Raw genomic sequence first — 113,983 nt, 5'->3', positions numbered from 1 at the left:
ACTCTCTCGTAAAGCGTCGTGGCATGCGCAAAGACCTGTTTGAGTACTTCTTTGAGTACGATAGTGGCGCGCCCACCGCAAAGGTTCGCTCTGGCAGCGTTTCGGATGTATCGACGTATTTCTCAAGTCGTGATGTCGGTGATGCGCAGACATTGCAAGCTCTCGATGCTGCGCTCGCCCCAGCGCGGCGGTCACCGGTTAGCCGCGTGATTGACTGTGGACCGCGAAGCGGGCGCAACATTGCTGCGCTTCAGCAGCAGGTAGGCGAGCTGTTCGTGCTGGATCTGCACACAGCTGTCCAGTGGTACAAGCGTCGGGGTGAAGATGGTTGCCAGGCCATTCGGTCAGCTTTTGCAAAGTTCTCCGATCTCGAGCCCGCGGACGCAATATTGACCTGGGAGTTATTCAGCTTCTACTCGTCGGAAGAGGTGCGTGTATTGAGCGAGCTCCTACTGGCGAAACTGAAGCCCGGTGGGCTGTTGCATATGGTTTTCGGCAAGCGCACGGCCCTGGCCAGAACACCCTCCGTGTACGAAGTGCAGGAAGACAAGCGCTTGCTGGTGAAGGAGTTCCCGGCCAGCCAGCAGGCCGGTTTTCACTCCAGCCTCTCGGAATTGATCCGGGCTATACCGCATCTCCAGCTGGTGGCCCAGGGGCACGGGAAATTGCCGAGTGGGGCCTTCTTCCATGAGCTGGCATTGAAAAAGAATACGGGAGTTCATTGATGTCCGGGTTGCTGAACCAGCTTTTTGCTGCATTTACACCAGCAGCGGTCACCGACACTTTCCTGGCGCTGATGCTGCTCATCTTCGCTATGGCACTGGTATTGCGCTTTGGTGGCCGCGGTCGCGAGTTTGTGGAGCAATGCCCGGGATTTTTGACCTCTCTGGGTATTCTCGGGACTTTTGTCGGCATCATTATCGGCTTATATGGCTTCAGCCTGGAAGACATCGACCGCAGCATTGCTGACCTGATGGCGGGGCTGAAAACCGCGTTTATCACCAGTGTCATCGGGCTGGCGCTCTCCCTGTTGCTGCGGGTGTTCACCCGGATGCTCAAGCTGCCTTCTGACCCGGTAGAGAGCGCTGCGACCATTGATGACCTGAACCGCAACCTGGTTTCCCTGCACTCGGCACTGGATCAGTATGCTCAGCGCACGGGCGAGTCCGTTGTCAAACAATTGGAGCAGGTGGTGGCCGGCTTCAATACCCGGCTGGAGTCCCAGTTTGGTGCCAACCTGCAAACTTTTTGTCGCCAACTGGAGCAGCTCGGCCCGGTGCTGCACAAGGTTTCCAGTGAGTACGCTGCCCACGCCGAGCGTGTTTCCAGCTGGAGCCAGCAATGCCAAACAAACCAGGCCGCGTTGCTTGAGCAGCAGGCCCTGATCAATAAAGCCCATGAACGAATTGCGGAATTGCCGCAGCTCTACCGCGGGCTGGACCAGTTGCTGGCGCAGCAGGGGCAGCAGGCCTCGCAGTTGGCGGAGTTGCTGCACAGGCAGGGCGACTCGGTTCAGCAACTGACGGCACTGGTGCCCAAGTTGCCCGAGAGTATGGAGCATCTCTCCCGGGGGATCGCCACCGCCCAGCAGCGGGTCGACGAGAACCTGGTTTCCATCGAGCGGCTATTGCAGGAACAAGCGCGAGGGCTGGCCGAGCCGCTGCAGGGTGTGGTGCGGGCGATGGAGGGCCTCGAGGCCCTGGATCCGCAGGCGATGAAAACCCTGGTGGCGAGCTCTGCCGAGGCGCACAGAGAATCGATGCGGGAGCTTGCCCAGACGATGGCCTCCACCCATCGCGAGATGGTACAGGCGCTGTCTGCCGTTATCCGCAAAGAGTTGCAGGATGCAGACGTATCCATCCGCCGTCAGTATGAGCAGATTGACCGGGAGATGAATCGCCAGGTAGAGCAGGTGCTATCGGCCATGGGTGAAGCGCTTGCCACTGTCAGTGGCACTTTTACCCGGGATTTCCAGCAGCTCATCGCCCAGGTCCGGCGTGTGCGGGCCAGGGAAGTGGAATATGCCGAATAATCTCAGGTCGATATCCCGGGCTGCGGACGACGGCGAATGGCTCAGTGTCTCAGACCTGATGGCCGGTTTGATGATGGTGTTCCTCTGTATTTCCATCGTGATGATGCGCTCGATGATGGAGGAAAGGGAAAAAATCCGCGCGCTGGCACAGTCATACCGGGATAACCAGCTGGCGATCTACCAGACGCTGGTAGCAGAATTTGAGGGCGACCTGCCGCGCTGGGGGGCGACCATCGACAAGGATCGACTGATTATCGCGTTCAATAACTCCGACGCCATGTTCACGACCGGGGAAGCGGAAATGAACCTGCAGGCACAGCGCGTGATGGAGGATTTCTTTCCGCGTTATATCACGGCGCTGAAACCTTACCTGGGGTCCATTCGAGCAATTCATATCGAGGGGCATACCAGTTCCGAGTGGGGTGACGGCGGCAGCTCAAACGACAATTACTTCAAGAATCTGCGTCTCTCCCAGAGTCGTTCCCGTGAAGTGTTGCACCACGTCCAGGGACTGGTGCCGGATGCTGAGGTACCGGGTATGCTGGCTCTGGTGGCAGCCGTGGGCTATTCATCGGCGCGGCCGGTATTGCGTGCAGATGGCTCCGAGGATCCGGAGAAGTCCAAGCGGGTAGCCTTTCGGGTGATCACCAACTCCGAGGCTCAGATTCATCGAATACTAGAGGAGGCCCTATAGTGGCACTTTGGAAAAAAGCCTTCGCGCGGCTGCGGGGAGCACCCGATGTCTCCAGTTCCCCAGAGTCGACAGGGGCGGTTGAAACTGATGTGCTGGAACAGGATGCTCTCGCTGTTGAGGAAAACCTGAAGGCAGCGACAGAGATGGCTGCCGGGGTTGACCTGGAATCGGATGAAGAATCGTTTGTCACTACCACGCAAGCCGCGGATGCCAGGAGTGATGTGTTCGCGCGGGAGCTGCAAGCCGGTATACAGGTCAGCCTTGGTGATCTGGAATGCGGCGATGCGGGCTGGCGCTACCGTGGGCACCCGGTGATGGTGTTCGGTGTGGAGAGTGAGGAAATCACTGATCCGGCGAGGCGCCGTCAGGTCGCATCCCTGATACACCTTTATCCCTGCACCAGCGTATTAAAAAATGCTGCCAGTGCTGCCTGGGTGTCGACGGACCTCAAGGCGATTGAAAGCCTTGCTGACTCCGGGCAGTACAGATTCTGTCGGGGCTGTCTCCAGGCCGCCGCCGGGCGCGGTGCAGATCCGGCGAAATTCGATTTTGCGGCCCATGTGCGCAGTCATGGCGACAGTTACTTCCCCGGTGGTCCCTGTTACTGGCGACCGGGCACCGAGCCGGTTTCGTTACTGGCTCCGGCGGCGCAGGCCGAGCGCTCTTGTCCAAAGTGTGGCTGTAATTCGGAAGGGGCCGGCTGGCAAATGAGCGCAGATGATGCCGCAAGGCTGTCCCTGCCGGAGGGTATCTGTCTTTTGTGTGCAGAGCGCGAGGTCGAGGGTTGCCTGCATTTCGAGGGTGACGATCTGGTTGCTGCGGCACAGGCGCGCTACCGCAGCCTGATGGCACAGGCGGCCCGGTCGCCAGTGCCATCGTGGAAGCTGGCTGCTGCGATTCTGCCGCTGGGCTGGCAGCCTCTATTGCAAAGTCTCGAGCGGGTGCTGCCGCCCCCGGAACTGTTCTTTTCCATTGCAGATTCCGAGCCTCCGGCGGTGCTCGCCTGGCCGGCACTGAAGCGGGGCGTGGTAGAACGCCGGCTACAGGACGGTGAGAGCAAGGGCTGGAGCCTGTGGACTCGCGTACAGATCGAAGAGGAGCTCGGCTTCACGCTGCGTTGAGGTGCTTGCCTTAGCTCTCGTCAGCCCGGCCCTTGGAAGAGAAGCCCCGCAATTGCGGGGCTTTTTCGTTGCCCGGCAAAACCCACAGGCGGCGACGTTTCCCTGTGCATTGCCGCGTTGGTCTACCGCGGGCGGCCGCGCAGCCATGCCATATCATCGCCACCGGCACCAGACAGAGACATTCTATTGGGTGGCGGGCACCGGTTGAATCTGAAGGCTTGCTAAAAACATTGCTTACAATTAGATTGTGCACAATTAAAAAGGAGGAAGACCATGAGCAATCTGTATGAAAAGGCGCTGAAAACCCAGGACGGGCGCGACACCACGCTGGGCGAGCATGCCGGCAAGGTGCTGCTGATCGTCAATACCGCCAGTAAGTGTGGATTCACTCCGCAATACAAAGGCCTGGAGGCCCTGTATCAGAAGTACCGCGACCGCGGCCTCGAAGTGCTTGGCTTCCCCTGTAATCAATTCGGCAAGCAGGAACCGGGCAGCGATGAGGAGATCCAGTCTTTCTGTGAGCTGAACTTCGGTGTCAGTTTTCCCCTGTACTCCAAGGTGGAGGTGAATGGTGACAACGCGCATCCGCTGTTTCAGGAACTGAAGAAGGAGGCCCCGGGCCTGCTCGGCACCGAGGCAATCAAGTGGAACTTCACCAAGTTTCTGGTGGGCCGGGATGGCCAAGTGGTGAAGCGCTTCGCTCCCAAGGACAAGCCCGAGTCGCTGGAGGCTGAGATCGAGGCGCTGCTCTGATGGCTGGTCCGCATCAGTTGCCGGTTGCCCCGTGCGAGAGCGATGATCCGCTCGCGCTGGGCAACCAGCTGTGCTTTGCCCTCTATGCCGCCTCGAGGACCGTGACACGGGCCTACCAGCCGATGCTGCAGGCGCTGGACATCACTTACCCTCAATACCTGGTGCTGCTCGCCCTCTGGCCGTGGGATCGGGAGCGCGATGGTCCTGCCACCGTTGGCGCCCTGGGCCGCCAGCTGTTGCTGGATTCGGGTACCCTCACGCCGCTGCTCAAGCGCATGGAGGCTGCGGGCCTGGTGGAGCGGCACCGCGGTGCGGCCGACGAGCGGGTAACCGAGGTGTTACTGACCGACACCGGGCGCGGTTTGGAGCTGCGCGCCAGGGAGTGGTTACGCGGTTCGGAACGTGTGGGTGATCTCAACCGGGAGGAGCTGGCGGAGCTGCGCCGGCGGTTGTGGCAGTTGATCAGGGAGCTCGGTGCGACAGCTACTGATTAGGATGGTTTTGCTGAAATGGCAGCAAGCCCTGCATCGCTTGTCTTGAATTTTACAAAAACAGTCATTTCTTAGGATGGCAATTGATCTGCGTGCCCGCTCCGTCTATAGTCGGTTTTCTCGATAGTATTGAAACCGACCACCACCATGCACGCTGCAAAGCTCGCTCTCTGGCTCCGCTGCCGACCCACCGCGCCTACGCTGCGACTAGCCCGCTGTGGCAGATAATTTTATTTCGACCCCCTCCGACAGAATTCCACACTTTATGTTGATCAGCGCGTAGACAGCGGCGCAGGCCCTGTTTAGCCTCGGTCCTAACGAGGAGATGAGCACCGATGAATACCAATAAAGATAAATTAGTCATTTTCGACACCACGCTCCGGGACGGCGAACAGAGCCCCGGGGCATCCATGACCAAAGACGAGAAGATCCGCATTGCGCGCATGCTCGAGCGTATGCGGGTGGACGTAATCGAGGCCGGTTTTGCCATCGCCAGTCAGGGTGACTTCGAGGCGGTGCAGGCAGTGGCCGAGACGGTCAGGGATTCGCGCGTCTGCAGCCTTGCCCGTGCCGTCGGCCCGGACATTATCCGTGCCGGCGAGGCGCTGAAGAGCGCCAACGCCTCGCGCATCCACACCTTTATCGCCACTTCCCCGATCCATATGAAGTACAAGCTGCAGATGGAGCCGGAGCAGGTACTGGAACAGGCGGTCAAGGCGGTCAAACACGCACGCCAGTTCACTGACGATGTGGAGTTTTCCCTGGAGGACGGCAGCCGTTCCGAGCCGGATTTTATGTACCGCATCATCGAAGCGGTGATCGCGGCCGGTGCCGGCACCATCAACATTCCGGATACAGTCGGTTACGGCGAACCGGAAGAGTACGGGGCCATGTTCAGGCGCGTGATCGAGAATGTGCCCAATTCCGACAAGGCGATTTTCTCCACCCACTGTCACAATGACCTGGGCCTGGCGGTGGCCAACTCCCTGTCTGCGGTGATGAACGGTGTGCGTCAGGTGGAATGCACCATCAACGGTCTGGGTGAGCGCGCCGGCAATGCCTCCCTGGAGGAGATAGTGATGGCGGTGCGCACCCGTCAGGATCTGTATCCTGTGGATACCGGTATCGATACCAGCCATATCGTGCCCACCTCGCGAATGGTTTCCTCCATCACCGGCTTCCCGGTCCAGCCCAATAAGGCCATCGTCGGGGCCAACGCATTTGCCCATGAGTCCGGTATTCACCAGGACGGCGTGCTCAAGCATCGCGAAACCTACGAAATCATGTCCGCGGAAGATGTGGGCTGGGGCCAGAATCGCCTCGTGCTCGGCAAGCACTCCGGCCGTGCCGCGGTCAAAGCGCGCTACCAGGAGCTGGGGGTGACCTTCGATGACCCGGCAGAATTCCAGATTGTCTTCCAGCGCTTCAAGGATCTGGCAGACAAGAAGCACGAGATTTTCGACGAGGACCTGCAATCCATCGTCGCCGGTGCCGAGGAGCCCGTAGAGCACTATCGGCTGGCCTCCCTCGATGTGCACAGCCGCAGCGGCAACCGCCCGCAGGCACTGCTGCAGCTGCTGATCGAAGGTGCCGAGGTGAACGCCCAGGCGGATGGCAGTGGTCCGGTAGATGCCACCTTCAAGGCGATCGAATCCGTGGTAAACAGCAACGCAGACCTGAAGCTCTACTCGGTGAACGCGGTTACTCAGGGCACCGACTCTCAGGGCACCGTGACGGTGCGCCTGGAGCGCGATGGTCGCCTCGTCAATGGCGTGGGCGCTGACACCGACATTCTGGTGGCCTCTGCCCAGGCTTATCTCGATGCGCTCAACCTGCTCGCCAGTGGTGAGCGCAAGCGACAGGGCGTTTGATGCACGAATTACATCGGGCCGAATATCTGGAGGCTCTGGGCATACCCAGCTACGTGCCCCGCTATGTGCTGCCGCTGGCACCTGCGCCGCGGCAGGCCCAGCTACCTGTGGCCGAGCCCAAGCCGGCGGCGAACCCGCTGCCCCACAGTGCCGATCAGATCCTCGACACGGTGTCGCGGGCGGTACCCGAGCCGGCGCCGCGGCAGGTGCCGGTGCGCCCGGCGGAACCGCCGCAGGTGGCCCGGGAGCTGGAGTCGCTGGTGGCGGATACCCGTCCGCCAGCGGCAGCACAGCAGCCCCCCGCAGCTGTAGTTGAGTCGACCGAAACCCGCGTGGAGCCTTTCGTACTCAGCTGCTGGTGGATCGGCGATGAATTGCTGGCCGTGGATAGCCGCGAGCCCGGTGCCGCTCTGCCGGTGGAGGCGCTGTTCAACAACATGGTCCGGGCACTGGGTTGGCACGAGCTGTCCCGGGAGCAGGACCGGTTGCGCTGGCCGATGGCGGAAAACCGCTTTGCCGCTGCAGCCAGCGCCAGCGATGCCCGCGATACCTGTTCCATCTGGCTGGAGGGAGCCAGTGCCCGCCGACCGGTGAAAACCATCTGGCTGATGGGCCAGCAGGCGCAGGATTTCTGTGCGCCGGTCCCGCTGGAGGACGGAGTCGCGGACTGGAATGGCATCAGAATGCTGTCCATGCCGAGTCTATCCGAATTGCTGCAGGCGCCGGAACGCAAGCGTGAGGTCTGGCAGCTGCTGCAGGAAACCTACCCCGAGCAGACCCGCAGCCGGTGAGCACTGGCACGCTTTCCCTGTCTGTAGCCCCCGGGGCGGAACTGCGCCCGGCCGCTGAAAGCGACTGCGCCGCGCTGGCGGCGCTGGCTCGCAGTGCCCACTCCCACCCCTGGACGGAGCGCCAGTATCTCGACAGTATTCACGCGGGCCACCAGTGCTGGCTGCTGACGATGCCCGATGGCACGGCGGTGGCCTGCTGCGTGCTGATGCCACTGCCGGATGTCTTTGAGGTACTGGATGTGGCTGTTTCCCCGCAATGGCGTCGCCGCGGCATCGCCCGCGCGCTACTGAAGGCGATATTTGAGCGCCTGCCGGGGAGCGCTGAGACGGTGCTGCTGGAAGTGCGAACAGGCAATACCGGCGCACGAGCGCTTTACCGCAGCCTCGGCTTCCGCGAAGATGGCCTGCGCCGAAATTACTACCCGGCAGCCAACGGTGCGCGGGAAGACGCGGTGCTGATGAGCCTGCCGCTGCGCTGACCTTGCCGGTCAGGCGTCCCTCGGGCGGCAGGAGCCGCCCGCTTCCCAATTCGTGCGACCGCAATCCAGGCACCTGCAATCCAGGCAACAGGAACGACCGAACAAACTTTCATGGCCATAGCCGCAAGAAATCCATCCCTTACCGAAGGCCCGGTTGCCGGGCATTTACGCCGTCTCGCGCTGCCCATGGTGTGGGGCATCCTCGCCACCATGTCGTTCAACGTGGTGGACACCTACTTTGTTGCCCAGCTGGGCAGTGCGCCGCTGGCGGCGATGAGCTTCAGTTTTCCTGTCGTGATGGTGATCAACAGCTTTGCCATCGGTCTCGGTGCCGGCACCTCCTCGGCAGTGGCGCGGGCCTATGGGGCCGGCGATACCGGGCGGGTGCGCCGCCTGGTCACCGATGCTTCACTGCTGGCGCTGCTGATCGCAGTCGTGATCAGCACCGTCGGTCTTCTCACCATCGAACCCCTGTTCCGGCTGCTGGGCGCCGAGCCGGATATGCTGCCATTGATCGCCGATTACATGGTGATCTGGTATCTGGGCGCGGTCTTTGCCGTGGTGCCAATGGTGGCGCTTTCCGCCCTGCGGGGTATCGGCAACAGCGCCATCACCGGCCGCATCATGGTGGCGGTGGCGGTGTTTAACCTGATTCTCGACCCGCTGCTGATTTTTGGCCTGCTGGGCTTCCCTCGTATGGAGCTGCAGGGTGCGGCCCTGTCCACGGTGATCGCCCGCGGGGTGAGCTTCCTGGCGGCGTTTTATTTTCTCGGCGTGCGCGAACACCTGCTCGCGCCCCCCGGCAAGACGTTGTCGGGGCTGCTCGCCTCCTGGCGGGCGGTGCTGGCTGTGGGGCTGCCGGCGATCGCCACCAATGTGATTATCCCCATGGCCGGCGGCGTCGTGGTGGCGCTGGTGGCGGTACATGGGGCTGATGCGGTGGCCGGTCTCGGCATTGCGCTGCGGATCGAGCCGCTGGCACTGATCGTGTTCTACGCCCTCTCTTCCGTGGTCGGACCTTTTATGGGGCAAAACGCCGGCGCCAAAAAGCCGGGGCGGATGCAGCTGACTGTGAGTGTCCTGGCCCGTTTCTGCTGTGGCTTTGGCCTATGCCTGGCGCTGGTGCTGTTCCTGCTGGGTGGCCCCGTGGCCAGCCTCTTCAGCGATTCTCCCGAGGTGCTGGCGGTGGCGGTGGCCTACCTGACCCTGGTGCCATTCAGCTACGCGGGTTACGGATTCGTCATGTCCGCGAACGCAGCGTTCAATGGCCTGGGGCGACCTCTGCCGGCCACCATGATCTCGTTCCTGCGTGTGCTGGGAATCTACCTGCCGCTGGCGTGGGTGGGAAATCAGCTGTGGGGGATTACTGGCCTGTTTGCGGCAACGGCAGCGGCGAACCTGATTGTCGGCGCGCTGGCGTGGTGGTGGTTGCGGCGCACCGTGGTCAGTTACCGGGCGGCGGTGGAGTCGGGAGCGGAGCGTCTCGCCTGACCAGGTGCTCCGGTCTGACAAATGCGGGCCTAACAACAGGGATTTTGCCGATGGGTTTTCTGTTCCGGTCATTGCTCCTGACGATACTTGTCCTGAGTGCCGCCAATACGTTGGCCGCACCCGACGTGGACAACCCTTTCGACCGCCATCCCATCCATTTTGCCAGCGTCAACGAGGTCGCCATCGCCTACCAGGATATGGGGCCGCGGGACGGAGAGCCGGTCCTGCTGATCATGGGGCTGGGCGCGCAGATGCTGCATTGGGGCGACACCCTAGTGGAGGGGCTGATCGATCGCGGCTTTCGTGTGGTGCTGCTGGATAACCGCGACGCCGGCCTGTCGCAGAAGTTCTACGCCCTGCCGGCGCCGCCGGTGTGGTGGACGGGGCTGAAGAGCCGGATCGGGCTCGACCCGGGTGCGCCTTACACGCTGGGGGATATGGCGGCGGATGCGGTGGGGCTGCTGGATCTGCTGGAAATCGAAAACGCCCACGTGGTGGGCGCCTCCATGGGTGGGATGATCGCCCAGGTAATGGCCGCGGAGTACCCGCAGCGGCTGCGGAGCCTCACCTCCATCATGTCCAGTTCCGGTGCACCGGATCTCCCTGAGCCAGAGCCTGAGGCGCTAGAGGCCCTGGCCAGTGCGGCAGAGCCGGCAGGCTCCCGGCAGGAGCGCATCGAACGCGGTGTGGAGATCACCCGGACCATCGGCTCGCCAGAATTTTTCAACGAGGAACACGCGCGGCAAATGGTGAAGCGTGTGGCCAATCGCGGTGGCTACGGGGATGGCATGCTGCGGCAGTTCCAGGCCATTGTCGCCAGCGGTGACCGCTCTGCGCTGTTGCAGGAAATTGGCCTGCCGACCCTGGTCATCCATGGCAAGGTGGACCCGCTATTGCCCCTGGGGCATGGCCGCGATACGGCGGAAAAGATTCCCGGCGCCCGCTTCGTGCCCATTGCGGGCATGGCTCACACCTTCGATCCCACTTCCAGCCATCTGGTGCTGGAGGCACTGGTGCCCTTCTTGAAGGCGCAGGAGAAGGCACCGGCCGCTGATTGAGCTGCTGCCAGCCAGCGGCCACCCGGTTCAGATCTTCTCGGTGGCCTGCTGCAGCCAGGTCCGGGTCCTCTCGTTCACCAGGGGCGTCAGTGTCTCCCGCACACGCTGGTGGTAATCATTCAGCCACTCCAGCTCCATCGGCGTCAGCAGCAGCTTGTCGATCAGCTTGCGCTCGATAGGGGCCAGGGTCAGTTCCTCGAATTCCATGAAGCCGGGGTACTGTTCGCTCTCCTTCACAAAAATCAGATTCTCGATGCGGATGCCGTACTGGCCGGTGAGGTAAAAGCCGGGTTCGTTGGAGAGGATCATGCCCGGCTCCAGCGCCACACTGGTATGCATCTTGCCGATCCGCTGCGGGCCCTCGTGCACCGACAGGAAACTGCCGACGCCGTGGCCGGTGCCGTGGGCGTAATCCAGGCCCGCGTCCCAGAGTGCCTTGCGCGCAAAGGCATCGATCTGTTCGCCGCAGGTGCCGGCGGGAAAGCGCAGCGTGGCGATGGCAATGTGGCCTTTCAGCACCCGGGTAAAGTGGTCCCGGGCCTGCTCGGGGAAGTCCCCCAGTGCCACGGTGCGGGTCACATCGGTGGTGCCGTCCGGGTACTGGCCACCGGAGTCAATCAGGTAGATGCCCTCGGGTTTCATGGGCAGGCTGGATTCCGGGGTGACGCGGTAGTGCACGATGGCGCCATTGGGGCCGTAACCGGAAATGGAGTCAAAGCTGTCATCGGTAAAGCCCTCCCGTGCCTCGCGCTTGGCGCGCAGCAGTGCGACCGCCTCCAGCTCGCCGAAGCTGTCGTCGGCGATGCCGCCATCCACGGCCTCCGGCAATTCCGCCAGGAATTCACACAGGGCGGCGCCGTCACGCTCGTGGGCAGCGCGGCTGCCGGCCAGCTCCTCGGCGTTTTTACGCGCCTTGGCGCCGGTGATGGGGTCGCGATCCAGGATCAGTTCCAGGTCCATGGCGCGCAGCTGTTGCAGGGTCCAGCAATTGGTCAGTTGAGGGTCCACCCAGATGCGGGCCACATGCTGGCGGCGGGCCGCCGCAAACAGCTGGGCCTTGTCGTGCACCAGTGATACGTCGCCACCGAGATGCTCCCGCAGGGCGTCGCTGGCAGCCGCCTCGTCCAGGTACAGGGTGGCGGTGCCATCCCGGTAGAGCATGGCGCAGCTCAGGGCTACAGGCAGGTGGGGGATATCACTGCCGCGAATATTGAACAGCCAGGCGCACACTTCCGGGTTGGCCAGCCACAGGGCGTCGGCGCGCTTCTCGTCGAGCAGGTCGGCGATGCGGAGGCGCTTCTGTGCGGAAGCCTCTCCGGTAAAGGTCTCGGGGTGCGGCCGGGCGTGGCCGGATGGCTGTGCCGGGCGGTCACTCCAGATGTTGTCGATGGGGTTACTGTCGAGCGGCTGCAGGCAGATATCCCGCTCAGCGAGGCGTTTCTTCAGGGCTGCCAGGCCGGGCTCGGTGTGCAGACGCGGGTCGAAGCCGAGGGACTCGCCAGCCTTGAGGTTGTCGCACAGCCAGCCGGCAATGGCGGCGGGGTTCAGGTTCTGCTGCTCCAGCGGCTGGTCGCCGATCTGCTGCTGCGCCTGGATGGTGTAGCGACCGTCCACGAACAGGGCGGCGTGGTCACCGGCCATGGCGGCGAGCCCGGCAGAGCCCGTGAAACCGGTGAGCCAGGCGAGGCGCTCCTCGGAGGGGGGTACATACTCGTTCTGGTACTCGTCACCCCTGGGGACCAGGAAACCCTGTACTCCCTGGCGTTTCAGCTCCTCCCGCAGGGCGTCCAAACGCTCCCGACTCATAGTTCACCTCTATTCAGTTTGTGTATCGTCGTCGAACCGGTAACGGGCTTGCTGTGGGACATGCTGTTGCCCCACTTGTGGGCGCTCTGATCGCTGTCCCTGCCTGATAAGGCTGCGCATAGAGCCTCATTCGCCGAACCTGGCATCTCAGCCGCGCGGTCAGCGGTCCGCATGGCCAAAACCGCAGTCTAACAGCCCTCCTGTGGAGCCCGCCGCCGTGTATAATGCGCGGCTTGTTTTTTGTGCAGATCTGCCGAGTACCGAATTTAAAGATTATGGGTCATAGTTCCTCCCTGGCGGGTATTGGCGGCCGCCGTACCTTCGCCATTATTTCCCACCCGGACGCCGGTAAGACCACCGTGACCGAAAAGCTGCTGCTGTTCGGGAATGCCATTCAGCTGGCGGGCTCCGTCAAGGGCAAGAAGGGTCCCCACGCCCGCTCCGACTGGATGACCATGGAGCAGGAGCGGGGTATCTCCGTGACCTCCTCCGTGATGCAGTTCCCCTACAAGGAGCGGGTGGTCAACCTGCTGGATACCCCGGGGCACGAGGACTTCTCCGAAGATACCTACCGCGTACTGACCGCGGTGGACTCGGCGCTGATGGTGATCGACGGCGCCAAGGGTGTAGAGGACCGCACCATCAAGTTGATGAATGTGTGTCGCCTGCGTACCACGCCGATCCTGTCGTTTATCAACAAACTCGACCGCGATATCCGCGACCCTATCGAGGTGATGGACGAGATCGAGGAAGTACTGGATATCCAGGCCGCGCCGATCAACTGGCCGCTGGGTTCCGGGCAGCACTTCAAGGGCGTGTACAACCTGTACACCGACACCATCCACGTGTTCAAACAGGGCCAGGGTCACACCATCCCTGAGGATACCCAGATCAAGGGACTGGATTCCGACGAGGCTACCGAGCTGCTGGGCGAGGACGCCGACGAGATCCGCGAGGAGATCGAGCTGGTGCGCGGCGCGACCCACGAGTTTGACCTGGAGGCTTACCTGGCCGGCAAGCTGACGCCGGTATTCTTCGGTACCGCCCTGGGTAACTTCGGTGTGCGCGAGATGCTCGACGGCTTTGTCGAGTGGGCGCCGGGCCCGCAGCCCCGCGAGACCCACGACCGCAGCGTGCAGCCAGAAGAGGAAAAGTTCAGCGGTTTCGTGTTCAAGATCCAGGCGAACATGGATCCCAAGCACCGCGACCGTATCGCGTTTATGCGTGTGTGTTCCGGCACCTACCGCCGTGGCATGAAGATGAAGCATGTGCGGCTCGGCAAGGATGTGAAGATCGCCGATGCGGTGACCTTCATGGCCGGCGACCGCACCCATGTGGAAGAGGCCATTGCTGGCGATATCATCGGCCTGCATAACCACGGCACGATCCAGATTGGCGATACCTTCACCGAGGGCGAGAGCCTCAAATTCACCGGTATCCCCAATTTCGCGCCAGAGCTGTTCCGCCGTATCCGCCTGAAAGACCCGCTGAAGCTCAAGCAGCTACAGAAGGGGCTGCAGCAGCTATCCGAAGAGGGCTCCACCCAGGTGTTCTTCCCGCTGGACAACAATGACATCATTGTCGGTGCCGTGGGGGTGCTGCAGTTCGAAGTGGTGGCCTACCGCCTGAAAGACGAATACAAGGTGGAGGCCGTCTACGAGAACGTCAATGTGAATACTGCCCGCTGGGTGGACAGTGAGAGCGCCAAGGAGCTGGACCAGTTCAAGCGCAAGAACAGCACCAACCTGGCGCTGGACGGTTCCGGTCACCTGACCTACCTGGCCCCGACGAGAGTGAACCTCTCACTGGCAGAAGAGCGCAATCCGGATATCCGTTTCTACGCCACCCGGGAGCACTGACCAGGGTTTACGTTTTCCTGCGGCCGCCGGGCGGCCGCCACCAGCAGGTGAAGAGAGCATGCAGAAAGTCGTAACTCGAGAGAGCGATAAAGTGAGCACGATTCCAAAAGAATTACCGCCAGAAGTCCCCCGTATCGGTAATCGCTTCACCAGCGGTCTCGGAGTCCTGATTATCAAGCTGCTGGGCTGGCGTTTTGAGGGCAACCTGCCGGCGGAGAAAAAACTGATGGTGGCGCTGGCTCCGCACACCTCCAACTGGGACTTCATTGTCGCCATGCCCATGATCATGGCGCTAAGGGTCCAGATCTCCTTCATGATGAAGAAAGAGGCTTTCTTCTTCCCCTTCAAGCGTTTTTTCATGTGGCTCGGCGGTCTGCCCACCGACCGCGCCTCCCCCCGCGGTCTGGCTCAGCAGATGGCCCGTGCCTACCGCGAGCGGGAAAAGATGTGGATGGCCATCACTCCGGAAGGCACCCGTAAAAAAGCCCCAAAGTGGAAGACCGGTTTCCTGCGTATTGCCTACGCTGCCAAGGTGCCCGTGCTGCTGATCGCCTGGGACTTTCCCAACAAGCGCATCGTGGTGGACTCCCTCTATCAGCCCACCGGTGACCTGGAAACAGACATGCGCGAGATCCAGCGCCGTTTCCACCAGTACCAGGGCCGCAAGCCGGAAAACCAGACCGATCTGGTCGAGGACTCGGACAAGAGCGCGGCTGAATAACAGTGCCGGAGCTCGGTGACCTCACGCCGCTGACCTACCTGCTGCTGACTGCAGTGGGCTTTGCGGCCGGGTTCATCAGCTCCATCGCCGGCGCCGGCGGTATGATTACACTGCCGGCGCTGCTCTGGGCGGGCATCCCGCCGTTGGATGCGTTGGGGACCAACAAATTCCAGAGCGTGTTTGGCACCCTGTCGTCAACACACAACTATTTTCGCTCCGGCCACCTGGATTTTCGCCCGCTGTGGCCGGGCCTGCTGGCCGCCGTTGTCGGTGCGGCCCTGGGCACCTGGACCGTGACCCGGCTGGGTGGTGAGCAACTGCAGACACTGCTGCCGATCCTGCTGATCGCCATTGCCATCTACTTTGCCATCTCGCCGCGTATCGCGGATGTGGACAGCAAACCGCGGATGTCGAACGGCCTGTTCAATCTGCTGATCGGTGGCGGTGTAGGTTTTTACGGTGGCTTTTTCGGCCCGGGGATGGGCTCCATCTACGCGCTGGCCTTTGCAGCGCTGCTGGGTTACAACATGCGGCGGGCTACGGCCCATACCAAGCCGCTGGTACTGGCCACCAATTTCACCTCTATGGTGATTTTTATCGCCGGTGGCCACCTGCTGTTGGGGCTGGCGCTGTGTATGGGGGTGGCTCAGGTCATCGGTGCCCGGTTGGGCTCCAACATGGTCATCGCCCGCGGCGCCGCACTGGTGCGCCCGGCCATTATCGTAGCCACCGTGGCCATCGCCATCAAACTGCTGCTGGAGACGTGAGGGGATGACGATCCTGCTGACCATCGTCCTTTCGTTTCTCGCCTTCGCCCTGATAATCTGGGCGCTGATGCATATGCGTACACCGCGCTTTCGCATGGAGCGGCGCGACTTTCTCAAGGGACTGGAAGACGTGATCGCCGGCCAGGCCGACGAAAACGAGTGGCGTGTGCTGGTGGGCTATCCCATGCGCCACGACCCGGAACTGGAAGCGCTGCGGCTGGAGTGCCTCGCCATTGAAGAGGACGAGTACACCGGCGGGCAGACCTACCTGTTCACCGAAGCCGGGCTGGAGAAGCTGCGCGAGCAGCGCCACCGGCTGCTGGCACTGATCAACCAAGAAAAATATTAGCTGTAAACCGCTTGAGACCGAAGGTAACCACCATGAAACTCAGACCCCTGCTGGCCATGACCAGTGGATTCCTCGCCGCGCTCGCCGTCACCACGGCCACCGCCAAGCCCCTGTCCCAGGAAGATCTCTCCGTGGCCGAGGTGCTGCGGGATCGCGCCCTGGAATCCTCCGATGCCTACAGCATCGTGGAGTCCCTCACCGTTGAGGTTGGCCCCCGCCCGGCAGGTTCAGAAGGCGACCGTCGCGCCGTGGCCTGGGCGCAGGAGAAGATGAAGGCGCTGGGCTTTGACCGCGTCTACACCGAGCAGATCGAAGTGCCGCGCTGGAATCGCGGCCACGCCCACGCCCGCGTTGTGTCTCCGTTCCCGCAGCCGCTGGTGGTCTCTTCCCTCGGTTACAGCGTCGGCACCCCGGAAGAGGGGCTGACCGCAGAGATCGTCGAGTTCGCCGATGTGAGCGAGCTGATCGAGGCGCCCGCGGACAAGGTGCGCGGCAAGATCGCCTTTATCAACAAGCGCATGGAGCGCACCCGCACCGGTGAAGGGTACGGCCCGGCCGTCGGTGGGCGCAGCCGCGGTATGCGCGCCGCCGCTGAGAAAGAGGCCGTTGCACTGATGATCCGCTCCGTGGGTACCGACTCCGATCGCTTCGCCCATACCGGCATGATGTCCATCGATGGTGTCGAGGAGCCGGTACCGGCGCTGGCGCTTTCCGCACCGGATGCCAACCTGCTGGAAGCCATGCTCGAGCGCGGCCAGCCGGTGGTGGTGAACCTGGATGTGCACAACCAGCGCCTGGAGGACGGCCCCTCCTTCAACGTGATCGGTGAAATCACCGGCCGCGAGAAGCCCGAAGAGGTGATGATCATCGGCGCCCACCTGGACTCCTGGGATGAGGGCACCGGTGCGCTGGACGACGGTGCCGGCGTCGCTATCGTCATGGAAACCGCACGCATGATCGCCGAGCTGCCCCAGCGCCCGCGTCGCACCCTGCGTGTGATCCTTTACGGTGCCGAGGAAATCGGCCTGGTGGGTGCCAAGCAGTATGTGGAGGCGCACCAGGACGAGCTGGACAACATCATCGCAGTGTCCGAGTCCGACTTCGGTGCCGGCAAGATCTGGCGCTTCGACACCCGCCTGCCGGAAACCAAGTTCGACATCGCCGACCAGATGATGCAACTGCTGGCCCCGCTGGGCATTGAGCGCGGCAACAACCAGTCATCCGGTGGTCCGGACAGCAGTGTCTTCGTCGCCCGTGGCGTACCGGCCTTCGGTCTGTACCAGGACGGCACCGACTACTTCGACTACCACCACACGCCCAACGACACCCTGGACAAGGTGGACCCGGAAATCCTCAAGCAGAACGTCGCTGCCTGGGTGGTAATGTCCTTCCTCGCCTCGGAAATGGAAGGCGACCTGGGCCGGGTCCCGACCGAGAACTGATCGTCTCACCCCTAAGCTCAAATAGCAGTACCAACTGTTGAGCCAAACCCCGCCCAGTGCGGGGTTTTTTGTGTCTTTGGCAGGCGAAACCTCCCTGTTCGGTAGACATGGGCCTGTGTTCACGGGCGCATTTAGCTAACTCATTGATTTTCAGGGAGCTTTGACGGGGGTGAAATTGAAACTGGAGTGAGAGGCTGGTTTGAATTGACAGGAGCACTCTCAACAGCGCTTAAGCGTCAGGTGTCGCAGAAAAGCCTACCTTGCATGAGTGGGTATTTTCAGAGATAAAGGGCCAAAGGCAACAAAAGCCTATGGCTTATAAATAGAACTGTGAACTGGTTTACCAGGGAGAGAACGATGTGTAAGAAAATAATCGTACTTATAATGTTCATTTCAAGTCCTGCGGTCTCATCAGAGAATATATCGCCTGTAGATACGTTCGCTAAGATTTTTGGTGCGATCGATCATAGCTCAGGAATGATGTCGCCCTCGAATCAAACCGAAAGTGAGCCTTCATATTTCTATTTTTTTGACGGCTCTGCTAAAGCAGAGATAAGGACATGCTTTACACTCGATGGAAAGCAGCTGGTCCGCGGCTCGACTACTGGCGGATTTTCTCCCAATGTTGATCGAGAGATCTTAGTTGGTTTAGAACAGCGCATGGAGCAATTTTGGGAAGCGATACCATATAGAAATATTGCGGATCCTAGCGCCGAAGGCTGCGTGCCAAAAACCAGTTAACGAATCGCAGCAGTCGGATTCGTGACCTTCGCTTCATTGAGCGTTCTCACTTCATTTTTTGCATAACGAAGCGAACCCTCTTGCACGCTGTACTGAGGTTGAGCATATATGGAAATCTTCGAGTATTCGGCCAGTTTAAGGAAGGCAGTCGTTGAACTTATGGAGCTGCTGCAGGACTTTGAATCAGTGCTCCATCCGTCACGTCCGCCAGGAAAGGAAGTGGCAGACAAGCACTTCGATTACCTTCTCGCTATGTGTAACGAATATCAAGGGAAGGTATTCGTTGCTCGTCATGAAAATGAGATCGTGGGTTTTATAGTTGTTCTCATTTCAGGTGAGGATGACGGTGCTCGCCATATCTATGAGAGATATAAAAGGTATGGGGAAATTACGGATCTCGCTGTTGCGGAAGGTTTTCGCAGGCGGGGAATAGCCAAGTTGCTAATAGAAAAAGTTGAGGAATATGTGAGCTCCCTTGGCGTCTTTACGCTGCAGGTCTCAGCATTGGCGAAGAACTTCGCTGCCTTGAGCTTGTACGAAGAAACAGGCTTTGGGGCGTATGAGGTAACCCTCATAAAATACGATTGAAGGAGCGCTGCAGTAGAGGGGCGTGCAGATTGCTCCTTTTGCCGCAGTCGCTGCGTCCCCAGTTTTGCATAAATACGCACGCGGTAAGCTGCCCGTACTGGCATCGTTATGCCTGTACGCTGCCTTGATGGTTGCCAAAGGAGGTTTATATGAGTAATGCACTAAAGCAATGGTGGAAGTCGGTAGGGAAGTCTGAGAAAAATGGCATCGTGGTCCTGGGTGCATTTTTCATTGGTGTTTTTCTATTGACGTCTGGAATCTGGATTGGTCAGGCAATCGGAAAAATCGTTTCTTGATTCTGCTCAGGTGTATTGAGGAGCCCACTAGTGGGTAGTTTCCGGGGCTGAGAATGGCGCCCGCTGCTGGTCTGATCCAAGTGTGAAGTGAGTGATCGGCGGCGCTTCAGGCTCCAGCGAGAGGCAAATCAAATGTTCCGGCCTTCTGTATTCGCTCTAAAAGTTTTCAGGTGAGCTGGCATGAGAATATTGGCAGCCCCCGTGCCAGCCGAAAGCTTGAAGTCAGTGGTGGCGCTGCTGGATATTTTCGTGAAATCGACAATAAAAGGATTCAAAAGTGAATGAATTTAGACTCTGGGGCATGGAAAAAGACACATATCTCATGTTGATGCATATCAGCCAGTTGGCTGGTGTCTTTATCCCGGGGGCGGGATTCATTATTCCTGTTGTCCTGTGGGCTCTGCACAGAGATCAGTCTGTGGAGGTGGACAGGCATGGAAAGGTTATCCTGAACTGGATGATCAGTGCCCTGATCTATTCCATGATCTGTGTCGTGCTGATGTTTGTTCTCATCGGTTTCCTGGGCCTTTTTGTCCTGCTGCTTGTCAATATCATTTTCGTGATTGTTGGTACGGTCAATGCCAGTGAGGGCAAGTTGTGGCGCTATCCGCTAAGTATCCAGTTTTTCCGTATAGATAACCCCTGAGGGGCGGAGAAAATCCCATGTGCAGGTAGGATGTGGGTGCTGCCAATTCCAGCGTTGCAGATTGTTAAATCCCTTGTTTTGGTGGCTTGTGTAGTCTCGACTGCACTCCAGGCAAGGTTATCGTTAATGTTGTTGAGGGAGCGTTTGCGTGAAAAGGAATTCTGGTTTTGCCCGTATTGCTGGGCTGGTTGCAGTGGTGTTTATGCTGCTGTTCCTGATCGTATATATGTCTTTCTTGTTCATCGTCCGTGAGGCACTCCCCACAAGCCTCTTTATACTTCTTGAAGCTTTAGGTTGTGTGGCAGTGGTTTTCCTGGTCAGGCTGTTGTTTGCCAGAAAACCGGCATCGCCGCGATAAAGCTGTGGCCGGCACAGTCAACTACGCGGGCGGCCAGGGATGAAGGCGCGGTTGCAAAATGTGGCGCGATCGCAACCGCAACCGGAAAAGGCTTTCGTTGGAGTGCCTTTTCGGCTCCAAAGATAGCGCGGGTGTGGCCGGGAGCCCTCAGTGAGGCTGCCGCTGTACGCAGACCTGGTCGCCGTAGTAGTTGTCAGTGTAGTTGCATTCAAGATCACTGTTCGCATTGTCTGTCGCCATTGTCAGTTTCATGTCGTTCTCCGGTCGTTGTTTCTTAGTCACGATTAAGAGATTAGCGACCAGCTACGCTTTTGTTAAATCAATTAAAGCTCTTCACCCAATAGGTTTAGGCTATTGCTGCGGCTGCAGCTGTGGTTTTGAGGCAAGACCGCGTCGGGGTCTGTTGCGCAATAATGAAGGCAGTCGGCGGTAGCGCCGAAGCCCGCGGAAGTGCAGGAACCGTCACGAGTGGATCAAGCAGGAGTGGAGCAAGGTGTTGATAACTGTAAGGGCGGCGAGCCCGGGAGAAGGTGAGCTGATTCGGGCCATTCACCTGGATGCCTTTGCCGGGGAGGATGAGGCGCCTGCAGTGGCGCAGTTGGCGGTGGACCTGCTGACGGATGAGACAGCAGAACCACGCCTGGTTCTGGTGGCGGAAGAGGTTGCGGAAGAAGAGGCTGAGCCCCTGGGCTGTGTGCTCTTCACGGCTGTGAAGCTCGAGGGTGGTCCGCCATTGAGTGTATCTATCCTGGCGCCGCTGGCGGTAAAGCGCAGTTGCCATGGGCAGGGTGTTGGTAGGGCGCTGGTGGAGCACGGTCTTGAACGGCTCAAGAGCAGCGGTACTGATCTGGTGCTGGTGCTTGGGGATCCGGCCTATTATTCACGCTTTGGTTTCAGGTCCGGGCACCGGATAGAGGCGCCTTACCCGTTGCCCTACCCGGAGGCGTGGATGGCGTTGAAACTGCAGCCGGGAGCGTTGGACAGTGCGGCCGGGGTAGCACGGTGCGCATTGTCATTGAGCGCCCCGGAGCACTGGTAAGCGGGCGCTGGCGCCCGCGGGGAACGATATGGCAAAGCATTCCTCAGAAAAGCCGTCGCAGAAAAAGCAGTGGTCGCAAAAGGTGACGCAGACCAGCGATGCCCTGGATCTGGAGAAAGGGGTGTTCGCCCTGGAAGACCCTAAAGCGATTGCCCGCTCGCTGAGTCGGTCGGCGGAGGAAAGTCAGCGCAGGAAGTCAGAACCCTTCCGCTCCGCCATGTCGATGCTTACTTTCTATATCAATCGCGCCGGCAGTAGCTTGGATAGCGAACAGCTCAAGGTGCTGGAGCAGGCCAAGGACGAGCTGCGAATTCTGTATGGACGACCGGCTAGAAACCAAGCTCGAGGCTAATCATCTCTCCGCATTCATGCCGCACTCAGACAATGGATTTAATCAGGCCGCCTTCGGCCTTGATACTGGCGCCGTTGATGGCTGAGCTTAGAGGGGAGGCCAGGAAGGTGACGATGCTGGCGATCTCTTCCGGCTGGATAAAGCGCTGGATCAGGGAGGTGGGCTCGGTCTCCTTGAAAAACTCCGCCACAAATTCTTCCTCGGACTTGCCCTGTACCTGGGCACTCTCCTTGAGCCAATTCTGGACCCCTTCGGTGAGAGTTGGCCCGGGCAGTACAGAGTTGACGGTAATATCCCGGCCACTACCCTGGGTCAGGTTGGCGAGCCCGCGACCAATCACGATCTGGGCGCCTTTGGTCATTGAGTAGTGCACCATGCTTTCCAGGCCGCGCATACCGGCCTCGCTGGCAATATTAATGATGCGGCCAAAGTCCCGTTCCAGCATTTTGGGGAAGAAGTGACGGGACAGGCGTACCGTGCTCATGATGTTGGCATCGAAAAATTTCTGCCATTCCTCGTCTTCGATTTCAGCGAAGCGCTGCGGATTGAAGATGCCCATATTGTTGATCAGGATATCCACATCACCCATGGCGTCGATTTCTTTGCACATGCGCTGGGTATCGGCAGGGTCAGCGAGATCTCCTTCCACCGCCAGGACATCGCCCCTGTCAGACAGGCTGTCAGCCAGTTGTTGAGTGCCGCTGCGGCCGTTGATGATCACCCGGGCGCCCTCATCCAGGAGTGACTCCGCAATAGCGCGCCCTATTCCCTTGGTAGAGCCACTGACAAATGCCAATTTCCCGCTGAGCTGCGTGTCCATTCTGACTTCCTGGATTGGTGAGTAATGAGGTCAGTATAGGTATGGCACAGGCCGCTGGCGTGGATGGGGAGCGCGCCTATGTCACCAGTTGTGGCACTTCTGCCAAAGTCTTATCGCTTGATTGAGCCCTGCCCGATAAGCTGCGCACTAAAGACGATCGCTTCTGTGGATTGATCACAAGGATTGAGAATCAGCTGTTGCCAGGTATGACTTGAGTGGCTCTAGGCGACTGCAATCTTTGTGTAAAACTCCAGCGTTACAGGTAGGGCTGCAATGAAGGGGGCATGAACGTTTGCCGGATGGGGTGAGGAGGCAGATAGCCGATCCTTTCCGCTTTGCTTGACGAATGGCTGGGGTTCATTTGTAGTTTCGGTGAATGGCTGAGACGCTGAGGGCAGAGATGACTGAGTGAGGCCGGCATCGAAGGCTCAACTGTCGCTAAAGCATTTCTCGATCATGTGCTATTCGCGGAGGCCGAGCTGCTCTCGCGCGTTTCGGATTGCCAAGTCAGCCCCTGGGCCTGGCAACGGCGGTGGGAAGAGAGTCGGCGATGCCGATAGAGAGTGAGTGGGTGCCATCGCTGCAGAAATAACACACATTTATCCTGGAAGAAGGACCGAGATATGCCACCGAAACTCTCTGGTATCGACCACGTACATATCTATGTCTCTGACCGCCCAGCAGCGCATCACTGGTATCAGGAGGTGCTGGGTTTCGCGTGATGGAGCAGTATCTGCCCTGGGCGGAAGGCGATGGACCGCTGATGCTGGCAGATGCTGCCGGCCAGGTTCATCTGGCGCTGTTTGAGTCTGACAAAGGGCCTGCCTCGACAATTGCCTTCGGCGCCAGCGGTATGGAGTTTCTGCGCTGGAAAGGGCACCTGGATGCCTGTGGAGCTGAGGTGGCCTTGTCGGACCATGATCTTTCCTGGTCGCTCTATTTCAGCGACCCCGATGGCAACCGCCACGAGATCACCACCTATGACTATGACGCGGTAAAAGCGTCTTTGCCCACAGAGCCATGATGTCCCCTCCCGGCTTCCGGCCCCTCTTTACCCTGCAGCGAGACGCAATCTCTGTGGCGTTAGCTGGTGCTCACTCCGTGCCGACGTGACCGTTCTGGAGGCATCGGCCTATGCTGAGTGCCATGCCTTGAAGGGTGGAGGAGCGTAGAGGTGAGCCAGCTTGTTATTGACGGTAGCTCTGGCGAAGGTGGTGGACAGCTGAGCCGTTACGCCGTCGCGCTGGCGGCGATTACCGGCCGTAGTCTGCATCTCAAAAATATCCGTGCCAGGCGGGCCAAACCGGGTTTGATGGCGCAGCACCTGACGGCACTGCGGGCCGCCGCCGCGATTGGTGGTGGGGTGCTCGAGGGCGACGAACTCGGCGCGAAGGAAGTGTGTTATCAGCCCGGTCGCAGCAGGGGTGGGGAGTATCGTTTCGATGTCGGCACAGCGGGCAGTATCACTCTGGTGCTTCAGGCCCTGCTGCCTGTGGCGCTGCATGCTGACACTGCGGTACACCTGTCGGTCAGCGGTGGCACCGATGTGCGCAAGGCGCCCCCGGTGGATTACTTCGTTATGGTGTTCCTCCCCTGGCTGGCGCGCATGGGTGTTCGGGTGCAGATCGAATCCATCCACCACGGCTATTACCCGAAAGGCGGAGGCAGGGTGAACCTGCGGGTGGAGCCCTGTCAGTCACTGCGGCCGCTGGCGGCTGAAGCGCCCGGTGCCGTACAGCAAATAACGGGCCTTTCCCATGTTGCGCACCTGCCGCAGCATATCCCCGAGCGCATGGCGAGCTCCGCGCGAAGCGTGTTGGCCGGCCTTGGGCCGGTGCGTATTGAGGAAAAGGTGTTAGGAGATGGGGAGGCCTTTGGCACTGGCGGCGCGATGGTGCTGGTAGCAGAGACCGAGCACAGCCTGCTGGGTGCCGCTACCGTGGCTGAGCGGGGTGTTCCCGCCGAGCGTTTGGGGGAAGAGGCGGGGCACGCACTTCGCGCCGAACTGGAGGCCGGTGCTGCCCTGGATATCCATGCCTGCGACCAGCTGCTGCTTTATGCCGCCATGGCAGCTGGGGAATCACGCATGATGGTACGTAAGGTAAGTCAGCACGCTGAGACGGTAATGTGGCTTATCGAGCAGTTCCTGCCCGCGAGGTTCACGGTAACACCCTGCGAGGGAGGCTCCCGCATCGATATTCACCCGGGCTAGCGGCTGTTTCTGTCAGGAGTGGCTAGCGCTGATCGCCCCGCAAGCCCAGCACTCGCTCCTGCAACGTTTCTGCCTGTGCCGACGCCGCATCCATTGGCTTTCCAGCCACCACGCTCACTCGCGACCAGAAGCGTCGTGGCAGGGTGCTAAAGGCGTTACCATCCTTGTGGCTGAAGAAGCTGCCCCACAGGCCGCGCAGGGCCATGGGGATGACCGGTACCGGGTTCTTCTGCAGAATCTTTTCGATCCCCGCCTTGAAGGGCGCCAGTTCGCCGTCCTTCGTCAACTGGCCCTCGGGGAAAATACACAACAGGTCCCCATCTGCGAGCGCCCGTTCGATCTCCTCAAAGGCGCGGGCATAGCCCTCCGGATCTTTTTGCTTCGAGCAGATGGGAATGGCGCGACCGGTTTGAAAAACAAAGTGCAGTACCGGGATCTCGTAGATGGGCTTGTACATGATAAAGCGGATCGGCCGGCGCACAGCTCCCGCCAGTAGCAGCGCATCCACATAACTCACATGATTGCAGGCGATGATGGCCGCGCCCTCATCGGGAATCTGTTCCAGACCCTCGTGTTTGACCCGGTACATGGTATGGGAGAGCAGCCACACCAGAAAGCGCATGGCGAATTCCGGTACTTTCTTGAAAACGAACACCGCCACCGCAGCGTTCATCAGTGCGATCACCAGGAAAAATTCCGGAATGCTGAACTGCAGCAGATTCAGGAAGGTGATACCGAGAATGGCCGAGACCACCATGAACAACGCGTTGAGGATGTTGGTGATGGAGATCACCCGGGCGCGCAGGGCCTTTTCGGTGCGGTCCTGGATCATGGCGTAGAGGGGGACGATATAGAAGCCGCCGAAAATACCGATCAGGACCAGGTGCGCCAGAAAGCCCTGGGCCCCTGCGCTGTGCCAGAAGGCGGCCAGGCTTGGCTGCTGCAACGGCTCCAGGCCACCGCCAATCACCGCCAGCATGATGCCACCGTAGGTAAGGCCGGCGGCACCCAGCGGCACCAGTCCCAACTCGATACGACCGCCAGAGAGCCTTTCACACAGCAGTGAACCGATGGCCACACCAATGGTGAAGCTGCAAAGCAGCAGTGCCACCAGGCTCTCGCTGCCGGCCAGGACATTTTTACTGAAACTCGGGATCTGGGTAAGGTAGGCGGCGCCCAGCAGCCAGAACCAGGAAATGCCAATAATGGAATAGAAGATGGCCGGTGTTTTGACGATTTCCCGTAGCAGGCGTGTGGTCTGGCGCAAAGGATTCAGTTCAATTTGCAGCTCTGGCACCGGCGCCGGGGCAGCCGGGACCTGGCGACAGACCAGGTAACCGGTCACCGAGACGGCGATGATCACCCCACCGATCCACCAGATGCCGCCACTGCCGCCATCGCCGAGGCCGAACAGAATGGTGCCGGTGATGGTGCCGGAAAGAATGGCAACGAAGGTGGCCATCTCCACCAGGGCGTTGCCCCCCACCAATTCGGTGCGCCGCAGGTGCTGGGGCAGGATGGCGTATTTGATCGGCCCGAAAAATGCCGACTGCACACCGAGCAGGAACAACACCAGCAGGCTCAGGCTGTTGTTGCCGCTCACCAGGGCATAGACGCCCAGCATGGCGATGCCGATTTCCGCCAGCTTGATGCGGCGGATCAGCAGGCTCTTGTCATACTTGTCCGCCAGCTGGCCGGCCGTGGCGGAAAACAGGAAGAACGGCAGAATAAACAGGCCGGCGGCCAGGTTGTTGAGTGCGTTTGCCTGATCCGCCGCCAGCCGGAAGGCGATCATCACCATCAGCGCACTTTTGAACACGTTGTCGTTGAAGGCACCGAGAAACTGCGTGGTGAAGAACGGCAGGAAACGACGGCTGCCGAGTAGCTGGAACTGATTGCGGTGGGCCATTCCCGGAGTCCCGTGTGATCTATTTCCCCTATAGTACGCGATCCGGCCCCGCGTTTGTCCACCGGCAGGGCTCCGTTAAACGCCTGTGAGCGCATGCGGATGGAATTTAGCCGGGGGGGGACAACTTGCATCTATTTCGGGCTGAGGGAGTGTGTCGATACAGGCCGCAGTGACCTGTGGTGATGGCTATGTGAGCGGGGCTGCAAGCGTGGTGGCCAGGGTGCTCCCGCTGCACAACTCGCCGAGGGTAAATCGTGCAGGGTGGTACCGGTGATGGAAGCAGATGAGTGAGATCGACGCTGACCGTGCCGCGGGCTCAGCCCACCCCCTGGGCCAATACTGCATTGGCAACACGATAAAAAGCGGCGATGTTGGCGCCGCGGTGGTAATCCACATACCCATCGTGCTCACCGGCGTGCTCGACACACTGGGAATGAATGTCCTGCATGATTTCCAGCAGTTGCTGATCCAGGCGCTGCTGCTCCCAGCGCGAGAAAGAAGCGTTCTGGGCCATTTCCAGACCGGATAGCGCCACACCACCGGCATTGGAAGCCTTGCCCGGTGCGTGCAGGACCCTCTTTTCCTTGAATACTGATATCGCTGTTTCGGTACAGGGCATATTGGCCCCCTCGGCAACGATCAGGCACTGGCTTTGTGCCAGTGCCTCTGCATCGTCGCCGTCCAGCTCATTTTGCGTTGCGCAGGGCAGGGCAATATCACAGCTGAATTGCCAGGGTTTCTCTCCCTCATGCCAGTCACCGCCGGATTTTTTGCGAATCTCCTGCAGCAGTTCAGTGCTGTCCATGCGCAGGTCGATGACCCGGTCTATTTCCTCGGCGGGAATCCCCTCGCTGTTGTGCAGCACGCCTTTGCTCGAGGAGAGTGTGATGACCTTTGCCCCGAGTTCTGTGGCCTTTTGTGCTGCGTGTAATGCCACGTTGCCGGCGCCGGAGATGGCGACATCGAGCCCCTCAAGATCCTGGTCCCGGCGGGCGAGCATGCAACGCAGAAAGTAAATCAGGCCGTAGCCGGTGGCCTCGAGGCGCACGTGGCTGCCGCCAAACTCGATATCCTTGCCAGTCAGTGCACCGCTGAACGTATTGGCCAGGCGACGGTACTGCCCGAATAGATAACCGATTTCCCGTTGCCCCACATTGATGTCTCCGGCGGGCACATCGGTATTTTCCCCGATATGCCGGTAGAGCTCGTCCATAAAGGCCTGGCAGAAGCGCATGATCTCCCGATCGGAACGGCCGCGTGGATCGAAGTCCGATCCGCCCTTGCCGCCACCGATGGGCAGGCCGGTGAGAGCATTCTTGAAGGTCTGCTCGAAAGCTAGAAACTTGAGGATGGAAGCATTTACCGACGGATGAAAGCGAATGCCGCCCTTGTATGGGCCAATTGCACCACAATGTTGAACACGCCAGCCCCGGTTTACGTGTACCTCACCTTCATCGTCTTCCCAGCAAACTCGAAAGGTAATGATGCGGTCTGATTCACTGAGACGATGCAGAATCTTTGCTGACTGCCATGCCGTATTTTCCGAGTAGGAATCGTAAACGTCACAGGCGAGATCGCGCACGGCCTGGATAAACTCCGGCTCATTCGGATTTCGGGATTCCACCCAGTCAACAAAGTCTTCCATGCACCGCTCATCGCTGCTGGCCATCGGGGCTCCTCATGTTAGTGGATTTTGCGTCATTCCGGCCTGTCTCAACGATACGAGCGTACCCGCGCTACAGGATTAACTGCCATTGAGATTAGTTGCCGATGGTACCGCCGTCTATTCAGGCGCCAGATTCCTTTCAACTGAAATTTTGCTGCGTTAGGGTGGATGGCTCAATGGGTTGGGCCGTATTCACAGTAGTGAAGGATCGCTAGGGATGCGGATCTGATTCTGTGCGTCAAAACAGAAAAAGGGAGTCAACCATGGGTCATTATGACCGAAGTAAGGGATATGTTGCGATTCTGGGGTGGAGTCTGAATGCCATCGATGCGATTGACCGCTTCGACCGGCGCTATGTGATTGTGGCACCGCCCTGGGCCGAAGAGTATGCCAATCGCTATGACATTCCGTTTATTCCCTGGAATTTTGAGCGGCTCAATGAACGCTCAATGGAGATCGCCCAGCGCCTGCAGAGAGAAGGTGTGGATGTGGCTATTCCGTTGTACGAGGAAACTGTAGAGTGGGCCGGCGCCATCAATTCGGTCTTGCTGGGGAACCCCCGTCTGATGGGGCAGTCGTTGCTCTTTCGCGACAAGGCCCTGATGAAACGGCGTGCACAGCTCGGCGGAATCCGGGTTGGTATTTTTGAAGAGGCTCAGGATAAATCCGACGTGATCCGTTTTTTGACACGGGTCAATCAGGCCCTGCTAAAGCTCGATGGTGACCCGAACGACCCGATTCACCTCAAGGCTTTCGATAAGGCCGGTTGTCTCGGCCATCGCGTTGTCCGCACTGCTGATGATGTGGATAACATTCCCGAGGACGAATTTCCGGTGCTGATGGAGAGCCATCTGGACGGGTGGGAGTTCGCAGTAGAGGCATTCATCAAGGACCGCAAGATCCAGTTTATGAATATCTCCGAGTACGTGACGCTGGGATACTCGGTCTTTGTGCCTGCCACACCGGACCTGGAGAAATGGCGGCCGCGGGTAGAAGAGGAAATCGAAAAGCTGATCGAGGCGTTTGATATCGATTTTGGTTTTATCCATCCGGAATACTTCGTGACCAGTGATGGCAAGATGTACTTTGGTGAGGTGGCCTATCGCCCGCCGGGATTCAACGCTTTCGAGCTGATCGAACGCGCCTATGGATTCAATGCCTACCAGGCCATGGTCATGATGTTCGATCCCAAAACCACTGATGAAGAGATCGCCGAGTTTTTCCCGCGGGAAGTGGTCGATGCCAGAGGCCATGCGGGCTGCTTTGGTGTTTACCCCCGGCGCCGTGTTGTGAATGAACTCAGGATCCCGGATGCCACGCAAAGCGACGAGTATTTTGAATTCCATGAGTTGCAGTCGCCGATGCAGAACAAGGTGCCGAAGCGCAGTGCCTTTGGTACCCACTGGGGACTGGTCTACTTTTTTGGTGAAGATCCGTATCGCCTGCGCGACTTGCTGAAAGCGCAGGAAGAATTGGATTACTATGTCTGAGCAGGGTCTTGGTAGATTGAGTGAAAGTAGTGAGCGAATTGGATCTCGAAAAGCTGACAGAAAAATTTGACCATGCGCTGAGTCAGCTGGAGCAGGCGCGCAGATTCAACAAGCATCGCTACCAGGCCGTCACGCTGGAGGCCGCTGCACGTTTGCTTTCCGCCGGGGGAGGCATCGAAGCGCTGTACCAGCGTGCGAGCCGTTTCGATCGCGCCGGGCTGTTTGCGGATACCCCCTGGGATACCCCCGATACTCTGTTGCCACGCCTCGTGCGCAGTTCGCTGGAGAGCGGGGACCGGGTTACCACAACCATAGAGCTGCTCAGTGAACTGCGCCTGCTGGCGCTCGCCTGTGGGCTTTATTCCCATGCGGGCGTGCCCGCTGCGCAAGCGCGCCATTTCCTGACCCAGGTGTTGGCCCTGAACCTGGATTACCTCCTCGGTGGGCCGGCGGAGGCGACGCGCGTGCGACTCGGTGGCACCGTTTCGTCTGTAGAGGCGGTGCTCCGTTTCCTGCTTGCGGGAATTGGCTTTGGGGACATTCTCACCAGTCTGGTGGCAGAGATTCACCGTGTGCTGGCCCAGCGGCCGATTCAGGTGGACAGTATCAAGTCGATGATCACCCAGATTGCGGTTGCCCGCGCTGGCGGCGCAGGCACAGGTGGGCGCGCAGGGCCGGACGCGGACCTGCTTGTGCGTGCGCTTTTTGGGCCCACACCGGGCTGCGCTGATGATCCGGGTCTGGATGTTTACCAGCAGCGCCTGCAGGCAATGCCCGATGAGGGCCTGCAGGAGGAAGCGCTGGGGTTTGCGCAGCATATGCGCAGTATCGGCCTGGTTTCGGATTACCATGCCCAGTTTCTGCGCTGGGTGATGGGCGAAGGGCACGACGGCCTGTTGGCAGAGGCTCTGGGCCTTAGCAGCACCGGGCTCGATGTCCTGCGCTGTTACCAGCAGCTGGTTTACCGCCTGGTGGACGTGGCGATATATCCGCAGACGGCACAGTGTGTCTACAGCCTGGCGATGATGCTGGAAAGCGGTGTGCTCTATGCACCCCCGATCGCCCCGGCACTGTGGCGACAGATCGACTTATCGCTGTCGCCTCACTGCGAAGCGCTGATGGGCTGCGCTTTTGGCGATGCCTTGCCGGCACGGGTGCGTTTATTGGCGGGGGTGCTGGCGATCCTCGGGCAGCCTCTGGGGATTGGCCAGGGCAATAACCCCACCTGCCAGTCGGCCCGGGCCATCTCCATGTGGGCCCATAACGATCCGGATTACCTGCTCTACCTGATTCAGCAGGCGGCGCGCTTCGATGAGGTGGTGATGCACTTCGAGGGGAAGCCGCTCTCTTCCCGGGGCGTGGCCGCGACCGATTTGCAGCAGCTGCCGCTGGATACGGACCCGGTCTCCGTGTTGCTCGTGCCACACCTGGACAAGATCTACCACCAGATGGGGGCACTCTGTGCGGACCGGGGCGACGATCCCCACCGCTGGGTCAACCCCGAATTCCACGGCTGGTGGGTGGGGCGTGCTTTCAATCTTGCGGTAGAACTGGAGAGCGGCCAGTTAAGCGAATATCAGGGTTTTATCGCGCGTTTTTACCGCAGCTATCACCCCTATTACAACGGTAATCAGCCCATCATTCATCCGCAGCCCGCCGGGTTGGCGATTACCGACAGCAACGCAGCTTTTGTGGGCTGGCACGCGATCACCCTGATCCGGGTGGGCCTGGACCAGGAGGGCGTGATGCGGGTCTATTTCTTCAATCCGAATAATGACAGTGGCCAGGACTGGGGTAACGGAGTCCTCGTCTCTACAGACGGTTATGGCGAGCGGCACGGTGAATCCTCACTGCCCTTCGCGGAGCTGACTTCCCGTCTCTATCTGTTCCATTGCGAGGATGAGCGACCCGAAACGGGGCGGCCACCGGAGGCGGTGGAAGTGGCGAAAGTGGTGCAGATGGCGACGTCGAGCTGGGCCGTATCGCGCGTGGCGAGTGCCGCAGACAGCGGCGACGAACCTGCGCACGGGGAACCAGTACCCCGTTCGGCAGATTGAAGTGGTACTGAATCCCGGCGATGACCCCGTATGCCGATGCTGCACGGGTGTCCCGTCCTAAAATACGTTGACGGTTTTCAACTAAGCCAGCTCGGTGATCGAGCTGGCTTTTTTGCGCACAGATTCCGGCGTTTGCATGCCGAGGCTCAGGTGCGGCCGCAAGTGGTTATAGGCGTAAATGGATTCCTTAAGCAAGGCTTTCAGCTCCGCATACGTGCGGCAGCGCACCGTGAGGAACTCCTGCTTTAGGATACCGTTCACCCTCTCGGCCAGTGCGTTCTGGTAGCAATCGTAGCCATCAGTCATGGAGGGCCTTATCCCGCTCTTGCTCAATTCCCGTTGATAAAGCCCCGAACAGTACTGCACGCCTCGATCCGAGTGGTGGATTAGCGAACCCGATGCACATCGGGCTTTCACTGCTCTCTGTAAGGCCTTCACCGTATCTTCAGCTCGCATCTGATGACTCAGCTCATACCCCATAATCTTCCGTGAGCCGGCATCCGTGACCAGAGACAGATAATGAACGCCCTCGTCACTTTCGACATAGGTGATATCGCTTACAAATACCTGTTCTGCCCGTTTAACAGACATCCCTGCCAGCAGGTTTGGGTGCTTTTTCAGCCAGTGACGGCTATCTGTCGTCTTGGTATAGCGGCGTTTCGGCTGAATCAGCAAGCGACGCTCCCGCAGGAAGTCGAACAAACCGTCACGGCCAAGCTTGATACCGGATGCCTGCAGCCGTGGCTCAAGCAGGTAATACAGCTTCCGAGTCCCCAGGCGTGGCAGGCGGCGTCGGACCTCCCGTACCCAGTCTTCCACTGGCGCCAGCGTCTGCTGCCTCCGCGCATGGCGCTGGAGACGTTGATAGATCGCCTGGGGACTGATGCCATAAAGGCGACAGCTGCGCGCTAACGGCACTACTTTTTGGGCTTGAGCCTGTCGGGCAACTCGGATAAATACTTTTTTCGCAGTGACCCTCCATATTCCTGATCGATGATTTCCATCATCTTTTCCATCAGGTACTGGCGGTCTTCAGCGTCCTTGAGCTGCCGCTCGAGTCGCTTGATGGTCTGTGCCGGGGTTTCTGACTGCTTGGACATTGGTGAGCTCCTGGCTTGGGTCCAGTCCAACTTACCATGCTTCCGGAGCCACACCAGCACGGTACTTCGCCCCTGGATGCCGTACTTGGCCTGGGCCTGCTTATAGGTCAGGTCGCCTTTTTCCACCTCATTGACCACCGCCAATTTAAAGCCCAAGGTGTAATCGCGCTGGGTGCGCTTTGAGGGGGTATGTGAAGAGTCGTCCATCAATAGGTCCTCAATGTATCAACCTATTTCAGGACGGGACAGGGATTATAAAAAAAGCCCCGCGCAGCGGGGCTTTTTTACTTTTGCTGTGACGCTAGCTACCGGATTTACCAGATCACTACACGCTCTTCCTCCGGCAGGTACATCGCGTCACCTTCCTTCACATCGAATGCCGAGTAGAAAGCGTCGATGTTTGGCACAACACCCTTCACCCGGTACTCGCCCGGAGAGTGGGGGCCTGTCTTGAGTTGTGTGCTCAGGGCATCCTCGCGGAATTTACCGCGCCATACCTGGGCCCAGCCCATGAATACGCGCTGGTCACCGGTAAAGCCGTCGATCACCGGAGCTTCCTTGCCTTCAAGGGACATTTTGTAGGCCTTGTAGGCGATGCCGAGACCGGAGAGGTCGCCAATGTTTTCACCCAGGGTCAGCTTGCCATTGATGTGCTCGCCCTCAAGCGGCTCGAACGCATCATACTGTGCTACCAGTTTGCCGGTCAGCTGTTCGAAGTTGCTGCGGTCACTGTCGGTCCACCAGTTGTTGAGGTAACCCTTGCCGTCGTACTTGGAGCCCTTGTCATCGAAGCCGTGGCCGATCTCATGGCCGATCACGCCGCCGATGGCACCATAGTTGACTGCATCATCTGCCTCCAGATTGAAAAACGGCGGCTGCAGGATCGCCGCGGGGAATACAATCTCGTTCATCGGCGGGTTGTAATAGGCATTGACGATCTGGGGCGGCATGAACCATTCGCTGCGGTCGATGGGCTTGCCAAGCTTGCTGCGGTCATAGTCGTTGGCGAAGGCACGTCCCGCGAGTACATTGCCCACCAGGTCGTCAGCAGAGACTTGCAGCGCTGAGTAGTCACGCCACTCGTCCGGGTAGCCGATCTTGGTGGTGAAGTTGGCCAGCTTGTCCAGTGCCTGCTGCCGGGTCTCCTCACCCATCCAGGTCAGGGATTCGATGGAGTCGCGATAGGCGGCCTTCAGGTTGTTTACCAGTTCCAGCATGCGCGCCTTGGCTTCCGGCGGGAAGTGTTTTTCCACATAGCGCTTGCCCACCAGTTCACCGGCGGTGCCGCTGACGAAACGCACTCCGCGCTTCCAGCGAGGCTCCATTTCCTCAATGCCGCGCACTGCGGTGCCATAAAAATCGAAATTCGCCTGTGCCAGCTCACTGTGCATGTAGGGCGCCATGGAAGACAGCAGTTTGATCTTGAGGTAACGCTTCCAGGTGGCCAGATCGGTATCGCCGACGATCTCGCTGGCTGCTGCAAGGTAATCGGGCTGGCGGACGATCACGTTATCCAGTGTCTTGAGCTGGCCCTTTTCCAGGTAGATGTCCCAGTCGATGACCGGCATCAGCTCGGCCAGTTCTTCAATGGACTTCTTGTTGTAGGTCTTGTCCGGATCGCGATTGTCGACGCGGTTCCACTGATGCTCTGCCAGTCGCTTCTCCAGTGCATACACGCTCTCAGCCATGGTCTCAGCGTCTGCGAGGCCGGCAATCTGTTGCATCTTGACCAGGAAGGTCATGTAAGCCTGCTGCAATTTCTGGCCGCGCTCACTATCGTCGAAATAGTAGTCGCGGTCGGGGAGTCCGAGACCCGCCTGGGTGAAGTAGGCAGTGTAGGACTCAACGTCTTTGACATCCTGGTTGATATAGACACCGAAAGGCGCGTCGTAACCGACGCTGTCAGCGTAGGCAAAATAAGCACTCAGCTCCTTCAGGTCGGAGATCGCATCGACTTTGGCGAGCTCCTCGGCCAGAGCCTCCATGCCGACCTGCTCGATCTTTTCTTCATTCATGAAGCTGTTATAGAGCGCACCGATTTTCTTGGCATCGGTGGTCTCTGCGTGCTGGCCGGCCTCTTCGATCAGCGCCTTCACGCGCTCGGTGCTGGTGTCTCGAAGCTGGTCAAAGACACCCCAGCGGGACTTGTCCGCTGGAATTTCTGTGTTCTTCATCCAGTTGCCGTTCACGTAAGAGAAGAAGTCATCCTGCGGGCGCACTGAGGTGTCCATGGCGGACAGGTCGATGCCGGATCCCAGTTCAGCGTTGGCCACGGTTTCGGTCATCTCAGCGGCGGGTTTGCTGGCGTCGTCTGCCATTTGCGGCGCTTCCGACTTGGAGCAACCGGCGATCACACCGGCGATGGCGAGGGGTAGCAGTAGTTTTTTCATAGCGATACGTCGTTGTTCGATGAATTATTGTCCTCCCGGATAGTACGCGGAGCGGATACAGATCGGCAACCTGGGGGCGGTGAGTGGTGTGGCGTGGGAGGTGAGCTGACCCATGCGGGGGAAACAAAAACCCCCGCGGAGGCGGGGGTTCTGGGGCTGGTGACTGTGTCTGGTCAGTCCGGTAGGCGGAAGGTGATCGGCACCGTGAACTGATAAGTGTCCTTCACCAGCTGAGGCGGAGCGGCGGGGTAGGGGCCGGCGCGCTCGACGGCTTCGCGGGCCTCGCGGTTGAGGCTGGCGTAGCGGGATTCCTGCACGGGCTGGACATCCCGGATACGGCCCTGTCCGTCGATGGAGACGTTCAGCCGCACGCTGCCCTCCTGGCCGCGCTCCTGGGCGCGCTTGGGGTAGCGAATGAACTTGTAGGTGTGGCGCAGCAACATGGAGTGGTAGATCTGGCGGGCCAGAATCATATCTGCAGTAAGCGGGGCCTCTTCCTCTTCTTCATACTCCGGTTCCGCCGGCGCACGTTGCGGCTGAGGGGTGCGCTGGGCCACAGGGGTGCTGGGCGCTGGCTTGCTGGGCGCGGGCTTGCTGGCCGCCGGTGTAGCCGTATTGCCAGTCGAAGCCAGTGAAGGTGGCGGTATCGCCGCATCGAGTTTGGGTTTGGACGGTGCCGGCTTGTCCACAGCCGGCGCTGCTGCGACCGCCGGTTTGCTCGGCTCCGGCGCCGGGGCTTCTACCTCGCTCCGGGCTTCTGCCATTGAGGTCGCCTCGGCGATCCTCTCCTGGCTCGGCTCCAGTAGCTCATAGCTGCCCAGCAAGCTGGAGTCCACATCGCCGCTCGCCAGCAACCCATCGCGGAAGTCGGTGGATGGAGGTACCGGTCCCACCCAGGCTCGCAGCAGGGTGTTGAAGAAATTGCGGTCCGCAATCCGGCCCAGCTCGACTCCGTTCAGGGAAACGGTCGTTAAACCGCTGTTGCCGTTGAAGGCAACACTCAGTTGGTCGCCTTTATAAAGACGGCCCTTGAACAGGTTGGCGAAGGTCACCATGTTCTCGGCCTGGCCGCTGAGGACATCGCCGGAGTTGTTGATGGCGATCCCTTCCATCCACTGGTTGCGGAAACGGCGGGCGGACAGGCCGTCGGCAATGACGCGCACTTCCAGCTTGCGGGTGGTGTTGTTGTCCAGCAGAACACTTGCGCTGTCTGCGAGGGTGTCGGAATAGACTGCGGCGATGTAGCGGTCTTTATTGAATTGCTGCTCTAGCGCGAGTCCGTTCAGTAGAGGTGCGGCTTGGGCAGAAAAGGCCGTAGCAAACACCATGAGGGCGATGAGAATTTTTATCGGTTTCATGGTTTTATGGGTTTCTTTTATTCCGGGCGGGATGTTCCGGCGGATAAGAATTTTGGCATTCCCCCTCCCCCGAGGTATGCCTACCAGATTTAAGTCCGTTAAACTCCCTGTTTGGGGGTTAAAAAATCTGGATACTGCCTAACTCTACTGTAAATGGAATGTAGTTCAACCCTGGAATGGGTAGAATGTCTCGTTTTTCTGAAAATGCCGGCAGCTAGGGAAGACAGCTGTCCCCCAGCCTCTAGAATATTCCGCTAGGGGACCTCTTTTTTTGCATTTGACCGTTCGGGATGGACCGGGTCAATCGCCGCAACCGACGATAAAGATATTAATACCGGATGGAAATTACACCGCTTAGTGCCTATCCGCGGGATGCCGTGGACCGCCTGTTAAATGTCATTCATTTGTTTCGTGACATTCGTGCCAGCAGTGAGTGGCAATATGATGTGCTGCTGAAACGATCCCAGCTCACCAGCCTCGCACCGGGAGAAAAGCTGCTGGGCGTGGGAGACGTGGATCAGTGGGTCTATTTCCTGTTGCGGGGGGACCTGCAGGTGCACGTGGCGTCGGTGGACGGTGGTACCGCCGGTCGTCCCCTGGCCACTATTCGCCCGGGTGAGCTTTTCGGGGACCTGGCCATGCTGCTGGCAGAGCCCCGCAGTGCCGATGTGGTCGCCGCACCCACCAGCCGTGACACACAGGTGTTGGGGGTGGACTGCACCCTGTTCGCTGACCTGGAGGACTTCTCCCTCCTGCACCTGCCCACCAAGCTGGTGTTCTACCGCAATATGGTGCATTCGTTGCGCTGGAAGCTGGAGGTCTACCGTTCCAAGTACCCCTCCCACGAACTGGCCAACAGCCATCGAAAGCTGAAGCTGTACACCGGGCCAAAGAACAGCCGGGACGAGCTGCTGGCCCTGGCGGACCAGGCCCGCGCCCTTGCCCGGATCCTGCTGGATTGGAACGCCGAATTCGGCAGTGGTGACCTGGTGGACGAAAAGTCAGATATGTCGGATTTCCTCGAGTCCATGCTCTCCTGATCGGTCACCCTTCCCCTGATCTTCCCGGGGGCCGTCTGTCCGGCCCCTCAGCCCCTGCAAATCTTTACCGATTTCGGTTTCAGTTAGCATTTGTCAACGGCGCTGGTCACAATGCGGCGCTACAATCTGCTGCTCGCGTTTGCGCGTATTCAGCACAGGCTTATGCTCTGTCCTATTGAAGGTTTGAAGGTTTGAAGGTTTGAAGGTTTCCCTCCTATGAATGTCTTTGCGAGTTTCTGGCAACAGCGAAATTACCGAATCGCCACCATCGTGGCGCTGATCGCCCTGCTTTGGCTGATCAGTGGGGTGATTTCACCCGACAACACCGGAGGGGAGAGCGAGCGCAGCGCGGGCGAGGCGAGTGCCGGGGCCGAGTCGCTGGTGGTGCAGGCGCGCCGCCTGCGTGCGCAGCCTTATACGACCCGGGTGGTTGTCAACGGGCATACCGAGGCCAATCGCACGGTACAGCTGCGAGCGGAGCTGGATGGTGTCATCTCCTCGTTGCCGGTGGCCGAGGGGCGGGCGGTGCGCCAGGGTGATGTTATCTGTCGCATTGAGGCGGAAGACCGCCCGGAGCGTCTGGAGCAGGCGAAGGCGGCTCTGCGCAAGGCCGAGCTGGACTATGCCGGCGCTCAGAAGCTGCGGCAAAAGGGCCTGCAGTCGGAGACGGACATCGCCCAGCGCACCGTTGCCCTCGCCAATGCACGGGCTGACTACAAACGTGCCCTCGTAGCTGTTGAGAATCTCGAAATCACAGCCCCCTTCGACGGGGTGGTGAACCACCGGGCAGTGGAGCTCGGCGACTTTATTCGCCGCGGAGAGCAGTGTGCCACGCTGCTGGACCTGGACCCGGTGCTGGTGGTCGGGGAAGTCTCCGAGTCCCAGGTGGGTAAATTGATTCCCGGCGCACCGGCCAGTGCCCAGCTGCGCCAGGGGCAGCGGGTTCAGGGTGAATTGCGCTACGTGAGCCAGGAAGCGCACGATGTGACCCGGGCCTACCGGGTGGAAGTGGCGGTGGACAACAGCGGCGGCGAGTTGCGCGGCGGCCTCAGCGGCCAGCTGGCTCTGCCCACTGGTGAAGTGGATGCCCATCGGATCAATGCATCCCTGCTGACCCTCGACGATCGCGGCGACCTGGGTGTGCGCATTCTGGATGAAGAAAACCGGGTGCAGTTCCGCAATGTGACGCTGGTGGGCGATGGCGACGCCGGAGTCTGGGTGACCGGCCTGCCGAATCCGGTGGTCCTGATCACTGTCGGCCAGGAATATGTCACCGCAGGGGAAAGGGTGCAGGTGGAGATGGAGGAGGGTGCTGGCGACCTGCCGCCGCCGAGTCAGGCAGGTGACGTAGCGGAAGGCCAGCCCGTGGCGGAGCACTCCGGCGCAGCGGCGCAGGGTGAACCGCAATGAAAATACTCCAGACCGCGGTAGACAGGGCCCGCAGCACCATCAGTTTTATGCTGCTGGTGGTGCTGATCGGCATTGTCGCCCGCAGCATGATGACCATCGAGACCAACCCGGAAGTGAACCCGCCGTTCGTGATTGTGCAGGTGCGGCACGAGGGCATCTCGCCCGAAGACGGCGTGCGCCTGCTGGTTCGGCCCCTGGAGCAGGAAATCCGCTCCATCGAAGGTGTGGTGGAAACGATTGCCACCGCACGGGAGTCGCTGGCGTACGTAGTGGTGGAATTCGATGCGGCCGTCGATGTGGATGAGGCGGTGGATGAGGTGCGCAACGCGGTGGATCGCGCCAAGGCCGAATTGCCGCGAGATGCGGATGAGCCGATCGTCGAGGAGGCCGCAGCGCAGCCTTTCCCGGCTATCGTTGTCACCCTTGCCGGCGAGCAGCTGGGCGAGCGGGTACTGCTACAGAGCGCGCAGTTCCTGCAGCGCAAGATCGAGAATATTCCCGAGGTGCTCAGTGCCGACATCCAGGGCAACCGCGAGGAGGTGGTGGAAGCCACCATCGATCCGGTGCGCCTGGAGCACTACCAGATCACCAGCAATCAGCTGATCAGCGCGATCACCGGCAATAACCTGCTGATTCCCGCCGGTGAGCTGGAGATGGAGAGTGGCCGTTTCTCGGTCAAGGTGCCGGGGCTGATCGAGACCGCCGGCGACGTCTACGGCATCCCCATCAAGGCCTCCGAGGACGGAGTGGTGACGCTCTCGGATGTGACCGATATTCGCCGTACCTTCAAGGACGCGTCCAGCTACACCAGCGTGAACAGTCGCCAGGGACTGGCAATCAATGTGGAGAAACGCAACGACGCCAGCTCAGTGCAGCTGGCGGACGCGGTACGGGAAGTGGTGTTGGCTGAGCGCGAGAGCCTGCCACGTGGCGTGGAGCTGAATTTCGTTTTCGACCAGTCCAACTTCGCGCGGGATATGGTCAGTGAAATGCAGGGCAATATCCTCACCGCAATGCTGCTGGTGATGATTATCGTGGTGGCTGCCCTGGGTTTCCGCTCCGGTATGCTGGTGGGGCTTGGTATCCCGTTTTCCCTGTTGTTCGGTTCCATCATTACCTGGTACCTGGGTTACTCGTTCAACTTCATGGTGATGTTCGGCATGCTGCTGGCGCTTGGTATGTTGATCGATGGCTCCATCGTGATTACCGAATATGCGGACCGCAAAATGGCCGAGGGGATGTCTGCGCGGGTGGCCTATACCCTGTCGGTGCGGCGTATGTTCTGGCCAGTGCTGGCGTCCACCGGCACCACGCTGGCAGCCTTCCTGCCCATCATGTTCTGGCCGGGTGTGGTCGGTGAGTTTATGCGTTACCTACCGGTGACGGTATTCTCGGTGCTGGCGGGTTCATTGCTTTACGCGTTGTTCTTTGCACCGGTACTGGGATCCCTGTTTGGCAAGGGCAGCCTCGATACGGCCGCACAGGACTATCTCAAGCAACTGGAGAGCGGCGAACCCACAACCCTTTCCGGTATCACCGGTTGGTACGCGCGGCTGCTGAAGGCCGTTGTGCAGCGGCCAATCACGGCCTTCGCCACCACACTGGTTCTGCTGTTCGGCATTTTTGTCGGTTTCGGCCGTTTCGGTGCCGGGGTGGAGTTCTTCACCGATACCGAAGAACAGTACGGCAACGTGGAAGTACGGGCCCAGGGCAACCTGTCCGTGGTGGAAAAACGCGAGCTGGTGGCCCAGGTGGAGGGGGAGATCCTGGCGGTGCCGGAAGTGCGGGTCGCCTATACCGCCATCGGCACCAGTGGACTGTCCGGGAACCGCGATCGCGCGCCGGACCAGATTGCCAATATTCTGGTTGAGTTGATCCCGGCCAAGGAACGCGAGCGCCGCAGCGGCGATATCTTTGCGGACCTGCGGGCACGCACCGCGCATTTCCCCGGCATCAAAGTGACCGCCAACGAGTTCGAGGGCGGACCGCCCATCGGTAAGGACATTGTCCTGGAGTTGCGCGGGCAGGATTACGACGCACTGCTGGCCGAGACACGACGCCTGCATCGGGCGCTGGAAAACCAGTTTGAAGGCCTGCGGGATATCACCACCACTGCGCCGCTACCCGGAATCCAGTGGGAGGTGAAAGTGGATCGCTCAAAGGCGGCGCTGTACGGGGCTGATCTCACCGAAGTGGGGCGCGCAGTGCAGCTGGTTACCAATGGCGTGCGGGTTGCTGAGTATCGCCCTGATGATAGCGACGAGGAAGTGGATATCCGTATCCGCTACCCCGAGACTGCCCGGGGCATCGCCGCACTGGACCAGTTGAAAGTCAACACCGCCGGCGGTGCCGTGCCTGTCAGCAGCTTTGTCCGTACCGAGGCCCATCCAAAGGTAGACAAGATTGAGCGTATTGATGGCATTACCCGCATGCAGGTCAAGGCGGATGCTCAGGAGGGTGTTTTGCCGGATGACAAGGTGCGAGAGATCCGTGCCTGGCTGGCAGAAAACCCGGTGGACAGTCGGGTGGAGCTGCTGTTCCGCGGTGCTGATGAGGAGCAAAATGAATCTCTGAGCTTCCTGGCCATCGCCTTCCTGCTGTCGCTGTTTCTGATGTACATCCTTCTGGTGACCCAGTTCAACAGTTTCTACCAGTCACTACTGATCCTGTCGTCGGTGGTGATGTCGACCCTTGGTGTGATGCTGGGGCTGTTGATTACCCAGAGCACATTCAGTGTGATCATGACCGGTGTGGGCATTGTGGCGCTGGCGGGTATCGTAGTGAACAACAACATTGTTCTGATCGATACCTACAACTACGTGCGCAAGAGTGAGCCGACTCTCTCTTCCGCGGCCGCTGCGGTAAAAGCCTCCGCACAGCGGCTGCGACCGGTGTTTCTCACCACGGCAACCACCATACTCGGCCTGCTGCCCCTCGCTCTGGGCGTCAGCGTGGATATGGTCGGCCGCGAGGTGGTCATTGGCGGGGTAGTCGCATCGTTCTGGGTCAAACTGGCCAGCGCCATCGTCTATGGCCTGACCTTCTCCACGGTGCTGACACTGGTGGTTACGCCGGTCATGCTGGTGCTACCGGGCCGGGTGCGGGAGCTCTTCAGCGGTCTGCTGCCACCCAGAATCCGTGGCGCGCAGTGGGGGGAGGGTTGATACTCAGTCCCCGTTCACAGGGCTGGAACGGAAAGTGCATTTCTTTCAATGCTCCGGGGCGGCGGGAGGAGCCGAGGTAGTGTATACCTGGTGAAAGCCGGTGGCCCCGAGTCCTTGAGGAAGTTTTTACTGGGCGGGACCATTGGAAAGGGAGTGGCAATGACATCCAGCTGGCCGCAGGCAACCCGGGAGCGGGCGAGTGCACTTCGGAAAACCCTGGCGGCACCTATCACCGACTTTGTGGCGGAGCGGCAATTGCCGCCCGCGTTCCATCAGGGCATCGACAACTACCTGCTGCCGCTCGCCGTATGGCTCGCTGACCAGCGAGAGGACGGGCGCACGCTGGTCGTGGGCCTGTGTGGAGGCCAGGGCTCGGGCAAGTCGACGCTGACCGCATTCCTGAATCTGGTATGGACACATATGGGGATTCGCAGTGCCGGTTTCTCCCTGGACGATATTTACCTCACCCGTGCCGATCGACTGCAACTGGCGCAGCGCGTGCATCCCTTGCTCGCAACCCGCGGCGTGCCCGGCACTCACGATGTGGCGCTGGGTATCGAGACTATCGAGCGACTCTGCCATAGCGCCGGTGCCGATAACACCCGGATTCCCCGCTTCGACAAATCCACGGATGACCGCGTGCCGGTGAACTCCTGGAGTAGCCATCATGGTCCTGTCGATATCCTCCTTTTCGAGGGGTGGTGCGTGGGAGCCACACCCTGGCAGGAGGGGGAAGAGCCTATCAATCGGCTCGAGCGCTGCGAGGATGCGGATGGCCGCTGGCGAGACTATATCAACCGCCAGCTGCAGGGGCCTTACCGGCAATTATTTGCCAGGCTCGACATACTGGTGATGTTGAAAGTTCCTGATATGGATTGTGTGGTGGCCTGGCGCACGCAGCAGGAGCACCAGCTTCGCGCATCCAAGGGGGGGGGAATGTCGGATGCGGAGATCGAGCGTTTCGTGCAGCACTACGAGCGGATTACCCGCAACCTGCTCAAGGAGATGCCCGGTCGCGCCGATTGTGTGCTGGAGCTGGCCCGGGACCACAGCATCGCGGGGCTGCAGCTCAATTCACCCTGAACATTGATTGCGTGCCGCGGCTGTTATTGGCCCGGCGTTCAGCAAACTCGTGAACAACGAAAAACCCCGGCAAAAGCCGGGGTTTGACGCGATGCGGGACTGGGGAGCTTCCGCCCCCCGGTTCCGACAGCTTACTTCGCCTTCGGCGGGCGGCCGCGGCGGGCAGCGGTCTTCTTGGCTGCAGCTTTCTTCGGGCGACCTGGAGACTTCTTGGCCTTGGTCTTGGTGGCTGCCTTCTTCGGGCGACCCGGAGATTTCTTGGCGCCAGTCTTGGTGGCCGCTTTCTTTGGCCGGCCGGGCTTCTTCTTGGCAGTTGCCTTCTTGGCCTTTGCCTTGGCTTTCTTGGCAGCGGCAGCGGCCTTTTTCTTAGCAGCAGCAGCTTTCTTCTTCTCTGCGGCGGCTTTCTTCTTGGCAGCAGCGGCAGCTTTCTTCTTCTCTGCAGCGGCCTTCTTCTTGGCGGCAGCGGCAGCCTTCTTGGCTTCGGCAGCGGCCTTCTTCTTGGCCTCGGCCGCCAGTTTCTTGGCTACGGCTGCCTCTTCCTTGGCAATTGACTTGGCGACTTTGGCCGCCAGCTTGTTGTCGGCCTTGATAGTGGCAAGCTGTTCTTTTGCTTCCTTGGCCGCGGCCTTGGCATTGTCGGCAGCTTTTTTAGCTGCGTTGGCAGCAGTCACAGCGGACTTCAGCTGGCGCTGCTGAGCCGGAGTCTTCTTCTTCGCGCGGGTAGCTTTTACCTTGGCTGCTGCCTTCTTGGCTTTATCCGCAGCTTTGGCGGCATCCTTTGCCAGCTTGTCGGCGCTCTTGGCCGCGTCTTTTTCCTGTTTCTCGCGGGCTTTCTCCAGCTGGCCTTTCAGCTTGCTGAGTTCAGCTTCCAGCTTAGCAATGGGGCTTACCTTCGCCGCAGCCTTTTTGGCAGTGGCCTTTTTCTTTGCAGCCATAAAATATCCCTGTCTTTAAGTATTGTTGTAACTATGAAAAGAAAAATAATCGAAGCACAGAAAACATCGCGCTAATTGCAGCTTATTTATATACTCAATTGCAAGTTTTTCAGGGTATTTTTGCCAGTCTATGACCAGGATTAAGGGATTTTTTACTTTCGCAGCTTTTATTTGGCTGTGGGGATGCGGCATTTGGGCGCTTTATCAATATTTTACCAGCGGTGAATTTGCCTGGTTCGGGGTACTCATCAATGCCTGGGCAATGCCTGTGTGGATGGTGTTACGCTTTTTCAGGTCGGGGCAGTTTGCCGGTGAGCAGTGGGAGCCGAAAGCTTTTGCAATGTTACTGGTGGGGCTGGGAATAGCGCTGTTGACCGCGAGTGAACAGAGCCTGCCGATGCAGCTCACCATCTATAACCTTTTTATCGTGCTCGTCTACCTGTTTCACTGGAGCGCCGTCAGTCACCCGCCGATGCCGCCTCTGGATCAGCTGTTTCCACCACTGTCATTGAGTGGTAGCCAGACCTGGCCAATTGCGGACCTGGCCGGGAAAAGCCAAGCCGACGATACTGATGAGGCTAGCGACGGGAAGGGCGGTTATCTGCTGGTGATGCTGCGCGGGACTTTCTGTGCAGACAGCCGCGCGCAGGTCGTTCAATTGGCGCATGCCCTGCCGGGACTGAAAAAGAGTGATGTGGAGCTGGTGCTGGTGAGTACCGAGCAGCCGGAGCACTGGCACCATTTGTGGCCGGGCGACAGTGAGCCGCAGGTGCTGCAGCTGGCGCCGACTGAGACGGCCAATACCGCCTTTATTGCACCGGCGGGAGTGCCAATCTGGCTGCGCCTGTCGGGTCGCTTGCTGGGGATGCGGGCACCACGTAGTGGTGCAGCCTGTCGTCCCAGCGCCTGGCTGCTGGACGACGAAGGCTATGTGGTCTGGCGTCACCTGCCGACGAACTATCGCATGCCCGGTAGCGGGGAGTTTCTCTGTGGGCAGGTTTCGCGCCTCGAGGACTGAGCGTCCTGCCCGGCGCTATCAGGGAGCACTCAAAGGGGGCCGTAGGGAAGATAGCGATTGTCGGAGTTCTGTCGTATCCACAGCAGCTGTTCTTTGTTCAGTGGCTGCTGCCGGCGACGCAGGGCTTTGGCAAGGGGAATAACCGCAGATTCTGCCCCGGCGTCCCACCCCGGCAGTTGTGCCTCAGCGAGGGTGAAGAAGCGGATCAGTTGCCAGATCTCTGACTCCTGCCAGGCTTCACTCTCGTCCAGCCAGTGCTGAACGGGAAGGCGAATCAGCTGTGAGGCCGAGCGGTCCTCGGCGGCCAGGGCGTCGTGCAGAGATTTTCCGGACTCCACTGCCGAAATGAAGCGTTGCAGTTGTTCGCGATCGATTTCCGCCTTGGCAGTCGTCGGTTGCTCGGGTTCCCAGGCTCCAACACTCATCGTGATTCCTTACTTCTTTATAGGGGTTACTGTTCGCTCCATTATAAAGGCGGCGCCCGGGCAGCGCAGTATCTGTCGCTGGCGGGGCGTCTCGTGGCTCTGAGATGGACGGGGCTGCCCGGCGCTGTCAGGCGCTAATAAGGTCCGCCCGGTCGCTCCTCCCCCGGGGGGCGCTTGTCATCGCCGGGGGAAACTGCATCAATAGGGCAATATTGAGCAGGCCTGATGCCTAACGGGGAGTCCATGCAGTTCATCTCAAAAACCATACCGGCCAGTAAGCGCGTCGCGCTGGTGGCCCACGACAACCGTAAAGGTGACCTGATTGAATGGTGCAGTCGCCACAAGCCGCTGCTGCAACAGCACCGCTTGCTGGGGACCGGTACCACGGGGACCCGGTTGGAGGCAGCCACGGGTCTCGAGGTTGAGAAGTTGTTGAGCGGTCCACTGGGAGGTGACCAGCAGATCGGCGCCCAGATCGCAGAGGGCCGGATTGACCTGCTGGTCTTTTTCTGGGACCCCTTTGAGCCCATGCCCCATGATCCGGACGTCAAGGCGCTGCTGCGCATCGCTGCGGTGTGGAACATCCCGGTCGCCTGCAACTCCGCCAGTGCCGATATGATGATCCAGTCGACCCTGATGGGCAGTGACTTCGACCGGCCGGTGCCGGATTATGCGGGCTACCTGGCGGGTCGCTAGCATGCCTGGCGCCTGCCTAAATAGTGAGCAGTGCGAGGCTAGGCCCTTGTAACTTCTTGATTTATAAGGGGGATTGTTCCGTTTGACAGGTTTCACTTGCAAAGCGGGCAATTTCGCGGCAATCTTGCCCACCTGATTAGACCGGTCAATCCGGCGCCATTCGCATTAGATAACTGTACGGTGTTTTATGAGTAGACGACGCGGTAAGGCCGTAGAAGAGGAAAAGGCCGACATCGACCTGACGCCCATGCTGGACGTTGTGTTCATCATGCTGATCTTCTTTATCGTGACGGCTTCCTTTGTTAAGGAGAAGGCGCTGGATGTCAACGTGCCGGATCCGGACAAGCAGACTGAAATTCCGCCGGATCCCGACAAGCAGAATATTCTGCTGACCGTCAACGCCAACGACGAGATCTTTATGGCCCAGAGCCGTATCGATACCCGCGCAGTACGGGCCCGTATCGCCCAGCTTTACGCGGAAAACCCGCAGGCGATCGTCATTGTGCGCGCGCACAACAAGTCCAGCGCGGACACCTATGTGCAGATCGCCGATGCTGCGCAAGAGGTGAGCCCGGGGATCCAGGTTTCCCTGGTGCCTTTCGAAGAGTAATCTTCGCTTCGCCCCCGGCGAACAAAAAAGCCAGCTTCAAGCTGGCTTTTTTTATGCCTGTTTGAAGGGGCCGCAGCGGCCCCGGCTGACTTCCGCATCAGAATTCGGAGCGAATCGCCCACAAATCGGGGAATACGGGGCGGAACAGGGTGCTCTGCAGGTAGCCAACACCGGTGGAACCGCCAGTACCCATCTTGCTGCCGATGGTTCTTTCCACCATCTTCACGTGCCGGTAGCGCCACTGCTGCAATGACGTATCGATGTCCACCAGAGCCTCGCAGATTTCGCTCACCAGCGGATCGTTGCGGTAGATGTCGATCAGCACATGCTGGACCGCCTTTGAGGGCTCGGCGACCTGAGTATAGTCCCGGTTGAGCACATTGCCCGGGATCTCGTGCCCCTGGCCGGCGAGGAATTTCAGGAAGGCGTCCCAGAGGGTGGGGCTCTCCAGGCGCTTTTGCAGTCGCTGGTGATGCTCGGAGCCCGCCGGGTAATTTTCCAGCTTCTTTGCGTCTTTGGCGCCGTAGAGGAACTCCAGCTCACGGAACTGGTAGGACTGGAAGCCGCTGGCGGTGGAGAGCCGATCACGGAATGACATGAATTCCAGAGGCGTCAGGGTCTCGAGGATGTCCACCTGCTGAATCAGGGTGCGATAGATGGCGTCCACCCGCTTCAGTGTGTGCAGGGCCCGGTTCTGTTCACCCTGGTTGAACAGGCGGATCAGGAAGTCGAGTTCGTGCAGCAGCTGCTTGAACCACAGCTCGTAGCTCTGGTGAATGGTGATAAACAGCAATTCATCGTGCTCCGGGCCCTCGGAGAGGGGGTGCTGGCACTTGAGCAACTCGTCGACCTTGAGGTAAGAACTGTACGTAACGGTCATGAAATGAGAACACCTGGTTGAGTTTTGACCAGCCGCAAAATAATGCGCACTTTGCGGGGCGCGGATCAAAACTTAAATTGCGGAAAAAAGCTTAATATTGGCGGCATTATAAGGTCCGGAGCCTATCGAATGGAAAACACAGTAGAAAACCTGCGCATCGACGGCACCCGCCTGTGGGATAGCCTGATGGAGATGGCCCAGATCGGCGGTACCCCGGCCGGTGGCTGCAACCGTCAGGCGCTGACTGACGAGGACAAGCAGGGGCGTGACCTGTTTGCACGCTGGTGCCGCGAGATCGGTTGCGAAATTCGCGTAGACCGTATGGGCAATATCTTTGCCCGCCGTGCCGGAAGCGAGGATTTGCCCCCGGTCATCACCGGTTCTCACTTGGATACCCAGCCCACCGGCGGCAAGTTTGACGGAGTCTATGGCGTGCTGGCGGGTCTGGAGGTACTCCGTACCCTGGAGCAGAACAAGGTTACGACCAGGGCGCCGCTCGAAGTCGTGGTATGGACCAACGAGGAGGGCGCGCGTTTCTCACCGGCCATGATCGGTTCTGGTGTGTGGGCGGGCGAATTCAGCCTCGAGTATGGTCACGGTCGTGCCGACAAAGAGGGCAAAACCATCGGCAACGAGCTGGAGCGTATTGGCTACCTGGGCGATATGCCCGCAGAGCCGAAGCCGATCACGGCGGCCTTCGAGGCCCATATCGAGCAGGGCCCGATCCTGGAAAAGCAGGAGCAGGTGATCGGAGTAGTGACCGGTGTACAGGGCATCCGCTGGTACGACGTGACCTTCCACGGCACCCCCTGTCACGCGGGCCCGACCCCGATGGAGGATCGCCGCGATCCGGTGCAGGCGATGTCCCTGCTGTGCCAGAAACTTTATGCCGAAGTAAAAACATTTAGCGAGGACGCCCGCATGACCTGCGGTGACCTGCGCGCGGAGCCCGGCAGCCGCAACACCGTGCCGGAAAAAGTAGTGCTGGCCCTGGATCTACGCCACCCGCAGCCGGAAGGGCTGGAGCATCTGCACCAGAGCCTGCACCGGGTAGTAGAAGAAGTTCAGCAGGCCACGGGCACCACCATCGAGGTGCGTGACGAATGGCACTCCCCGCCGGTGGCCTTCAACGAGGATTGTATTGCCGCGGTGGACAAGGCGGTTAACGCGCTTGGCTACAGTCACCGGAAAATGGTTTCCGGTGCCGGTCACGATTCCGTTTATGTCTCCCGGGTGGCGCCCGTCTCGATGATTTTCGTGCCCTGTGCCGGAGGGCTCTCTCACAATGAGGCGGAGTCAGCGGAAGCAGAGCACCTGGAGGCGGGCGGTAACGTGCTGCTGCAGGCCATGCTGGATCGCGCGGGCATTGCCAGCTGATCCTCACCATAAAACGAGATACGGCCGGCAACCTGACGAGCTGCCGGACAAGCAACTATTGGAAGTGAAGTCATGAGCGAATTTGTCATGCGTCGCCGCGAAGACAACGGTGGCACCAAGCCTCTGGAAAAGTGGGGCATGGACTCCGAGTACGGTCCGCTGCGGGAAGTGTTGATTGGGCCGGTGGACAACTATAGCTGGCGCACCGGTAATTCCAGCTCGCGCCGTGCGGTGCGCCTGGGTATGAAGTTTGATCACAAGGTCGCGGCGGCCCAGCATGCAGAGATGCTTGACGCCTATCGTCACGCCGGGGTGAACACGCACCTGATTCCCGCTGACAGCACGCTGCCGTATCAAATTTATGGCCGCGACTCCTCGGTAATGACGCCCTGGGGCCCGATCGTGACACAGATGTACAGCCCGTGGCGCCGCGGTGAGTGGGCACCCATCGTGAAAAAGTACATGGAGCTGGATATTCCGCTGTACGACATCATCACCGCCGGTTCCCTGGAGGGTGGCGATTTCATGGTGCTGGAGCCGGGCGTCATCCTGTGCGGCTATTCCGGTGAGCGCACCAGCCCGCAGGGCTTCGAGCAGATGAAGGGCTGGATCGAGAAGGAAGGCTGGGAGGTGAAAGGCTACCAGTTCGATCCCTTCTTCCTGCACATCGACGTGATGGTCGCGATGCTGGCGGAGAAGCTCGCTGCGATCTGTATTGACGCGGTTGAGCCCGAGCTGGTGCAGTGGTTCCGTGATCGCAATATCGAAATCATCGATATTCCCTTCCCGCAGGTACTGGAGCTGGGCGTCAACGTGGTGGCGCTGGGTAACGACCGGGTGATGCTGCCAAAGGCCAACAAGGGCCTGGCAGAGAAATGTCGCGCCCATGGCCTGGAGGTGATCGATCCGGATATTTCCATGATCACGCCGGGCGGCGGTGGTGTGCACTGCATGTGCCAGCCGCTGCGCAGGGACTTTGTCGGCAAGTAAATAACGTGGGCCTCGCTTCATTCAGCAAACTCTTAGCGAGAAGCGAAGGCGAGGTGCCAGGGTGGGTATTTCAAACCGTCGGCGACAGGGACGTCGCCGACGGAGCGTACAGGGACGTATTCACAGCGTTTCGAAATGCCCACCCTGGTGCATTGCCGCCACCCGACTCAGCAACAGGGTGAAGGTGGGTTTGGCAATGATCTGAGGCGCCTTCGGGCGCCTTTTCTCTATGCTGGGTGTGGTGCTGCGCAAGTTGCAGCCTGAGTGGCGGCAAAGCACTGGGACGAGTCATTCGAAAACGCATGAATACGTCCCTGTAGCTCCGTCGGTGCCGTCCCTGGCACCGACGGTTTCGAATGACTCGTCCCAGCGCTTTACCTGCAATTCCGACTGCTTTGCCCTGTAGTTGGCCATGGTCTGGCTGAAGTTAAGGGGTGTCACCCAATCTGAGCGATTCGGAACTGCCAATACCAGTCAGAGCCGCTACCATGGGGCTATCCACGGCGGCGCTTCAGCCTGTTGGCACACCCGCCTTCCTATCGAATCATCCGGAGAGGCCCATGCAGAGCTCATGTGCAGAGATCCAGGCGCAATTGACCGATCGCGTGCTGGAGATCACCATCAACCGCCCCGACCGTAAGAATGCGCTGACCATGGCCATGTATTCCGCTATGGCAGAACTCCTGAACAGTGCCGCCGACAATGCCGAGGTGCGTGTCGTGATCATCACTGGTGCAGAGGGTGTGTTTACCAGTGGCAACGACCTGATGGATTTCCTTGGTGGTTCTGCATCCAACGAAGAGTCTCCGGTCTTCCAATTCATGGTGGCGCTGTACAACTTCCCCAAGCCGGTTGTGGCTGCAATCAACGGTCCCGCCGTGGGTATCGGCACCACCATGCTGCTGCACTGCGATCTGGCATTTGCCGGTGACGACGCCATGTTCAAGATGCCGTTTGTCGATCTGGGGCTGTGCCCGGAATACGGCTCCAGCTTTTTCATACCCCGTATCATGGGCCATGCCCGTGCCTCGGAGTTGTTGCTGCTGGGCAAAAAGTTTGATGCCGGGGAAGCGGTGACGTTGGGGCTCTGCAATGCCGCGTTACCGGCCGATGAGGTGCTGACGCAGGCGCGGCTGGCCGCAGCGGAGCTGGCCACCAAGGCACCGGAAGCGGTACGACTGACCAAGCGCCTGTTGCGTGCGGGAACCCGGGATGCGGGCTCGCAGGTGATTCAGGAGGAGGCGCTGCACTTCCAGAAGCGCCTGGGCTCAGATGAGTTCAAGGAAGCGGCGACCGCGTTTATGGAAAAGCGGCCCGCGGACTTTTCCCGGTTCGAGTAATCGCTGCGTTTTGCCCGGCCGGTTTCAGCCGGCCTCCTGGGATTCTTTTTGCCGCGTCCTGCGGCCTTGACGTCGTGTATAGGCGGGCTGCTCGTAGGGGCTGTAATCGATGCGTTCATAGCTGGCGTTGAGCGGATTTTCCGCCCTGCGCTCGGCGATGCTCTTGTTGAACACCGCCTGGTGGCATTGTTCCATCAATGCTTCCAGCGCCGCGTTGTCGGTCAAGCCAAGGAACACGCCTGCCTGCATGAATCCCTCCAGTCGGTGGCGTTCCTGCGGCGAGGTGCGGTAACCGCTTTTGGAGGCGGAAAAAAGCCGGAGCAGTCTCGCTTCCACCTCAGAGAGAAAGTGCGTGCGATCAGGTTCCATGGCTGCCCCTTATGATTTTGCTTTCATCTCGATAATATATCGGCAAATCAGGGCGATGGGCCAGCCCGGATTGCCAGCCCCGATCCAGTCTGCTGTCAGAAATCGAACAGTTCAGTAATCAAGTTACGCTTCTGCTTGTGGGGCTTCTGGACGTGTTGCTCGCGGTGGGCGGCGCCGGGGCCCATTGCGTCGCTGACAGAGCGCTCGATGATTTTGTCCAATTCACCACGGTCAAGCCAGATTCCGTGACAGTTGGGGCAGTAATCGATCTCGATTGCCTCACGTTCTGCATTTACTAAGCTGACGTCCTTGCAGGATGGGCATTGCATGGCGGCCTCCTCAACAAATTGTTGTCGTTTGCAGGGTGTCGGTGCGTCCAACACATCGCTTTATTTAGCCTATACCAATCACCGCACTCCGCCAGTGGCGCACAAAGCATTCAGCGCAGCCGAACGGCGGTACCGCTGACACTGACCATCATCATCGCCCCCTGGGCCCCGACTACCTCGTAATCGATATCGATGCCGATAATGGCATTGGCGCCCATGGACCTGGCGCTCTCCTCCATGTCGGCGAAAGCCAGATCCCTGGCCCGTGCCATCTCCTTTTCATAGGATCCGGAGCGTCCGCCGACGATGTCGCGGATGGAGCCGAAGATATCTTTGAAGACATTGGCGCCGAGAATGGCCTCTCCCACGACGACGCCCAGATACTCCCGGACTTCCTGTCCCTCGACCGTGCTGGTAGTGGTTTTCAGCAAAATTTGCTCTCCGTGGTTGTGGATTGAATGAAACCGGGGGCGCGCTGTTGCGATGTGGCATATCGCGTCAGCGTTATTTGTCGTTCTGCGGTGGCTCCGTGTTTGGAATCGATCGGGCGCGGCCATAGTGAATCACCATGGCGATGCCACCCAGAGTCACGATGGAGGCAATTGCCAGTCGCAGGGAAATAGGTTCGGACAATAACAGCGCGCCGGCAAGTGCGGTGATGACGGGTACGCTCAACTGCACGGTGGCAGCACTGCTGGCACGTAAGTAGGGCAATGCTGCATACCAGAGTGCATAGCCGAGACCTGAGGCCAGAGCACCAGATGCGATAGCGAGCAGTGTGCCAGTGGCGTCAATGGAGAGGCTACCGGATGCCAGCAACATCAGCAGGGCGGCCAGGGGCAGGGTACGGATAAAATTGCCGGTGGTAGCCAGGGTGGCATCAGTAGCGTGGCGGCCGCGAAGAGAATAACCACCCCAGGCAATTCCGGCCGCGACCATCAGCATCGCCCCGAGAGGCTCCGGAGCGGTGATGCCGGGCAGTAGCAGGCCAATCAGCCCGGCTAGGGCGAGCGCCGCACCTGTCACCTGCCCCGCAGTCAGTCGCTCACCGCGACTGAAACCAACGCCGATCATGGTGATCTGCACAGCGCCGAACAGCAGTAATGCCCCGGTCGCCGCAGAGAGGCTGATATACGCATAGGAAAAGGCCGCCGCGTACAGAAATAGCAGGGTGGCGGAGCACCAGCTGCCGGCACCGGATATGCTTTTCCGCTGCCATGCAACCAGCAGGGAGAGAAACGCGGCCCCGGAGGCGAGACGAATCGCGGTAAAGCTGGCCGGGTCGATCGTGGTGTTTGCCAGCGCAGCGCGGCAGAGCAGTGAATTGCCGGCAAAGGCGCACATGGCAAGTGCTGTCAGGGCAAGAGGTCGCCGGGCCTGGTATGACTGGGTGATGACTGTTTCCCTTGAATGGTTGCTTATTTCCCTTTTGCCACGACGCACCCGTTTTCGGCTTATTGCGCGGCGAGGACGGGGCCATTGTTGCCGTGCGCCCACGTGGCTGCAACCGGGGTCGGTATCTTCCCGTCGCTTTCTGTTGTCAGCCTTGCGAGGGTAGGGGTCTCGTTTTGGCTGGTGAGTGGTTACTTTACCGGTGGTTGCGAACGGCTTTGCCAGGGCCAGCGTCCCTCCACCTCCAGGTGCAGGGTGATACCGAGGAAGGTGCGAATAAAAACAATCACCGCCAGGATGCCAACGTTCTCCAGGGTCTGAGCGACGATGACGGTCCTGACAATATCGCCCGCTATCAGAAACTCCAGCCCGAGGATAATGCCGCGACCGAGGTTCTGGCGGTAGCGCGTGTAGGATTCCTCATGGCTGACAGTCGCGCGGATTTTCAGGAAATGGATGGTGGAATGAACGGTAGCGACGATCATCACCAGGACACCAAAAACCTCGATCGCAAAGCCTGCAAGTTCCACAAGGGCGTTGGTGGACTGTATAAGTGACTGCAGTTCAGTTTCCATCATGGGGAGCCTTGCCCGCGATACCCGGGTTGGCGGTCTGTAGTATTGGTCGCGCCTCAGCGAGTCCTTACGTCAGCAATCATCGTGCCGCTTCAGTATAGTTATCAGCCCGTAGGGGGCTCGCGGAGGCAGTACCCCTGCGTGAGGCGCCGCCACAGGCAGGCCTCATGGCAGGTGTCAGGAGCTGGGTGCGGGCGTGGTCTCGCTGGCGGCAGGCTGTCGATGGCGGCGGAGAAAAGCCCGCACCTTGTCCGGGTGATCGGTGAACAGACCTTCGATTGCAAGTTCACCAACAAACAGGGTCAGCAGGGCCTCGAAGCTCTTTAACCCCTCTATTCCCTGCGGGAGTGTATCGGCACGAAAAGTGAAGGCATGTATCGGAAGCCCCTGCTCTTTCGCCCGCTGGCGCAGGGGGCTGGCTTGGACGCCATCGTTGTTTTTCTGTAGCAGCATGACGGCCCAGGGGCCAATCGCATCGGCATAACGGCTGATTCTCTGCAGGCCACCAGCTTCCTGCATCCAGTCGTAGCTGTAATTGACCAGGAAACCATTTCTCTCCACCTGTTTTTCGCCCCAGCTGGTCTCGGCCATGAGCTGTACCAGCGGCAGGTCCATATCCATCTTCGGCATCAGCTCACGATCGATGCGCTGCAACTCTTCAGGATCAAAGCTCTGCAAGAATACCTTCTGTTTTCGGCTGTGGTAGCCGTATTGCTTGAGGACTTGCAGTGTCCGCAGGGCAATATCCCGGCCCTCACGGTGGTGAAACCAGGGTTTCTTGATCTCCGGGTAAATGCCGATGTCATAGCCCAGGGACTGGTTGAGCCCCTGAATCAGTTCGATTTCCTCTTCGAATGTCGAGAGTTGGAAGCTCGACTTCCACAGCGGGAAGCGATCGGGATATTTTTGTTCGAACTGATCTCCCCGCCGGCGAAAGGCCTCCGTCACCCGCAGTTGTTTCAGTTCCGGCAGATTGAAGTCGATCGTGTAGAAGTGCCCGTCCTGCCGTGCCCGTCCGGGAAATCGTTCGGCGACATCGGTAACTTCATCCAGGTAGATATCGTGCATGACGATCAGGTGGCCGTCCTTGCTCAATACCAGATCCTGCTCGATAAAGTCCGGCCGCATGCCATAAGCCAGCGCTTTTGCCTCAAGGGTATGTTCTGGCAAATAGCCGGATGCGCCGCGGTGGGCAATAACCAGGGGCTCGACCGGTCCGGCAGTGGCCGTCACTGGTCCCGTCAGGACGAGTGCCAGGCAAAGAGAGAGAAAGAGGGGATTGGGCAACATGGCTGTTCCGGTGCGGCTGCTGGTGTCCCGCTTATACCAGAAAGAGATGAAGAGAACTGTTAAAGCCGGGCCCGGGGCCCGGCTTTTTCCTGGGCCAGCGCTAGATGGTGGCGGCCTGGGGCCAGCGGTGTTCAGCAAACTGCTGGCGCAGATCCTTCTTGCTGATTTTACCCGTTGCCGTATGCGGGATCTCGTCGACCACGACACAGTCATCCGGAATCCACCACTTGGCGACCTTGCCGTCAAAGGCGCTGAGCAGGGTGTCCCCGTCCAGCTGGGCCCCGACTTTCGGTGTGACGACCAGTAGTGGGCGCTCACTCCATTTCTCATGGGGCACCCCGACAACTGCGGCCTCGGCGACACCGGGCTGGGCCATGGCGATATTTTCCAGCTCGATAGAGGAGATCCACTCGCCGCCGGACTTGATTACATCCTTGGTGCGGTCAGTAATGCCCAGGTAGCCCTTGGGATCGATGGTGGCCACATCGCCGGTATCAAACCAGCCGTCGGGTGTGAGGGCGGATTCCTCGGCCTTGAAATAGCGTTCACATACCCATGGGCCGCGAACCTGCAGAGCGCCAAAAGCGACACCATCGCGGGGCAGTTCATTGCCCTGATCGTCGACGATGCGCATTTCGACCCCGTAAGCGGCCACCCCCTGCTTCAGGCGCAGGGAGCGGGCCTCCTCCGCTGGCAGGTCTTCTTGCACACGGCTGTTGTAGGTGCCCAGGGGGCTCATCTCTGTCATGCCCCAGGCGTGATGGGTGTAGACACCGTGCCGTTGCTCGAATTCCTCCATGATGTTCCAGGGGCAGGCGGAGCCTCCCACTACCACCCGGTTCAGGGTGGAGAGCGTTTCATTGTTCTCGCGCAGGTAGTTGAGCAGTGCCATCCACACGGTGGGGACGCCAGCGGCAATGGTGACGCCCTCGGCGTTCATCAATTTGCTCAGTGTCTCCCCATCTGCCATTTTCGGGCCGGGGAAGACCAGCTTGGCCCCCACTGCCGGCACCGCATAGGGAATAGACCAGGCGTTGACGTGAAACATGGGGACCACCGGCAGGACGGCTTCGTGCTGCTGCAGGTTGAAAACGCTGGGCAGCAGAACACCGTAGGTATGCAGCACCATGGCGCGGTGAGAGTAGAGCACGCCTTTCGGGTTGCCGGTGGTGCCAGAGGTATAACAGAGTGCGGCAGCGCTCTGCTCATCCAGCTCCGGCCAGTCAAAAGTGGTGGGCTGCGATTCGATCAGGGTCTCGTAGCAGTGCACGTTCGGCAGCGTCGTGTCCGGCATATGGGCGCTGTCGGTCAGCAGGATATAGCCTTTGACCGATGTGAGCTGGTCGGAAAGGGCCTCGAGCAGGGGCACAAACATCGGGTCGATAAACAGCCAGCGATCTTCCGCATGTTCGATGATGTAGACGATCTGCTCGGCGAATAGGCGCGGGTTGATGGTGTGGCAGACCAGGCCGCTACAGGAGGTGGCATAGTAGAGCTCAAAGTGCCGGTAATCGTTCCAGGCGAGGGTGCCGATCCGGTCTCCGGGCTGGGCGCCCAGGGCCTGCAGCGCATTGGCAAGCTGGCCGATGCGCTCGAAGGCATCGCGATAACAGTAGCGGTGACACGGGTTGTCGGCGGTGACCGAGACGATTTCACTATTGGGGAAGTTCTGTTGCGCGTGACGCATGACACCGGTCAGGGTGAGTTGCGTTCCCATCATCAGGCCGTTCATAGCACTCTCCTTTATTTTTATTGACATCGAATGTCTGTATTAACTTCTACCTCTGGAAAACCTCCGTAACCAATTGTTGCTAAGTCTGGCGGCCTGGTGTCGGCCGCCGGACCAATCACTGCACAATCTTGATCCACTCGCCGGGCTTGGGTTCACCCCGTGGATAGTAGCCATTCAACAGGCGCAGCTGTTCCTCTGCATATTCACCGATATCCATATGTCGCGCCAATGACGAAAAGGTGGTCTTTTCATTGGCTTGAACATACTTCACCCGCTTGATATCCGGCTGCATGACATCGGTCCTGCGCAGTGGGCGAAAGCTGCGAATGCTGGTGAGGAAGAGGTTGTCGTACTGCTCCTGGGCCTCCTTGTCCGAGAGCTCGCCCTGGACCTTGCCCTCGAGCATGTACTGGCGGCTACCGTAATAGAGCACGGCGACCCGGTCCGGGCGCTCGGCGCTGGCGGATGGAAGCTTGCCGGTATGGCCCACCAGCCTGTACTGGCTGAGCGCTTCATCCTGCTCCAGTTCGCGCACATCGTAGACTTCCCGCAGAGCCATATCCGCGGGCTGGTTGCCGTTGCGCTTGGCGACCTTGATGGTGATGGTGGCACTGCTGTCCGGCGCCGTTCCGACGATGGCCGAACGCTGGTTTTCCACCTTCCAGCCCTCGGGGAAAAGCAGGGAAAATCCAAGGCGGGTATGGTTGTAGCGGTTTTTCTCGGTCTGCTGCGCATTCCGGCCGTAGACGAGGCCCTCGGTTTTCTCCCGGTAGTATTCCACCTTGGTGATTTTCTTGTCCTCGGGCAGTTTCCCTGCCGCAGCCACCACTTCCTGCAGGCGGATATCGTTGCGGGGGTGGGTGGAGAAGACACCGTGGTAGGTCTGTGGTTTTTTCCCTTCGAGCCGGGCCTTGCGGCGGGCGAAGGTTTCCTGGTCCTTGAGGATCCCGATCACATTGATCATTGCCTGTGGATCGTAGCCGGCGTTGTACATGTACTGGGCGCCGAAGCGGTCCGCCTCCAGTTCCATGTCGCGGCCGTAGCCTTTGACTGCCGCTGTACTCCAGAGGTTGGCCACATCACCGACGACACCACTACCGGTCACCAGTACTGATAATACGGAGGCGACACCGGCACCGGTCGCCGCCGTTTTCTGGCGTACGGCATGACGGGCCGTCACATGGGCAACCTCGTGTGCCAGTACGGCGGCCATCTCGGCCTCAGAGCGCATGTATGTCAGTAGCCCCCGATTGATATAGATGTAGCCACCGGGCAGGGCGAAGGCGTTGATGTCCTGGCTATCGATGATGGTAAAGGTGTAATTCAGGTCGGGACGGTCACTGGCCTTGGCAATTTTCTGCCCCACATGCTCCACATAGGCGGTCAGAACCGGGTCTCTGTAAATCGGTGTGCTGGCAACCAGTTTTTCATGCATTTCCTTGCCGATATTGATCTCCTTTTCCTCGGACATCAGCACCAGGTCCGGTCGGTTGGTGGCCGGATTGAAGGCGCAACCGGCAGTGGTTGCGATGAGGGCAGCGATGAGTATTTTATTGAAAGTATGCATCGATCCTTTGCCTCCCTAGGATTTTTGCTTTGTTGTCTGCGAGGGCAGCAGAAACTCCTGCAGTTGAAGGGCCATACCCTTGCAGGCGTTGTTCTGAACCCGGGCGATCAGCGGAATCGGTACGACAATGGCCGGCATATACGAAGTGCCCTTGGCATCGGCGCTGAGCTTGCCGGAGAGCTCCTGATCGCGGAAGTCCCAGACCGAGGCCTCGTAGTCAGATTCCTTGTCCCAGGTACCAAAGCCGAAACAGCCCGCACCACCGGTGCCGATGGAGCAGCCAATGGAGCCGGCGCTGGCGGTAGTCTCGGTGGAGCCATCGATCCAGATGATGTATTTCACCCCGTAGGCCTCAAGCCGCTGCCGCAACTCGTCATTTTTCATGACCCGATCCAGGGAGCGCAGGTGCATGGGCGCTGTGCGTGGTTCGAACCAGGGATACATGGCGTCTACGAACTGCTGCTCCGGGATGATATTCAGGCCGGCATCGGGGTTGTGCAACTGTTTGCCAACGCAGTCAATCAGGTCCGGTTCCGTCTCGTAATCGCTGGAATGTCTGCGACCGAGGATGACGACGCTGTCCCCTTTGGCCAGCTCGCCATCGCTGCGACGGTATTCATCGATGACCACGGTGGTACAGCCGCTGAGCAGTACCAGCGCAAAACCAAAAAGAGCTCTAACCACAACAACCTCCTGTCAATTGGTCTGCCCCCGCAGCGGTATCGCCAGGGGGCTGTGGTGCCGGCGACTGCATCCCTGCCGGCACAGGCGCACTGCGCAAATGATTTCGCAGTGCGCAAATTCGCTGCACGCTATTCCACCGGCGTATCCACCGCACTGGCGGTATCCGTCGGCGACGGGATCTTCTCGAGAGAAATCGCCCGGCGTTTGTCCGCAAGCAGCGCCTGCAGCTCGGGCACCTTGGCAAAGCCGGTGTAGAGCGTGGCCCCCGCATCCCGAAGGGCGACATTGATCGCCTGGGCCAGGGCGGCCTCGCGGGATTTGAGGAAAGCCGTCGGAGTCTTACCGTAGGCGGTGATTACCCAGCTGGCCACGGAGTCACCGTTAGGGGCATAGGCGTGCATGTCGTACTTGATCCACACCTCGAAAATATTCACCCGGGTCTCACGGGGCATGGTGAATTGCAGTTCGCGGACCTCCGGTACGATGACCAGCTCCACATCGCTGGGAAGATTGGCGGGGTACTGGCCCAGCGGTATGGTTTCCGCAAACATGGAGCCGAGTACGGTCTCGAACAGGTTTTCCTGCGCCCGACCGGTACTGATATTCCACTCGTCCCGGTCTTCGCTGTCCTCGTGATAAGTGAATTCACGGAAGCCTTCACTCAGGTAAACGCCGACCGTCAGCGGATGCTGCGGCCCCACTGGCTGTGGGAACTCGCCATCCACCTGGACAGTGTGAGAGCAGGCGCCAAGCAATAGGGCTGCGGATGCGGCGGCGAGTCGCATCATCGAGAGAAATCCTTTCTGTCTGTTAGCCATAATCAGCTCCTGGGCTGGCTCTCTGCTAGCGGAAATCGTTGAGACCGACGAACGTACCGCCATTGCGATAGGTCAATTCCCGCATCAATGCTGCAAAGCGTAGACCGGTGGTCTGCAGGTGTGGGGGGCGCGAGAACTGGATCGGGAAGCCGATGGCGTGAATACGCACATTGCGCTTGTCCTCACCGTGCTGTGCATTGACGCGATCCACTGCCAGCATGACCCTGCGGATCGACTTGCCGGTAAACTCATCCCCGAGAACGTAAATACTGATCTTCTTGTTCGGGTCATAGAAGCTGCGCACCGCTTTCTGAATGCCCTCCACCGGGCTGGAGTTACTGAACGGGTTCCAGGACCGCAACCTTTTCAGGATGGCGTCCCGGCGCCCGGGGGTGTCGGGGATCCATTTATTGCGGTAGTTGGAGAACATGTAGTCCCCCATGTCGTTCATCACCTGGATGCCCTTCACGTTGGGATACAGGTTCAGGGTGTTGACCATCTCGTTCATCATCCGGTCCCAGCCGTAATTAAACATACTGCCGGAGGTGTCGATGATGAACAGGATGTATTCGCTGTCGACGGGAATACCGCCGATAACATTGTTCTTGCGCTGATAGTTTTCGCCCAGCAAGCGACGCATTTCCGCAGTCATCGACTGCAGTGCGACGGTGAGCTCACCGCGGATCTTGCCCTCTTCCGACTCCCCTTCGGTCTTGCGTGCGAACTGGGCCTGCAGGGTTTCCAGCTCCCCTTTGAGAATGGCGATGCGCTGGCGCTCGATATCCAGCTGTTCCCGCTTGGCATTGAGGTCCCGGTTGAGCACGGTGGTCTCACCGCGGATCTCTGCCAGTTGGTCCTGCAGGTCTTCCACCTGTCCGTCCAGGTCCAGCTCTGCCTCTTCCAGGACGATGGGCTCGACAGTCTTGGCAATCATCAGCAGCAGCACGATGGCGCCGAAGCCACAGCAGATGACATCGAGAAAGGAGATGCTGAATTCTTCCTGTTGTCTTTTGTTGCGATTACGTCTCATGGCCAGTCCCTCGAGGGTGCCAGGAAGGAGCCCTGGGTTTCCATGGCAAGCTTCCAGAATTCACTGGCGGCGTAGGGGTCGCCCTCCATCGGTGCCAGAATTACATTCACCGGCACGTTTTTCGGCAGCACTTTGACCGCCCGCTTGAACAGGTCGAGGCGCTTTTTGCCGGAAATGGTGTTGCCCCGGGGTGCCTTCATGCCCTGTGTTGGCAAGCCATCGGTGATCAGGATGATGTTGTCCGGCAGCGGGCTCATGCCATTGATGGCGTTGAAGACCCGCTCAAGGCTGGTGCCATTTTCAGGGACCACCTTGTCCAGCTCCTTGATGGCCTGGTCCAGTTGATCCCGGTCATCGACATTCAGCCAGCGACTCTCTGTGCCGGGTATGGCGGAACGGAAACCGGTATTGAAGGTGAAGATCTGGTACTGGCTGTCCTGTGGGAACTGGGAGGTAAGCCATGAAACCGTATTGACGGAGCGACGCCATTTGCCGGTCTCGCGCTTCACCCGTGATGACATATTGCGGGTACGGATAACCTTGATCAGCTCGTCGCCGAGCATGCTGGCGGAGGCATCCAGCAGGATCAGGATACGGTCGCCGCCAAGTCGCAGGCCGGTGAGATACTGTCGATCGCCATCGCCGACAAATTTGCGCACGTTATTGCCCAGTTTCTTGTTTTCGGCCTCCAGTTCTTTCTTGGCCTGCTCGAGTTTCTTGAGCTTTTCCTGCAGGCGTTTGATGTCCTGCTCTTCGGTATTGCTGTCGATCTCGGCGATATTGCCTTTGACCTCGTCGATCTGCTCCATGATCCGCCTGGCCAGCCCCTGGGCCTCTGCGAGTTCGTCGCTGGTGACGTCGAGGGTGTTGCGCGCCAGCACCAGATGCTCGCGGCCAAACTCCACTTCTTCCTGCAGCAGGTTGACCTCGGCGGCGAGGTCCTGGTTTTCTGCCTGAATGTCCTGGTCGGAGCCGTGCTTGATGATCAAAAAGATCAGCGCCACGGCCCCGAAACCGCAGGACATGATGTCGAGAAACGACAGGCTGAAGGCGGAAAAACGCCTTTTTCTACGCGCCATAACGCTCCACGCTGATTGCGGTAATCACGTCTTCCAGATCCGGTACCCCGATCCTGTCTCCGGCGGCAAGGTTGACCGGTGTGGAGATCTCCTGCCCGTTCAGCATCAGGCGCGCGCCGGCATCGACACGCAGTGCCAGGCGGCCTGCATGGCTGGTGACGGTGCCAGCGGGGTGTTCCGGGGGCGTGGGGGTGATATTGAGTCTGCCTTCTTGCCAGCTGACAAACAGTGGCTGCTGTGCTGCCAGTGCCCGGTGGCCGAACAGCAGGTGGGTAGCCGCCGCTTCTGCGGCGCTGTTGACCTGCACTGCCACCTCGCTGGGAGGCGCGGCGTCGAGTGCGTTGACCAGGGGCAGGGCCTCGGCAGTGCTGTAAACCTGCTCCCAGCGGCCTGCGACCGCCTGCGCAATACAGTTGTGGGGCAACAGGTGAATGCGTTCCGCAAGTTGCGCTCCAGCGGGAATCTCCGCCCAGCGGTGTGAGACGAACACGACACTGGTGGATTCCGACAGGTTTTCGATCAGGGCCCGCACGCGGGACAGTATCGGGGTGCTGGCGTCCTGTAGCTGGCGCAGGGTGACCTTCGCGGTACGGTCTTCCATTTCGGCCATGACCTCACCGCCTCGCATGGCGCGATTGATCCATTGGGGCATCAGGTCATAGAGCTGCTGCTCCGCCTCGGCCGAGTGCATCGGGTCGAAGCGACACTGCATAATGAAGGCGTCGGTGAACACCCGGGCCCAGGCATCCTGGAAGTGCTGCAGCCCGGCATCGTTGACGGTCTCTGCGATATCCAGCACCGCCTGTTCGTGCACGGCGACGCGGCTCACCAGAGTCTGCTGTCGTTGCAGTTCCACGTGCAGGTGCACGCCGCGGGGGGCAACGGAACTGATACAGGCCGTGGCGGCATCCACCAGCCCGACGGCGTTGATGGGGCTCTCCTTGATGATGCCCAGCAGCAGGGCGAGCTGTTCACGGCTGAAATTGCCGGGCACCGCCAGCGCCAGCTTTTCCGGCAGGTCGCAGTGGTCGGCTACTTCCTGGAGATGGCAGTAGGCCAGGTCCGCGTGATGCCGGCAGCGGGCATTTTCCGATTTCAGGCTTTCGAGGCTGAGGCGCCGCCAGAACTGGTTGTTGACCTGGGTGGGGTGGCAGCGCGCGCGCATCAGGGCTGCGGTCCCGACCAGAATCTTGTGGGGCTCCACGACCGCCATTCCCGGACTTTCCAGAATCTCATCGGTGCCGGTAAATACCCGCAGCCCGCAGTCATTGATTTCAAGGACACCTTGTCCCATAGGGTATTCCTCTTTTCACTGTACCGCCCCGGAGCGAGGGATTGGCGCCGTGGCGAAGCGCTGTTTTGCTCAACGTTTTCTTTTTGCCTGCGACCCGTTAACTGACTTTCAGAAAGCGCAGCAGGTTGTTGTCGCAGTAATTCTGTGTGTCCAGTACCAGCCGCTCCTGCATCAGCTGCAGCTGGTGGGTGAAGAACATGATCACGATGCTGATCACCAGGGCGATGAAAGTAGAGTTGAAGGCCACACCGAGACTGACGGTCACGCCGGCGATATCACCCTCGACTGCGCGGTGAGCCTGCGATAGTGCCTCGCCGATACCGCGCACCGTGCCGATAAAACCGATCGAGGGGATGGCCCAGGTAATGTACCGGACCATGGCCAGTTCGGAATCCAGTCGATCCCCCTCGGTCTCGCAGACTTCCTTCACGGAATTGGACACTGCCGCCACGTTCTTGGTGGACGCAAATCGCTGCAGGGCGGTGAGTAGCGCGCGCGGCAACAGGTAGTTGCGTTCCTCCTCCGGCAGAGCCTGAATGGGGCGTGAGAGGTCGCGCGCGTCCTCAGGCAGGATGGGCGTGCCCTCACTGACATTGAGCAGTGCCTTGTCCAGCAGTCGCCGCTCACGCATGCTGCGCTGCGCCTTGAGCCCCATGATGGCCATGGCCCAGAGCATCAGCACAAAGCAGGCCTCCTGCTCGTAGTCGCGCATCACGATGTAGAGTGAGCGCTGCTGGACGTAGGTTTCACCGGCTGCCTCACGCGCCAGCTGCTCTTCGATCAGCGCATCGGCATTGGGGCGAATGATGGCCACATACACCGCATGTACCAGGATCACCGCTGCCAGCAGGGCAAACAGCTGGAAGATAAAATCGGACGACTTGAATTTCATAGTGCTTCTCGCTCAGTTACCGGGGCGGCCCGACGGGCGCCGGCCCCTGCAGATTCTATTTGTCGCTTGAGGCTCAACTCTGGCCAACGAGAGCCCGGACTTAAATGTCCACCGGGAATGAAACCGACAGATCCTCTGAGATCTCTTCGGAGGCTTCGTACTCATCGGCGTTGTCACTGCCGCTTTGAGCGCTGCCGTCCTCGCTGGCCTTTTCTTCTACCTGGGCCACCTGCACAGGCTCTTCCTGCTCCTCCTCATTCTCGGTGGCCTCCTGGCCGATCGCCAATCCACTCGAGACGGCTAAGCCGATAGACAGCAGAAGGGCAGCGAGTAAAGCGGTAACCGCTGGAAACGCAGCCGAGGCGGTGCGTGCATGGACCTGATCGATTGTTTTTTCTTCGCTCTGATGGCGTTTCATGCTCGTCTCCTAGTTCACCCAGCGCGCCAGGCGAAAGCCCACATCATTGCGTGGCTCGGCACCGTAATCCCGGTAAGACAGGCGCAGTTCGGTCAGTCCGGCGTGGCGCCAGCTGGAGCCGCGGATCACGTGGTAGTCGCCGTCCTGGGGACCGACCGGGTTTTCCTCCCGACGCAGGGAGAGACCGGTGCCGATGGTGTACAGGTCGTGAATCCATTCCGAGACATTGCCGCCCAGGTCATAGATACCCAGTGAATTGGGCTGGTAGCTGGCCACGGGAGCCGTAGCGGCGTAGCGATCGGTATAGGTGCGCAGCACGGCGGGAACCAGCTGGGCGGCATTGTTATCGGCGAAGTTGCCCGAATTTTTTCGCACTGGCAGTTCGTCGCCCCAGGGGAATTTTTTCATGCTGCCACCCTCGTAGCGGGCAGCCCAGGCCCACTCGGCCTCGGTGGGCATCCGATAGCCGTTGGCGCTGGCGTCAAAGCCCACAACCCGATTGCCTTCGGTGCGATAGACCGGCCGCAACCCGTCGCGCTCGCTGAGCCAGTTGCAGAACATGGCGGCATCCGCCCAGCTGATGTTCACCACCGGCAGGTTGTCATTGTCGAGGCTGACCCCGTTCACATGACTGGAAGTGTGCATGCGCTGGTAGCGGCGAAACTCGCGATTGGTCACCTCGGTGGTACCCAGGTAAAAGGGGCGGGTGAGGGCAATCTGGCGCATGACTTCATTGGCGCGGCGCCCCTGTTCCCGTCGCGAAGAACCCATGGTGAACTGGGCGTTGGGGCGCATCAGCAGCATGCGGCCTCCGGCCCCGTGGGTGACTTCCGCCGGTACCTGGCTCCAGCGAGCCTCCTCCGCAGTAAGCAGCACCGCGCGGATACTCTGTTCCAACTTGGCACTGGGCACAACGGTGGTTTCGTAGTCCTCGAAACCCTCCTTGCGCACCACGATGCGATGACTGCGGGCGGGCAGGGTAAAGGTCTCTCCCGCGGCACCTGCCAGCCGCCCGTCGATATAAACCTCCGCGTTGGATGGGCTGCTGGTGACGCGAACCTTGCCGAACACTGCGGAGAGGTCGACGCTGAGTTCCCGCTCGACACCAGCGGTGATATCGATACTCCGCTCTATTGCCGAGTAGCCGTCCTTGAACAGGCGCACCTGGTGAGTGGTACCCGGTTCCAGCTCCACATCCATTGGCGTGCGGCCGCGGAATTCACCGTTTACCGTGACGCTGGCGCCAGTCGGGGTGCTGGCGAGGCGCAGGATGCCGTCCGCTGCTGCAAGATCTACCGGGGTCAGGGCCTGGTCTACCCCAGCGGTCACTGCAACCGGGACCTTTGCAGTCTTGTGCTGGGGCTTGGAGATTTCCACGATGCGATCACCCTGGATCAGTTCTGCGGTCAGCGGTGTGGTTCCCAGGACTTCTCCCTCGACTGTTACCGTCGCACCGGGCGGGTTGCTGCTGATGCGCACGTCGGCCCAGGCAGGGCGCAACTTGGCCTGGAGGCGCTGGGTGTTATCCAGACCCTGGATATCGACCTCGCGGGTAAATGGCAGGTAGCGATCGGTGAGCACGGTGACGCGCTTGCGGCCCGCGGGAATGTTTCGTGCCAGCCCGCCATCGCTCTCCACTTCGGCGCCGTCGATTAGGACGCGCACGGGTACCGGAGGGTCGCTCACTACCTGGAGGTGCCCCGGCAGCCGCTCGAGTGTCACCGCGTAGCGGCTGTTTTTATCCCCGGATACCGACACGTCACCGCTCTTTGGCAGATAGCCGGTGGCGCTCACTGTGTATTCATAGTTACCGGGCAGCACCAGGTGCCCGTCGCCAAGCGGAATGGCAAAGCCGCTGACCTGCACATTGGCATCGGCGGGCTGGGTTTCAAAAATGAGGGAACGGGCCACCAGGAGGTAAACGAGAATCAGCAGGCCGAAAAGCATACTGCCGGCAATGATGAGTGCGCGGGGCGAAAGCAGTAGTTGCCGCGCGCGGTCTTCCACCTGCACGGGAGTGAAGCCAGTGGGCTGGATTACCGAAAAGTCTTCGTCCGCGCGATCGCCATCACGGACAGGTACCGCTTCCTTCGCTGTCATTTATGCCTTCCTGTTACTGCGCACTTATCTGAATTATCGCAATGGCGGCGGCCATCGCCGCACTCAGGCCTCACGTATTGGCACTTCTTCTTCCGTGCATAACAGCTTAGCCCGCAACCCTGACAGGCATGGCGGTCGCCTGATTCTTTGGCGCAAAAAACATCTTTTTGCGGATACTGGCGTCGCCGATCGGTTCAGCTTTGAGTTGCAATAATTCCCGGTCCTGACTCAGAGCTGGCGGGTTGTCAGCAGACTGCAACCTCAGCGAATGAACAGTGACCTGGTCATTGGATCGGAATTTCGGGCGACGGTTCTTTGGCTCAACTGTTATTGGCGCTGTTTATTTTTTCTGCACACCGGATGACAACCACCGGCGGCTCCTCCCCCGGCACTACGGTAAATTCGCGCCGCACATCCCGGTAACCGGCACGGGTCCCGACGGCGGTATAGCGGCCCGGCTTGAGGGGGATTTCCCGCTCGTTGAAGTTACCCAGCCGGCCTACGTGATAGATGGTCACCTGGGTTGTGGCGTCGGACTGCAGCTTGACCGGAACCGGGATTACCGCCTGGGTAAGCGCGGTCTCCAGAGACTCTATCTGCCCCTGAAGCCTGGGTGACTCCGCATTAATGGCGCGGGCATCCTTGAGTACGGTGCGAGCATACTGATTGCGTTGACTGCCGCTAAGGGACAGCCGGTCATTCAGCAGTTCCTGTAAACGATCGTCCAGCTCGGCCCGGGCCTGGGCCCTTGCCTTGCCGGTGATGGCCGAAACCAGGCTCTTATCCATTGCCAGAAGCTTGTCATAGCTTTTCACCGCCGCGTGCCACTCTTCCGAAGTCTCCTGCTGGCGCGCCTGAGCAAAAAGGCGATCGATGCGGGTCTGGGTCAGGCCGCTTTTGGCCTGCTGAATGCCGAGCGCAGGATCCTCTTCGTTCGGTTTCAGTTTCTGTGCGCTCTGGAATGCCTCAAGCGCTGCAGAGAAGTCCCCGTCACCAATGGCTGCGTAACCCGCTGACATCGCCTCGCTGTAGTCCCGGTCTTTGATGGCAGAAAGCACCTGGGGCAGCAATACCTTGGCCGGGCGGATCTCGCCGTCTACAGCCAGGGATTGGCGCAGGGCGTCGCGGGCGGTGTCCAGATCCTGCTCGGCGAATGCTTGCTTGCCACGGGAAAAATGCTGCCAGGCCTCGGGCAGCTTTTCCGCCCGGGCCTTGCCTTTGACACCGCGGGGATGATCCTCGGAGATGGTGAGCACCAGGTCGAATGCGTGATGTGCACCCTCGGCATCCCCTCGATCCAGGGCATCGTTTCCTTCCGCCAGGTGTTTTTCAATACGCTCGGGAATGCTTTCCCGGATTTCCTGCAGGGCGGCCAGGGAGGCCCGATATTTCTCCAGCGCCTGCATGAACTTCCGCTGGCGGTAGATGACATCGGCTTCCTCGGCGATACCCCGCGCGCTGCCGAAATCCTCGGCCGCCCACACATCGACCTGGCGTTCGCGCAACTCTTCCTGAAGTGCAAGAATCTCCTGCAGTACCTTCTGCACTTCCCGGCGCTGCTGCGCAATCTCTGCATCGCTGAAAGGTGAAGCCTTGATGGGGGACGGCTTTGCGCCTGTGGTGGGTTCCTGCGTTGCCTCCGTCGAGGCAACAGGGCGCTGAACTTTGGGTTTTTCCACTGCCTGGGGTAGGAGCCAGAAGACGCCTACCAGGCCAAAGGCCAGCACGGAGCCAATAAGAACAGGGCGGAAATCCCGGCTGCTATCTTTGCTTTTCGTCGTGCTGTTTTTCGGTTGCGCGGTGCTCTCAGCTGTTTCAGAGCCGCCAAAACTGAAGTCTGCGGGGCGGATAACGCCCTTATCGTCCGGATTCTGGTCGCGGTGTTGCATAGTGATTCCGCAATGTCGTGGTTATTGTTCCGGGGGTAGAGCGAAGGCATGCCTCCGCTCCGCATTTCAGATACTGCCGTCCATTCCGCCGGTTTCCGCTTCGTAAATCTCTCTCAGGAGCTCGCGCCACTGGCGGTACTGGTTCTCGACCGTTCCGCTCAGTGTCACTGTGCGGTCTTCCAGCTCGACGATCTGCGGCTCCACTTCCGCCTGCATGGAATCTCCCAGCTCCTGCAGGGCTTCAATGTGCATCTTCGCTTCGCTGCGCCGGTCAAAGCCACTCTTTACCAGGTAACCGCCCCCGGCAACCGCCACATTGGCGGCCTGGCGCGCTGCACCGCCGCCTGCACCGGCCGCAGCGATACCGCCGACGATGGCCGCTGCCCCCATGATGGTGTGGTTGCGGGCCTTGCGCTTGAGCTCACGCATCTGCTGAACTTCCTCAAAGCTCAGTGCCCGCCACTCCTGGTAGGGCTCCTCCATGGATTTGACGAAGGTGCCGTAGTAGCCCTGCAGGGTGTCCACAAACAGGTAGTCCCGCTCGCGGATGCGACGCACACGCTGCAGCATCGGGTCGTTTTCGGCGGGCAGGGCATTGAGCTGGTAGATGCCGTCTTCACTGCGGGTGAGGTAGCGAGAGAACGCATCCGGTGAAAAACTGCGGGCAAATTTCATCTCGGAAATGGTGCGCAGTTCGGCAATGTACTGGTCCGAGAGTTGCTGGCGGTAAACCAGCATGTCGTTGGCGATCTTGTTGTACAGGCCCTGAAAAGCGTCGCCCTCGGTGGGGTGTTTGCGATCGTAGGCATAGTGCGATGCTTTCTCGCTGTACTCTTTGGTGAACCAGCGCTGGCCGCGAGAGTCCGTCACGGTCACTTCCAGGGTGAGAGTCTCGCCGTCAGACTGCAGGATGCGGCCGGAAACGGTGACGTCGATGTTGGTGCGCTGGCTGGGAATTACCCGCACTGCGCCCCAGCCCTGGCTTGACTGCAGTGACTCCGACAGGGTCACGGCAATATAGCGGGATTCCGCCTGGCGCAGCTCTGGAAATACCAGCTCCTCTTCGTTGACTTCGGCAGTGTCGAGCCCCGGGTCAAACTGGACAATGCCAACGTCCAGCAGCCGGTCCTCGGCGATGGCGGCATCCTCGACTGTCAGAGGGGTATAGGCCGTGGTGCGCACCTCCGTGGAGGCGCAGCCCACCAGTGCCAGGGCAGCCAGCAGCGCCATGGCGCGGCTGACGGTGCGGGCGAAGCCGGTGTGAAATAGGCTGGCGTTCAGTGACTGCATTGGGGGTCCCTCCGCGACTACTTCTGCGCTTTTTTGTATTTCCGATATTCCTCCCACAGCTTCTCACGAAGCTCCGGGTCCGATTCCCGCATGGCGGCCTCACGAATTTGCCGCGCCACCACATCGTCGTCATCCCCTTTGGGAATGTCGGCGGGTACCACCGGTGCGCTGCCACCGTGATCGTATTCGCCCTTGCGGCCTGCGGTGGGCATACCCGGACCGGTAGCCTGGCCGCTGGAATTGTTCTGCTCCGGGCCGCCGCCCTCACTGCCACCGCCACCGGGAGGGGGTGGTATCTCCGCCTCGGCGGACTCGATCAGGTCCTCCAGGGACTCGCCGGGGGGTGGCTCATCCATCTCCTCCGTTTCCTCCTCAGAGGCGGGGCGGTTACGGACATAATCCCGCTCACGCAGGATCATGCCGTCGTAGCTGGCCATGGTGGCTTCAAACTCCCCTTCCAGCTGTTCCACCCGCTGGGCCGCTGTCGCTGGTGCCTCATTGGGGGCGCTGCCACCGCGGGCGGGGCTGCCGCCGCTTGCGGGTGAGCCGCTCGGGGCGGAAGCGCTGGCTGCGCTGCTCGCCGATGAGGCGCTGCTGCTGGAGGCGCTGCTGGCAGAGCTGCTACTGGAAGAGCTACTGCTACTGGAAGAGCTGCTGGAAGAGGACGCGGTCTGCTCCTCCTCGGAAAAATCGATTTCCTCCGGTGGCTCTCCCTCGCTGTTAGTGGAGGGGTCCGGGGGCATATTGCTCTCCTCCGGACGCTCATCCGACTCGCTGTAGACCGGCGAGGATGGCTGGTCGTTGCGAGCGGTCGGATCCGGCATGGAGTCACCGGCCGAGCTCTGCTGGCGGCTCTGTTCCTGTCCGCTGCTGGAGGCGGTGCTCGCCTCGCGGCTGGCTTCGCTGCCCGACTCAATGGTTGGCATGCTGGTATTGGTGCGGCTGTCGCTGCTGCTGGGCATGCTCTGGCTCGGTGAGCTGGAAGAGCTGCTGGGCGGCATGCCACTGCTGGCAGTCTGGGGTTGGCTCTGGCTGCGGCTCGAGGAGGAGCTGCTGGAGCTGGATTGTGATTGCGACTGCGACTGTGACGACGAGCTGGGGGAGGACTGTGACTGCGAGGGCTGCGCCGGTGGCTGCTGCTGCGTCTGCTGGGTTTTACAGCCACTGATGACTGCGCTCAGCACAATGGCCGAAGCGAGAGTGCGCCAGCCCAGAGCGTGTTGTTCCGAGTTTCGTACCGCTATCCGTAGAGTCATTGTTCTCTCCTGAGTCCCGGGACTGGCCCGGGCCGATGTCGTGCGTGAGCGTCTGGCGCGGTCCCCGGAAAAGGGCTTACACGCCACTTCACAGTGCACAGGGCCGGGCAGAGCCCGGCCTGAGTCTGGTCGATTATGCGTCCTGCTCTCTTCGACAGCGCCTGTTATCCTGGGTTTGGTCGCTGCCGTGAATGGGCGTCAAAATCGCTTTCTATTGTTGTCAGTCGAATACGAACCGCTGCACGATGCCGCTGGTTTCCACCGGTTCGCCATTTGCAAAGCGTGGGCGGAATTTTGCACGTTTCAGTACATTGCGAACGCGGGAGCGCATACTGACGCTATCCGATGGCTGGGCGTTCAGTATCTTGATGTTGCGCACCTTGCCGAAAGCAGTCACGTCGTAGGAAACGGTCACATAGGATTCCGCCAGCCCCGGCTGATCGGCATCGAGCATTGGCAGTGCCGGTAGTGCTGCAGGCCGGCCAAATATGGCGTCGATTTCCCGATTGGTAGCACCGTTGTCCCAGAGTGCCTGGTAGGCCTCTCCGTAAGTCTTCCTGGCCGAATGCCACTTGTTAAACATCATATACCAGTCGCCGAGTTCCACCTTGGCTTTTGCGGAAGCGGCCGGGGGGGACTGGGGGTTTTTCTGATAGACATCCACTATCCGGGCGATGGCCTGCTTGCCGGAGCTGAAGCTGTTGAGGCGATAATGATCCAGCTTTGTGCGCTGGGCAGCTTCCATGTCGGGACCGCCGCCGAAATTGGTATTGATGACAACCGGCTGCTGCGGTTCGCCCTTGTAGGTGGCGAGATAGTAATTGGTGGCCTTGAGACCACGCAGCGCCTCCACAAGGCGCAGGTCATTGGCGCCGAAGTTCTGCGTAATGATATCCACTGCCAGGCTGTAAAGGTCGGTGGCACTGATCAGGTGCTCGAACAGGGTGCCACCTTTCTCCTCTTTGTAAGCCTGCAGGTGCCAGCGGCTGAGGTTATCGATCACGGGCAGCATGCGGGGATCACTTTCCCCGAAATTGCGCGCGTGCAGCCAGTAGAGGTACTGCTGGTTGTCGTTGGCGTCTTCCCATTGATTGAGTGCAATCTGGCTCTCAATCATGCGCTCGATCATGGGCACCTGGTTCAGGGAATAGAGCCCCTCATTGACCCGGTTGATGAGCATGGCGCGACGGAACTCGCTGATAGCCTCTTGGTGGGCGCCGTTGCGCTGAAGTGCAGTCGCCAGTCCCACCAGCTGCTCATCAAGTCCGGCGCCATAGGCGCCGTGCAGGGCCTCCATTTCCTCAATCTGCTCGCGATAGTTGTCGACGATTTCGGAGGGGCGCAACTGTCGCTTTGCCAGCTGCAAGGGTTTGGATGCCGCTTCGAGATAGGCGGGAGGTGGAGCGCTGGATTCTGTCGCGGGTGTGTCGCCGACATCCGCGCAGGCGTTGCCACACAGCAGAGCTGTGGCTGTAAACATCAAGCCGATAGCAATGTCTTTGCTGATTTCTGTCTGTGTCACGATTGAACCACTTCTGTTCCATGTTTTGCTTCACCCGTCCCCGCGGCTTCTGCGGCCAGGAGTCGAGCACTTAACTCTGCTTTAGCGCTGGCGCCGTGCAGATTTTCTCTCCCTGAAGTGTGGTTCTCTCAGTCCCTGACAGTGCCCGGAGTGAGTTAGATCCGGAGCCGAGTGCGGCGAAAAGTTGATTACTGCGCCGCAGCCCGTGTTGGCGCCCTGTGCCTGTTATTCGGCGCCTTGCCAAATCAGTATAGCCAACCGGACATTCTTGGCCCGCCATCTCGGCTTTGGAATTCTTCTTAGCGGGCGATTTTTTCCTACAGGATCGATTACGTTGCTAACCCCCCAATCGGTTTAGCAGTTCGACCTCCCGCAATGCAGCTGTTGGCATCGATATTAGGAAATACGTGCCAAAATTTTTGTGTTCAGGTTAATAAATTGGCATCTCCGTACAAGTCGCAGTCTCGGCCGGCCTGTAAAGTTGGTGACCGTAATTAGTGAATCATCCATGTCGAGATATTCATCCTAATAGAAGGAGCTTGGGGTCAATCCTGATGCGCCTTGCGCCGGCAGCGTGGTGGAAATATTTGGACAGAGGGCCGGCAAGCGCCATAATCACCGCAGACGATAAAGAGGAGAGTTGAGGTGACGGTATCCATTGATCCCGCCGTGGCGGCGAGTCTTCGGGGATTTGAAGTGCCGGAAAAGCTGGGATTTGGCACTGTGATGGCGCCGGTAATGTTTCGCGCCACCTGCCAGGACGGTGTCTGGAGTGGGGGTGAGCTGCTCCCCTATGCACCGCTGGCCCTAGACCCGGCGGCCAAGGTGTTGCATTACGCCCAGTCCTGCTTCGAGGGGATGAAAGCCTACCGGACAGCGGATGGTATCGGCCTGTTCCGGCCGGAGCGCAATGCCCGGCGGATGGCATATTCAGCCCAGCGGCTGTGCATGCCCCCGGTGCCGGAGACCCTGTTTATGGACGGCGTGAAAAGCGTGACCGCCTACTGTGCCAACCTGGTTCCGGCCAACAGCGGTGAGTCTCTCTATCTGCGTCCTTTCCTGATCGGCACCCAGCCGGATCTATCCGTGTCCGCCAGCACCTCCTACGAGTTCTATGTCATTGCCAGCCCCTCCGAGGCCTATCACGCCGGCAATATGCGCGTGTGGGTGGAGCGCGAGGATGCGCGGGCAGCGGTCGGCGGTACTGGGGATGCCAAAGTTGGCGGCAATTACGCGGCTTCCCTGCAGAGTATCGCGCGGCTGAAAAAGCGCGGTTTCGACCAGTCCCTGTGGCTGAACCCGGGCAACCGCCACACGGTGGACGAGCTCTCGGGCATGAATTTCTTTGCGGTGATGGATGGTGAGCTCCACACCCCGGCCCTGAACGGGGCGATTCTCGAGGGAGTCACCCGCGATTCCCTGCTGACGCTGGCCCGGGAGAAGGGCTATACGGTGCACGAGCGGCAAATCGACATCGACGACCTGCTGGCGCTGGTCCGCTCTGGCACCTGTAGTGAGGCCTTTGCCTGCGGCACTGCGGCAATCATCAGTCCCATCAGTGTGCTCGGTGACGGTGACGGGCTCTATGAACTTTCCGCGGCGCCGGGACCGGTGGCGGAGAGCCTGCGCTGTGCGCTGCTGGATATCCAGGAAGGCCGCGCGGCAGACCCCTTTGGCTGGATGGTTCCCGTAAACATCGCCAGCGTGGATTGACCCCCCGGCGGCGCATCGAGAATGTGCCCGCCATGTTCCCTTCATTTTTTCACAAGTGCTATCGATCGGGTTGATCGGTAGCATCTGGCGCCTGAAAACTGTTTCCCGTGGAAACGCCAATGAAATCAAATGCGCCAAAACCCGAAAGTGCGTTGACTTGCGCGACCACACTGCTACAAGCTGAAAGAGCAAAATAAGAAAAAGCTGGAACTTCGGGAATGGCCGCAGTGGTATTCCTCACTTTGACACGCAGTATCCAGATCAATTTGAGCAAACAGGTCTCGCCCGCAGTTCCTCGCGAAGCGTGAGGAAAACAGGATGTTGAGCCATATGTTCGGACTGCTGGTACAGCCGCGCAGGCAGTGGCAGCTAATCGGAAATCTGTCGGAAAAGAGTCTTCGCCGCCAGATCCCCTATGTCATCGTGTTGGCGCTGTTGCCGGCGCTGGCCTGGTATTTCGGTACGACCGAGGTCGGCTGGTCCATCGGCGAGGGTGACACCCGCCGCATCACCCGCGATAGCGCGCTTTCCCTGGTTGCGGTGTTTTACTGCACCATGGTGATTGCCGTCGTTGCCATCGGTTACTTCATCCACTGGATGGCGAAAACCTATGGTGCCGAAACTTATCCCATGAAGGGCATGGTGATCGCCGGATTCACCGCGACCCCGATTTTTCTCGCCGGCGCGGCCGGTTTCTATCCCATCCTGTGGCTGGATATCTTGCTGGCGACCCTGGCGGTTGCCTATGCGGTATATCTGCTCTACCTCGGGATCCCGATTGTCATGGGCGTTTCTGAGGAGCGTGGCTTCCTGTTTGCCAGCGCCATTGTCACGGTGTCTCTGGTGGTTGTCGTGATGGTGATGGTGGGTACGGTGCTGTTCTGGAGTTTTGTGTCGGCACCGGTATTCCACTAGTGCCGTGACAGGGCAGGCGGGGCCGGGGTGTTTCCCCTCGGCACCCGGCCCTGGACCCTATCCCTCTTCTCTGGTGGCCGTGCCGGAGTCGGCTTGCCGGGAGGCTTCGCCGCTTACTGCACCCTCAGTGCCCTCAGTGCCCTCTGCGGCAGCCTCCGCGCTTACCCCGATACCTTCGCCCGTCATCATGTCGCTGCCGTCAGGGTGATAGCGGAACTCCAGCATATAGCCGCTGGCAAGCTGGAGGCGCTGTGACTGGGCATTGTCCCGCTTCAGCGTTACCTCGCCGAGCGCGTGTGTTACTGCTTTGGGCCCCAGGTCAAAGCAGTGCACCTCCATCGCGGCGATGTTGACGTCTTCGCTCACTACCGAGTGCTGCAACAGTTGCAGGCGCAGCTGCTCGCCTTCGGCCTGTAATCGATAGCCGGGGCCACTGGCCAGGGGGACACGGTACTTGATTGCCCCCCAGGCGCTGTCGCAACGGATGGCGCTGTACTCGCGCACGCTGCTGGGACCCGCAATAGCCCCAGAGTCATAAACATCAAATGCCTTGCCCAGCTCCTGCAGGGACTGGTGCCGCTGCCCGTCCGGGGTGGTGATCAGGACCTCCAGGGTCTCCTTGGCAGATGCCCCCGGCATGGCGCCGAGGCAAGCAATCGTGGCGAGAGTCATTAAACGAATACGCATGGGATTCCGTTTTTATCTGCTTTCGCTCACGACACTACCGCGGCTGACGAGCGCCGGCAAGAAAGGTGCCTTGCCGGCGGGGCGGGGATTGGATAATATCTGGCCGCTGGCAGCCAGTTCATTCTCTTGGCTTGCAAATTGGTACAAACGTACAGCTTAGGTGCCGCTTCACCCCTGCAGGTGCCTGGCAGATGAACAAATAACTCCAATAAAAGGACAACCTCATGAAGAACTCTGCGTACCTGAGCATGGTACTGGCGGCACTGCTGGCCGCAGGCTGCTCCGAGAAGCCCGAAACCAAGGCGGATGCCGCCGGCCAGGAGCAAGCTGCAGATTTCCAGAAGGACCTGCTGAAGCGGTTGATCTCCGCCAAGTCCGGCGACGTGATCGAGCTCCCCGCAGGCACATTCTCCATCAACCGCAGTCTCTCCCTGAACGTCGATGGTGTGACCATCCGCGGTGCCGGCATGGACAAGACCATTCTCTCCTTCAAGGACCAGATCCAGGGCGCGGAAGGCCTGCTGGTCAATGCCAGTGACTTCACTATCGAGGACCTCGCCATCGAGGACACCATCGGTGATGCGCTGAAGGTCAATGAGGGTGAGAACATCATCATCCGCAATATCCGAGTCGAGTGGACTAATGGCCCCGCCACGGAGAACGGTGCTTACGGTATCTACCCGGTACAGACCAAGAACACCCTGGTGGAAGGCACCGTGGCCATCGGTGCGTCTGACGCCGGTATCTATGTGGGCCAGTCCCAGAACGTGATCGTGCGCAACAACCGCGCCGAGTACAATGTGGCCGGTATCGAGATCGAAAATACCATCGGTGCCGATGTCTACGACAATGTGGCGACCAACAATACCGGTGGCATTCTGGTCTTCAATATGCCCAACCTGCCGCAGCCGGGTCACAGCACTCGCGTGTATGACAACAAGGTATTTGAGAACAATACCGAGAACTTCGGTCACGAGGGCACCCCGGTAGCCGCGGTGCCGGCGGGCTCCGGTATCGTGATCAACTCCAACGACTACGTGGAGATTTTCAACAACGAAATCGCCGATAACGATACCGCGAATGTGATCGTCAGCAGTTACTACACCGCCGGTTACTACTCCGACAAGTCCACCCAGGACGCTTTCGATCCGTATCCGGAAGGTATCTACATCTACAACAACCAGTTCACTGGTGGTGGCGAGTCTCCGGACCACCTTGAGCTGAAGGCGCTCAAGCTGGCCAAGTTCGGCCTCAGCGGCAGCCTGCCGGACATCCTGTGGGATGGTGTGGTCAATGAACAAAAGCTCGTGGATGGCAAATTGCCGGACTCCCTGAAGCTGTGCATCGATAATGGCGATGCCGGTATTATCAATATCGACGCCTCCAACGACTTCAAGAACATCTCCACCGACATCGCTGCGCACCAGTGCTCCCTGGAGAAGCTGCCGCAAATCGTGCTGGATTTTGACAAGCCTGCCGATAGCAAGATGGCAAAGCTCGAGGCCGAAGATGCATAAGAAGTTGTGGGGCGCGGTGCTGGCCCCTCTGTTCGCGGCCGCCCTTGGCGGCTGCGACGCACCGAGAGAGCAGGTCACGGTATTCGAGCGCGACGCCGTTCCGGAAAGCCTCAGTGACTGGCACGTGGTCGAGGCAATTGATGGAGAGCTGTCCCTCAACGATGGCGTGATTCCTTACGATTTGAATACGGCCCTGTTTACCGATTACGCGCACAAGCTGCGCACGGTCTGGATGCCGGCTGGTACAACTGCCGCATATGGGGATGAAAACTTTGATTACCCCGTGGGCACGGTAATCACCAAAACTTTCTACTATCCGAAGGATGCGGTGGGTGCACAGGCTGCGGTGCTGCGCACGGACGATTACAGCCGTGATTATGTGGCGGGAAAAACCGGTGAAGCGCTGGACCTGGAAAACGTGCGCCTGATGGAAACCCGTGTGCTGGTGAAGCGCGCAGACGGTTGGCAGGCGCTACCGTATGTCTGGAATGCAGAGCAGACGGACGCCGTGCTGGAAATTGCCGGGGATGCAACCCGCCTGCAACTGGCGAGCGCAAGCGGTGAGAACACCAGTTTCACTTACGTCGTACCCGATGCCAACCAGTGTGCCGGTTGTCACGCGGACAATCACACCGAGAAGGCCATCATGCCGCTCGGACCCCGTGCGCGGCACCTGAACAAGGACTATGCCTATGCCACTGGCGCGGAGAACCAGCTGTTGCACTGGCAGCAGGTCGGCTACCTGAGTGGTCTGCCCGAGTTTGCGGCGATTCCGAAGAACGTAAACTTCAAGGATGAGACGGCATCATTGGAAGAGCGGGCCCGCAGCTACCTGGATATCAATTGCGGCCACTGCCACAACCCGGCTGGCCCGGCAGATACTTCCGGCCTGATGCTCCACCATCTGGAACAGGATCGGCGCAAGCTGGGCCTGTGCAAGCCGCCGGTGGCAGCGGGTACCGGTAGCGGCAACCGCCTGTTCGCGATCGTTCCCGGTGAGCCGGAGGAGTCCATCCTCAACTTCCGCGTAGAGACCACCAACCCGGGTGCCATGATGCCGGAGCTGGGTCGAAGTCTCGAACACGATGAGGGCACGGCGCTGCTACGCGAGTGGGTGGCGAGTATGCCGGGCAGCTGTTCCTGATCTCGCAGGCACTGTAAAAACTGACCCAGAAACCGGCGGCGAAACCCGCCGGTTTTTTTATGCCGCTCTGTTTACGGGTGCCGGGCCAATTGCGGCGTTGCCGTCAGCTCCGGCAGGATACCGCGACAGCTGTTGAGATTGCCCGCCAGCCAGGCTGGTAGAGTGCGGCAGGTGAGAGCACCAACTTCCCTTTGCTGCTCGTAGGCCTCAAGCAGTGCAGCATAGGTGCGAAAGCGCTGGGAGATCTTGCGTACGTAGTCGTAGGGTTCGCGGCCACGGGCATAGCCGTAGCGGGCCTTGGAGTAGTACTTTTTCTCGGAGAGCAGCAGCATGGCTTTTTCGACATTGTCGAACCAGACATTGCGATCCCAGCCCTTCTGCTCGGCCAGGTCCTGCGCATCGTAAACGTGGCCGAGGCCCGCGTTGTAAGAGGCGAGGGTGAACCACATCATGTTTTCCGGGCTGATGCCCTTGTCCTCGAACTTGCGATGCAGCCACTCCAGGTATTTCATTCCGGCCCTGACACTGGTTTCCGGGTCAAACAGGTCCTTGTGTTCACCCACCTGCTTGCCGGTATCGGGCATCACCTGCATCAGTCCTCGGGCGCCCACCCAGGACTTGGCCTTGGGGTTGAAGGAACTCTCCTGGAACATCTGTGCGACGATCAGGCGCCAGTCGAAGTCATATTGCTCTGCGTATTTCTTTACCAGCTTGTCGTAGGGGGAGATCTCGCCTTTTTCGCTCAGGCTCTTGATTTCTTCCCGCGTGCGCTTGGGTTCGTCAAAATATTTATGGAACAAGGTTTCCCGCAGTTTCACGATTTTCGGGTCATTGAAAAATTCATTAATGGATTCCAATAGCTGTGGGCTGCTCTCCCGCACCATCCAGGCATAAATATTTTCCTCGATCTTGAGATCGTATAGATTGACGATGTCATCTCGCCAGTGGTGCTCAAGGCGCACAGTGATATCATCGGCAATGGTGAGGTCATACTCCCCGTCTGCAACTTTGTCGAGAATCTGGGGGATAGTCAGCTCCTCGGGAACTAATTCAATGTCAAAGTTGATTTTCTTCAACTCGGGGCTTTTCTCAAGTAGCTCCATCACGATGTCAAATTGGCTGCTCGAGCGCAATAAATGGATAGTGCGACCATTCAGGTCTTCGATGTTTTCAATCTTGTCATCCGGTCGCCCGACAATTCCAACGGCTTCTTTCATATAAGCAGGGCCAAAATCCATGCCGGCCTCATCCCGCTTTTCCGTCGCGGATAACAGGCTGGCGGCAACATCCGCCTTGCCGTCGCGCACCATGGTAAACAGCTCTTTGTGTGTCGGTGCGACTATCATTTCCAACCGTACATCCAGTTGTTGGGCAAATTTCTTCAGCAGCTCATACTCGTAGCCCATCACCCGGCCTTTCCACATGAAGTAGGTGCCGGGATGGTTGCGGGTAACGGCGCGCAGAACGCCGCGCTCCTTGATGCCGTCCAGGTCCCCGACAAACCGCTCGTTCAGTTTGGTCAGCTGAAAATGCCGCACGGCCTTATCCATTTCTTCCTTGAGCATGGGGGAGTTCTTGCGGATTCCCCATGCCATCGGGCGTTCCACATCCCCGAGGATGTTGGCTTTAAGATTGTCGCGATACTGGGAAATTAGGTCGAAGGCATTCTCTGGAATGATGGTGTAATCGATTCTCCCCAGCGATACATGCTCCGCCAATGTGATGTAGTTGGTGTCCACGACTTTGACTTTTGCGCCTGGATACTCGGGCATTTTTTGTTTGGCAATGTCTTCAAAGTGCGTGCCGCGGGTGACGTAGACAGTTTTACCCTTCAGGTCGTCACTTTCTGTGACGTCCGGCGTTTCCTTTCGCGTGAGCAGCAGGTAACGCGTCATGCCAAGCGGGATGGAAAAATCAATCTCCTGCAGGCGCTCCTCGGTGATGGCCATATGATTGGCGATCACATCCCCTTTGCCCTCATTGAGAAAGGGGATGAGCTGCTCATATCTGTCTACGTAGAGTACGACCGGCTCCAGTCCAAGAAACTCAGCCTTGCGCTTGGCCCGCTCGATCTCGATATCTTGAAGTGTTGCGGCTCGGTGCAGGGAGTCGGTGTTGCTGATGTCGACCAGGATTCGCAGCTTGCCCCTCTTCTTGATCGCGTCCAGATCACCGGTTTCGGTGTAGTTTTTGAAGGCGCCGATCGGGTACTCGCCGGTGGTGTCTGGTGCCCAGGCAGCCTCGGGGCGAGTGTCATCTTTTTTGGCCGCCCGCCCCAGGAACCGGTCGAAAAAGCCCGGATCAGCTTCCGCATCGGTGTCATCGCCCTCGTTGGCGTTGGCCGCTGGGCCAGTTTCTGCTGTGGCAGCTTCACCTTTTTTCCCGGCGGCGGTTTCCTTCTCAGAGCTTTCCGCTACCGTGTTGTCACCATCTTTGCTTGTATCGCCCTGCTTGCCGGATTCTCTGTTGGGATCGGTAGTCGGGGTACTTTCGCTGCGCTTCTGGCGGCTCTCTGCTTTAGCACTCTCGGCATTGCCACTCTCGTTTGTTGCAGCCTCTTCGCCGTCCTCGGGCGTCGCCGAACTTTCAGTTTGCGGAGCTTGTGCAGCGGTGCCCTCGGAAGGCGGGGCGCTGTTTTGCTCTCGATCACAGCCGCTGGCGAATATCAGCAAGCAGAGAAGGGCAAGGGATATGGTTGTTTTCGGGCGCTGCGTCATGGGTTCTCCCGGTGCCGCTGGGATTGACGGATAAATTACAGTCTAGTCACAGATCAGCTGGAGCTGATCTTTCGACTTTGCCAGTTGGCGGTCATGGGGGGAGGAATACCCACCGCTGATGTGTCCGCCTGCTCTCTCTGTAAGGCATCCAGCAGGGCGACAAAGTGGCGGAAGCGTGCCTCAATCTTGCGCACATAATCCATCGGTTCCTGCCCCCGTGCATAGCCATAGCGCGCGTGCTGGTAAAACTCGGGTTCCGAGAGAAGCAACAGGGCGCGCTCTACATTTTCGAACCAGACTCTGCGGTCCCAGCCTTTCTCTTCTGCCAGATCCTGGGCATCGTACACATGGCCGAGACCGGCATTGTAAGAGGCGAGGGTGAACCACAGCTGGTTTTCCGGGTTGATGCCTTTGTCATCAAACTTGTCGTGCAACCAGCGCATGTACTTGATACCGGCGCGAATACTGGCCTCCGGGCCGAAAAGGTCCGTTTCCCCAACCTGCTTGCCGGTATCGGGCATCACCTGCATCAGGCCGCGGGCGCCCACCCAGGACTTGGCCTTTGGATCGAAATTACTCTCCTGGTACATCTGGGCCACAATCGGCCGCCAATCGAAACCGAACTTTTCCGCATAGCGTCGCACGATGTCATCAAAAGGGGAGATCTCCCCCTTGCGGCCCAGTTCCTCGATCTCTGTGCGGCTGCGCTTGGGATTGTTAAAGTAGCGCTCATAGAGCTCAGGCAACTTGTCGTCGGTGGATGGTTTGGCAAAGAAGTCATTGATGGCCTTGAGCAACTCCGGATTGGATTTGCGCACCATCCAGGCGTAGCGGCTCTTATCCCGCGGCAGCGCCAGGGCGAATGCGATCCCTTCCCGCCATGCCTGCTCCAGCCTGACAGAAATCTCGTCGGCGATGGCGAGGTCACATTCCTCCTCCGCAACCCTGTCGATGACTTGCTGGATATCCAGTTCACCGGGGACTTCTTCCAACTTGATCGCAGGGATCTCTTTCTTCAGTTCCTGAGCAGCCTCGAACTGGCTGCTGGCTGCGCGGACACACACCGTGCGACCGGCGAGATCCTGGATGCTGGAGAGCTTGTCATCCTCCCGCGCGACGATACCGGGCGTACTCTCCAGATAGGGGTTTGAAAAGGCCATATCCGCGGCCTGGCGGCTCTTGGTGATTGCCAGAAGGCTCGCAGAGATATCCACGTCACCATCGCGCAGCATGCGGACGAAGTCTTCCTGTTTTTCCGCCACGATGATGTCCAGGCGCACGCCCAGGGAGTTGGCAAAATTTTCCAGCAGGTTGAATTCAAAGCCGAGGATCTGACCGCGCCACATAAAGTAGGTGCCCGGGTGGTTTCGGGTGACGGCGCGCAGTACGCCCCGCTTTTGTATATCTGCCAGATCCCCTATGGAGCGCCGACCCGGCTGGGTGAGGCGGATCTCCCGCACCTGCTTATTGATGGCCTGCAGTAGTTCTGGGGAATTCTTGCGAATGGCCCACGCCAGCTGCTGCTCTTGGGGAAACTCAGAGTTGGTTTTGAGATCGTCGCGGAATTGCTGGGCCAGCTCCAGGGCCAGTTGGTCGACGATGGTGAAGTCTGCTTTGCCATCGGCCACATCCATCAGCAGATCGATGTAGTTAGTGTCCTGGACTTCTACTTTAAGTCCCGGGTGTGCATCGGCGAACTTGCGTGCCACGGGCTCGAAGGCCGTTCCCCGGGTGACCACCAGAGTTTTTCCTTCTAGCTTTTCTCCTTCCCGCACATCGGCGGTGCCCGCCGCAGAAACAAGCACTATCCGTGTTTCGGCGGTAGGCTCGGAGAAGTCCACCAACTGGCGCCGCTCCTCAGTGATGAGCAGGTTGTTGGCGATGAGATCACCCTCACCGGCGTTCAGGCGCTCGATCAACTCATCAAATGTTTCCACCTGTAAGACCAGCAGTTCCAATCCCAGGCGCTGGGCCATATGGCGGGCCTGATCGATCTCCACATCCTGCTGGGTGGCCTGGCGAGGGAGTGCGGCTGTGCGGCTGGGGTCCACCAGCAGGCGTAGCTTGCCACGCTCTTTGATCGCCGGCAGGTCCCCGGTTTCGGTGTAGTTGTCGAAAAGCTCCAGCGGTGTGACCTCGCGACCACCCAGGGTGCCCACAGCCGGCCCCGCCGGGTCGCCGGCAGGTATCGGGTCGGCAACCTCAACCTCCGGTTGCTGCCGGGTTTGCGGCCGGTCACAACCGCCCACTGTGAGCAACAGGGCGGCAATCAGGGGCAGTAAGAGGAGTTGGCGCTTTGTCACTGCTGAAGCACGTTCCCAGACAACGTTACCTTCAGCCTAGCCTGTCGCGGTAATGGGTGTGTGCGAGAACAGAAGGCTCGCAAAACCGCGCGAGGCTGGAAACCTGTTGCGTCTCAGTCGAGTGTGACTGGTTGCGCGGCGCTGGTTGTGGCGGGGATCAATCCCCGGATCATCATGGTGACGGTGCGCTCCAGCAGTGGTGAGTCGATGGCCACGGCACCGCAAAGAATTTGATACTCAAGGTGCAGGATGGTGCCATGCACGATCTGGGCGGCGGCCCGGGAGTCGGCCAGATCCAGCAGTTCGAAAAACTCCCGGATCATGGATTCCGCCGCCTGGTTGGCCATGCGGATGGCCCGGGTCAGTTGTTCGTTGCGCAGGGCCTCGTTGCGGAAGGCCAGTTCGATCAGGCGGAAATCCCGGTTGCCGGCCTGTGAGCGCACGTGGGAGAGGATAAAGCGGGTCAGCTGCTGGGTCAGGAGCTTGCGGCCGGCCTCCGAGCTGCGCTCCTCCTCGCTCAGTTTACGCGCGGCGGCGAAGCTGTCCTGCTGGAGGCGGCGCGTGTGCTCGAGGCCCTGTTCCACGAAGTAAGTGAAGGCGTCGCTGATCAGGTCGTTCAGGTCTTTGAAATAGTAGGTGGTGGCGGCCAGTGGCACCGATGCCTCGCGGGCGACGGCGCGGTGGCGGATACCGCGGATACCTTCCTTGACGATCAGGCGCAGTGTGGCCTCTAGGATGGCCCTGCGGCGCTGGCGGCTGTCGGCACGCTGGGCGCGGCGGCCCTGGTAGACGAGTTCTGGCACTCCAGTCTCGGTGGTCATGGTTGGATCCCTGTTGTTATTGTTCGCTGAGGGCTTGGACACGCAGTCATGGCTTGGCGGCAACTGGCACGCCAGTGCCGCGTGCGGGGGGAGTTATTCTAGCGGAATGGGCCTGAATAACTAGGTGAGCCTGGTGAAGAAACGCGCCAAATCCATTACGCGCCATTACAGCAGGCGAGGCGGTTGGTGGGAAAACGGTGGGAAAGCCCTGGGGAAAGAGCCCAGGGCAGGGCTGGGTCCCGCCTCTGCTCAGGTAATCTTGCCGGTGGTGCGCACCCGCTTGGCACCGGGCACGATTTTCACCTGCTGGCTGCGCCGGCGCTCGATACCCGCATCAATGGCATTCTTGGCGGCGATCAGCAGGCCGGTGACCAGGAAGGCGCCGGGGGGCAGCACTGCGACCAGGAAGCCGGGGTAATTTGCACCCAGTACATTGATGCCCCAGTCGGCAGCCATGGGGCCCAGCAGCAGGTCCATATCCGCAAACAGGGTGCCCTGTCCCAGCACCTCGCGCACTGCGCCGATGGTGATCAGCACGGCAGTGAAGCCCAGCCCCATGGTGAAGCCGTCCACGATCGACGGCAGCACCGGGTTTTTGCTGGCGAAGGCGTCCGCACGACCGAGGATGGCGCAGTTGGTGACGATCAGCGGAATAAAAATGCCCAGTACCAGGTACAGCTCGTAGGTAAAGGCCTTCATCAGCAGTTCCGTGCAGGTGACGAAGGTAGCGATGATCATCACCGAAGCGGGCAGTCGCACTGTATCCGGCATCTGGTGACGGACCAGTGACACCGCCAGGTTGGAGCAGGTGAGTACGGCAATGGTGGCCAGCCCCAGGCCGATGGCGTTGACCACGGTGCCGGTGACCGCGAGCAGCGGGCACAGCCCGAGCAGCTGTACCAGGGCCGGGTTGTTGTTCCAGAGGCCGTTGCGACTGATCTCGCCGTAGCTGGGAGTGGCCATGACTACTGCTCCTGTGTCCGGGTTTCCGCTTCTGGCTGCTCTACCTCAACGGCCCGCTTGGAGACGGGGGCCGAGAAAAGCGATTCCTTGTGGGAGATAACGAACTCCAGCACCGACTGCACCTGGTTGACGATGGCCCTGGGCGTAATGGTGGCGCCGGAGAACTGGTCGAAGGCGCCGCCATCTTTCTGTACTTCCCACTGTGCCGCGGGCGGGTTCTGCAGCGACTTGCCGTTGAAGGTGGTAATCCAGTCGCTCTTTTTGATTTCTATTTTGTCGCCCAGACCCGGGGTCTCGGTGTGCTCGGTCACACGAACACCGGCGACGGTACCGTCCCGGTTCACGCCTACCAGCAATGAGATTGGCCCGCCATAGCCCTCGTAGGTCACGCTGGGGATGATCACTGCCGTGATGGTGCCGTCTTCCTCCCGCGCCAGATTGATATCACCGCCCTGTTTCAGGCCCAGCTGGTTCCAGTAGCTTTTCGGGATCGGGTAGGTGTCCACCAGCAGGTCGTTGCTGTGGCGGTCCAGCGGGATGATCTCCAGCAGCGCGCGGGCTTCGGCCTTGCGAATGGCGCGCTCGATGGGCTCCTTGGTGGTGATCTGGGTCACCGCCAGGGTGCCGGCGGTGACCAGTGCGAACAGGGTGAGTACCACGGCATTGGTGGTGATGGAGCGCTTCAGCATCACTGCTCCTCCACATCGGTGGCCTTGCGCGGCGCCTTGTGGCCGTAGGTGCGCGGCAGGGTGTAGTTGTCGATGGTGGGCGCGGCAAAGTTCATCAGCAGCACGGCAAAGGCAACGGCATCGGGGTAGCTGCCCCAGGCGCGGATGATATAGGTAATGATGCCGACGCCGATGCCGAAGATCAGCCGCCCTTTATTACTGGTGGCGCCGCTCACCGGATCGGTGATGATAAAGAAGGCTCCCAGCATGGTGGCGCCGGAGAAGAGGTGCAGGATTGGTGAGCCCTCACTCAGGCTGCTGCCGCTATCGTAAAAAAGGAGCGACAGGACTGTTATGGCCGCCAGCATACCCACTGGTGCGTGCCAGGTGATGAAGCCGCGATAGAGCAGGTAGAGGCCGCCCACCAGGAAGCCCGCATTGACCGCCTCCCAGCCGAAGCCGGCGATATTGCCCTGTGCCAGCATGGGCTCGGCTTCGTAGAGTTGAGACAGCAGCACCGACTGATTCAGCCGCACAATCTCCAGTGGTGTGGCGCGGGTGAAGCCGTCGATGCTGTAGTTACCGAACACCAGCGCAAAGGCCTCACTGAAACTCGGTGAGCCCATGATCAGTTCGCCGGGGCCGACCCAGCGGGTCATCTCCACCGGGAAGCTGATCAGCAATACCACGTAGCCCACCATCGCCGGGTTGAACGGGTTGTAGCCGATGCCGCCATAGAGTTGCTTGGAAAGGATAATGGCCGCAGCGCTCCCCACCACGGGCAGCCACCAGGCACAGTAGGGCGGCAGGGCGATACCCAGCAGCAGGGCGGTGACGAAGGCACTGTAGTCTTTCAGGTAGAAAGCCACCGGGCGCCCGCGCAACTTCATGACGCCCGCCTCGCACAGCAGGGCGGTAACGGTACAGAGGGCGATGTTGATCAGCACGCCGATGCCGAAATACACCACCAGTGCCAGCACGCCGGGGATGGCGGCCACCGCCACCTGCAGCATGACCTGGGCAGTACGGTCGCCGGCACGGGCGTGGGGGGAGGACATGCGCATCAGGGCCATCAGTTTTCCCCGCCGTGATCATTCTGCTCGCGCATTTTCTGTTCCAGTTTGCTCTGCATTTTCTCCAGCGCGGTGGCGAAAGCATCCACATTAGCGTCGTCTTCGTCGCGAGCCTTCTGCAATCGTGCCTCCGCCTTGGCGACCCGCGCTTTCAGGGCCTCCAGTTCCGCTGCAAGCTTGTCTTCATCGCTCATGCTGGCCCGGGCTGCCGCAGCGGCTTTGGCCCGCTCGATGGCACTCTGTGCCTTGTCCTTGCTGGCCCCGGGCACCGGCGCGGCGGTGCCGCTCTGCACATCGGCGGCGTCATCCACGGCTGAAGGGGGCGAGGGGCTCTTGCGGGCGGCGTCCTCGGCCCTGGCCAGTTTCTGCCTGGCCTCGTCGGCCTTGATCTGGGCTGCCTTGAGTTGTGCCGCCAGCTGGTCCCGCTGATCCTCGGGGGCTTCGGCGAGTTTGCCCTGCAGGCGCTCGACACGATGCTCGGCGCTGGTCAGGGAGCGCTGTGCCCTGGCCAGTTGCTGTTCCGGGGAGGCCTGCTTGGCCTTGACCCGCGCCAGGGCGGCGGCCACCACGTCCGCCTCCTGCTTGGCGGCTTTTGCTTCCGGCGCCTCGGCGTTTTGTTCCCGCTGCTTGCGGGCCTGCTCGGCGGCCTCGCGGCGCGCTTTGCGCTTGGCTTCTTTTTCCTGTTCGGCTTTTTCCAGGCGCAGCTTGCGGAACTCGAAGCGCTCCCGGGCGCGATCGGACTTTTCCTTTTCCTCTTCCGCGATACGGATATCGCCCTTGGCGGCGCGGTAGTACTGCACCAGCGGAATGCTGCTGGGGCAGACGTAGGAACAGGCACCGCACTCGATGCAGTCGAACAGGTTGTAGGCCTGCAGTTTTTCCCGATCCTCGATGCGGGCATACCAGTACAGCTGTTGCGGCAGCAGGGATGCCGGGCATACCTCGGCACAGAAACCACAGCGGATACAGGCCTGTGCCGGCGGCGGAGGCGGCAATTCCTTGTCGGTGGGTACCAGGATACAGGTGGTGGTTTTGATCACCGGCGCGCTGTCGTCCTCGAGCGTAAAGCCCATCATCGGGCCGCCGTGAATGATCCGCTGCATCAGGCCGCGGTGCGCGCCGTGATGTTTGAGTATGTGGCGGATGGGGGTGCCGAGCGGCACGTCGATGTTGCGCTGTCGTTCCAGCGCCTCGCCAACCACGGTGGTGACGCGGCTGATCATCGGCTCGCCGAACCGCACCGCACGGTAGACGGCGCGGGCAGTGCCGGTGTTGTGGCAGATGATGCCCACATTGGCGGGCAGCCCCTTGTTGGGAACCTCGCGGCCGGTGAGGATCTGGATCAGCTGCTTTTCGCCACCGGACGGGTACTTGGTCGGGTAGACAACAATATCGAAGCGGGTGCCCTCGGCGGCCTTGCGCATGGCCTCGATGGCTTCCGGCTTATTGTCTTCGATACCGATCAGCACTCGCTCGGGTTCGCCGAGGACATAGGCGAGGATTTCGACCCCGGCAATGATCTCCGGGGCGCGCTCGCGCATCTGCATATCATCGGCGGTAATGTACGGCTCGCACTCGGTGCCGTTGATGATCAGCGTGTCGATCTCGGTACCGCTGTGGGGATCCAGTTTCACGGCGGTGGGGAAGCCCGCACCACCCATCCCGGCAATGCCGCACTCGCGGATCTTCTCCAGCAAATCCACCGGCGCCACTTTGCGGAAATCCTCGCATGGCTGCAGCTCGCACCACTCCTCCTTGCCGTCGGTGCGGATGACGACGCCGTCTACCGGCATGGCGGAAGGGTGGGGCACCGGGACCGGTTCCAGGGCAACCACTGTGCCCGAGCTCGGGGCGTGCACGGCGCAACTGATCAGTCCGTCCGCTTCGCCGATCTTCTGGCCTTTCAGCACCCGGTCCCCCAGCTTGACCAGCGGCAACGCGGTGGTGCCCACATGCTGCACCAGTGGCACAAACAGGTTCTCGGCCAGGGGAATGGTGCCGATGGGTTCGCCGGTGGACTGGTGCTTGTTCTCCGGCGGGTGAATGCCGCCGGGGAAATCATTTGGTTTCAGCGCGCGCTGGTGCTCGCTGGCGATCAGTTGCGCCTCGCGGGCGGCGCGGCGCTCTTCGGCACTGCTGCGACGGTCGTTCCGCTGGGTGGTTTCCTGTTCAGGGCTCAAGCTGCGTCCCTCTTGTTGTCGCTGCGGGCAATATCACGCCGGTCGGAAGCGATCAGCTTCACCCCGTCCTCCGGGATTTCCGGGTGCCAGTCCTGCAGGGAAGTTTCCAGAGGCACCATATCGATACAGTCCACCGGGCATGGTTCGACGCACAGGTCGCAGCCGGTGCACTCGTCCACGATCACGGTATGCATATACTTGGCCGCACCGACGATGGCATCCACCGGGCAGGCCTGGATGCACTTGGTGCAGCCGATGCACTCCGCCTCGCGGATAAATGCCACTTTCTTGACGTCTTCCACGCCGTGCTCGGCGTCCAGCGGCATCGGCTCCATATCCAGCAGGTTGGCCAGCTCGTTGATAGTCGCCTGGCCGCCGGGGGGGCACTTGTTGATGGTGTCGCCGTTGACGATGGCCTCGGCGTAGGGGCGGCAGCCCGGGTAGCCGCACTGGCCGCACTGGGTCTGGGGCAACAGGGCATCCACCTGCTCAACCAGTGGGTCGCCCTCGACGCGAAAGCGCACTGCCGCAAAGCCCAGCAGGGCGCCAAAGGCCAGGGCCATGCCGCCCAGTACCATCAGCGGGGTCGAGATTGCAGCAAACCATTCCAGCATCGTGCGCCCTCCCTATACCAGTCCGCTGAAGCCCATAAAGGCCAGGGACATCAGGCCGGCGGTAATCATACCGATAGCGGCGCCGCGGAATGGCGTCGGCACATCGGCGGCAAACAGGCGCTCGCGAATGGCGGAGAACAGGATCAGCACCAGGGAGAAACCCACCGCCGCGCCGAAACCATACAGGGTCGACTGGACAAAATTGTGGGCCTTGATGGTGTTCTGCAGGGCCACGCCCAGCACCGCACAATTGGTGGTGATCAGCGGCAGGAAGACCCCCAGCACCCGGTGCATCAGCGGGCTGGTCTTCTCGATGAACATGCGCGCGAACTGCACCACCACGGCAATCACCATGATAAAGGAGATGGTGCGCAGGTATTCGATGCCGTTGGGTTCCAGCAGGTAGGTGTTGACCAGGTAGGAGCAGATGGAAGCCAGGGTCAGCACAAAAGTGGTGGCGCCAGCCATGCCCACGGCGGTTTCCAGCTTGTTGGAAACCCCCATAAACGGACACAGGCCCAGGAACTGCACCAACACATAGTTGTTGACGAGGATGGTACTGAGCAGGATGACGGCGAATTCGGTCATAAGTGGTCCGGTTTGGGCCTCGCGGCTCGGCAGTACAGCGGCGGCGCGGGAAACAATCGTACCCGCTGCCGGAAAAAGAGCGCCTGAAACAGCCTAGCACCCGCTCCCGGCGGGGCCTGCCGGGCGGGGTCTGCCCGGCCGGGCGCTATTATCGGTGACTCGCAGAAGGGGTTCAACACGCCGCCCCTGCATTGGTGGGGCCGGCGGGCGGGGCGTCAGGCGGGTTCCGACTCCTCGATGGCTGCTGCATTGGCCGGTGCCACTGAACGTCGCCCGGGGGCTTGCTCTGCTTCCGGCAACAAATCCTCCAGGTTGCGCCGCAGCATATGGGCGCGCAGCATCTCGCTGTAGAGGCGGATGGAGTGGAAGCCAGTTATCTGGCGCGGATTTGGCAAAGCGCTCAGCCAGGCCCGCCAGATATGTTGTACCCGCCAGAAGATATTGCCGGAGAAGGACACCTGCATTTTGCGAAAGCCCAGGTTGTGCTCATCCGGCTCGTTGGGCGCATGGCGAATAAAGACGCGAAAGCCGGTATGGCTGTAACCCAGCACTCTGCGCCGCAACCAGCGGGCCAGCTGCAGGGTGCCGTTCAGCGGGACCAACCGCATAAGGGCGAGTATTGGGCCGAGGCCGTGCCCGAAGGGCACCAGCGGGACCGGGTCGCCACCAATCTCCAGGCGGTAGATCGGGGTCTTCACTCGCTCGAAATAGGCGCGGTCGCCGGTACGCGGAGTGCCGTAAACGTAAGTGGCGCCGTTGCCCCGGTGGTTCAGTTCCTTGGTGCAGATCTGGGCCAGAGCGCCACCGAGGCTGTGGCCGAAAATAAACAATGGCAATTGGCCCTGTTTGCGCAGATCGGTTTCGATCGAGGCCCGCACCCGCTCAAAGGCTTCCCGAAAGCCCCGGTGCACCCGTCCGCGCTCACCGAAAGGCTCCAGGGAAAACTTCAGGTCGGTAACAATATCCCAGGCATTCATCTCGGTGCCGCGAAAACAAAGCACCAGCACCGGGCGGCCGGCGAGATCCATCTTTGCCAATAAAGCCTGGGTTTCGCTGACATCGTAAAAATTGATGGGCTCGAAATGATGCTCGATCAGTATCTGGCGAATACCGGTCTCCAGGCCGCAGTGTCCGCTTTGCAGCCGTGCGCTCCATGCAGAGAGCAACTGCCTGCGCTCAATGTCACTGCTCGCTTTGCCGAGCTGCTGTAACAGTGCCGTGAGGTTCGCATCGGGTGTAAAGGGCTCGTACACGAGTCGCGACAGCTCCGCGCCGATATAGGCCATGCGATCACTGTAGGCGGCGCGACCATTGGGCAGGCCCGGCACGCGTCTCAGTCCCTCGAAATACTGCATTCGACTCTCCTGTTCTTTGTTGTCCCTGGCGTGATCGGGCCGAAGTTTACCCGTGTTTTCTTGATCTGGATATTTCCGCTTTTCCGTATATCAGATGACTCTTTGGCGGTAGTGTCATTGCGCCATTACAGCGGATTACCGTTGGGTTGTCGGTGGCTGGGGGATATGTTGTCATGCGCTGCTAATTGAATTTTTTCAATCATGTTCTCTGCAGACAATGCCTGTGATGAGGATGTCGGGATCTGCAGTCATAAGAATCATCGATGGTGATGAGCTAAACCTTGGTTATTCATTCAATGGAGGAGTGATTATGAGGTTGTTTGCGATAGTAATTCTGGGAATTGTTCTGTCTGCCTGTGGTGCGCCGAAGGAAAATTCCGGTGCAGACGTTCGGGCTGAAATTGAGCAGGCTAATACGCAGTGGATGGGAGCTTTTAAAGATGGAGATATTGAAAAGCTCGCAAAAATGTATACAGAAGACACCCGATTGCTTCCTCCCAATGCCGGGGTGCTGGAGGGAAGAGCTGCAGTGCGCCAGGTGTTCGGCGGGATGATGGACGCCGGTATTCGGGTAGAGCTCAGTACCCAGAATGTCGAGAGCCTGGGCGATACTGCGGTGGAAATCGGTCGTGCAAAAGTGATCGGCCCTGACGGTGGTCTTCTCGATGACGGCAAATACCTGGTGACATGGAAGAAAACCAGCACAGGCTGGAAAATGCACCGGGATATCTGGAATAGTAGTCTGCCCGGAAAGGACGCAGCTAGCGGCTAGTAAAGCGGATAACCTCCGAGGAGCGCCCGGATGATATGGTTGAAGGAGTGCAGCCGCTGAGTTTTCAAATTAAACTGAGCCACTGGTACCCGATCAGCGTAGGATGCCAGACATTCATCGATCCTCGGAGTCATCGAAATGTCAGATGATAGTTATACGCCACCAAAGGTGTGGAAGTGGGACAAGGACAGCGGCGGTAAATTTGCCAACATCAACCGGCCCGTCGCCGGTCCGACCCATGACAAAGATCTGCCGGTGGGCAAGCACCCCCTGCAGCTCTATTCCCTGGCCACACCCAATGGTGTCAAAGTCACGGTGATGCTCGAAGAACTACTGGCTCTGGGGCACGAAGGGGCCGAATACGACGCACACCTGATCGATATCACCGAGGGGGAGCAGTTCGGCAGTGGTTTCGTGAAGGCGAACCCCAACTCCAAGATTCCGGCCATGGTGGACCGCAGCACGCATCCGCCGATACGGGTGTTCGAGTCCGGCTCGATTCTGCTCTACCTGGCGGAAAAGTTCGGCGCCTTCCTGCCCCATACCCCGGAACAGCGCACCGAGACCCTGAACTGGCTCTTCTGGCAGATGGGCGCCGCGCCGCTGCTGGGTGGCGGCTTTGGTCACTTCTACGCTTACGCGCCGGAGAAGTACGAGTACCCCATCAACCGCTACACCATGGAGATCAAACGGCAGCTGGACGTGCTGGACCGGCAGCTGGCGGAGCACCAGTTTATCGCCGGCCACGAGTACACCATTGCCGATATGGCCATCTGGCCCTGGTATGGGGCATTGGTGAAGGACAAGGTTTACGACGCAGCCGAATTCATCGAGGCGCACACCTACAAGAACGTGATTCGCTGGACCGACGAGATAGCCCAGCGGCCGGCGGTACAGCGCGGGCGCATGGTCAATCGCACCTGGGGCGAGCCCAGCTCCCAGCTGCACGAGCGCCACGATGCCAGCGATTTCGAAACCCGCACCCAGGACAAGCTGGAGAGAAACGGGGGCGATAGCTGACGGTCCGCTCCGGGCCCGGATACCAGTAATGGCGACAGAGCTTGCCTGGACCGGCATTTCAAAAACGCATGAATCCGTCCGTGGAGCCCCGTCGGGTACGTCCTGTGCCCGACGGTTCGAAACGTTGTTCCCTGTACACTGTCTTAAATTCTGACTGCGGAACATTGGTAGCAGCCTGACGGGATGGCAACATTGCCTCTTTCTTGTCCGGTTGGACACCCTCATATGGCACGCTTGGCACCCTGCGGCAGGATTGGTCGGGGAGAGTGGCAGCTTTTATCTCTGTTCCCCACCGTCGAAACCTCTTAATCTGACTGCTGAGCGACAAACAATAACGAATACTGCGTGGTAGGCACCCATGGCACAGTACGATGTGTTGATTGAGAGTGGCCGATACTTCGATGGCACCGGTGCGCCGTCATCGGTGCAAAATATCGCGATCAAGGATGGCCGCATTGCCCGGGTGACCGCGGAGACGATTGACCACAGTGAGGCGAGAGAGGTCATCGACGCCCGCGATCAATGGGTGATGCCCGGCTTTCTGGATACCCACACTCACTACGATGCAGAACTGCTGGTCAGCCCCAGCCTGTCGGAATCGGTTCGCCACGGTGTGACGACGGTGCTTGTGGGCAGCTGTTCCCTGAGCATGGTGTGCAGCGAGGCGGAGGACGCCTCGGATATCTTCACTCGGGTGGAAACCGTACCGCGGGAAAAAGTGCTGCCAATCTTGCGTGAGAAAAAGTCCTGGCATTCGCCCCGTGAGTGGATCGACCACCTCGCTACCCTGCCACTGGGCCCCAACGTGATCAGCCTGCTGGGCCACAGTGACCTGCGCGCCAGTGTCATGGGGCTGAGCCGGGCCACGGATCGCAATGTGCGGCCCACCGAGGCTGAACTACAAGCAATGGAAGCCCAGCTGGCCGAGGCGCTGCAGTGCGGCTTTCTCGGTCTTTCCACCATGTGCCTCAAGTGGGACAAGGTCGATGGCGAGCGCGAGTGGTCCAAGAGCCTGCCCAGTACTTATGCCCACTGGCGTGAGGTGTCGCGCCTGAACCGCCTTGTGCGCAAGTACAATCGTGTTCATCAGGGTGCACCGGATGCCGCCCGCCCGCTGCAGATTACCCAGTACATGCGTGAGTGCATCGGCTGGTTGCGGCGGCCGCTGAAAACTACGCTCATCAGCCAGATGGACCTGAAGGGCAGTGCCTACCTGAATTTACTCACCCGGTTGACGTCCAGAGTGACCAATGCCCTGCGCGGCAGCTTCCGCTGGCAGGTGCTGCCGACACCATTTACCGTGTATGCCGACGGCATCGATGTGGTGTTCTTCGAGGAATTTGGTGCCGGCGAAATGGCGCTGGATCTGAAAGACGCGGTGGCGCGCAATGAGCTACTGCAGGATGAGCAGTACCGGCGGGAGTTTCGGCGCTTCTATGGCGAGAAACTCAGCCCGCGGGTCTGGCAGCGGGATTTTGGTGACGCACAGATTATCGGCTGCCCCGACAAAAGCCTGGTCGGCAGGAACTTTGCCGAGGTAGCAGCGGAACGGGGCATCCACGTGGTGGACCTGTTCCTGGACCTGGTAGTGGAATACGGCACCCGCCTGCGCTGGTACACCACCGTCGCCAACCACCGCAAGAATGTCCTGCGCAAAATGGTGCGGGACCGCCACGCCCTGATCACCTTCAGTGATGCCGGCGCCCATATCCGAAACATGGCCTTCTATAACCTGCCCCTGCGCCTGCTGAAGCTGGTGCAGGAATCTATCGACGAAGGTCGGCCGATCATGTCGATGGAGCAGGCGGTCTGGCGCCTCACCGGGGATCAGGCCGACTGGTTTGGTGTGGGCGCCGGCAAAATCCGCGAGGGGGATCGCGCCGACCTGGTTGTGCTGGATCCCAGCGGGCTGAGCCAGGATCTGGAGCAGGTGCACTGGGCCGAAATGGAAAACTTCGGCCTGCAACGGCTGGTGAACCGCAACCCGGGCATCGTCAGGCATGTGGTCATCAACGGCCGCGTGGCAGTGCGGGATGAAGCGCTGCAACCGGAGTTGGGCAGTGAAGCCGGTTTCGGTGCTTTTCTGCCGGCACGCTAGCGTGACAACCGGCGCTCAGAGCACGGAGGGCATTGGGTGGGTCCCGGGGTTGGGCCGGCGTTTATAGCTGCGCCAGTGCCGCTGAGAGAGTCTCGCCAATGCGGGCATGCAGTTTCAGGTCAGTCATGCCGTCGGCACGGGTCCGCCCGAGATTCAGTGTTGCGATGGGCTTGCCCCACTCGCGCGCATAGCGGCAGAAACGGAACCCGGAATAAACCATCAGGGATGAGCCCACCACCAGTAACCCGTCGCTGGCCCGCAGCGCATCCAGCGCCGTCTGCACCCGGGCAGACGGCACGTTGTCGCCAAAGAACACCACGTCCGGTTTCAGGATGCCGCCGCAGCGGGGGCAGTCGAAGATCCGGAAACGGCTGAAATCCACCTCCAGGTCCGCATCCCCGTCCGGTGCCACCGTGGCCCGGTACTTGCGGAAATCCGGATTCAGGTCGAAACACTGATCGTGCACCAGCTGGCGATCACAGCGGTAATCGCAGGCCATACAGCGGATCTGGTCGGCACGGCCGTGCAGGTCGACGACCCGCTGGCTGCCCGCCCGCTGGTGCAGGCGGTCCACATTTTGCGTAACCAGCAGCTCCGTCGACTCCCGCCGTTCCAGTTCTGCCAGATGGTGGTGGGCCGGGTTCGGTTTGGAGTGCCGGATGACCGGCCAGCCGATCAAGCTGCGGCCCCAGTAGCGGCGGCGGGTATCAAGGCTGCCCATGAAGTCCTGGTGCTGCACAGGTTGTTTGCGCTTCCAGGCCCCGTCCTCATCCCGGTAGTCGGGGATGCCGGAGTCAGTGCTTACCCCCGCGCCGGTGAGAACCATCAGGCGCGGGTTTTGGGCGATGAATTCTGCCAGTTGCGCAGCCGCCTCTTCCGGCGGCATGGGTGCGATTGCTTGTGTCGGCGGCTCTGCGGCTTGGCTGGTACGGGGAGTGAAAGGCTGGCTCATGGCGGGTTCCGGTACCTCGGGCATCGTGGCCTCTCTACTGTAATCGACCAGCCCGTGACCGGAAAGCCGCAGTCTCGTCCCAAGCCGGCTGCGCCTCACGGAGAGTGTGTGCACCTCGGTGATGGAGTGCGCCCGGCGGGAGAGCCTCCTCAGCGATTGCGCTCGGCACTGCGCCGTATCAGTTTTCGGGCCCGCTCGTACAGGCCGCTTTCATGCAGCATGCGACGGCTGGTGTGATCCACCCACTTCACCGAGGCATCCAGTGCCCGGGCCACACGGGCAGCAGGAGTACGGCTGTACAGGTGCAGCGTGACAATTTCCCGTTGCCAGGTGCCGTGGAGTTGCTTGTAGGATGCATCGCCAAAGCCAAAATCGAGCCACATAGCCCCCTCTGCCTGCAGGTGTTCGATCACGCGGCGATTGAGGTAGGCGCCGGGGCTCAGATTGCGGTGCTCAGGGAGGAATGAAGTGGCAATGCCGGTATAAGTGCGGTGCTTGTAGGAGCCCACTGCATAGGCAATGGGCGTGTCCTGCGCTTCCAGCACGTAGGCCCGGAGGCAGCCGATGCCGGCCAGTACCCCGAGATGGGTGTGCCAGCGCCGGGAATCGGTTACCCCGATTCGGAGGCTTCCCTGATAGCTTTTTGCCCCGATTTCTGACGCTGCTTCTATGAACCTGCCCACCTGATCCAGATCCCGAACCTCGCGGATTTTCACGGTGCCGGAAAATGCCTTCTCGAGTTTTCTGTCCTGTCGCCTTTGCGAGCTGCGGGTCTTGGCGGAGTTGGTGACAATGGGCTGCTTCTGGTCATCTGTTAGTTGCAGGAACCACTGCTTTTTTACAATGGGGCTGCCATCGCCAGGCATTCGCAGCCCGGCTTGGAGTATGCCGCCAATGGCGCTGTCCACCGGCAGGTGATGGACGGAAATACAGTCTACCGTTCCCGACTGTAACAGCTCGCGCAAATAGTCGGCTTGCAGCTGCGCCACCTGTTCGTCCTTTGATTCCAGTCCGCCATAAGTGATATCGAGGCGGCGGAGCTCCGGCATTGGAATCTTTAGTGGGCCGATGGAGAGCTGGTGCCGGCCCCGGCTACGTCGCCCGACCAGGATGCCCCGGGCATCGCTACCCTGACGCCAGAGCACCACTTGTGGCGAGTTCTTACCCTCCCGCGCATTGAGAAAAGGTAAGTAGAAGTCGGGGTGGGCATCGACAGAACAGGGCTCGCTATCGGGCTGGACAAGAGCCCAGGCATCCAGCAGCCTTCGGGCCGACTCGACATCCTCTCCCAGTTCCGGCATGACTTGGTCCTGGCCAGAAATGTGCTTGTCGGGATAGCCGGCGCGTTCTCTGGCGATCGACGCTTCCATCTGAAAACCTCGTAAAAAACCTTTGGGGCATTGGGAGCGGGTTGGATGCCATGGTCTTGAAAAAAATCCCAGTGCACAGCCGAGTGTAGTGAGTGCGGTCACGCTGGTGAGACAAGACATGCCAACTTCACCAGAGCTCCCAGGGAGGCGTGCAAAATACGATTGAGGCGGCGAGCCGGCCAGGGTGAGATCAACGCAATGTGGCAATTGAGGGGACAGGGCGCCAATTAATCCGGCGGACTTATCCGGAGTATCAAGCCTCAGCTGTCAGGTTGAAATATACGCACGTTCGCGTTGACTGAAGATTGACCTCCTGACGAGTGGCAGAATATTGGCGGGAATATTGGTATTCCTAAAGGATTCTCCATCAGAATCGACTAAAAACGTACCTACCTAAAACTATTACGCCGCAATCTTTCTGCGCCTGAAACCATTCTGCAGCAGAGTAGGCACTCCCTCTAATCGCATATCGACCAGTGGATTCCAAATGGAAGAGCAAACTTTCCTATCTGAACCAGACAAAGCTAAAGAACCAACGCAGGTCACAGAGAAGTCGGGGCCCAGTTTGAGCGTTGAGATGACTTTTGATGGGGCGCGGGAATTGATGCAGGCGTGGGAACGTCTGGGTCTTACGGATCCACCCAGAGTGGCAACGGCAAATGCCGAGTTCTTCCTGCCATTTCTCACCCAGGTCGCCGGAGAAAAAATGCCGTACGTGGCATTGTGGAAAAAGGGAGGAGCTGCCGACGGGATATTGATAGGCCGTCTCAGTGTCAGGCGCCCAATTATCAAAATTGGTAAATGGCGGGTTCCCGCGCCGAAGCTTCGTACACTGAATATTACCGAGGGAGGTTTTGAGGCGCTGAGTGCGGCTACTGCGTTGGAGCAAAAGAATCACCTGCAGGATTTGCTGGCGGGCGGTAGTGTGGACTGCATTTCCATCTTTCGGCTACCCACCGATGGAGAGACCGGAAAAGTGCTCTCGAATGGTCTCGAAAGATCAAATAACGTTAAACCGCTGAAAATAGCGCGCTGGTTCACCGAATTGACTGATGGCAATGGACAACCTGTCATAGCCAATTCATCAAAGACTCGCAGTGGTTTCCGCCGTAAAGACCGCAAGCTGGTTGAAGCGTTTGATGGCTCAGTTGAAGTGCGAGAAGTTCGAGCGCCGGAAGAGGTTGCCGACTTTTTGAAGATGGCGGTCAGGATCGTTTCTGCCAGCTATCAGAAGAGCATCGGGGTGGGGGTCCAGGATGACGATACCTGGAAAACCACATCCCGAATGCACGCTGAGAATGGTAATTTCCGTGGCTATTTGCTGGAAGCCAAAGGGGAGCCGATTGCCTATATCGTAGGCCCGGTGGTGGATGGAACCTTCACTCTGCTGGCGACATCATTCCTGCCTGAATACGGCAGGCTGGCACCGGGAACCTATCTACTCCGCCGAGTTATCGAGCGGCTACAGGAAGAGGGCATCCGGTGGCTTGACTATGGCATCGGTGATTACGATTACAAGGAACTCTACGGCACCATGCGGCGGGAAGATGCTCTGGTAGATTTCTATGGCTCATCGGCCCGCGCAAGAGTCACGAGGTGGATACATATCTTCGCTAATTCGACCACAGTGTTTCTGCAGGAAAGCGGCTTGCTCACGCGGCTCAAGAGAGCGCGGCGGTTTATTATTGACCTCCGGAGTAAAATGAAAACCTCCCCTAATTGACCTGCAGGCTGCTCATACCCGCAAGCTATCCATTACTCGACCCTCCTCTTTTGGGAGGGTTCATCTGTGCTCAGACGTCAGAAGAGGGGCATGCTTGGGAATCGGGGCAGGTGAAGCAGAACTGAACCGAGCGTAACTGACGCCTTATTCTTTTCGTTATTACACGACCTGTCAAATAGGCGTCTGAGTGTTGTTGGAATGTTTTTGATTATGTAGCCTCCCGGTACTGCCTGATATGGAGTCAGCGCGGGAAACCAAGGAGGAATATATGAATATTCTGAAATCTGCGGTAATTGTTAGTGCGATGCTATGCAGTGCAGCTATAGCTGCTGCTGATAAAAAAGCAGTGGAAATTGTGCCATTTGAAGGGAAGCGGGAATATTCCCAGTGGATCTATGATGCCAGTGCAAAGGGTGTATTCACCCGTGCCGGTGAGATCGATGATAAAAGTTTGGTCATTCGGTCCGATAAAGCTGGAATGGACCAGCATGGGTTAGTCGTAAAGCGCATTGACGCGACCCCATTTCTCGGCAAGAGGGTCAGGCTGAAGGTCGACTTCAAGCCGACTGATGTCAAGCAGTCGGTCATTGTTTTCTTCAATGCCCAGAAACAGCTTGATGATGAGCGTAAGACGCTGACATGGGATAGCACCTGGGTGGAGCCCATTCGCGGCACCAGTGATTGGCAGAGCAAAGAGATGGTATTGCAGGTGCCTGAAGAGGCCAGTTTTCTTGGAATGGGAGCTGGTCTTGCGGGGCCAGGACAAGTAGAGATCGGCGCCGTTGATGTTCACGAAGTGCCGATGACTGTCGCAGTGACCGATAAAGAATACCTCAGCAGGCTCTATGATAATGGCGAATATGAAAAGTTTCTCGCTGAGATAGAAAACGCAGATATGGGCGATCCCAACTCACTTCGGTATGCGCGAATCATGCTCTTGCGGTATAACGCAATGCGGGAGCTGGGTAAAGAGAGTGCGGCCAGCAAGCAGCTACAGAAAATTCGCAGAACCATCGGTGACCGCGAATGGCAGCAAGCAAACAAATCGATCTGGGCCGCATATTTTGAAAGTGAGGTGATGTATTTGTCCGGCAAACTTTCTGAGGATGATTATATCGCCACCGTGGCTGCACTTGAATTCCCAACAGAAAAAGCGGAAAAATCCGCAATGAAGGGCGTATACCAAACCATCGGTTTTAATCATCGTTTGAATGGTGATATTACCGGTGCAAAGAAAGCTTATGCAAAGGCCGCTTCAAGAGAGTGGGGTGAGGACAGAGATTACACTACGGTCGATCGTCGTCTGGAGGAAATGAAAAAAGCGCAGGTCGCGATGGAAAACTGAAAAATTTCATCAGCGAAGTACAGGAAAGCACGGTTCGCCGTGCTTTCTTGTGTCTGGACTTTGGCAAAGTCACTGTCACTTTGCACTTTGCTGCAAGGCTTGGAAACAAGGCTATACCGGAAGTCAAAAAGCCCGGTATGCGATGGCCAGTCGAATTAATTGCGAGGTATTCGGATAGTGCCAGAGCCGTTCCACCAGAAATCCACTGACCAGGGCGATGCCCAGTAATACTGGCATCGGGATTTCCTCAACCTGCTTTAGAGCACTCTGTTTCTCCTGCCTGACCAGTTTCAGCGCGCTGCGGCGCTGGCGCTCCATGTCTCGAGTGCATTCCTGAATACGCTTATTTAAATGTCTCACGGACATCGTCGATCGCCTCCATCACCTGTTGCCTGGTCTGCGTAAAGCCCAGCAGGGAGCGAAGTCGGTTCTGGTAGAGCAGAATGGCTGCCAGAAGCAGCAGCTGAGCTAATAGAAAACCCACAAAGCCGATATAGGGCGAGTCGGTGAAGTAGTAGCTGATCAGGCCGACACCAGCGCAGAGACTTAAAAGGAAAGCAATCGCCAGCGGCAGCAGCACCAGGCTGAGCCCCACAATGCGCTTTCCCGCTGCCATAGTACGATCGAACTCAAGTCGCATCAGAGTCTGCAGGTTTGAGGTCCAAGCGCTGACCAGGGTCAGGGTAGCCTCGGCGCGATCCAGGGTTGAGGGTTCGGTTTGCCCCGGCTGCCCGGGTGATGCTTCTGGGTCAGAACCAGACGTGTGCCGGCCGCGCGGTGGCGCGGCCGGATCGGGATTCGTCGTATGCGAGTCGGACTGATTGTCGTCCTTCATCGGTTTCCCCATCTATTGCTTTGGTGGCTTTCCAGAGAACCCGTCAAGAATGATGGGCTTACATCCTTACTTGAGAATTTTCGAGATCAGCCAGCCCGCGGCAAAGGCACAACCCACGCTGACCAGGGGGTGGCGCTGGATAGACTCCTCCAGACGATGCTCCATATCAGTGGCGCGGTGCTTACCGCGCTCTACGGAAGAGCGTGCGCGGTCCCTGAGGTGTGCGGCTCTGTCAGCTGCCCGCTCCTTGATATGCGATGCAGTATCTGATGCCGCCTCACCCGCCAGGTTGTAAGCCTGGTGCAGTTTTTCCCTACTGGATGAATTGGATGAATTGGATGAGGGTTTCGCGCTTGCCATACATTCCTCCTTCACAGAGTTTTGACTGTGGGGCAAGAGTAGAGTCGCAGTCGATAAATCCCACAAATAATTGGGCTTCCCCAAAGTTGTTAAATTGCGGAGAGATGAGGTTGTCGATGACGAGGCTGCCTGGGGCTTGCCCCGTTGATATATGACTGAAGAGACAGTATCGCCACGCCGGCTGTACGTTGATGATCGTAGCCACGATGGTATCGGTGACTGATACGGGCTCGTCGGTAACGCGCAGCTTACATTAAAGTGCCGGGAGGCAATCAACCCCACGGACCTGCTGGTTCGCCCGCCGGGTCAGCGGGCTCGGTGGGCGCACTGCTGTTATCCGGAGGAACTCGAATGTCTGGTTTTAAAAGTGAGCCGTATTCGTCGAAGGCATCCGTACTGGGCGGCCTGATGCTCTTGTTTGCGCTCGGGCCTGCAAGCGCGCAGGAGCGATTCGTATGCAAGCTCGGCAATAGTGAGCGGATCATTGAGGTGGTACAGGTGAGCCCCCCGGCCGGGCTGCCCTGCGAAGTGCAATACACCAAGCCCTCCGGCACCGAGACCTTGTGGCGCTCACAATACCAGGCGGGATTTTGTGAAGCCCGTGCCAGGGAGTTTGCCGAGAAACAGGCCGGTTGGGGGTGGGAGTGTGCCCGGGCATCCGACCCGCAAGAGGATTCGAGCGGGCCTGATACTCAAGGCTAGATTGCAGACTGAAACAGGCTTACCGAGTGGCCTGCCACTGCTGGATATTGTCGACCACGCCATTGAGCAGCCGCTGGCGGCTCTCCTTGCTGATCCAGGCGCTATGGGGGGTTAGCAGCAGGTTGGGAATATCCGGATCGAGCAGGGGATGGTTTTCCGGTGGTGGTTCCACGCTGAGGACATCCAGTGCCGCGCCGCCCAGTTGGCCACTGTGCAGCGCATCCGCAAGGGCGGCTTCGTCCACCAGGCCTCCGCGGGCAGTGTTGATCAGCAGGGCGCCGCGCTTCATGGCAGCCAGAAACTCGTGATTTACCAGCTGGTCGGTCGCTGTCGTAAGTGGGCAATGCAGGCTGATCACATCCGCTTCCCTTAGCAGCTGGTCGAGCGGGATTCGGCCCGACTTCTTTTCCCCGCTGAAGGATTCTGCCACCAGCACCTTCATTCCCAGGGCCTTGCCCAACTCGGCGGTCCTGCGTCCGAGATCGCCGTAGCCGATGATGCCCAGATTCTTGCCCGCCAGTTCCATCACCGGGTAATCGAGCATGCAGAACACCGGCGACTCACTCCAGCGGCCCGCTTTGACGTCACTGTTGTACTGGTGCAGGCGGGTGGCGAGAGCGAGTATCAGCGCCAATGCGTGTTGTGGTACGGAGGCTCCGGCATAACCGTGCACATTGCGGACTGGAATACCTCGCTCGTCGGCCGCCTCGAGGTCGATATTGTTGGTGCCGGTGGCACACACGCAGATCAGCTTGAGATTACCGGCGCCCATAATCAGCTCGCGGTCCAGTACCACCTTGTTGGTGATGACCACATCCGCACCGGCAATGCGTTCGGCGACCTGTTCGGGTTTTGTGGTCTCGAAAAAATCCCATTGCTCCAGGCAGCCTTCGAGCCCGCTGCAGTCCAGCTGTTCCAGCTTCATGGTCAGGGTATCGAGAAAAACACCGCGCATTGTCTGAGTCTCCTTTTCTTAATGCCGCTTACAGTGTTTTGCCAGTGGCCGATCGGCCAGATAGCGGAGAACGGCGGCCTGAATATTCGAACTAAGTACCCTGGCAAGGGCCGAGGAGGTGGTTCCAGAGTGGAGTGGCGGCAAAGCACCGGGAGGGGTATTTCGAAACGCTGTAAATACGTCCCTGTACGCTCCGTCGGGGACGTCCTGTCGCCGACGGTTCGAAATACCCGTCCCGGTACTTTGCCTTCAATTTATGGCCTGGTGGTAGTCCGCAGACACCGGGTGGGGGCCGATGTCCTATAAAAAATTTTCTGTCGAAAAACTACATCACCCGCATGCCTGGCTGTGCACCGGCGTGGGGCTCCAGGATCCACAGGTCTTTGCCGCCGGGCCCGGCTGCCAGCACCATACCCTCGGAGACACCGAAGCGCATCTTGCGCGGCGCCAGGTTGGCCACCATCACGGTGTGCTTGCCGACCAGGTCTTCCGGTTTGTAAGCGCTCTTGATGCCTGCAAAAACCTGGCGGGTTTCACCGCCCAGGTCGAGGGTCAGCTTCAGCAGCTTGCCGGCGCCTTCCACGTGTTCGGCATTGGCGATCAGCGCAATGCGCAGGTCAACCTTGGCGAAGTCGTCAAACTGGATCTCATCGGCGATGGGATCGTCGGCCAGTGGGCCGGTTTTCTGCTCGCCGGCGGTCTCGGCCTGCAGCTGGGCCAGGGATTCCTTTGCGGCCTCGAGAATGGCGTCCACCTGCTTCTGCTCGATGCGCTGCATCAGCGGCTTGAACTTGTTGATGGTGTGGCCTGCCAGCGGTGTGGTGGCACTGTGCCAGTCCAGTTCGGCACCCAGGAAAGCCTCCGCTTTTTTGGCGGTTTCCGGCAGCACCGGCGCCAGCCAGGTAATCAGGGCACGGAACATATTCACACCCTGGGAGCAGATGGCCAGTACCTCGTCTTCCTTGCCCTCTTCTTTGGCCAGGGACCAGGGCGCCTTGTCGGCGATCCAAGCGTTGGCGGCGTCGGCGAGGGCCATGATTTCGCGCATGGCGCGGGCATACTCGCGGCTCTCGTAAAAGTCGGCGATCCGCGGGGCCGCCTCGACAAACTGGTTCCACAGGGGCTCGTCCGCCAGTTGTTCGGCGAGGATGCCGCCGGACTTGCTGACGAACTTGGCGGTGCGCGAGGCGATATTGACCACCTTGCCCACCAGGTCGGAATTCACCTTGGCGATGAAGTCTTCCAGGTTCAGGTCCAGGTCGTCGACCCCGCCGGTCAGCTTGGCGGCGAAGTAGTAGCGCAGGTATTCCGGGTGCAGGTGGTCCAGGTAGTTGCGCGCATTGATAAAAGTGCCGCGGGACTTGGACATTTTCTTGCCGTTGACGGTCAGGAAGCCGTGCACGCACACCTTGGTGGGGGTACGGAAGTCGGCGGAGTCCAGCATCGCCGGCCAGAACAGCGCGTGGAAGTTGACGATATCCTTGCCGATAAAGTGATACACCTCGGCGTCGCTGTCTTTCTTCCAGTAGTCCAGCCAGTCGAGGCCCTTTGCGTCGCAGTAATTCTTCAGGCTGGCCATATAGCCGATGGGCGCGTCCAGCCAGACATAGAAATACTTGCCCGGTGCGTCGGGAATCTCGAAGCCGAAGTAGGGCGCATCGCGGGAGATATCCCACTCCTGCAGGCCCTCGTCCAGCCACTCGGAAAGCTTGTTGGCCACTTCGCTCTGCAGGGTGCCGGAGCGGGTCCACTGCTTCAGGAAATCGGTAAATTCCGGCAGGGTAAAGAAGAAGTGCTCGGACTCCTTTTCGACCGGGGTGGCGCCGGAGATGGCGGAAACCGGGTCGATCAGCTCGGTGGGGCTGTAGGTGGCGCCACAGGCCTCACAGTTGTCGCCATACTGGTCCGGCGTTTTACAGCGCGGGCAGGTACCCTTGATATAGCGGTCGGCGAGAAAGAGCTCTTTCTCCGGATCGAACGCCTGGGTGATGGTGCGCGAGGCAATGTGCCCGTTGTCCCGCAGGCGCTGGTAAATCATCGCGGACAGTTCGCGGTTTTCTTCCGAGTGGGTGGAGTGGTAGTTATCCACCCCGATCAGGAAGTCGCTGAAGTCGCGCTCGTGCTCCGCCTGCATGTTGGCGATGTGCTGCTCCGCGGTCAGGCCCAGCTGCTCGGCCTTCAGCATGATGGCGGTGCCGTGGGCATCGTCGGCGCACATGTACAGGCAGTGGTGGCCGCGAGCGCGCTGGAAGCGGGCCCAGATGTCAGTCTGGATGTACTCCAGGATGTGCCCGAGGTGCAGGGAGCCGTTGGCGTAGGGCAGTGCACTGGTCACGAGGATGTTACGGGCTTGGGGGCGCGATTCGGACATCGATTTTTCCATGACAGACAGTTTCCGGCCGCGTTTGGCGGCCCCGTAAAAGACCGGCGAATATAGCAGATATGCGGCCTGCGCGGCACCCGCGGGGCGCCGCTGGCGCTGGTTCGAGCCATACCGCACAATGCACGCAAATTTTGACAGATAGCGGAACAGGGGACAGTGACGTGAGTGAACACGAGCATGACCACGGGGACCTGCCCGAGGGGGCGCAGGCGGAACTGGAACGGTTGGCGGAATGCCTCGGCAGCCTGCACGACCCGGCCAGCGGGCGGATCCTCGACGAGCTCGATGCGGATATCGAGGTGGGCTATGAAGACGGTAGCGTCCTGGTGGGCATTACCCTCGGCTACCCCTGTGACAGCCAGGAAGATGACTGGCGTGATCGTATTCAGGAGGCCTGCATGCCAACCCTGCGCGGTGGCCCGCTGGGGGAGGCGCACCTGCACTTCGAGCTGTTCAGTGAGGTTCCCACCACCGAGGCTGGCGAGGTGCCTGAGCACTTGCGCGGCGTGAAGAACATTGTCGCGGTGGCCTCCGGCAAGGGCGGCGTGGGCAAGTCCACCACTGCCGTCAACCTGGCGCTGGCGCTGGCTGCGGAAGGTGCCAGCGTCGGTCTCCTGGATGCCGATATTTACGGCCCCAGCCTTCCCACCATGCTCGGCACCGAGGGCGTACGACCGAAAGTGAAAGAACACAAGTTCTTCCTGCCGGTGGAGGCCCACGGCCTCAAGACCATGTCCCTCGGTTATTTGCTGACGGAGGATACCCCGGCGGTATGGCGCGGGCCCATGGCCAGCGGTGCCCTCAACCAGATCCTCACCCAGACCCTGTGGTGCGACGATGGCGGCGAACTGGACTACCTGATCGTGGATATGCCCCCGGGCACCGGCGATATCCAGCTGACCCTGGCCCAGAAAGCGCGCCTGGCCGGCGCCGTGATCGTGACGACTCCCCAGGACCTGGCTCTGGTGGACGCGATCAAGGGTGTGGAAATGTTCCGCAAGGTGTCGGTGCCGGTGCTGGGGATTGTCGAGAACATGTCCCTGCACACCTGCAGCCAGTGCGGCCATACCGAGCCCGTGTTCGGCAGCGGCGGCGGCGAGAGGATTGCCGCGGAGTACGATACCGGCCTGCTGGGGCAGTTGCCGCTGGCGATGGCCATCCGCGAGGGCACCGATCGCGGCCTGCCGAGCGTCATCGCCGAGCCGGACAGTGAAGTGGCACAGCACTACCGCGAGATTGCCCGGCGCGCTGCCGCGGAAATCTGGCTCAGTGCGGAGCAGGGCGCCGGGCCGGAAATCGAGATCGGATGATTGGAGTCGCGCCGGCGTAGCAGCCGAAGACACCGGCGCGGCAGCCACCGGTGTCCTGAAATGTCGGGGTTATACGGCTACTCGACCTCAAATGTCGAATTCATCTCGCCGGCATTACTCTTCGAGATCCACAGGTAGCGCCCCGGCTTCAGGTCGACAGTGACGTAGCCGTGGTTGCCGGCGGGGAGCTGTTCCATGCCGCCGACGAACTCGACTGGTGCTGGTGCCCGCAGTCCGCCGACATTGCTCCAGTCCATCCAGTGGGCGACCTTGTCGAGATCCGTGTCACTATCCAGTCTGGCCAGGTGCAGGTCAAAGGGCACGGGGCCGGGCGGATTCTCGAGAAAATTGACGCGGATGGTTTGCGGGCCGGCGGGTAGCCTGGTCGGGGCCTCGATGCCCGCGTTGCGCACGGACACCTCGCTGTCCGCTTTGGGCTCGGGGATTCCGCCCCTCTCACTGGTCACTTCCACCTGCTGCAGCATGCCCATGGAGGTATGCCACTGGCCGTCCGGCGCCTTCACGTAGCACTCCATCAGGTAGATACCCGGCTCCGTGAGCTCGATGGTGGCATAGGAAATCTTACCGGGAGCCATCAGGCCCGGGCCACCCGCCCAGGTCATCTGCATGCCCCACGCGGGCATATGTTCCTGCAGGAACGGGCCTATGTCCGCCTTGGTCAGCTCACCACTGCGCAGGCCCTCCATCAGTGGGTCGAATACTGGCACGACCTCCCTGAGCTGATCTTCAATGGTTTTGCCCTCCACCAGTTTATAAAACGCCACGAAATGCGCCTGCCCCCCAAGATTGCGAAAGCGGAAGCGGTGCCAGCCAAGGTCGAGCTTTTCTGGCCCCTCAATGGTGTATTCGCGGGTGACGATATCGATGGCTTGTGGCTCGTTCCTGTCTGGCTCGGCGGCCGAGCTATTCAGTGGCGTTAATATCAGGCTAACGAGCAGGGCCGAAAAGGTGCTTCGTATCATTTGCATGGTCATCTCCATTCAAGCGGGACTGGGAATCTCTCCGTCACGAGTTTGCGGCGGAGGGATGGCCCAAGAGGCTTTCACTGGTTTTTGCTCAACTAAAAGCGGCTGCTTCCTGACAGTGGTCGTCCGGCGAGAGAGCGGAACCGGGGGGCTGGGACATGGATCGCTTAATTAAAATTATTTGCTTATGGATCCTGATGTGACGTTATCACCATCGTGTTACCGGCAAAAGTTGTCGCGGCGCAGGTGGGACCGGGCTGGCAGCAATGAAACGGGATACACGTAGAAATGAATGACAACATCCACCTGCAGTGGGGCGCCGCCGATGATTTCTATGCCAGATGCGGCGAAGTCTGGCGGCGTCTGGGATTGTTGCAGCGGGGGGAAACTTGCGCTTGTTGGCGGGTCGGCTTTGCCTCCCGTTACCGCTGCCCCTATTTCTGGCAGCGGCTGGTGAGAGGTGGGTGAGAGGTGGGTGAGAGGTGGGCGAGACGAGTGAGCCGGACGTTGAGCCGGGCCGGGGGGCGGCTGTCATCCTTCCGTCATACAAGTGTCATAACTTGGTGGAACCAGCAGGTGCCATGCGGTGCTTTGCAGTGTCGAAATCAGGCAGGAGGTCGGTATGGGACCGGCAAATACACAGGTCAGGGTCCAGATGCCCGGGCGCATCCTGCGCCTCACGCCTACCAGTGAGGTGACCTTCGCGGAAATGGCGTGCACCTCGCGCTACCTGGCGGAGAAGTTTGGGCATCTTTCACCCATGCGCATCCTGCTCGATGCGCGCGGGGTGGTGGTGCGGGTCATGCCTGCCGAGAACCAGCAAATCGCCGAGTTGCTGTCGGGCCTCAAGGGGTTCGCCACTGCGCGAATCGCGGTGCTGCACGATGCCTGCGGTAATCCCATGGCCGCCACCGACCGCGCGTCGCAGCAGCGCGGCCTGCTGGTCCGCCAGTTCTTCAGCGAGCAGGCTGCCTGCCATTGGCTGCGCGCAGTGGGGCTGGTGCCCGGCTGACCCGGGCTCAGGTTCAGGCCTTCTGTGCGGCGCGTGCGGCTTCGGCCTGCTGGCGGCGCTGCTCGTACTTCTCGCGGCGGCGGGCGGCGGTGATTTCGCGGGCGTCCTGGCCGATATGCTGCTCGCCACGCTGCTTGGCCAGCTGGATCTGCTTCTCCCGCTCGCGGTAGCGGGCGCGATCGGCCTCGGACACCTTGTCGAAGCAGTGCGGGCAGCTCACCCCCTGCTCGAATTTCGGTGACTGCATTTCCTCTTCGGTGACGGGCATGCGGCAGGCGTTGCACTGCTGGTAATTGCCTCGCTCCAGGTCGTGGTTCACGGTCACCCGTTCGTCAAAGACGAAGCACTCCCCGTTCCACAGGGTCTCTTCCTTGGGCACGTCCTCCAGGTATTTCAGGATGCCGCCCTGCAGGTGGTACACCTCGTCGAACCCCTGCTCTTTCAGAAACGCGGTGGACTTCTCACAGCGGATGCCGCCGGTACAGAACATGGCCACTTTCTTGTGTTTTTCGGGGTCCAGGTGCTCCTTCACGTAGTCGGGGAACTCGCGGAAAGATTCGGTCTTGGGATTGATGGCATTTTCGAAGGTGCCGACCTGAAACTCGTAATCGTTACGGGTATCGATCAGCAGCACTTCCGGATCGCTGATCAGTGCGTTCCAGTCCTGTGGCTTTACATAGGTGCCAACGGTGCGGCGGGGGTCGATGCCCTCGACACCCATGGTGACGATCTCGCGCTTGAGCTTCACCTTGCTGCGCAGGAAGGGCATTTCCCCGGTAAACGATTCCTTGTAATCCAGTTCCGCCAGGCGCGGGTCGGATTGCAGGTGGGCGAGCAGCGCGTCGATGCCCTCTCGGGAGCCGGCGACGGTACCGTTGATGCCCTCTTTGGCCAGCAGCAGGGTGCCGCGGACCTGGTTCTCGAGCATGACGTTCAGGAGGGGTTCGCGCAGGGATTCAAAGTCGTCCAGGGAGATGAACTTGTACAGCGCACAGACTACGACTGGTTTCATGGTTTTACCTCTTGCGGGCCGGAGCGTAAATCCGGAGCAACGGAATCCCCGGCTGCGAGCCGGGGGTGAAAATCGCCGCGCATTTTATCCCACCCGAGCGGATTTGTCGTACATTTATTGGGCAGTGACTTGTTATTGACCAGTGGGCCGCAAGTTGTCAAAGTGGCGCGACTTTTACGTTTGCCCCACCTGCCCACAGCGAGGCTGTTTCCATGGAAGAAGAGTTCGTTCCCAAAGAGTCTCCCCTGAGCCGGTCTTACCGGGAAGGCGACCATACGGTTCAAATCGATATTTACGAGGATGGCGACGGCAGTTGGCTGCTCGAAATCATCGATGAGGACGATAACTCCACGGTGTGGGAAGACCCATTCGACACCGAGGAAGACGCATTGGAAGAGGCCCTGGAAGCGCTTCGCGACGAGGGGATCGAGACCTTTGTCGGTCCGGTGGAGGAAGAGGACGAGACCTGATCATTCCATGGGGACATGAGGGCATGAAGAGAGGCGCCGCCTCTCCTCTGCTTGCCACTCCCTGTGCGGGGACGACGGGTTTTTCCAGTCGTCCTTTCCCGGCAACTTCGATTTCCCCGTAACTTGGATTGCCCTGCATTCCGCGGGCTGACCCATTGCCTATCCCCCGTGAGTTTGTCCAACCCCCTAAACCAGCATTCCCGCAGTGCCTCTCTTGCGCCTGTGCCGGTATCCTTGCGCGCGGTGACCACTCGGAGCGGGGAGTTGTGGTGAACCTGAAGCACCATTGCTGAAGACTGCTATCGTTAAAGAGTGAAGGGAATCGCGACAGTGTGACAGCACACGACCCAATCGCGGTGCCCCCGGAAACACCAGGAGCTTGTGTTTTCGGGGGTACCAATTGGCAGCAGCGAGCGGTTCCGCGATCCATGACTCTATCCCGTATTTCTTCCCCCTTACTGTTATTACTATCGGTCGGCTTACTCGCGTTACTGCCATTGCGGCCGTTGCACGCAGTACCGGTGACCCTGTCCGACCAGAGGGTTCTGGAAACGGGGCTGGCTGAGGCCCGGCTGCTGGCGGAACTGCGGGGCTTTGCCATCATCGCTGGTCGTCATTGCATCGGCTGCGATGAGAATACGGCGCTCTACGTTCGCAAGATTGTGCCTCGCAATGGTTTTGTCGAGCGGATTTCCCAGGCTGCGGCCCGTTATACCTACCCGGGCAACTATCGCGATTACCAGAGCAAGGCGCTGGTGGAGAAGACCCGCTTCTTCTACGGCCGCTGTTATGAGGGGCAGGCCGCATTGTTATGGCTCAGTGAATACCGCGGCCCCGTTGGCTGGAATCACGATACCTACCTGATTCTTTTTGGCGAGCAGGGATTGGAGCACCGCTACAGCAAGCAGTACCGGCCGGAGCTCTTTCACCTGGGGCACAGCGAGTGCCGGGAGTTGCCTGGCATTGAGGCGGAGATCGAGCCCTGAGACTGGCGGGGTTGGATTGGGCTGGGCAGTGTCCGGCGGCCATAAAAAAGCCCCGCTCGGAGGCGGGGCGTTCAGGCCGCGGTTAGCCGCGGTTTTTAGGATTGTTCTCTCTATCGTCGCTAGTTCAGCGATTACTTGACCGGCTTGAAGACGATCTTCAGCTTCTTCTTACCCCACTGGCGGGCTTTCTTGATGTCTTTTTCCATCCACACGTCGATGCGGTTGGTGAAGCGCTTGTTCATACGGTCACGCACGGTGTAGGTACCGGGCAGACCTTCAATTTTTACCTTGGCGCCGTTGGTCAGGCCGTGCTTTTCCAGGTCGCGGGACACTGCGATGATCTTGTCACCCGGACGCAGACGGTTGTTCCACGCTGCTACCCAGGGATCGTCATCGGTCTGGCCGGGCACAGAGTTGTATGCAGTCGCATCAACAGTCATGGTCTTTTCGATTGCTGCAGACGCGCTGAGGCTGAAGGAACCCGCCAGAACGGCAGTTACAAAAAATACCCAATTGCGCAGAGTCTGTTTCATCATGTCCCGATACCTCCGAGATTCAAACGGTCACAAGCCAAGAGGTGCTTGCGAAGCTTCCAAGTACTTTTGGAAATAACTGATCAATATTTGAACAGTGGTGGCTATATTACGGGTCAGCCCCGGGTTATCAAATATTTTCTGTGCAATGATCTCCGGGCCGTACGGGAGGGCGTTTTCGAGCGGTAGAATGGCAATCCATCCCTGTGTTTCCGCTCCTGTGGGAATAGCATTCTTTCAAATGCGCGATTGATTAATAAATGATCAGTGTGTGTTGGTCATTTGAGCAATGGAATCCACCACCAACAAACAGTAATGACAGCGATGTCTTTCTAATCAGGAATGGGTCAGGATCGGAAATTCGGTTTCTAACCCTGCCTTTGAAAGTAAAAAATTCTCCCCCAACTATTTGCGACCGTTTGGTCAAACCCTGTCAAAAGTCAGGTGACTGGCGATGGAATCCGAGCTTTCAGGGGAGATAGGTCGATGTCAGCGCTGTCACCAATAGTTGGCAGCGTTGTCTTGGCGACGTTTGCGGCAGGTCAGAGAGCGGTGGTGGTGGCCTGGGCAGGCGGGTTCAGCTGCTCGCGCAAAGCCAGCAGGTAGGCGCGATCCTCTTCCAGGTCGGCAAACCCGTGCTCCATATCCAGTTCGACTGCC

The 113,983-nt window shown here is 59.7% G+C and carries 106 protein-coding genes (2 of these 106 only partly in view); 53 read left to right on the top strand and 53 right to left on the bottom strand.

The annotated features are described in order from the left end of the window. From AWR36_RS12870 to AWR36_RS12820, 11 genes are all read left to right on the top strand, one after another. Positions 1-725, top strand: the 3' portion of a protein-coding gene (locus AWR36_RS12870; RefSeq protein ID WP_067085570.1) for a class I SAM-dependent methyltransferase. 505 nt of this gene lie to the left of the window's left edge; only the last 725 of its 1,230 coding nucleotides appear in the window; the start codon falls outside the window, past its left edge; it ends in the stop codon at positions 723-725. Then, a complete protein-coding gene (locus AWR36_RS12865) occupies positions 725-2,032 on the top strand; it encodes a MotA/TolQ/ExbB proton channel family protein (protein WP_067085568.1) in 1,308 nt (435 codons plus the stop codon). The genes AWR36_RS12870 and AWR36_RS12865 overlap by 1 nt, the downstream gene beginning before the upstream one ends. Beyond that, positions 2,022-2,726: an OmpA/MotB family protein gene (locus AWR36_RS12860; RefSeq protein WP_067085564.1), complete on the top strand. Its 705-nt coding sequence runs from the start codon at positions 2,022-2,024 to the stop codon at positions 2,724-2,726. Before AWR36_RS12865 ends, AWR36_RS12860 begins: the two co-directional genes overlap by 11 nt. Then, positions 2,726-3,847: a hypothetical protein gene (locus AWR36_RS12855; protein ID WP_067085562.1), complete on the top strand. Its 1,122-nt coding sequence runs from the start codon at positions 2,726-2,728 to the stop codon at positions 3,845-3,847. The genes AWR36_RS12860 and AWR36_RS12855 overlap by 1 nt, the downstream gene beginning before the upstream one ends. Before the next feature lie 273 nt (positions 3,848-4,120). Further along, positions 4,121-4,600, top strand: coding sequence for a glutathione peroxidase (locus AWR36_RS12850; protein ID WP_067085560.1), 480 nt, complete (start codon positions 4,121-4,123; stop codon positions 4,598-4,600). Then, on the top strand, positions 4,600-5,094 hold the full coding sequence (locus tag AWR36_RS12845; protein WP_067085558.1) for a MarR family winged helix-turn-helix transcriptional regulator: 495 nt from the start codon (positions 4,600-4,602) through the stop codon (positions 5,092-5,094). The genes AWR36_RS12850 and AWR36_RS12845 overlap by 1 nt, the downstream gene beginning before the upstream one ends. 332 nt (positions 5,095-5,426) lie before the next feature. Continuing rightward, entirely contained in the window at positions 5,427-6,962 is a 1,536-nt protein-coding gene (locus tag AWR36_RS12840; RefSeq protein ID WP_067085557.1) for a 2-isopropylmalate synthase, read from the top strand. Next, positions 6,962-7,753 (top strand): hypothetical protein, encoded by a 792-nt coding sequence (locus AWR36_RS12835; RefSeq protein WP_067085555.1) that lies wholly within the window; start codon positions 6,962-6,964, stop codon positions 7,751-7,753. Before AWR36_RS12840 ends, AWR36_RS12835 begins: the two co-directional genes overlap by 1 nt. Further along, positions 7,750-8,232, top strand: coding sequence for a ribosomal protein S18-alanine N-acetyltransferase (gene rimI, locus AWR36_RS12830; protein ID WP_176491142.1), 483 nt, complete (start codon positions 7,750-7,752; stop codon positions 8,230-8,232). The genes AWR36_RS12835 and rimI overlap by 4 nt, the downstream gene beginning before the upstream one ends. A gap of 111 nt (positions 8,233-8,343) precedes the next feature. Beyond that, positions 8,344-9,723 (top strand): MATE family efflux transporter, encoded by a 1,380-nt coding sequence (locus AWR36_RS12825; RefSeq protein ID WP_067085553.1) that lies wholly within the window; start codon positions 8,344-8,346, stop codon positions 9,721-9,723. Positions 9,724-9,773: 50 nt separating this feature from the next. Next, entirely contained in the window at positions 9,774-10,781 is a 1,008-nt protein-coding gene (locus tag AWR36_RS12820) for an alpha/beta hydrolase (RefSeq protein WP_067085551.1), read from the top strand. 27 nt (positions 10,782-10,808) lie between these two features. On the opposite strand, the gene AWR36_RS12815 is transcribed toward AWR36_RS12820, so the two are convergent. After that, a complete protein-coding gene (locus AWR36_RS12815) occupies positions 10,809-12,587 on the bottom strand; it encodes an aminopeptidase P family protein (protein ID WP_067085549.1) in 1,779 nt (592 codons plus the stop codon). Between the two features lie 275 nt (positions 12,588-12,862). On the opposite strand from AWR36_RS12815, the gene AWR36_RS12810 reads away from it, so the two are divergent. The 12 genes from AWR36_RS12810 to AWR36_RS12770 all read left to right on the top strand — a co-directional run bounded on the left by AWR36_RS12810 (position 12,863) and on the right by AWR36_RS12770 (position 21,745). Next, positions 12,863-14,446: a peptide chain release factor 3 gene (locus AWR36_RS12810; protein ID WP_067085630.1), complete on the top strand. Its 1,584-nt coding sequence runs from the start codon at positions 12,863-12,865 to the stop codon at positions 14,444-14,446. Positions 14,447-14,504: 58 nt separating this feature from the next. Next, complete coding sequence (locus AWR36_RS12805) at positions 14,505-15,167, top strand: 1-acyl-sn-glycerol-3-phosphate acyltransferase (RefSeq protein ID WP_067085547.1); 663 nt, start codon at positions 14,505-14,507, stop codon at positions 15,165-15,167. A 2-nt stretch (positions 15,168-15,169) separates the two neighbouring features. After that, positions 15,170-15,934, top strand: a complete 765-nt coding sequence (locus AWR36_RS12800; RefSeq protein ID WP_197409271.1) for a TSUP family transporter — start codon at positions 15,170-15,172, stop codon at positions 15,932-15,934. A 4-nt stretch (positions 15,935-15,938) separates the two neighbouring features. Next, the gene (locus AWR36_RS12795) at positions 15,939-16,283 is read left to right on the top strand and encodes a hypothetical protein (RefSeq protein ID WP_067085545.1); all 345 of its coding nucleotides are present in this window, start codon (positions 15,939-15,941) and stop codon (positions 16,281-16,283) included. Between the two features lie 32 nt (positions 16,284-16,315). Further along, positions 16,316-17,725 carry a M20/M25/M40 family metallo-hydrolase gene (locus tag AWR36_RS12790; RefSeq protein WP_067085543.1) on the top strand — a complete coding sequence of 470 codons (1,410 nt, stop codon included), beginning with the start codon at positions 16,316-16,318 and terminating at the stop codon, positions 17,723-17,725. Between the two features lie 357 nt (positions 17,726-18,082). Beyond that, complete coding sequence (locus tag AWR36_RS16145) at positions 18,083-18,466, top strand: hypothetical protein (RefSeq protein ID WP_141398538.1); 384 nt, start codon at positions 18,083-18,085, stop codon at positions 18,464-18,466. Between the two features lie 108 nt (positions 18,467-18,574). Continuing rightward, positions 18,575-19,054: a GNAT family N-acetyltransferase gene (locus tag AWR36_RS12785; RefSeq protein WP_067085541.1), complete on the top strand. Its 480-nt coding sequence runs from the start codon at positions 18,575-18,577 to the stop codon at positions 19,052-19,054. A gap of 149 nt (positions 19,055-19,203) precedes the next feature. Further along, entirely contained in the window at positions 19,204-19,350 is a 147-nt protein-coding gene (locus AWR36_RS16250; RefSeq protein WP_156417400.1) for a hypothetical protein, read from the top strand. A 277-nt stretch (positions 19,351-19,627) separates the two neighbouring features. Next, positions 19,628-19,996 carry a DUF4870 domain-containing protein gene (locus AWR36_RS12780; RefSeq protein WP_067104690.1) on the top strand — a complete coding sequence of 123 codons (369 nt, stop codon included), beginning with the start codon at positions 19,628-19,630 and terminating at the stop codon, positions 19,994-19,996. 148 nt (positions 19,997-20,144) lie between these two features. Then, positions 20,145-20,354, top strand: coding sequence for a hypothetical protein (locus AWR36_RS16140; protein WP_141398537.1), 210 nt, complete (start codon positions 20,145-20,147; stop codon positions 20,352-20,354). A gap of 493 nt (positions 20,355-20,847) precedes the next feature. Further along, entirely contained in the window at positions 20,848-21,393 is a 546-nt protein-coding gene (locus AWR36_RS12775) for a GNAT family N-acetyltransferase (RefSeq protein WP_067085537.1), read from the top strand. Between the two features lie 28 nt (positions 21,394-21,421). Further along, positions 21,422-21,745 carry a DUF3175 domain-containing protein gene (locus AWR36_RS12770; RefSeq protein ID WP_067085535.1) on the top strand — a complete coding sequence of 108 codons (324 nt, stop codon included), beginning with the start codon at positions 21,422-21,424 and terminating at the stop codon, positions 21,743-21,745. A 25-nt stretch (positions 21,746-21,770) separates the two neighbouring features. Here the strand turns inward: AWR36_RS12770 and AWR36_RS12765 are convergent, their stop codons facing one another. Next, a complete protein-coding gene (locus AWR36_RS12765; protein ID WP_067085533.1) occupies positions 21,771-22,565 on the bottom strand; it encodes an SDR family NAD(P)-dependent oxidoreductase in 795 nt (264 codons plus the stop codon). A gap of 623 nt (positions 22,566-23,188) precedes the next feature. Between AWR36_RS12765 and AWR36_RS16245 the strand changes: the two genes are divergently transcribed. The 3 genes from AWR36_RS16245 to rtcA all read left to right on the top strand — a co-directional run bounded on the left by AWR36_RS16245 (position 23,189) and on the right by rtcA (position 24,777). Beyond that, the gene (locus tag AWR36_RS16245) at positions 23,189-23,287 is read left to right on the top strand and encodes a VOC family protein (protein ID WP_176491141.1); all 99 of its coding nucleotides are present in this window, start codon (positions 23,189-23,191) and stop codon (positions 23,285-23,287) included. Continuing rightward, entirely contained in the window at positions 23,284-23,589 is a 306-nt protein-coding gene (locus AWR36_RS12760; RefSeq protein WP_141398536.1) for a VOC family protein, read from the top strand. The genes AWR36_RS16245 and AWR36_RS12760 overlap by 4 nt, the downstream gene beginning before the upstream one ends. Before the next feature lie 150 nt (positions 23,590-23,739). Beyond that, positions 23,740-24,777, top strand: a complete 1,038-nt coding sequence (gene rtcA, locus AWR36_RS12755) for an RNA 3'-terminal phosphate cyclase (RefSeq protein WP_067085529.1) — start codon at positions 23,740-23,742, stop codon at positions 24,775-24,777. A gap of 22 nt (positions 24,778-24,799) precedes the next feature. Here the strand turns inward: rtcA and AWR36_RS12750 are convergent, their stop codons facing one another. Beyond that, a complete protein-coding gene (locus AWR36_RS12750; protein WP_067085527.1) occupies positions 24,800-26,686 on the bottom strand; it encodes an MFS transporter in 1,887 nt (628 codons plus the stop codon). Positions 26,687-27,002: 316 nt separating this feature from the next. Further along, positions 27,003-28,331, bottom strand: coding sequence for an NADP-specific glutamate dehydrogenase (gdhA, locus tag AWR36_RS12745; RefSeq protein ID WP_231745325.1), 1,329 nt, complete (start codon positions 28,329-28,331; stop codon positions 27,003-27,005). Between the two features lie 284 nt (positions 28,332-28,615). On the opposite strand from gdhA, the gene AWR36_RS12740 reads away from it, so the two are divergent. Then, the gene (locus AWR36_RS12740; RefSeq protein ID WP_067085523.1) at positions 28,616-29,842 is read left to right on the top strand and encodes an ATP-grasp domain-containing protein; all 1,227 of its coding nucleotides are present in this window, start codon (positions 28,616-28,618) and stop codon (positions 29,840-29,842) included. 29 nt (positions 29,843-29,871) lie between these two features. Beyond that, entirely contained in the window at positions 29,872-31,899 is a 2,028-nt protein-coding gene (locus tag AWR36_RS12735; RefSeq protein WP_197409270.1) for a hypothetical protein, read from the top strand. Positions 31,900-31,980: 81 nt separating this feature from the next. Here AWR36_RS12735 and AWR36_RS12730 read toward each other — a convergent pair. The 3 genes from AWR36_RS12730 to AWR36_RS12720 all read right to left on the bottom strand — a co-directional run bounded on the left by AWR36_RS12730 (position 31,981) and on the right by AWR36_RS12720 (position 36,747). Beyond that, a protein-coding gene (locus tag AWR36_RS12730; RefSeq protein WP_231745324.1) for an IS3 family transposase occupies positions 31,981-33,206 on the bottom strand; the annotation gives its coding sequence in 2 pieces (ribosomal slippage) (positions 31,981-32,852 and positions 32,852-33,206; 1,227 coding nt in all). 107 nt (positions 33,207-33,313) lie between these two features. Next, on the bottom strand, positions 33,314-35,389 hold the full coding sequence (locus AWR36_RS12725) for a M13 family metallopeptidase (protein ID WP_067085517.1): 2,076 nt from the start codon (positions 35,387-35,389) through the stop codon (positions 33,314-33,316). Positions 35,390-35,562: 173 nt separating this feature from the next. Continuing rightward, positions 35,563-36,747 (bottom strand): TonB family protein, encoded by a 1,185-nt coding sequence (locus AWR36_RS12720; RefSeq protein WP_067085515.1) that lies wholly within the window; start codon positions 36,745-36,747, stop codon positions 35,563-35,565. Between the two features lie 338 nt (positions 36,748-37,085). On the opposite strand from AWR36_RS12720, the gene AWR36_RS12715 reads away from it, so the two are divergent. The 4 genes from AWR36_RS12715 (at position 37,086) to AWR36_RS12700 (ending at position 43,444) form a co-directional block, all read left to right on the top strand. Beyond that, positions 37,086-37,787 (top strand): cyclic nucleotide-binding domain-containing protein, encoded by a 702-nt coding sequence (locus AWR36_RS12715; RefSeq protein ID WP_067085513.1) that lies wholly within the window; start codon positions 37,086-37,088, stop codon positions 37,785-37,787. 216 nt (positions 37,788-38,003) lie between these two features. Further along, positions 38,004-39,197, top strand: coding sequence for an efflux RND transporter periplasmic adaptor subunit (locus AWR36_RS12710; RefSeq protein WP_067085511.1), 1,194 nt, complete (start codon positions 38,004-38,006; stop codon positions 39,195-39,197). Next, positions 39,194-42,361 (top strand): efflux RND transporter permease subunit, encoded by a 3,168-nt coding sequence (locus AWR36_RS12705; protein ID WP_067085509.1) that lies wholly within the window; start codon positions 39,194-39,196, stop codon positions 42,359-42,361. Before AWR36_RS12710 ends, AWR36_RS12705 begins: the two co-directional genes overlap by 4 nt. Before the next feature lie 159 nt (positions 42,362-42,520). Next, entirely contained in the window at positions 42,521-43,444 is a 924-nt protein-coding gene (locus tag AWR36_RS12700; protein ID WP_197409269.1) for a phosphoribulokinase, read from the top strand. A gap of 131 nt (positions 43,445-43,575) precedes the next feature. Here AWR36_RS12700 and AWR36_RS12695 read toward each other — a convergent pair whose 3' ends face one another. Further along, complete coding sequence (locus AWR36_RS12695) at positions 43,576-44,379, bottom strand: hypothetical protein (protein ID WP_067104689.1); 804 nt, start codon at positions 44,377-44,379, stop codon at positions 43,576-43,578. Positions 44,380-44,749: 370 nt separating this feature from the next. Between AWR36_RS12695 and AWR36_RS12690 the strand changes: the two genes are divergently transcribed. After that, a complete protein-coding gene (locus AWR36_RS12690) occupies positions 44,750-45,397 on the top strand; it encodes a hypothetical protein (protein WP_141398535.1) in 648 nt (215 codons plus the stop codon). A 29-nt stretch (positions 45,398-45,426) separates the two neighbouring features. Here the strand turns inward: AWR36_RS12690 and AWR36_RS12685 are convergent, their stop codons facing one another. After that, positions 45,427-45,822, bottom strand: coding sequence for a hypothetical protein (locus AWR36_RS12685; RefSeq protein ID WP_067085505.1), 396 nt, complete (start codon positions 45,820-45,822; stop codon positions 45,427-45,429). A gap of 243 nt (positions 45,823-46,065) precedes the next feature. On the opposite strand from AWR36_RS12685, the gene AWR36_RS12680 reads away from it, so the two are divergent. Both AWR36_RS12680 and AWR36_RS12675 read left to right on the top strand, forming a co-directional pair. Beyond that, entirely contained in the window at positions 46,066-46,518 is a 453-nt protein-coding gene (locus tag AWR36_RS12680) for a methylglyoxal synthase (RefSeq protein WP_067085503.1), read from the top strand. Between the two features lie 187 nt (positions 46,519-46,705). After that, a complete protein-coding gene (locus AWR36_RS12675; protein WP_067085501.1) occupies positions 46,706-47,128 on the top strand; it encodes an ExbD/TolR family protein in 423 nt (140 codons plus the stop codon). 97 nt (positions 47,129-47,225) lie between these two features. Here AWR36_RS12675 and AWR36_RS12670 read toward each other — a convergent pair whose 3' ends face one another. Continuing rightward, positions 47,226-48,008, bottom strand: coding sequence for a tryptophan 2,3-dioxygenase (locus AWR36_RS12670; protein WP_067085499.1), 783 nt, complete (start codon positions 48,006-48,008; stop codon positions 47,226-47,228). A gap of 129 nt (positions 48,009-48,137) precedes the next feature. On the opposite strand from AWR36_RS12670, the gene AWR36_RS12665 reads away from it, so the two are divergent. The 3 genes from AWR36_RS12665 to AWR36_RS12655 all read left to right on the top strand — a co-directional run bounded on the left by AWR36_RS12665 (position 48,138) and on the right by AWR36_RS12655 (position 51,715). Then, complete coding sequence (locus AWR36_RS12665; RefSeq protein WP_067085497.1) at positions 48,138-49,385, top strand: Zn-dependent hydrolase; 1,248 nt, start codon at positions 48,138-48,140, stop codon at positions 49,383-49,385. 72 nt (positions 49,386-49,457) lie between these two features. Further along, the gene (locus tag AWR36_RS12660; RefSeq protein WP_067085495.1) at positions 49,458-50,375 is read left to right on the top strand and encodes a dimethylarginine dimethylaminohydrolase family protein; all 918 of its coding nucleotides are present in this window, start codon (positions 49,458-49,460) and stop codon (positions 50,373-50,375) included. Between the two features lie 560 nt (positions 50,376-50,935). Beyond that, the gene (locus AWR36_RS12655) at positions 50,936-51,715 is read left to right on the top strand and encodes an enoyl-CoA hydratase (protein WP_067085493.1); all 780 of its coding nucleotides are present in this window, start codon (positions 50,936-50,938) and stop codon (positions 51,713-51,715) included. Between the two features lie 24 nt (positions 51,716-51,739). On the opposite strand, the gene AWR36_RS12650 is transcribed toward AWR36_RS12655, so the two are convergent. The 19 genes from AWR36_RS12650 to AWR36_RS12560 form a co-directional block, all read right to left on the bottom strand. Beyond that, entirely contained in the window at positions 51,740-52,084 is a 345-nt protein-coding gene (locus tag AWR36_RS12650) for a hypothetical protein (protein WP_067085491.1), read from the bottom strand. Positions 52,085-52,179: 95 nt separating this feature from the next. Continuing rightward, the gene (locus tag AWR36_RS12645; protein WP_067085489.1) at positions 52,180-52,413 is read right to left on the bottom strand and encodes a TFIIB-type zinc ribbon-containing protein; all 234 of its coding nucleotides are present in this window, start codon (positions 52,411-52,413) and stop codon (positions 52,180-52,182) included. 110 nt (positions 52,414-52,523) lie between these two features. Beyond that, positions 52,524-52,844 carry a heavy metal-binding domain-containing protein gene (locus AWR36_RS12640; protein WP_067085487.1) on the bottom strand — a complete coding sequence of 107 codons (321 nt, stop codon included), beginning with the start codon at positions 52,842-52,844 and terminating at the stop codon, positions 52,524-52,526. 73 nt (positions 52,845-52,917) lie between these two features. Continuing rightward, on the bottom strand, positions 52,918-53,757 hold the full coding sequence (locus tag AWR36_RS12635) for a DMT family transporter (protein WP_082679589.1): 840 nt from the start codon (positions 53,755-53,757) through the stop codon (positions 52,918-52,920). A gap of 239 nt (positions 53,758-53,996) precedes the next feature. Further along, on the bottom strand, positions 53,997-54,383 hold the full coding sequence (locus AWR36_RS12630) for a DUF1622 domain-containing protein (RefSeq protein ID WP_231745323.1): 387 nt from the start codon (positions 54,381-54,383) through the stop codon (positions 53,997-53,999). 174 nt (positions 54,384-54,557) lie between these two features. Next, positions 54,558-55,670, bottom strand: coding sequence for a glycerophosphodiester phosphodiesterase (gene glpQ, locus AWR36_RS12625; protein ID WP_067085484.1), 1,113 nt, complete (start codon positions 55,668-55,670; stop codon positions 54,558-54,560). Between the two features lie 100 nt (positions 55,671-55,770). Next, the gene (locus AWR36_RS12620; protein WP_067085482.1) at positions 55,771-57,402 is read right to left on the bottom strand and encodes a long-chain-fatty-acid--CoA ligase; all 1,632 of its coding nucleotides are present in this window, start codon (positions 57,400-57,402) and stop codon (positions 55,771-55,773) included. A 115-nt stretch (positions 57,403-57,517) separates the two neighbouring features. After that, entirely contained in the window at positions 57,518-58,969 is a 1,452-nt protein-coding gene (locus AWR36_RS12615) for a M48 family metalloprotease (RefSeq protein ID WP_067085480.1), read from the bottom strand. A gap of 15 nt (positions 58,970-58,984) precedes the next feature. Beyond that, positions 58,985-59,653 carry a hypothetical protein gene (locus AWR36_RS12610; protein ID WP_067085478.1) on the bottom strand — a complete coding sequence of 223 codons (669 nt, stop codon included), beginning with the start codon at positions 59,651-59,653 and terminating at the stop codon, positions 58,985-58,987. Between the two features lie 128 nt (positions 59,654-59,781). After that, positions 59,782-60,471 carry a hypothetical protein gene (locus AWR36_RS12605; RefSeq protein ID WP_231745322.1) on the bottom strand — a complete coding sequence of 230 codons (690 nt, stop codon included), beginning with the start codon at positions 60,469-60,471 and terminating at the stop codon, positions 59,782-59,784. Between the two features lie 25 nt (positions 60,472-60,496). Beyond that, a complete protein-coding gene (locus AWR36_RS12600; RefSeq protein ID WP_067085474.1) occupies positions 60,497-61,501 on the bottom strand; it encodes a vWA domain-containing protein in 1,005 nt (334 codons plus the stop codon). Further along, on the bottom strand, positions 61,498-62,580 hold the full coding sequence (locus AWR36_RS12595; protein ID WP_067085472.1) for a vWA domain-containing protein: 1,083 nt from the start codon (positions 62,578-62,580) through the stop codon (positions 61,498-61,500). Before AWR36_RS12595 ends, AWR36_RS12600 begins: the two co-directional genes overlap by 4 nt. Next, complete coding sequence (locus tag AWR36_RS12590) at positions 62,570-63,874, bottom strand: hypothetical protein (RefSeq protein ID WP_067085470.1); 1,305 nt, start codon at positions 63,872-63,874, stop codon at positions 62,570-62,572. Before AWR36_RS12590 ends, AWR36_RS12595 begins: the two co-directional genes overlap by 11 nt. A gap of 97 nt (positions 63,875-63,971) precedes the next feature. After that, positions 63,972-64,766, bottom strand: coding sequence for a MotA/TolQ/ExbB proton channel family protein (locus tag AWR36_RS12585; protein WP_067085468.1), 795 nt, complete (start codon positions 64,764-64,766; stop codon positions 63,972-63,974). A 100-nt stretch (positions 64,767-64,866) separates the two neighbouring features. Continuing rightward, positions 64,867-65,184 carry a hypothetical protein gene (locus AWR36_RS12580; RefSeq protein WP_067085466.1) on the bottom strand — a complete coding sequence of 106 codons (318 nt, stop codon included), beginning with the start codon at positions 65,182-65,184 and terminating at the stop codon, positions 64,867-64,869. Between the two features lie 9 nt (positions 65,185-65,193). Next, the gene (locus tag AWR36_RS12575) at positions 65,194-67,284 is read right to left on the bottom strand and encodes a PEGA domain-containing protein (RefSeq protein WP_067085463.1); all 2,091 of its coding nucleotides are present in this window, start codon (positions 67,282-67,284) and stop codon (positions 65,194-65,196) included. 320 nt (positions 67,285-67,604) lie between these two features. After that, positions 67,605-69,173: a tetratricopeptide repeat protein gene (locus AWR36_RS12570; protein WP_067085461.1), complete on the bottom strand. Its 1,569-nt coding sequence runs from the start codon at positions 69,171-69,173 to the stop codon at positions 67,605-67,607. A 66-nt stretch (positions 69,174-69,239) separates the two neighbouring features. Next, positions 69,240-70,463 (bottom strand): hypothetical protein, encoded by a 1,224-nt coding sequence (locus tag AWR36_RS12565; protein WP_082679588.1) that lies wholly within the window; start codon positions 70,461-70,463, stop codon positions 69,240-69,242. A gap of 17 nt (positions 70,464-70,480) precedes the next feature. Beyond that, the gene (locus AWR36_RS12560; RefSeq protein ID WP_141398534.1) at positions 70,481-71,287 is read right to left on the bottom strand and encodes a hypothetical protein; all 807 of its coding nucleotides are present in this window, start codon (positions 71,285-71,287) and stop codon (positions 70,481-70,483) included. On the opposite strand from AWR36_RS12560, the gene AWR36_RS12555 reads away from it, so the two are divergent. Then, positions 71,286-71,732: a hypothetical protein gene (locus AWR36_RS12555; protein ID WP_141398533.1), complete on the top strand. Its 447-nt coding sequence runs from the start codon at positions 71,286-71,288 to the stop codon at positions 71,730-71,732. The genes AWR36_RS12560 and AWR36_RS12555 overlap by 2 nt on opposite strands. A 207-nt stretch (positions 71,733-71,939) precedes the next feature. On the opposite strand, the gene AWR36_RS12550 is transcribed toward AWR36_RS12555, so the two are convergent. Further along, complete coding sequence (locus AWR36_RS12550; protein WP_067085456.1) at positions 71,940-73,241, bottom strand: energy transducer TonB; 1,302 nt, start codon at positions 73,239-73,241, stop codon at positions 71,940-71,942. Positions 73,242-73,886: 645 nt separating this feature from the next. Between AWR36_RS12550 and AWR36_RS12545 the strand changes: the two genes are divergently transcribed. Beyond that, positions 73,887-74,954: a branched-chain amino acid aminotransferase gene (locus tag AWR36_RS12545; RefSeq protein ID WP_067085454.1), complete on the top strand. Its 1,068-nt coding sequence runs from the start codon at positions 73,887-73,889 to the stop codon at positions 74,952-74,954. 58 nt (positions 74,955-75,012) lie between these two features. Here AWR36_RS12545 and AWR36_RS16135 read toward each other — a convergent pair whose 3' ends face one another. Continuing rightward, a complete protein-coding gene (locus AWR36_RS16135) occupies positions 75,013-75,228 on the bottom strand; it encodes a hypothetical protein (RefSeq protein ID WP_141398532.1) in 216 nt (71 codons plus the stop codon). A 44-nt stretch (positions 75,229-75,272) separates the two neighbouring features. Here AWR36_RS16135 and AWR36_RS12540 point away from each other — a divergent pair, with 44 nt between their 5' ends. Continuing rightward, on the top strand, positions 75,273-75,869 hold the full coding sequence (locus AWR36_RS12540; protein ID WP_067085452.1) for a Yip1 family protein: 597 nt from the start codon (positions 75,273-75,275) through the stop codon (positions 75,867-75,869). A gap of 57 nt (positions 75,870-75,926) precedes the next feature. Here the strand turns inward: AWR36_RS12540 and AWR36_RS12535 are convergent, their stop codons facing one another. Next, positions 75,927-76,556 (bottom strand): hypothetical protein, encoded by a 630-nt coding sequence (locus AWR36_RS12535; protein WP_141398531.1) that lies wholly within the window; start codon positions 76,554-76,556, stop codon positions 75,927-75,929. 224 nt (positions 76,557-76,780) lie between these two features. On the opposite strand from AWR36_RS12535, the gene AWR36_RS12530 reads away from it, so the two are divergent. Together AWR36_RS12530 and AWR36_RS12525 are read left to right on the top strand one after the other, a co-directional pair. Continuing rightward, positions 76,781-78,073, top strand: a complete 1,293-nt coding sequence (locus tag AWR36_RS12530) for a parallel beta-helix domain-containing protein (RefSeq protein ID WP_067085448.1) — start codon at positions 76,781-76,783, stop codon at positions 78,071-78,073. Then, positions 78,066-79,217 carry an SO2930 family diheme c-type cytochrome gene (locus tag AWR36_RS12525; RefSeq protein WP_067085446.1) on the top strand — a complete coding sequence of 384 codons (1,152 nt, stop codon included), beginning with the start codon at positions 78,066-78,068 and terminating at the stop codon, positions 79,215-79,217. The genes AWR36_RS12530 and AWR36_RS12525 overlap by 8 nt, the downstream gene beginning before the upstream one ends. Positions 79,218-79,288: 71 nt before the next feature. Here AWR36_RS12525 and AWR36_RS12520 read toward each other — a convergent pair whose 3' ends face one another. The 10 genes from AWR36_RS12520 to AWR36_RS12475 all read right to left on the bottom strand — a co-directional run bounded on the left by AWR36_RS12520 (position 79,289) and on the right by AWR36_RS12475 (position 92,499). Continuing rightward, the gene (locus AWR36_RS12520; RefSeq protein ID WP_067085444.1) at positions 79,289-81,934 is read right to left on the bottom strand and encodes a transporter substrate-binding domain-containing protein; all 2,646 of its coding nucleotides are present in this window, start codon (positions 81,932-81,934) and stop codon (positions 79,289-79,291) included. Positions 81,935-81,987: 53 nt separating this feature from the next. Beyond that, positions 81,988-84,237, bottom strand: a complete 2,250-nt coding sequence (locus tag AWR36_RS12515; protein ID WP_067085442.1) for an MltF family protein — start codon at positions 84,235-84,237, stop codon at positions 81,988-81,990. Positions 84,238-84,350: 113 nt separating this feature from the next. After that, positions 84,351-85,058 (bottom strand): TetR/AcrR family transcriptional regulator, encoded by a 708-nt coding sequence (locus tag AWR36_RS12510; RefSeq protein ID WP_067085440.1) that lies wholly within the window; start codon positions 85,056-85,058, stop codon positions 84,351-84,353. 249 nt (positions 85,059-85,307) lie between these two features. Next, positions 85,308-86,021 carry an electron transport complex subunit E gene (locus AWR36_RS12505; protein WP_067085437.1) on the bottom strand — a complete coding sequence of 238 codons (714 nt, stop codon included), beginning with the start codon at positions 86,019-86,021 and terminating at the stop codon, positions 85,308-85,310. A 2-nt stretch (positions 86,022-86,023) separates the two neighbouring features. After that, on the bottom strand, positions 86,024-86,710 hold the full coding sequence (gene rsxG / locus AWR36_RS12500; protein WP_067085435.1) for an electron transport complex subunit RsxG: 687 nt from the start codon (positions 86,708-86,710) through the stop codon (positions 86,024-86,026). Then, positions 86,710-87,762, bottom strand: a complete 1,053-nt coding sequence (gene rsxD / locus AWR36_RS12495) for an electron transport complex subunit RsxD (RefSeq protein WP_067085433.1) — start codon at positions 87,760-87,762, stop codon at positions 86,710-86,712. Before rsxD ends, rsxG begins: the two co-directional genes overlap by 1 nt. After that, positions 87,762-89,861, bottom strand: coding sequence for an electron transport complex subunit RsxC (gene rsxC / locus AWR36_RS12490; protein WP_408630939.1), 2,100 nt, complete (start codon positions 89,859-89,861; stop codon positions 87,762-87,764). Before rsxC ends, rsxD begins: the two co-directional genes overlap by 1 nt. A gap of 77 nt (positions 89,862-89,938) precedes the next feature. Beyond that, positions 89,939-90,556 carry an electron transport complex subunit RsxB gene (rsxB, locus tag AWR36_RS12485; RefSeq protein ID WP_067085431.1) on the bottom strand — a complete coding sequence of 206 codons (618 nt, stop codon included), beginning with the start codon at positions 90,554-90,556 and terminating at the stop codon, positions 89,939-89,941. A gap of 12 nt (positions 90,557-90,568) precedes the next feature. Beyond that, entirely contained in the window at positions 90,569-91,144 is a 576-nt protein-coding gene (gene rsxA / locus AWR36_RS12480; RefSeq protein ID WP_067085429.1) for an electron transport complex subunit RsxA, read from the bottom strand. Between the two features lie 215 nt (positions 91,145-91,359). Then, positions 91,360-92,499, bottom strand: coding sequence for a lipase family protein (locus AWR36_RS12475; RefSeq protein ID WP_067085427.1), 1,140 nt, complete (start codon positions 92,497-92,499; stop codon positions 91,360-91,362). Positions 92,500-92,731: 232 nt separating this feature from the next. On the opposite strand from AWR36_RS12475, the gene AWR36_RS12470 reads away from it, so the two are divergent. From AWR36_RS12470 to AWR36_RS12460, 3 genes are all read left to right on the top strand, one after another. Next, positions 92,732-93,271 carry a YybH family protein gene (locus AWR36_RS12470; RefSeq protein WP_176491140.1) on the top strand — a complete coding sequence of 180 codons (540 nt, stop codon included), beginning with the start codon at positions 92,732-92,734 and terminating at the stop codon, positions 93,269-93,271. Positions 93,272-93,409: 138 nt separating this feature from the next. Next, entirely contained in the window at positions 93,410-94,291 is an 882-nt protein-coding gene (yghU, locus tag AWR36_RS12465) for a glutathione-dependent disulfide-bond oxidoreductase (RefSeq protein WP_067085422.1), read from the top strand. Between the two features lie 358 nt (positions 94,292-94,649). After that, complete coding sequence (locus AWR36_RS12460) at positions 94,650-96,389, top strand: N-acyl-D-amino-acid deacylase family protein (RefSeq protein ID WP_067085420.1); 1,740 nt, start codon at positions 94,650-94,652, stop codon at positions 96,387-96,389. A 61-nt stretch (positions 96,390-96,450) separates the two neighbouring features. Here AWR36_RS12460 and AWR36_RS12455 read toward each other — a convergent pair whose 3' ends face one another. Continuing rightward, positions 96,451-97,341, bottom strand: a complete 891-nt coding sequence (locus tag AWR36_RS12455) for an NAD-dependent protein deacetylase (protein WP_096866662.1) — start codon at positions 97,339-97,341, stop codon at positions 96,451-96,453. Positions 97,342-97,490: 149 nt separating this feature from the next. Further along, the gene (locus AWR36_RS12450; protein WP_067085416.1) at positions 97,491-98,711 is read right to left on the bottom strand and encodes a GNAT family N-acetyltransferase; all 1,221 of its coding nucleotides are present in this window, start codon (positions 98,709-98,711) and stop codon (positions 97,491-97,493) included. Between the two features lie 487 nt (positions 98,712-99,198). On the opposite strand from AWR36_RS12450, the gene AWR36_RS12445 reads away from it, so the two are divergent. Further along, positions 99,199-100,434 carry a GNAT family N-acetyltransferase gene (locus AWR36_RS12445; RefSeq protein ID WP_067085414.1) on the top strand — a complete coding sequence of 412 codons (1,236 nt, stop codon included), beginning with the start codon at positions 99,199-99,201 and terminating at the stop codon, positions 100,432-100,434. 268 nt (positions 100,435-100,702) lie between these two features. Beyond that, the gene (locus tag AWR36_RS12440; protein WP_067085412.1) at positions 100,703-101,779 is read left to right on the top strand and encodes a hypothetical protein; all 1,077 of its coding nucleotides are present in this window, start codon (positions 100,703-100,705) and stop codon (positions 101,777-101,779) included. A 123-nt stretch (positions 101,780-101,902) separates the two neighbouring features. Here AWR36_RS12440 and AWR36_RS12435 read toward each other — a convergent pair whose 3' ends face one another. From AWR36_RS12435 to AWR36_RS12425, 3 genes are all read right to left on the bottom strand, one after another. After that, positions 101,903-102,097 (bottom strand): hypothetical protein, encoded by a 195-nt coding sequence (locus tag AWR36_RS12435; protein WP_067085411.1) that lies wholly within the window; start codon positions 102,095-102,097, stop codon positions 101,903-101,905. A 25-nt stretch (positions 102,098-102,122) separates the two neighbouring features. Continuing rightward, positions 102,123-102,614: a hypothetical protein gene (locus AWR36_RS12430; RefSeq protein ID WP_067085409.1), complete on the bottom strand. Its 492-nt coding sequence runs from the start codon at positions 102,612-102,614 to the stop codon at positions 102,123-102,125. A 66-nt stretch (positions 102,615-102,680) separates the two neighbouring features. Then, a complete protein-coding gene (locus tag AWR36_RS12425; RefSeq protein WP_067085407.1) occupies positions 102,681-102,974 on the bottom strand; it encodes a DUF883 family protein in 294 nt (97 codons plus the stop codon). A gap of 351 nt (positions 102,975-103,325) precedes the next feature. Here AWR36_RS12425 and AWR36_RS12420 point away from each other — a divergent pair, with 351 nt between their 5' ends. Next, positions 103,326-103,676 carry a hypothetical protein gene (locus AWR36_RS12420; protein WP_067085405.1) on the top strand — a complete coding sequence of 117 codons (351 nt, stop codon included), beginning with the start codon at positions 103,326-103,328 and terminating at the stop codon, positions 103,674-103,676. A 19-nt stretch (positions 103,677-103,695) separates the two neighbouring features. Here AWR36_RS12420 and AWR36_RS12415 read toward each other — a convergent pair whose 3' ends face one another. Both AWR36_RS12415 and metG read right to left on the bottom strand, forming a co-directional pair. Next, the gene (locus AWR36_RS12415; protein WP_067085403.1) at positions 103,696-104,631 is read right to left on the bottom strand and encodes a D-2-hydroxyacid dehydrogenase; all 936 of its coding nucleotides are present in this window, start codon (positions 104,629-104,631) and stop codon (positions 103,696-103,698) included. 325 nt (positions 104,632-104,956) lie between these two features. Further along, the gene (gene metG, locus AWR36_RS12410; protein ID WP_067085614.1) at positions 104,957-107,002 is read right to left on the bottom strand and encodes a methionine--tRNA ligase; all 2,046 of its coding nucleotides are present in this window, start codon (positions 107,000-107,002) and stop codon (positions 104,957-104,959) included. A gap of 173 nt (positions 107,003-107,175) precedes the next feature. On the opposite strand from metG, the gene apbC reads away from it, so the two are divergent. Beyond that, positions 107,176-108,324 (top strand): iron-sulfur cluster carrier protein ApbC, encoded by a 1,149-nt coding sequence (gene apbC, locus AWR36_RS12405; RefSeq protein ID WP_269767054.1) that lies wholly within the window; start codon positions 107,176-107,178, stop codon positions 108,322-108,324. A 77-nt stretch (positions 108,325-108,401) separates the two neighbouring features. Here the strand turns inward: apbC and AWR36_RS12400 are convergent, their stop codons facing one another. After that, complete coding sequence (locus AWR36_RS12400; protein ID WP_141398530.1) at positions 108,402-109,313, bottom strand: hypothetical protein; 912 nt, start codon at positions 109,311-109,313, stop codon at positions 108,402-108,404. 619 nt (positions 109,314-109,932) lie between these two features. On the opposite strand from AWR36_RS12400, the gene AWR36_RS12395 reads away from it, so the two are divergent. Further along, a complete protein-coding gene (locus AWR36_RS12395; protein ID WP_067085399.1) occupies positions 109,933-110,322 on the top strand; it encodes a hypothetical protein in 390 nt (129 codons plus the stop codon). A gap of 13 nt (positions 110,323-110,335) precedes the next feature. Here AWR36_RS12395 and trhO read toward each other — a convergent pair whose 3' ends face one another. Next, positions 110,336-111,334 (bottom strand): oxygen-dependent tRNA uridine(34) hydroxylase TrhO, encoded by a 999-nt coding sequence (trhO, locus tag AWR36_RS12390; RefSeq protein WP_067085397.1) that lies wholly within the window; start codon positions 111,332-111,334, stop codon positions 110,336-110,338. 212 nt (positions 111,335-111,546) lie between these two features. Between trhO and AWR36_RS12385 the strand changes: the two genes are divergently transcribed. Both AWR36_RS12385 and AWR36_RS12380 read left to right on the top strand, forming a co-directional pair. Further along, complete coding sequence (locus AWR36_RS12385; protein ID WP_067085395.1) at positions 111,547-111,804, top strand: baseplate wedge protein 53; 258 nt, start codon at positions 111,547-111,549, stop codon at positions 111,802-111,804. A 521-nt stretch (positions 111,805-112,325) separates the two neighbouring features. Beyond that, positions 112,326-112,790: a hypothetical protein gene (locus AWR36_RS12380; protein ID WP_067085393.1), complete on the top strand. Its 465-nt coding sequence runs from the start codon at positions 112,326-112,328 to the stop codon at positions 112,788-112,790. Between the two features lie 131 nt (positions 112,791-112,921). Here the strand turns inward: AWR36_RS12380 and AWR36_RS12375 are convergent, their stop codons facing one another. Together AWR36_RS12375 and AWR36_RS12370 are read right to left on the bottom strand one after the other, a co-directional pair. Beyond that, positions 112,922-113,326, bottom strand: a complete 405-nt coding sequence (locus AWR36_RS12375) for a 3D domain-containing protein (RefSeq protein WP_231745321.1) — start codon at positions 113,324-113,326, stop codon at positions 112,922-112,924. 539 nt (positions 113,327-113,865) lie between these two features. Further along, on the bottom strand, positions 113,866-113,983 hold the 3' portion of the coding sequence (locus AWR36_RS12370; protein WP_231745320.1) for a tetratricopeptide repeat protein. 596 nt of this gene lie beyond the right edge of the window; only the last 118 of its 714 coding nucleotides appear in the window; its start codon lies off the right edge, out of view; it ends in the stop codon at positions 113,866-113,868.

It is taken from the genome of Microbulbifer flavimaris, from assembly GCF_001641755.2.
GTDB lineage: Bacteria > Pseudomonadota > Gammaproteobacteria > Pseudomonadales > Cellvibrionaceae > Microbulbifer > Microbulbifer flavimaris.
This window is presented reverse-complemented; position numbering and strand designations above follow the sequence as displayed.

What these genes read in the sequence shown, in the direction of transcription:
- AWR36_RS12865 (WP_067085568.1), top strand. Translation starts at nt 725, where the DNA reads ATGTCCGGGTTGCTGAACCAGCTTTTTGCTGCATTTACACCAGCAGCG.
- AWR36_RS12860 (WP_067085564.1), top strand. Translation starts at nt 2,022, where the DNA reads ATGCCGAATAATCTCAGGTCGATATCCCGGGCTGCGGACGACGGCGAA.
- AWR36_RS12850 (WP_067085560.1), top strand. Translation starts at nt 4,121, where the DNA reads ATGAGCAATCTGTATGAAAAGGCGCTGAAAACCCAGGACGGGCGCGAC.
- AWR36_RS12845 (WP_067085558.1), top strand. Translation starts at nt 4,600, where the DNA reads ATGGCTGGTCCGCATCAGTTGCCGGTTGCCCCGTGCGAGAGCGATGAT.
- AWR36_RS12840 (WP_067085557.1), top strand. Translation starts at nt 5,427, where the DNA reads ATGAATACCAATAAAGATAAATTAGTCATTTTCGACACCACGCTCCGG.
- AWR36_RS12835 (WP_067085555.1), top strand. Translation starts at nt 6,962, where the DNA reads ATGCACGAATTACATCGGGCCGAATATCTGGAGGCTCTGGGCATACCC.
- AWR36_RS12825 (WP_067085553.1), top strand. Translation starts at nt 8,344, where the DNA reads ATGGCCATAGCCGCAAGAAATCCATCCCTTACCGAAGGCCCGGTTGCC.
- AWR36_RS12820 (WP_067085551.1), top strand. Translation starts at nt 9,774, where the DNA reads ATGGGTTTTCTGTTCCGGTCATTGCTCCTGACGATACTTGTCCTGAGT.
- AWR36_RS12815 (WP_067085549.1), bottom strand. Translation starts at nt 12,587, where the DNA reads ATGAGTCGGGAGCGTTTGGACGCCCTGCGGGAGGAGCTGAAACGCCAG.
- AWR36_RS12810 (WP_067085630.1), top strand. Translation starts at nt 12,863, where the DNA reads ATGGGTCATAGTTCCTCCCTGGCGGGTATTGGCGGCCGCCGTACCTTC.
- AWR36_RS12805 (WP_067085547.1), top strand. Translation starts at nt 14,505, where the DNA reads ATGCAGAAAGTCGTAACTCGAGAGAGCGATAAAGTGAGCACGATTCCA.
- AWR36_RS12795 (WP_067085545.1), top strand. Translation starts at nt 15,939, where the DNA reads ATGACGATCCTGCTGACCATCGTCCTTTCGTTTCTCGCCTTCGCCCTG.
- AWR36_RS12790 (WP_067085543.1), top strand. Translation starts at nt 16,316, where the DNA reads ATGAAACTCAGACCCCTGCTGGCCATGACCAGTGGATTCCTCGCCGCG.
- AWR36_RS16145 (WP_141398538.1), top strand. Translation starts at nt 18,083, where the DNA reads ATGTGTAAGAAAATAATCGTACTTATAATGTTCATTTCAAGTCCTGCG.
- AWR36_RS12785 (WP_067085541.1), top strand. Translation starts at nt 18,575, where the DNA reads ATGGAAATCTTCGAGTATTCGGCCAGTTTAAGGAAGGCAGTCGTTGAA.
- AWR36_RS16250 (WP_156417400.1), top strand. Translation starts at nt 19,204, where the DNA reads ATGAGTAATGCACTAAAGCAATGGTGGAAGTCGGTAGGGAAGTCTGAG.
- AWR36_RS12770 (WP_067085535.1), top strand. Translation starts at nt 21,422, where the DNA reads ATGGCAAAGCATTCCTCAGAAAAGCCGTCGCAGAAAAAGCAGTGGTCG.
- AWR36_RS12765 (WP_067085533.1), bottom strand. Translation starts at nt 22,565, where the DNA reads ATGGACACGCAGCTCAGCGGGAAATTGGCATTTGTCAGTGGCTCTACC.
- AWR36_RS16245 (WP_176491141.1), top strand. Translation starts at nt 23,189, where the DNA reads ATGCCACCGAAACTCTCTGGTATCGACCACGTACATATCTATGTCTCT.
- AWR36_RS12750 (WP_067085527.1), bottom strand. Translation starts at nt 26,686, where the DNA reads ATGGCCCACCGCAATCAGTTCCAGCTACTCGGCAGCCGTCGTTTCCTG.
- gdhA (WP_231745325.1), bottom strand. Translation starts at nt 28,331, where the DNA reads ATGGAAGACTTTGTTGACTGGGTGGAATCCCGAAATCCGAATGAGCCG.
- AWR36_RS12740 (WP_067085523.1), top strand. Translation starts at nt 28,616, where the DNA reads ATGGGTCATTATGACCGAAGTAAGGGATATGTTGCGATTCTGGGGTGG.
- AWR36_RS12725 (WP_067085517.1), bottom strand. Translation starts at nt 35,389, where the DNA reads ATGAAAAAACTACTGCTACCCCTCGCCATCGCCGGTGTGATCGCCGGT.
- AWR36_RS12720 (WP_067085515.1), bottom strand. Translation starts at nt 36,747, where the DNA reads ATGAAACCGATAAAAATTCTCATCGCCCTCATGGTGTTTGCTACGGCC.
- AWR36_RS12715 (WP_067085513.1), top strand. Translation starts at nt 37,086, where the DNA reads ATGGAAATTACACCGCTTAGTGCCTATCCGCGGGATGCCGTGGACCGC.
- AWR36_RS12710 (WP_067085511.1), top strand. Translation starts at nt 38,004, where the DNA reads ATGAATGTCTTTGCGAGTTTCTGGCAACAGCGAAATTACCGAATCGCC.
- AWR36_RS12705 (WP_067085509.1), top strand. Translation starts at nt 39,194, where the DNA reads ATGAAAATACTCCAGACCGCGGTAGACAGGGCCCGCAGCACCATCAGT.
- AWR36_RS12700 (WP_197409269.1), top strand. Translation starts at nt 42,521, where the DNA reads ATGACATCCAGCTGGCCGCAGGCAACCCGGGAGCGGGCGAGTGCACTT.
- AWR36_RS12695 (WP_067104689.1), bottom strand. Translation starts at nt 44,379, where the DNA reads ATGGCTGCAAAGAAAAAGGCCACTGCCAAAAAGGCTGCGGCGAAGGTA.
- AWR36_RS12685 (WP_067085505.1), bottom strand. Translation starts at nt 45,822, where the DNA reads ATGAGTGTTGGAGCCTGGGAACCCGAGCAACCGACGACTGCCAAGGCG.
- AWR36_RS12680 (WP_067085503.1), top strand. Translation starts at nt 46,066, where the DNA reads ATGCAGTTCATCTCAAAAACCATACCGGCCAGTAAGCGCGTCGCGCTG.
- AWR36_RS12675 (WP_067085501.1), top strand. Translation starts at nt 46,706, where the DNA reads ATGAGTAGACGACGCGGTAAGGCCGTAGAAGAGGAAAAGGCCGACATC.
- AWR36_RS12670 (WP_067085499.1), bottom strand. Translation starts at nt 48,008, where the DNA reads ATGACCGTTACGTACAGTTCTTACCTCAAGGTCGACGAGTTGCTCAAG.
- AWR36_RS12665 (WP_067085497.1), top strand. Translation starts at nt 48,138, where the DNA reads ATGGAAAACACAGTAGAAAACCTGCGCATCGACGGCACCCGCCTGTGG.
- AWR36_RS12660 (WP_067085495.1), top strand. Translation starts at nt 49,458, where the DNA reads ATGAGCGAATTTGTCATGCGTCGCCGCGAAGACAACGGTGGCACCAAG.
- AWR36_RS12655 (WP_067085493.1), top strand. Translation starts at nt 50,936, where the DNA reads ATGCAGAGCTCATGTGCAGAGATCCAGGCGCAATTGACCGATCGCGTG.
- AWR36_RS12650 (WP_067085491.1), bottom strand. Translation starts at nt 52,084, where the DNA reads ATGGAACCTGATCGCACGCACTTTCTCTCTGAGGTGGAAGCGAGACTG.
- AWR36_RS12645 (WP_067085489.1), bottom strand. Translation starts at nt 52,413, where the DNA reads ATGCAATGCCCATCCTGCAAGGACGTCAGCTTAGTAAATGCAGAACGT.
- AWR36_RS12635 (WP_082679589.1), bottom strand. Translation starts at nt 53,757, where the DNA reads ATGTGCGCCTTTGCCGGCAATTCACTGCTCTGCCGCGCTGCGCTGGCA.
- AWR36_RS12630 (WP_231745323.1), bottom strand. Translation starts at nt 54,383, where the DNA reads ATGATGGAAACTGAACTGCAGTCACTTATACAGTCCACCAACGCCCTT.
- glpQ (WP_067085484.1), bottom strand. Translation starts at nt 55,670, where the DNA reads ATGTTGCCCAATCCCCTCTTTCTCTCTCTTTGCCTGGCACTCGTCCTG.
- AWR36_RS12620 (WP_067085482.1), bottom strand. Translation starts at nt 57,402, where the DNA reads ATGAACGGCCTGATGATGGGAACGCAACTCACCCTGACCGGTGTCATG.
- AWR36_RS12615 (WP_067085480.1), bottom strand. Translation starts at nt 58,969, where the DNA reads ATGCATACTTTCAATAAAATACTCATCGCTGCCCTCATCGCAACCACT.
- AWR36_RS12605 (WP_231745322.1), bottom strand. Translation starts at nt 60,471, where the DNA reads ATGGCTAACAGACAGAAAGGATTTCTCTCGATGATGCGACTCGCCGCC.
- AWR36_RS12600 (WP_067085474.1), bottom strand. Translation starts at nt 61,501, where the DNA reads ATGAGACGTAATCGCAACAAAAGACAACAGGAAGAATTCAGCATCTCC.
- AWR36_RS12595 (WP_067085472.1), bottom strand. Translation starts at nt 62,580, where the DNA reads ATGGCGCGTAGAAAAAGGCGTTTTTCCGCCTTCAGCCTGTCGTTTCTC.
- AWR36_RS12590 (WP_067085470.1), bottom strand. Translation starts at nt 63,874, where the DNA reads ATGGGACAAGGTGTCCTTGAAATCAATGACTGCGGGCTGCGGGTATTT.
- AWR36_RS12585 (WP_067085468.1), bottom strand. Translation starts at nt 64,766, where the DNA reads ATGAAATTCAAGTCGTCCGATTTTATCTTCCAGCTGTTTGCCCTGCTG.
- AWR36_RS12580 (WP_067085466.1), bottom strand. Translation starts at nt 65,184, where the DNA reads ATGAAACGCCATCAGAGCGAAGAAAAAACAATCGATCAGGTCCATGCA.
- AWR36_RS12575 (WP_067085463.1), bottom strand. Translation starts at nt 67,284, where the DNA reads ATGACAGCGAAGGAAGCGGTACCTGTCCGTGATGGCGATCGCGCGGAC.
- AWR36_RS12570 (WP_067085461.1), bottom strand. Translation starts at nt 69,173, where the DNA reads ATGCAACACCGCGACCAGAATCCGGACGATAAGGGCGTTATCCGCCCC.
- AWR36_RS12565 (WP_082679588.1), bottom strand. Translation starts at nt 70,463, where the DNA reads ATGCAGTCACTGAACGCCAGCCTATTTCACACCGGCTTCGCCCGCACC.
- AWR36_RS12555 (WP_141398533.1), top strand. Translation starts at nt 71,286, where the DNA reads ATGGAGTCACCGGCCGAGCTCTGCTGGCGGCTCTGTTCCTGTCCGCTG.
- AWR36_RS12560 (WP_141398534.1), bottom strand. Translation starts at nt 71,287, where the DNA reads ATGCCGGATCCGACCGCTCGCAACGACCAGCCATCCTCGCCGGTCTAC.
- AWR36_RS12540 (WP_067085452.1), top strand. Translation starts at nt 75,273, where the DNA reads ATGTTGAGCCATATGTTCGGACTGCTGGTACAGCCGCGCAGGCAGTGG.
- AWR36_RS12535 (WP_141398531.1), bottom strand. Translation starts at nt 76,556, where the DNA reads ATGCGTATTCGTTTAATGACTCTCGCCACGATTGCTTGCCTCGGCGCC.
- AWR36_RS12530 (WP_067085448.1), top strand. Translation starts at nt 76,781, where the DNA reads ATGAAGAACTCTGCGTACCTGAGCATGGTACTGGCGGCACTGCTGGCC.
- AWR36_RS12525 (WP_067085446.1), top strand. Translation starts at nt 78,066, where the DNA reads ATGCATAAGAAGTTGTGGGGCGCGGTGCTGGCCCCTCTGTTCGCGGCC.
- AWR36_RS12520 (WP_067085444.1), bottom strand. Translation starts at nt 81,934, where the DNA reads ATGACGCAGCGCCCGAAAACAACCATATCCCTTGCCCTTCTCTGCTTG.
- AWR36_RS12510 (WP_067085440.1), bottom strand. Translation starts at nt 85,058, where the DNA reads ATGACCACCGAGACTGGAGTGCCAGAACTCGTCTACCAGGGCCGCCGC.
- AWR36_RS12505 (WP_067085437.1), bottom strand. Translation starts at nt 86,021, where the DNA reads ATGGCCACTCCCAGCTACGGCGAGATCAGTCGCAACGGCCTCTGGAAC.
- rsxG (WP_067085435.1), bottom strand. Translation starts at nt 86,710, where the DNA reads ATGCTGAAGCGCTCCATCACCACCAATGCCGTGGTACTCACCCTGTTC.
- rsxD (WP_067085433.1), bottom strand. Translation starts at nt 87,762, where the DNA reads ATGGCCCTGATGCGCATGTCCTCCCCCCACGCCCGTGCCGGCGACCGT.
- rsxB (WP_067085431.1), bottom strand. Translation starts at nt 90,556, where the DNA reads ATGCTGGAATGGTTTGCTGCAATCTCGACCCCGCTGATGGTACTGGGC.
- rsxA (WP_067085429.1), bottom strand. Translation starts at nt 91,144, where the DNA reads ATGACCGAATTCGCCGTCATCCTGCTCAGTACCATCCTCGTCAACAAC.
- AWR36_RS12475 (WP_067085427.1), bottom strand. Translation starts at nt 92,499, where the DNA reads ATGCAGTATTTCGAGGGACTGAGACGCGTGCCGGGCCTGCCCAATGGT.
- AWR36_RS12470 (WP_176491140.1), top strand. Translation starts at nt 92,732, where the DNA reads ATGTCGGGATCTGCAGTCATAAGAATCATCGATGGTGATGAGCTAAAC.
- yghU (WP_067085422.1), top strand. Translation starts at nt 93,410, where the DNA reads ATGTCAGATGATAGTTATACGCCACCAAAGGTGTGGAAGTGGGACAAG.
- AWR36_RS12460 (WP_067085420.1), top strand. Translation starts at nt 94,650, where the DNA reads ATGGCACAGTACGATGTGTTGATTGAGAGTGGCCGATACTTCGATGGC.
- AWR36_RS12455 (WP_096866662.1), bottom strand. Translation starts at nt 97,341, where the DNA reads ATGAGCCAGCCTTTCACTCCCCGTACCAGCCAAGCCGCAGAGCCGCCG.
- AWR36_RS12450 (WP_067085416.1), bottom strand. Translation starts at nt 98,711, where the DNA reads ATGGAAGCGTCGATCGCCAGAGAACGCGCCGGCTATCCCGACAAGCAC.
- AWR36_RS12445 (WP_067085414.1), top strand. Translation starts at nt 99,199, where the DNA reads ATGGAAGAGCAAACTTTCCTATCTGAACCAGACAAAGCTAAAGAACCA.
- AWR36_RS12440 (WP_067085412.1), top strand. Translation starts at nt 100,703, where the DNA reads ATGAATATTCTGAAATCTGCGGTAATTGTTAGTGCGATGCTATGCAGT.
- AWR36_RS12435 (WP_067085411.1), bottom strand. Translation starts at nt 102,097, where the DNA reads ATGGAGCGCCAGCGCCGCAGCGCGCTGAAACTGGTCAGGCAGGAGAAA.
- AWR36_RS12430 (WP_067085409.1), bottom strand. Translation starts at nt 102,614, where the DNA reads ATGAAGGACGACAATCAGTCCGACTCGCATACGACGAATCCCGATCCG.
- AWR36_RS12425 (WP_067085407.1), bottom strand. Translation starts at nt 102,974, where the DNA reads ATGGCAAGCGCGAAACCCTCATCCAATTCATCCAATTCATCCAGTAGG.
- AWR36_RS12420 (WP_067085405.1), top strand. Translation starts at nt 103,326, where the DNA reads ATGTCTGGTTTTAAAAGTGAGCCGTATTCGTCGAAGGCATCCGTACTG.
- AWR36_RS12415 (WP_067085403.1), bottom strand. Translation starts at nt 104,631, where the DNA reads ATGCGCGGTGTTTTTCTCGATACCCTGACCATGAAGCTGGAACAGCTG.
- metG (WP_067085614.1), bottom strand. Translation starts at nt 107,002, where the DNA reads ATGTCCGAATCGCGCCCCCAAGCCCGTAACATCCTCGTGACCAGTGCA.
- AWR36_RS12400 (WP_141398530.1), bottom strand. Translation starts at nt 109,313, where the DNA reads ATGCAAATGATACGAAGCACCTTTTCGGCCCTGCTCGTTAGCCTGATA.
- AWR36_RS12395 (WP_067085399.1), top strand. Translation starts at nt 109,933, where the DNA reads ATGGGACCGGCAAATACACAGGTCAGGGTCCAGATGCCCGGGCGCATC.
- trhO (WP_067085397.1), bottom strand. Translation starts at nt 111,334, where the DNA reads ATGAAACCAGTCGTAGTCTGTGCGCTGTACAAGTTCATCTCCCTGGAC.
- AWR36_RS12385 (WP_067085395.1), top strand. Translation starts at nt 111,547, where the DNA reads ATGGAAGAAGAGTTCGTTCCCAAAGAGTCTCCCCTGAGCCGGTCTTAC.
- AWR36_RS12375 (WP_231745321.1), bottom strand. Translation starts at nt 113,326, where the DNA reads ATGATGAAACAGACTCTGCGCAATTGGGTATTTTTTGTAACTGCCGTT.